Consider the following 108201-nt stretch of genomic DNA (forward strand, 5'->3'; position numbering starts at 1 on the left):
CAGAGGTCCTGACCAAGCGGTTAGCCAACTACCGCAGCCAGACGGAACCGCTGATTCACTACTATTCCGAGCGCCGGAAGCTCTCGACCATCGACGGTATGATGGCCATCGACGAGGTCACTCGCGCCATCGACCGCCAGCTCCAGGCGCTGGGAACCGCCGAGCCTGCGACTCGCGCCAAGAGTGCCGCCAAGGCGGCGCCGGCCAAGAAGGCGAAGGCAGCCAAGGCAGCGGCCCAAAAGCCGGCGAAAACGGCCAAAAAGCCCGCGAAATCGGCTAAAAAGGCCGCCAAGGCGGCTGTGAAGGCCCCCAAGACAGCCAAATCGGCCAAGAAAGCGACCAAGAAGGCCGCTAAGAAAGCCGCCAAGAAAACCGTGAAGAAGGCAGCCAAAAAGACCGCCAAAAAGACTGCGAAGAAGGCGGTCAAAAAGGGTGCCAAAAAGGCTGCAAAAAAGGTCACGAAAAAGCGAGCCAAACGCTAGCAGCGGTTGACGAAAGCCCCTGGAATCCCCTAATAAGCCCCGCATCCAAGTCGGATAGTTTCAGACGATGCCGGGCCCCAGGAAGACCGGGGGTGGGCGTCGTGTTCGCGTTTGTGAACACCTGCCCGAGAACACAAGCACTTAAGCCCGGTCCTGACGAGGATCGGCGACAGGAGAGAAGGCCTTGGCCCGTATTGCCGGCGTGAACATTCCCACCAACAAGCGCGTGCTGATCGCGCTTCAGTACATCCATGGCATCGGTCAGAAGATCGCCGGTGAGATCCTGGAGAAGGTGAAGATCCCCGAGGATCGTCGCGTCAACCAGCTCAGCGACGCCGAGGTGCTGCAGATCCGCGAAGTGATCGACCGCGACTATCTCGTCGAGGGCGACCTCCGCCGTGAAGTCGGCATCAACATCAAGCGTCTGATGGACCTCGGCTGCTATCGCGGCCTGCGTCATCGTCGCGGTCTGCCGGTGCGCGGCCAGCGCACCCACACCAATGCGCGCACGCGCAAGGGCCCGGCGAAGGCCATCGCCGGCAAGAAGAAGTAAGTTTTCTGTTCCAATCGCGGCGTGTGGCGAAGAGGGGATGACCCTTTCGCCACGCGCTTTTCGTTCCACAGGTGTAGCCGCTGGCATTACGGCGGCGTTTGAGATCTCCAGGAAAGGTACTCAATGGGTAAGGAAGCCACCCGCGTTCGCCGTCGTGAGCGCAAGAACATCGCCTCCGGCGTTGCGCACGTGAACTCCTCGTTCAACAACACGACGATCACCATCACCGACGCGCAAGGCAACACGATTGCCTGGTCCTCCGCCGGCACGATGGGCTTCAAGGGCTCGCGCAAGTCGACCCCGTACGCGGCGCAGGTTGCCGCCGAGGACGTGTCCAAGAAGGCGCAGGAGCACGGCATGCGCACGCTGGAAGTCGAAGTCGCCGGTCCCGGTTCGGGCCGCGAATCGGCGCTCCGTGCGCTCCAGGCCGCCGGCTTCACCGTCACCTCGATCCGCGACGTGACCACGATTCCGCACAACGGTTGCCGTCCCCGCAAGCGTCGGCGCGTTTGATATTCGGTTGCGGGCGCATCGGCGCCCGCGACCGCTTTTGCAAGAAGCCGCAGGTGCGACCTGCGGCCTTTCTCCAACGCCAGCATTTGAACGATCAAATCGACTGGCCTGTATGGGTGAAACAGTGACGATCCAGAAAAATTGGCAAGAACTGATTCGGCCGAACAAGCTCCAGGTTCAGCCCGGCAGCGACTCCTCGCGTTTCGCGACCATCGTCGCCGAGCCGCTCGAGCGTGGCTTCGGCCAGACCCTCGGCAACGCGCTGCGCCGCATCCTGCTCTCCTCGCTCCAGGGCGCGGCGGTACAGTCGGTGCACATCGACGGCGTGCTGCACGAGTTCTCCTCGATCGCGGGCGTCCGTGAGGACGTCACCGACATCGTGCTCAACATCAAGGACATCGCGATCAAGATGCAGGGCGAAGGCCCCAAGCGCATGGTCGTGAAGAAGCAGGGGCCGGGCACCGTCACCGCCGGCGACATCCAGACCGTTGGCGATGTGGTCGTGCTCAATCCGGACCTGCAGATCTGCACCCTCGATGACGGCGCCGAAATCCGCATGGAGTTCACGGTCGCCACCGGCAAGGGCTACGTGCCGGCCGAGCGCAACCGTCCCGAGGACGCGCCGATCGGCCTGATCCCGGTCGACAGCCTGTATTCGCCGGTCCGCAAGGTCTCCTACAAGGTCGAGAACACCCGCGAGGGCCAGATCCTCGACTACGACAAGCTGACCATGACGATCGAGACCAACGGCGCGATCTCGCCGGATGACTCGGTGGCCTACGCCGCCCGCATCCTGCAGGATCAGCTCAACGTGTTCGTCAACTTCGAAGAGCCGCGCAAGGAAGTCGCCCAGGAGATCATCCCGGACCTCGCCTTCAACCCGGCCTTCCTCAAGAAGGTGGACGAGCTCGAGCTGTCGGTGCGTTCGGCCAACTGCTTGAAGAACGACAACATCGTCTACATCGGCGACCTCGTGCAGAAGAGCGAAGCGGAAATGCTCCGCACCCCGAACTTCGGCCGCAAGTCGCTGAACGAGATCAAGGAAGTGCTGGCCCAGATGGGTCTGCATCTCGGCATGGAAGTGCCGGGCTGGCCGCCGGAGAACATCGACGAGCTCGCCAAGCGCTTCGAAGATCACTACTGAGAATTCGTCGTTCCGGGGCGATGCGCGAGCATCGAACCCGGAACCTCGAGATTCCGGGTTCGGCTCTACGAGCCGCCCCGGAATGACTGAACGGGCGAACGCAGGCAGCCCACCTGAGCAACATGTCCGACGAACCGTCGCGGCAGTATCGAACTAAGGAATAGTCAAATGCGTCACGGCAAGGTTCATCGGAAGCTCAACCGCACTGCCGAGCATCGCCGCGCGATGTTCGCCAACATGTGCGCGGCGCTGATCAAGCACGAGCAGATCGTCACCACGCTGCCCAAGGCCAAGGAGCTTCGTCCGATCGTCGAGAAGCTCGTCACCCTCGGCAAGAAGGGCGGGCTGGCCATGCGCCGCCAGGCCATCTCCGAGATGCGCGACAAGGACCAGGTCAAGAAGTTGTTCGACGTGCTGGCGGCCCGTTACAAGGATCGCCAGGGCGGCTATACCCGCATCATCAAGGCCGGCTTCCGCTACGGCGACAACGCCGCGATGGCCGTGATCGAGTTCGTCGATCGCGACGTCGACGCCAAGGGCCAGGACTCCGGTCCGGTGCAGGAAAAGGAAGCCGAGGCGGCGTAAGCCGGTCGGCCTGAAGTTTTCGAAAGCGGCGCCCCTGGGCGCCGCTTTTTTGTATGGCGCGGCGGTATCTCATGCAGCGCATCGTCTGGTGAACGCGATTCCGGTCGGGGGCTTTCGATGAGGATTGTGTTGGGGATCGTGCTGGCGCTCGCGATGTCGCGGGCCTCCGGCGAGACGCTGGTCGAGCGCGGCGCCTATCTCGTCGGCAGCGTGATGGTCTGCCATAACTGCCACACGCCGCGCGGGCCGCAGGGCCCCGATCTGTCGCGCGCGCTCTCGGGCGGCAGCCAGGTCTTCGACGAGCCCCGCTTCAAGGTCTCTGGCTCCAACATCACGCCGGACAAGGACACCGGGATTGGCGGCTGGAGCGATGCCGAGCTGAAGCGGTTCCTGGTCAGCGGCAGGAGGCCTGACGGCACCAGGGTGGCGCCGATCATGCCGACGGCGTTCTACGATGTGCTGACGGCGCGCGATCTCGACGCGCTCACCGCGTATCTGCGCTCGGTGCCGGCGGTTCGCCACGAGGTGCCGGCGCCGGAATACAGGATGGCGTCGAAGCCGGAGACGCCGACCTATGCCGGCAAGCAGGCCAGCGAGGCCGAGCTGGGCGACACGCTGGCGCGCGGCCGATACCTGCTGACCATCGCCCATTGCCTGGAGTGCCACACGCCGGAGGGATCGTCCGCCGTGCACGATTTCGCCGGCGCGAGCGGCAAGGGCGGTCGCACCTTCAAGGGACCTTGGGGCGAGTCCGTTTCCGCCAACATCACCTCCGATCCCGCCGCCGGACTTGGCCGGTGGAGCGACGACGAAATCAAACGTGCGATTACGCAAGGCATCGCGCGCGACGGGCACAAGCTGAAGCCGCCGATGGCCTATGCTGCCTATGCCGGCATGACGGCGCAGGATCTCGATGCCATCGTCGCCTTTCTCAGAACGCTGCCGCCGCGGAGCTAACTCCTCACGCGTCGGTGAGGGACGATTGAAGCTGCTTGTGCAGCGCACGATATCTCCGTCAGCCTCAATGGAGATGATTCATGAAGATCGACCTTTCCGGAAAAACCGCTCTCGTCACCGGCTCGACTGCCGGCATCGGCCATGCCATCGCCAAGGGCTTGGCCGCCTCCGGCGCCAGCGTCGTGATCAACGGCCGCGGTCAGGACAAGGTCGATGCGGCGGTGCGCAAGCTGGAAGGCACCGGTGGTAAGGTCCGCGGCATAGCCGCCGACGTCTCGACCGCCGCGGGCTGCAAGGCGCTGGTCGCGGCGCTGCCGAGCGTCGATATCCTCATCAACAATGCCGGCATCTTCGAGCCCAAGGATTTTTTCGAGATCCCGGACGAGGACTGGAGCCGCTTCTTCGAGGTCAACGTGATGAGCGGCGTGCGGTTGGCGCGGGCCTACATGAAGGGCATGCTCGAGCGCAATTGGGGCCGCATCGTCTTCATCTCGTCGGAGTCCGGGCTCAACATTCCCGTCGAGATGATCCACTACGGCACGAGCAAGACGGCGCAGCTTGCGGTCGCGCGGGGCCTTGCGCAGCTCACCCGCGGCACCGGCGTCACCGTCAATTCCGTCTTGCCGGGCCCGACGATGTCGGAAGGTGTCGAGACCTTCGTGAAGGATCTCGCCAAGCAGAACGGCCAGTCCGTGGACGAGGCCGCCGCCAACTTCGTCAAGCAGCATCGCCCGAGCTCGCTGATCCAGCGTTTTGCCAGCGTCGAGGAGATTGCGAACATGGTGGTCTATGTTGCCTCGAAGGAAGCCTCGGCCACCAACGGCGCGGCGCTGCGAGCGGAAGGCGGCATCGTCAACACCATTGCCTGAGATCGCGCATGACGGCCTATGTGATCTCCGAGGTCGAGGTGCGCGATCAAGCTGCGATGGAGGCTTATCGCGCTCGCGCGGCAACGACCATCGCGCAATATGGCGGCCGTTACCTCGCACGAGGCGGCGCTGCGGACGTGGTGGAGGGCAGCCCGCCGCCGAAGACCATCGTCATCGTGGAGTTTCCGTCGATGGCCCGCGCGCGGGAATGGTACGCCTCGCCTGAATATGCCGAGGCGCTCAAGCTGCGGGAGACGGCGCTGGAGCGCCGGCTCCTGTTTGTCGAGGGCGTGTTGCCGTCATAAGCCAGCGCGCGAGGGGGGCTAATCCTCCTTGATCCCCGCCGCCTGGGCAATTTGCCTCATCTCCGCGGTCTCCTTGTTGACCGCGGAGGCCCAGTCGCTGTAGCGGGCGAAGCCCGGCTCGAAGCCGACCTTGCTGAAGCGCTCGACGACGGAGGGATTGTTGATGGTGTCTTCCAACGCGGCCGTCAGCTTGTCCCGTACGGCCGGCGGAAGCCCCTTCGGCGCGACGACGGCTCCCCAAGACGAGAAATCGATACCGGGATAGCCGAGCTCGGCGAGGGTCGGCACATCGGGCAGGAAGGGCGTGCGCTTCGCCGAGAACACGGCAAGCACACGCACCGTGCCGGCGTCGAGCTGCGGCTTGATCGCGATCACGGTGTCGACGTGATACTGGATGTGCTTGCCGATCAGATCGTTCATCGCGGGCGCGCTGCCCTTGTACGGCAGATGCACCATCTTGATGCCCGTGCTCGACTTGAACAGCTCTCCTGCGAAGTGCGACACCGTCGCGGCACCGAAGGAGGCGAGCGACAGCTTGTCCGGATTGGCCTTGGCTTCCGCGACGAGCGCGGCCAGATCCCGGATCGGATTGTCCTTGTAGGTGACCAGGGCCAGCGTGATCTTGCCGACTTGCCCCAGCGGCTCGAAATCCTTGGCCGCATCGTAAGGCACGCTTTCCTTGACGGCCGCCGGCAGGGTGAAGGTCGAGTTGGAGCTGAAGAACAGCGTGTAGCCGTCGGGAGCGGCGCGCGCGACCTCCTTGGCCGCGATCGTGGTGCCGCCGCCCGGGCGGTTCATGACGATGACGGGCTTGCCGAGCCGGGACTCGAGCTCGCCGCCGATGATGCGGGCGACGACATCGGAGGCGCCTCCAGGCGGAAACGGCACGACCAGTTGCAGCGGTCTGTCGGGATAGTCGTCGGCAAGAGCCAGCTTTGGCCCGCCGAGCATCGCGGCAGCAGCAACGGCAGTCGCAAAGATCGTTCGTTTCGCCCAGAAGCTCATTCAGCTCATCCCTCGCAATCGCCGCCCGGCCCGGCGGGCGAGCGTAACAGAGAGGAGCGGCCGCTTGGAAGCGACCGGGTGCTGAAAAACTACCACCCCTCCAGGACGATCTTGCCGCGCGACTTGCCGCTTTCGAGCAGCGCATGGGCGCGCTTGAGGTTGGCGGCGTTGATCGTGCCGAAGGTCTGGTCGAGCGTGGTTCGCAGCACGCCCTTGTCGATGAGGTCGGCGACGTCGTCCAGCAAATGATGCTGCGCGATCATGTCAGGCGTCTGGAACGAGGAGCGTGTGAACATCGATTCCCAATGCACCGAGATCGCCTTGCCCTTGAAGGTGCTCATGGTGAATTCCGGGGGATCGTCGATCAGGCCGAACCTTCCCTGCGGGGCCATGAGTTCGGCGATCGCCTTGTAGTGCTGATCGGTGAAGGTGAGGCTCGCGACCAGCGCGACCGGAGGCAGCTTGAGCTTCTCGATCTGCTCCTTCATCGGCTTGCCGTGGTCGATCACCGCATGCGCGCCGAGATCGAGGCACCATTTCTGCGACTCCGGCCGCGTCGCGGTGGCGAGAACCGTGAGGCCGGTGAGGCGGCGGGCGAGCTGGATCAGGATCGAGCCGACGCCGCCGGCGCCGCCCGTGATCAGCAGCGTGCGCGGGTCCACGCTCTTGCCGGGGACGGCGCCGAGCCGGTCGAACAACAGCTCCCAGGCGGTGATGGAGGTGAGGGGAAGGGCGGCAGCTTGCGCGAAGGACAGGCTCTTCGGCTTGTTGCCGACGATGCGCTCGTCGACCAGGTGGAATTCGGCGTTGGTGCCCTGGCGCAGGATCGAGCCTGCGTAAAACACTTCGTCGCCCGGCTTGAACAGCGTGACCTCGGGCCCGACGGCATCGACCACGCCTGCCGCGTCATAACCCAGGATCTTGGTCTCGCCCTCCGGCGGCGCTGCGCGCTTGCGCACCTTGTAATCGACCGGATTGGCCGAGATCGCTTTCACGGCGACGCGGATGTCGCGCCCCTTCGGTTCGGGCTTTGCGGTCTCGAAATCGAACAGCGAATCCGCGTCCTCGATCGGAAGCGATTTCTTGTAGCCGACGGCCTTCATGGCTGGTCTCCATCAGATGGCGTGCTCGCCTAGCGTCCTAACTGTCGCGCCAGCTCCGATTTGGCAAGTACTGTAAATTCTGGGATATAGTCCCTGTTTGGATACTAATGGGAAAACACGCATGAAGCGCCGCAATTTCGCCCGCCGTCCCGGCTGCCGGTCGAGGCGACGCTGGATCTGATCGACGGCAAGTGGAAGGGCGTGATCCTCTATCACCTGCAGGACGGCACCCAGCGCTTCGGCGAATTGCGTCGGCGGATGCCCGGCATCACCCAGCGCATGCTGACCAAGCAGCTACGCGCGCTGGAGGAGGACAAGCTCGTCATCCGCAAGGTCTATGCGGAAGTGCCGCCGCGCGTGGAGTATTGCCTCTCCGAACTTGGCGAGAGCCTCAAGCCGGTGATCGACATCCTCAAGGCCTGGGGCGAGAGCCATCAGCAGCGCCTATCCTGTGCACCCGCGCCTGAAGTGGAGCCGATCAAGAAGCGCAAGCGCGCGGCTTGAAGCAGCGGACGCAGCCGCCGGCGAGACCGGATGCGCCGGCTTGATGCAGCCATCATTCGCGCGCGGCAAACGGTCATTCCGCACGTCTGGCTTGCATGCTTCAGGCGTCGGCTGGGGGCCGAATATTGCCGCCTGGCGCCCTTCTATTGGCGAGCGAACACGCCTATATTCCGTCGTCTTTTCCAAGAGGTAGGAATGTTTCGATCGATCCGGACTGCCGTCGTCACGGCCTTGTGCATAGCCTTTTTCGCCCAGTTCAATCCGGCTGCGGCGCAGGACCGCAAGGTCCCGTCCTCGCCGGCCGAATTGCGGCTGTCCTATGCGCCGATCGTGCAGCGGGTGCAGCCGGCCGTGGTCAACGTCTATGCCGCCAAGGTGGTGCAGAACCGCAACCCGCTGCTGGACGATCCGATCTTCCGCCGTTTCTTCGGCGTGCCCGGCCAGCAGCCGGAGCAGATGCAGCGCTCGCTCGGCTCGGGCGTCATCGTCGATGCCTCCGGTCTCGTCGTCACCAACGTCCACGTCATCGAGGGCGCGGACCAGGTGAAGGTGTCGCTGTCGGACAAGCGCGAGTTCGAGGCCGAGATCCTGCTCAAGGACACGCGCACTGATCTCGCGGTGCTGCGCCTGAAGGACACCAAGGAGAAGTTCCCGACCCTCGACTTCACCAATTCCGACGAGCTCTTGGTCGGCGACGTCGTGCTCGCGATCGGCAACCCGTTCGGCGTCGGCCAGACCGTGACCCACGGCATCATCTCGGCGCTGGCGCGCACGCAAGTAGGCATCACCGACTACCAGTTCTTCATCCAGACCGATGCTGCGATCAATCCCGGCAATTCCGGCGGCGCGCTGGTGGACATGAGCGGCAAGCTCGCCGGCATCAACACCGCGATCTATTCGCGCTCTGGCGGCTCGCAAGGCATCGGCTTTGCGATTCCCGCCAACATGGTGCGCGTCGTCGTCGCCTCCGCCAGGAGCGGCGGCAAGGCGGTGAAGCGGCCGTGGCTCGGGGCCAAGCTGCAGGCGGTGACGCCGGAGATCGCCGAGAGCCTCGGCCTGCGTTCGCCGACCGGTGCGCTGGTCGCGAGTGTGGTATCGAACGGCCCCGCAGCGAAGGCCGGGCTGAAATCCTCCGATCTCATCACCGGCATCGACGGCCAGGCCGTAGATGATCCCAATGCCTTCGATTATCGCTTCGCCACCCGTCCGCTCGGCGGCACCGCGCAGATCGACGTGCAGCGCAGCGGCAAGCCGCTCAAGCTGTCGGTAGCGCTGGAGATCGCGCCCGATACCGGTCGCAACGAACTCGTCGTGACCGCGCGTTCGCCGTTCCAGGGTGCGAAGATCTCGACCATCACGCCGGCGGTGGCCGACGAGCTGCATCTCGATGCCGACACCGAGGGCGTCGTGATCACCGATCTCGGCGGCGATAGCGCGGCCGCCAATGTCGGTTTCCAGAAGGGTGACATCATCCTGCTCGTCAACAACCAGAGGATCAGCAAGACCATCGACCTGGAAAAGGCCGCAGGTGAGCGGCCGCGGCTCTGGCGCATCACGCTGGTGCGTAATGGCCAGCAGATCAACGTCACGCTGGGCGGATGAGTCCAAAGCGACCACAGCAGACGCCAACCCTCTTCGCGGCGGCGGGGCTCGACCATGAGGCGCCGCATCCGCTGCCGGATCGCTTGCGCCCGCGCAGCCTGTCGGAGGTCGTCGGCCAGGATCATATCCTCGGTCCCGACGGCGCGCTGACGCGCATGCTGGAAACACGCACGCTGGGCTCGCTGGTGTTCTGGGGACCGCCCGGCACCGGCAAGACCACGGTGGCGCGGCTGCTCGCGGACGCGACGGACCTGCATTTCGAGCAGATCTCCGCGGTGTTCTCCGGCGTTGCCGATCTGAAGAAGGCGTTCGATGCCGCGCGCGCCCGCCGCGAGATGGGCAAGGGCACGCTGCTGTTCGTCGACGAGGTGCATAGATTCAACCGCGCTCAGCAGGATTCCTTTCTGCCCGTGATGGAAGACGGCACGGTGGTCATGGTCGGCGCCACCACCGAGAATCCGTCCTTCGAGCTCAACGCGGCGTTGCTCTCTCGCGCGCGCGTACTGGTGTTTCGCTCGCTTGATGCCGCCGCGATCGAAAAGCTGTTCGCGCACGCCGAAGAGGTCGAGGGCAGGAAGCTGCCGCTCGATGACGAGGCGAGGGCGGTGCTGGTGCGGATGGCCGACGGCGATGGACGGGCATCGCTGACGCTCGCCGAAGAGGTCTGGCGTTCGGCGCGGGCGGACGAGATCTTCAACGCCGCGCAGCTGCAGGATATCCTGCAGCGCCGCGCGCCGATCTACGACAAGTCGGCCGACGGCCATTACAACCTGATCTCCGCACTGCATAAATCGGTGCGCGGCTCCGATCCCGATGCCGCGCTGTACTATCTCTGCCGCATGCTCGACGCCGGCGAGGACCCTTTGTTCCTGGCCCGCCGCGTCGTGCGCATGGCGGTCGAGGATATCGGCCTTGCCGATCCGCAGGCGCTCGTCATCGCCAATGCGGCCAAGGACGCCTTCGACTTTCTCGGTCATCCCGAAGGCGAGCTCGCAATCGCACAGGCCGTCGTCTATCTCGCCACCGCGCCGAAATCGAACGCGGTCTATACGGCTTTCAAGGCCGCGATGCAGACCGCCAAGCAGGCCGGCTCGCTGCTGCCGCCCAAGCACATCCTGAATTCCCCGACCAAGCTGATGAAGTCGGAAGGCTACGGTGCGGCCTACGAATACGACCACGACGTCCCCGACGCTTTTTCGGGGCAGGACTACTTCCCGGAAGCCCTGGGCCGCCAGACCTTCTACGACCCGCCCGAGCGCGGCTTCGAGCGCGAAATCCGCAAGCGGCTGGATTACTGGGCCAAGCTGCGCAAGGAGCGGGGCGGGAAGTAGAACTTGGAAGCCGGTCACAGAGCGTACAATTACGGTTTACGTAACGCGTAAATCTTGCTACTCGGCGGGGAAATTCCCATGCCCCATACACCCACACATCCTGGCGAGCATCTCGCCGAAGAGTTGCGAGAACTCGGCATCACGGCCGCGGAGCTGTCGCGTCAGATCGACGTGCCGGTTAATCGCATTACTGGCATCATCAACGGTCAGCGCGGAATTACCGCCGACACCGCGCTGCGTCTTGGCCACTGGTTTGGCACGAGCCCGCAATTCTGGATGAACCTGCAACAGCAATATGAGCTGCGGCTGGCGGAGCGGGAGGTCGGCGCACAAGTTGCGTCGCTGCCCCGCCGCGCCAATGCGCAGTCGACACGAAAGCTTGGAAAGACCGCATGAGCCGCCGCATCAAGAGAATGAACCCGAAGCCTCGGGACCGTGACGAGCGCAAGGAAGCGCGCCCATTCAAGGCAGGCAGCGCGAAGAAGGCCGGGCCGCGCCCGGGCGGAAAACCCAGTGGTAAGCCAAGCGGCAGCAAGCCGCCGCGCTTTGCGGGCGAGCGTGCCGAGCGCCGTCCGCCCACAGCCAGGCTTGAGAGGGCCGAATTCGAACGAGCCGCGCCGGAAAAGCCCGTCGAAGCGCTGCTGCCGACCAAGGTGCAGACCGTCAAGGTCACTGCCGACGAGAACAACATGCGCGTCGACCGTTTCCTCGAAGCGCGCTTTCCCGGCCTGTCGTTCTCCCACATCCAGCGCGTCGTCCGCAAAGGCGAGCTGCGCGTCGACGGCAAGCGCGTCGATAGCAAGGATCGTCTGGAGGAGGGCCAGAGCGTCCGCATTCCGCCGTTGAAGCTCGATACGCCGAAGGCTGTCGACGAGTTGTCGGAAGCTGCGCAGAAGACGCTCAAGGCGCTGAAGGAGATGACGATCTACGAGGACGACGACGTTCTCGTGCTGAACAAGCCCGCCGGCCTTGCGGTGCAGGGCGGCTCGGGCATGACGCGCCACATCGACCAGATGCTCGAGGTGATGCGCGATTCCAAGGGCCAGAAACCGCGCCTCGTGCACCGCATCGACCGCGAGACGTCGGGCTGTCTGTTGATAGCCAAGACGCGCTTTGCCGCCTCGCATCTGACCGGCGCATTCCGCTCGCGGTCGGCGCGAAAGACCTATTGGGCGCTGGTGCCGGGCCTGCCGAAGCCGAAACAGGGCCGCATCTCGACTTTCCTTGCCAAGGAGGAGACCGAGGACGACACCATCATGCGCATCGCCGAGCACGGCGACGAGGGCGCCAGCCATGCGGTGACGTATTACGCGGTGGTCGAAACCGCAGGCAACAAGCTGACCTGGGTGTCGCTCAAGCCGGTGACGGGCCGCACGCATCAGCTCCGCGCTCACATGGCCCATATCGGCCACCCCATCGTCGGCGATCCCAAATATTTCAACATCGAGAACTGGCAGTTGCCGGGCGGCCTGCAGAACCGGCTGCATCTGCTCGCGCGCCGCATCGTCATCCCGCATCCGCGCGGCGGCGTGATCGACGCCACCGCGCCGCTGCCGCCTCACATGCAGCAGTCGTGGAATCTGCTTGGGCTGGATGCCAGCCGGTTCGACCCGATCGAGAACGCGCCGGAGGAGTAGGGGGCTGGCTCCGCTGCCAACCCCGTCATTGCGAGGAGCCCTTGCGACGAAGCAATCCAGGCTGTCGCCGCGGAAAGACTCTGGATTGCTTCGCTGCGCTCGCAATGACGCTGGGGGAAACTGCGGTGGCTCCTCTCACTTCCGAAATTGCTCCAGAAACATCCGCAGACTGTCATGCGGGCTCTCGATATCAGTGATCAGCCAGCCCTCTGGTCCGTTGACCACGATGAAGTTCAGCGTCACGGGCTTGCCGCGATTGTTGAAATTGGCCGCGACATAGGTCTTGTCGTATTGCCTGCGGACGACGGCAATTGCGACCGGGCCGAGTTTCCAGCTCTGGCTCTGCACCAGGAAGTCGTAGGGCTCGACCCGCGGCGCGGACCAGGCCCTGCGCAGGGAGGGATCGAAGAATTGTCTGCCGGTGGACGCATCCCGGGGCAGGCCTCTGGACAGCTCCGGCGCACCTTCGCCGTAATGGGCATAGACGTTGCGGACCAGCGATTCCGGGGTACGAAAGCCAGCCTCCGCCGCGGCCAGCCAAAGCCCGGCGAGCAGGGCTGCAATGCCCGCAAGTTCCCTCATGCCCGCTGCTCGCTTTATCGGCCACAGGTCTTATCTTAAAAGCCTAGCATTCAGCGACCGGGACCGAAAACTCACATGCGCGAATTGTTCGAAGAAGCCGCCAGCCAGCCTCCGCCGGATCCCCGGGAATCGGCGCGCGCCTCCGCGCGCACGCCGCTGCGCAAGCGCTTCTACAAGGAGGCCGGCGTCGCCGATGCCGAGGGCGGATTTGCCATCACGCTCGACGGCAGGCCGATCCGCACGCCCTCGGGCCGCCAGGTGGTGATCCCGGCGCGGGCGCTCGCTGATCGCGTAGCCGCGGAATGGGCGGCCCAGGGCGAGAGCATCGACCCCGTGACCATGCCGCTGACGCGCATCGCCAACAGCGTGGTCCAGGGCGTCGTCGACCGTGTCGAGCTCGTTGCCGAGGACCTCGCAAAATACTTCGAGTCCGATCTGCTGTTCTACCGCGCCGGCCACCCGGAAGGGCTGGTCGCCCGCGAGGCCGCGCATTGGGATCCCGTGCTGTTCTGGGCGGCGGAGACGCTGGGGGCCCATTTCATCCTGTCCGAGGGTGTCATGCATGTGAAGCAGCCGGACGAGGCGCTGCAGGCGGCCCGCGCCGCGCTGCCCGACGATGCCTGGTCGGTCGCCGCGCTTCATGTGGTCACGACCCTGACCGGCTCGGCGCTGCTGGCGCTGGCCCTGGCCCACGACGTGCGCGATGCGGGCCAGGTCTGGGATGCCGCCCATGTCGATGAGGATTGGAACAACGAGCAATGGGGCGTGGACGAGGAAGCGGCCGCCCGCCGGGCCACGCGCCTCAGGGATTTCGAGGCCGCCGTGACGGTCCTGGCGGCGGCAAAGGCCTCCGCGGCCAAAGGTCCTTAACGAGAGGTTTACGACGCCGGCGTTACGGTAGGGGCGTCCCTTGGGCCCCCTGATATGCCGACGCCGGTCACCTCCATTCTTCCCGTCAGTGCCGCCAGCCCCTTGGCTGATGCGACGACGCCAGACCTCGTGCTGCAGGCCGGCAGCGTCGTCGACGCCAGGGTCCTCAGCGTGATGGCCGACAATCTGGTGCGGATCGCGATCGCCAATCTTGCGATGGATGTGACGTCGGAGGTGGCGCTGACGCCGGGCCAGAATCTCCAGCTCGCGGTGTCGCAGAACGACGGCACCATCCGGCTCGCCGTGATGAGCGGAGCAGGCGAGGCGGCCGGCGACCAGATCACGCTGACGCCGCGCGCCGCCGCGCTGGTGGAGAGCCCGCCGCTTGCGCCGTCGGCAAACACCCCGCGCGCCACGCTGACGCCGGCGGAGCACGTTGCGGTCGCCACGGCCTCTTCTGAGGCCGTGACCAAGCAGGGCAGCCAGGCGCCGCTGTTCGCCAATCTCGCCTCCGTGGTCACCGGCAGTGATCTGCCGGTGGGCTTGAAGCAGGCGGTGCTGGACGTGCTGGCGCAGCAGACGCCGCTCAACACCGGCCTCGACGGCGGCGACATCGAATCCGCCTTCCAGAAATCAGGGCTGTTCCTCGAGGCTTCGCTGGCCGCGGGTGCAACGCCGCGCTCCGGTACCGTGCCGGATCTGAAGGCGGCCTTGCTGGTGCTGCGCCAGACCTTGGCCACGCTCGAATCCGCCGCGCCGCAGCCGCAAGCCACCGCGCTTCCGTCCGGCACGGCGCCAACGCCGCAGGTCGCTGCCGCGCAGGCCGCATTGCCGTCGGCCGATCCCGAAATCGCCCAGCAGCCGCAAATGCCGCGCAGCGCCAATCTTGCGGCCGCCGTGCTGGCCAACATCGCCGGCAACGCTCAGCAGGCGACGATGCCCAGGACCATGTCCGCAGGGCTTGCCGCCAGCCTGTTGCAGGAAGCCACGCAAAACCTGCCGCGCCTCACCGGCAACGTGCCGGGCTCGAACAAGGCCGTGCCCGACGGCCACATCTTCGAGGCGGCCGCGCGCGCCACGCCGCCGCCGTTCCGCGGCGCGCTGCCGTCCGCGCAAGCCATCGCCGCGCCATCGCTTGCGCCGGAGGCGCCGCTCTCTGCGACCGTGCACCGCCTGCTCGACGACACCGATGCCGCGATCGCGCGCCAGACGCTGCTGCAGGTCGCATCGCTTCCCGATCGCACCGACGCCTCGGGCCATCGCATCGACCCGGCCGTGCCGCAATGGAATTTCGAGATTCCGTTCGCGACGCCGCAGGGCACCGCGATGGCGCAGTTCGAGATTTCGCGCGACGGCGGCAATGAATCCGCCGATCCCGCCAAGCAAGCCTGGCGCGCGCGCTTCACGCTCAATGTCGAGCCCGCCGGTCCCGTGCACGCGCTGATCACGCTGAACGGCGACAAGACCTTCGTGCGGATGTGGGCGGAGCGCCCGGCGACCGCGCAACAACTTCGCGCCGGCATCGGTGAGCTCAACCAGGCCTTGACGCGCGCCGAGCTCAAGCCCGGTGACATCCTCGTGCGCGACGGCACGCCGCCGCAACCGGCGCCGGCCCGCGCCGGTCATTTCCTGGATCGCGCCACATGAGCGACCCGTCCAAGCTCGCGATCGCGCTGCATTACGAGAAGGGCACCAACGCCCCGGTCGTCGTCGCCAAGGGCAAAGGCTCGATCGGCGAAAAGATCGTCGAGATCGCGAAAGCCAACGACATCCCGATCGAGGAGAACGAGATTTTGGCCGGCGCGCTGTCCAAGGTCGAGCTCGGCGAGGAGATCCCGCCCGACCTCTACAAGGCCGTCGCCGAAGTGCTGGTGTTCGTGCTGCGGCTGTCGGGACGGGGACGCTAGACCCCAACTGTCATCGTTTCACCACGGAGCGGATGCATGGTCGCGCCGCATTCATGGCTCAACGGACATCGCCCTTGCTCACCCGCCGTTCCACTCTCGGACTTCTCGCCGCATCTGCCATCCTGCCGCAGCGCGCGTTCGCCCATGTCGCGCCGCCGCGCAACGAGATCCGCGACAGTCTCGCCAAGCGCTTCACCGACCTCGGCACGTCAGGCACCTTCGTCGGCTACAAGGTCGAGGACTATCTGATCGTCGCCAGCGACAAGGAGCGCTCGGGCGAGGGCAAGCTGCCGGCCTCCACCTTCAAGATCCCGAACTCGCTGATCGCGCTCGAGACCGGCGTCGTTGCAGATCCCGACAAGGACGTCTTCCCCTGGGACGGCGTCAAGCGGCCGATCGAGGCCTGGAACAAGGATCACACGCTGCGCAGCGCGATCGCGGTGAGCGCGGTGCCGGTCTATCAGGAGATCGCGCGGCGCATCGGGCAAGAGCGCATGCAGAAATATGTCGACGAGTTCGACTACGGCAATCGCGACATCGGCGGCGGCATCGACCAGTTCTGGCTCACCGGGAATTTGCGCATCGATCCCGTCGAGCAGGTCGATTTCGTCGACCGGCTGCGCCGCCGTGCGCTCCCGGTCTCGAAGCGCAGCCAGGATCTCGTCGCCGACATCCTGCCGGTGACCAAGGTCGGCGACAGCGTGATCCGCGCCAAGTCCGGCCTGCTGGGCGCCGAGCGCGGCGAGCCCTCGCTCGGCTGGATGGTCGGCTGGGCCGAGAAGGGCGAGGTGCACACGGTGTTTGCGCTCAACATGGATTGCGGGGAGACGCGTCTTGTCGGCGAGCGCATGACGCTGACGCAAGCCTGCCTTGCCGAGATCGGCGCGATATAGTTTGGCGCGATGAGGCCTCGATCGCCTCTCTCACCAACGTCATTGCGAGGAGCCCTTGCGACGAAGCAATCCAGAGTCTTTCCGTTGAGGCAGTCTGGATTGCTTCGCTGCGCTCGCAATGACGGAGGATATGGTGGCAGCCAATCCTGACTTGAGCAGCCGGCGTCGGTGCGGGTCTAACCCAGCTTGAACAACACCTGCAAAAACTCCTCCACCGCCTTGCGCGACTCCGCGGCCGTCTTCGGATTGCCGCCGACATGCGGGTTGAGCTCGACACAGGCGTCCTTGTAGGTGAAGGGCGTATTGGTCTCGCCGTTCATCAGCACGCCGCCGTCGCCTTCCCGGATCCGGCAATTGCGCACGGTCTGCGAATTGGTCGACACCGCAACGGTGCTGACGCCGAGCAGGCCGCTGTCGAACCCGTGCGCACTTTCGGGGTATTCGGTCAGCACGACGTCGCGGCCCGCGGCCTTCAGCCGTTCGACGAAGGCCTTGCAGCTTTTCACGGGATTATAGTCGTCCGGCGTGCCGTGGAAGATGCGGATCGGGCGCGCGGCGACCTCGCTGTCGCCTTGATACGTCGTCGAGCAATCCGGATAAAACGGGATGTAGGCGGCGAACTGGATGCCGGACTTGTTCCAGAGCTTGTTGAAGCGCTCCAGGCTCGCATAAAGCGTTGCCTGTCCACCGCGCGAAAAGCCCATCAGCACGATGCGGTCAGGGTCGACGCGCGGGTGCTTGGCCAGGATCTCCAGCGAGCGGTAGATGTCGATGATCAAATTGAGCCGGCCGAGGAGGGCCTGGTTCGGCCCGACCACCGTCAGCCCGCGGCCGGTGAAGCCGTCGATCACGAAGGTCGAGATGCCCATGGCGTTGAAGGCGTGCACCCATGCCTCGGTGGTGGCGCCGACGCCGCTGGAGCCGTGCATCAGCACCACGACCGGAAGCTTGCCGGTGCCTTGCGCGACACGGAATTCGCCGGCCACCGTCACCGGCTTGCCGGCGGCGGCATCGCCGCTGAGGAATTGCTGGTCGGAGAGGGTGAGCGAGGGGATCGGGTAGATCTCGGCCCGGGTGGCGACTTCCTTCGGCATCGCCTGCGCAACGGCTTCGTTGCCGACGAATGAAGTCGAAACGCACAGTGCGATGAGCACGGCTGCGGCGCGCCAGTTGGTGGCCATCGGATCCTCCCTGATATTTTCATCGAGTAGAACAACCGGGCCGCGCGCTGTCAATTTGGCGCGGGGGAGGGACGCGCGTGAGTTGGGAGGCTGTCTCCACCACGTCATGGCCGGGCTCGTCCCGGCCATCCACGATCTTCTTCGCCGGCGCCAAAGACATGGATGCCCGGGACAAGCCCGGGCATGACAGCTGCCGAGTGAATGGCCTCAGCCCTTGTCGACCTTCTTCGCGGTCAGCGCCTGGTCGATGGCAAAGCCGCCGATCTCGCTCATCGCCTGCGAGATCACGTCGCCCTTGCGGGCAAAGCCGGCGGACAGGAAATCGAACTGGGTGCGCGCCAGCCGCAGCACTTCGATCGGCACGGAGACTGCGGTCTCGTTGAAGCTGTCCACTGAGGCGCGCAAGGTATCGAGTTCGGTGGTCAACTTGCCGATATGGCTCTCGGCATTCTGCATCAGGCCGATCAGCTTGCCGCGCTCGGCATCGAAGGCGGCGCGCTCGGCCGCCGCCGCCGCGGTGACTTCGGCGAGCTGCGTCCGCAGCGTCTCGATCTGACCGACCATGGCATCGGAGGCGAGCTCGGCGGCGTCGCGCAGCTCGGTGTTGCGGGTGCTCTCGGCCTGCTGCTGGTGATAGAGCCGCTCCGCGGACATCGCGCGCTGCGCCAGAGACTCGATCAGGCTTGCGGCGCGCAGCAGCATCTCGCCGTTCCGCCCCGACACCATGCTGGCCATGCGCCGCAGGAAGTCGATGGTTTCTGACGATGAGTTCGGCGGCAGGGGGACGACCGTCGCGGACATGGGTGATGCCAAAGCCTGGGCCTTGTGACCGCCGCCGTACCGACTGGGCTCACGCAACATTCGGCGCCTGATCGAGAGGACCGGAGCAAGCCTGAATCGGCGGGCCCGGTCAACCGGCCGGCACCGCAAATGCGACCTCGTAGCCCGGATGAGCGAAGCGACATCCGGGGTTCACGGCACAAATCGTCCCGGGTATCGCTTCGCTCACCCGGGCTACGCAGTCAGCCGAAACCGGGCTGGCGTTAGCCTCAGCCGTCCTTCTGCCGCCCGATCCGGCCCAGATGGGTGAAGCCAAACCCGGCGGAATATTTCAGACCATAGCCGAGGGCCCGGTCGATGCCGATATGGGCGAGCCAGATCAAGGCGATGGACAAAGTGAGCGGCGAGGTGAGGCCAAAGCCCAGGGTCAGCAGCGACACCGGCGCCATGTAGCTGTGGGCGGCGTTGTAGACCAGCGCGCCGAATTTGGCATCGGACAGGTATGCCAGGAAGCTCAGATCGGGGACGAAGAAGAGCAGGGCAAAGACCAGCCAGGAGCCATCCCAGGACCAGTAAAGCATCACCATCCCGGTAAACAGGGTGAGGCCCTCCAGCCGCAGCAGGATGTTGACGCCGCCCGTCGCAGCACCCGCCTCGATCGTTCCTTCGGTCATACTCGCCTCCCAGGTAAAACTTTGGAATTCCTTGCGCTTTCACGCTGCGGCAGGGCAGCCCTGCGGCACCGAAAGGCGCTTTCCGGCCCGCAAAATGCCGTGTTAGAACCCGCCCATCACCTAAGACCTGGCGGGAGCAAATGAAACACATCCTGGACGCCCTTGAAGATCGTCGTGCCGGTGCCAAGCTCGGCGGCGGGGAGAAGCGCATCGAGGCGCAGCACGCCCGCGGCAAGCTGACCGCACGCGAGCGCATCGAGCTCTTGCTCGACAAGGGATCGTTCGAGGAGTTCGACATGTTCGTCGAGCACCGCTCCACCGAGTTCGGCATGGAGAAAAACAAGGTGCCCGGCGATGGCGTCGTCACCGGCTGGGGCACCGTCAACGGCCGCAAGACCTTCGTCTTCGCGAAAGACTTCACGGTGTTCGGCGGGTCGCTCTCCGAAACCCACGCGCTGAAAATTACAAAACTTCAGGACATGGCGATGAAGGCGCGGGCGCCCATCATCGGCCTCTATGACGCGGGCGGCGCGCGCATCCAGGAGGGCGTCGCCGCGCTCGCCGGCTATTCCTACGTGTTCCGCCGCAACGTGCTCGCCTCGGGCGTGATCCCGCAGATCTCCGTCATCATGGGCCCCTGCGCCGGCGGCGACGTCTATTCGCCCGCGATGACCGACTTCATCTTCATGGTGAAGAACACCAGCTACATGTTCGTCACCGGCCCTGACGTGGTGAAGACCGTGACCAACGAGGTCGTCACCGCCGAAGAGCTCGGCGGCGCCTCGGTGCACGCCACGCGCTCCTCGATCGCGGACGGCGCCTTCGAGAACGACGTCGAGACGCTCTTGCAGATGCGCCGCCTGATCGACTTCCTGCCGTCCAACAACACCGACGGCGTGCCGGAATGGCCGAGCTTCGACGACATCGGCCGGGTCGACATGTCGCTCGACACGCTGATCCCCGACAATCCGAACAAGCCCTACGACATGAAGGAGCTGATCCTGAAGGTCGTGGACGAGGGCGATTTCTTCGAGATCGCCGACATGTTCGCCAAAAATATCGTCACGGGCTTCGGCCGCATCGCCGGCCGCACCGTCGGCTTCGTCGCCAACCAGCCGATGGTGCTGGCCGGCGTGCTCGACTCTGATGCCTCGCGCAAGGCGGCCCGCTTCGTCCGTTTCTGCGACGCCTTCAACATCCCGATCGTCACCTTCGTCGACGTGCCGGGATTCCTGCCGGGCACCGCGCAGGAATATGGCGGCCTCATCAAGCATGGCGCGAAGCTGCTGTTCGCGTACTCGCAGTGCACCGTGCCGCTGGTCACCATCATCACCCGCAAGGCCTATGGCGGCGCCTTCGACGTCATGGCCTCCAAGGAGATCGGCGCCGATATGAACTACGCCTGGCCGACCGCCCAGATCGCGGTGATGGGCGCCAAGGGCGCGGTGGAGATCATCTTCCGCAGTGACATCGGCGACCCCGACAAGATCGCCGCGCGCACCAAGGAATACGAAGACCGCTTCCTGTCACCCTTCATCGCGGCCGAGCGCGGCTACATCGACGACGTCATCATGCCGCACTCGACTCGTCGACGGATTGCGCGGGCGCTGGCGATGCTGAAGGACAAGAAGGTGGAGACGCCGGCGAAGAAGCATGACAATCTGCCGTTGTGAAGTTTGGCGAGCATCCCATGCGCGACTCAGAATCGAAAGGGGCACAAGCCGGTCAAGATGAGACTCGGCTTACCGAACCTGATAGGCAGAAAATTGCGCAGGATTACAGCCGAAATTATGCGCGCTATGAAGGTCTGTTAGAGGAAGTTCTATTCATCTTACACGACAGAATTGCCGCTGCGGATATCAAGGTTCATACAACTGAAAAGCGGATCAAGAAGCTAGTTTCAGTAACGCAAAAATGCGAGCGCAAGGGGCTGAACGACTTGGATGGCCTCGTTGATCTCGTGGGTGCCCGCGTAGTCTGCCTTTTCCGATCCGATTTATCGAAAGTAGGTGCGGTAATTCGCGAAAATTTTGAGGTGTTGGACGTTGATGACAAGATTTCGGAGGGGGGTCCACTCGGGTACATGTCCATCCACTACGTCTGTCGGATGCCTGAAAGGTACAATGGACCGAGGTATGAAAATACGCGCGGAGTGCGGTTCGAGATTCAAGTTCGAACTCTTTGCATGCATGCGTGGGCAGCCGTTTCTCACTATCTCGATTACAAAGGCGAGTGGGATGTTCCTGAGGAGTTGAAGCTCGCTTTAAGCGCGCTAGGTGGACTTTTCTACGTAGCCGATAGTGAGTTTGAACAGTTTTATTCTGCGAGGACTCAGTCGAAGCTAGCCGCTGAAAAGAATTCACCGAAAAAATATCGCGAGATCAATTTGGATACGGTGAAGTCGTACTTGGAGCAAAAATTTCCTAATCGGAAGCATTCGGATTTTTCGGTTGTTTCTAAGCTCGTTCAAGAAATCAAAAAAGCGGAATATGGCTCGATCGAAGAAGTTGATCGTGATCTAGAGAGAGGGCGGCTCGCGCTTAATGCCTTTGAAGGCAACTATCATACCCAACTCGCTGACGTCGGCGCAGTGCGAGTTACGCTAAGTGTTGTTTCGGACAAGTTCCGGGCCGCGAAACGAGTGACCTCGGTAGACCTGACGGAGTACGAGCGTCTTGTTTCACCGGTTGAGACATAGCGCTTGGGACGGTGAGTGACATGTAATCGGTCATCATTCGTGTCGCATTGCCGCCGCGCTCAACGCCTCTAGGGCCTGAATGTTATGACCGCATCCGAGCCGACCGACGAGATCTCTGACATCGAAGATCGCATCGAGCGGCTTGCCGAGATCGCCGAGCGGTGTCGAAAGTACATCCTGGCGTCCAAGATCGCGATCGGCGGTGGGGCGGTGCTGTTGTTGGTGACGATCCTCGGTGTGTTCGGCTTCGGTCAGACCGCGGCGCTCGGATCGATTGCGCTGGTGCTGGGCGGGATCGTGTCGCTCGGTTCGAACGTCTCGACGTTGCGGCAGACCGACGATGCCATCAGTGCTGCGGAGACGCGCCGCGCGGCGTTGATCGGCAGCATCGAGCTGCGTGTCGTTGCCGATGCGCCGCTGAAATTGGTGTGAGTGTAGGGCGGATTAGCGATAGCGTAATCCGCCGAAGTATGTGTCACCGGATGGAGAAGTGGCGGATTACGCTTCGCTAATCCGCCCTACGTCTCTCACGCATCCGGCCCCACACGCCTCACGCGGCGGTCTTGAGCGTCAGCTCCGACAATTCGGTGCGGCATTCGGCGGCGAAGGCCTGCAGGCGATCGGCGGTCTGGCGGTCGAGGATGGCCTTGGCCAGCCGCTCGGCGCGGGCGATCTGTCGCTTGAGATATTCGATGCGGACCATGGGTCACCTTTCGATTGCGTCCGTCCGGTGCTTGCGACTGTAGGCCGAACGCTGGATTGAATATGTGAGGCGCATCACACCCCGCGCGCCTTATCGGCCGCAGCGAAATGCGCCATCTGGTCGGCATGGGCCTTGATGAAGGCCGGGCGGCCGGTGGCGCGCGCGACGTAGGCACGGCAGGCCGGACTATCCGCCAGGCCGTCGAAGCCATCGACGACGCGGAGCACGTCCGACATCAGGATGTCGGCGACGGAGAAGGAGCCGGCCAGCCATGCGCGGCGGGCGAGCACCGGCTCGAGATGCTTCAGGCGCAGCTTGAGGAAGTCGTCGACGAATTTCCAGGCCGCGGTGTCGGTCGGATGTCCCATGAATTGCGACATTCCCCAGGGCAGGCTCGCCATCTCCACTGAATTGAGCGCCGCGAACACCCATTCCGTCGTCTCGGCGCGGCCGCGCGGGTCTGTGGGCATCAGCTTGGCGCTGCGCTCGCCGAGATGCAGCAGGATGGCGCCGGTCTCGAAGATCGAGAGGTCGCCGTCGGTCAGCCACGGCACCTGCCCGAACGGCTGGTGCGCAAGATGTGCGGCGCCGCGATCCTCCATCGGCGTGCTGGCGATGCGATAGGGCAAGCCGGCTTCTTCCAGCGCCCAGCGCACGCGAAGGTCGCGCACGAAACCGCGCGGCGCTTCGGGAACCCAATTGAAGGTGGTCAGGGTGAGGTCGGCCATCTGCTGTCTCCGTATCCTGGTTTCGAAGCAAAGGACGAACGAGGCGTGCCCGTTCCGACACCGGTGCCAAGTCTTTTTGTCGCCGGCGGCTGAACCGGCTAGGCTCACGCCAAACACTGGGAGGAAACAAGATGCCGGCAGCCTTCTTCGTCGTTCGCGCCATTGTCCCCGACGCCGAAAAGCGTGCCGCCTTCGACCGATGGTACGAGCGGGAACACGTGCCCGACGCGGTGAAGGCGTTCGGCGTCAGCAAGGCGTGGCGGTTCTGGAGCCTCGATGATCCCTCGCTGCACCAGGCGATGTATCAGTTCGACGACGAGGCCAAGCTCGCGGCGATGCTGAAGGGGGACGCGCTGCAGAAGCTCGTCGCCGATTTCGAGCGCGACTGGCCCGACGTGAAGCGCTCGCGCGAGACGCTGGTGCTGGCGCAGGAGTTCTTGAAATAGCGAGGTCTGTCGCCCGGATGGAGCGCAGTGCAATGCGGCGTCTTCGCCCCCAGGCACGAAACCCGGATTACGCTGCGCTTCATCCGGGCTACGAATTCATGTCGGCGTAACACCAAATCTGAACGCAGGATTCAGCCTTGGTTCATGTCGTGACCGCGACACTTCCTCTGCATCACTTGCCAGGTAGCCGAGAGGATATGTCATGGAGCGCCGGAACTTTCTGAAATTTGCATTGGGACTGACGGCGGGCGCCGCCGCGTTGGCCGCGACCGCGTACGCAGCTCCGCTGTCACCGCATCCGCTCGGCGATTCCGCGCGCATGCCGGAAGGCAATCCCGACGCGCATCCCGCCGTCACCACCAGCGAGGAAGCCGGCAAGCTCACGCCCGAGCAGGTGCACTGGCATGGCCATCACCGTCATTGGGGCTGGCGCCGCCGTCATTGGCGCCGGCATTACCGGCGTTGGCACCGCCGCCACTGGTAAGCGCGAAAACTTCGCGGACGGGACGGGGATCGCAGCCGGCGATCCCCGTTTCGATTCCGGGTGCTCCAATGCCGCGGCGGCTGTCGTCGGCGCCCCCCGGAAACGAAAATGGCCGCGCAGGCTTTCGCCGCGCGGCCATCTTGAAGATGTGCAGAGATCAGAACGGACGGCAGCGGCCGGCGTACCAGCGGAAGCCATAGGGGCACACGCGCGCGCGCGGCACGACGACGACCGGTGGGGCAACATACACGGGGGCCGGGCGCACGACGACCGCGCCACCCATCGGACGGCAATTGCCGTAAGCCCCGCGATAGAACCCGCGGCCGCAGCCGTCAGCGGCGCTGGCCGCTTCGGTGAAACCGACGACCGCGCTGGCGAGCATGGCGGCGGCGAACAGGTATTTCATTTGATCTTCCTTCTCGTCCTTGGGGCAAGTCTTTGAGGCAAGTCTTTGGAGCAAGTCTTTGGGAGTCCGGCGCTTGCGGCGCACAATGAATCAAAAGACACGATTCAACATATCAAATCTTGCAACATGTCGACACGGCGCGATCCAAACCTGCCAATCATGACCTGAATGCGGCATGAACGTTCCCCGCATGCGGCTTGTCGCGACGGGGCACGGCGCCGACGACCGCAACCCGCCGCCGCTCCCGCGCTGCGGCAAGCCATGGCGCGCGCAGTCAGTCCTCCCGGGGGCCGAACAACGTCGCAAACTGCTTCTCGCCGGCGCGGGTGAAGTTCACCACGCGGCTGCCGGGCGTCGTGTCGCGTGCCGCCCATTTCAGCTCGGCGAAGCGCTGCATCATCGCCGCCCCCAACGTGCCGGCCAGGTGATGCCGTCGCTCGCTCCAGTCGAGGCAGGCCTTGCACACCGGCCGCCGCGGGTGGGTGAGCATCTCGGACGAGATCTGCAGATGCTTGGCGAGAAAGCGCTCGCCCTCATTGGTCAGCTCGATGTCCTGCTTCTTCTGCCGGACCAGATTCCGCTCGCGCAAGGAATCCAGCATCTGCACGCCGAGATCGCCGGCCAGATGGTCGTAGCAGATCCGCGCGCGCCGCAAGGCCGGATCCTTCGGCCCGGTTCGCACCCGCATGTGGCCGGTCCGCGCGGCGAGGCCGGCAAGGCCCTCGAGCACGCCGGCGACGTCGTCGTCGGTGAGGCGATAGTAGCGGTGGCGGCCCTGCTTCTCCGGCTCCACCAGGCCGCCGGCCTCGAGCTTGGCCAGATGCGAGCTCGCGGTCTGCGGCGTGATGCCGGCCTCCTGCGCCAGCTCGCTCGCGGTGAGCGCGCGTCCGTTCATCAGCGCCGTGAGCATGTTGGCGCGAGCGGGGTCGCCGACCAGGGAGGCGACCATGGCGATGTCGGGTCCTGATTTCATGCTTCGATGGTAGCCGAAGCATTGGTGTCGGGCAAGGGCGTAGCGTCTCACCCAGGTCGTCATTGCGAGGAGCCCGTGACAAATTGCGAAGCAATTTGCACTGGCGACGAAGCAATCCAGATTGTCCCCGCGGTGGGATTCCTGGATTGCTTCGCTGCGCTCGCAATGACGATGTGGAAACAGGAGCCCACCATGTCCGTCACCGTCTTCATCCGCTACCAGCTCGATCCGTTCAAGCGCGCGCAGTTCGAGGACTATTCGAAGCGCTGGCTCACCATCATCCCGAAATGCGGCGGCGACCTGATCGGCTATTTCATGCCGCACGAGGGCACCAACAACATCGCGTTCGCATTGATCACCTTCGAGAGTCTCGCCGCCTATGAAGCCTATCGCGCGCGGCTGCGACAGGATTCCGAGGGCATGGCGAATTTCCATTTCGCCGAGGAACACAAATTCATTCTCGCCGAAGAGCGCACGTTCTTGCGCAAGGTGGTATTGTAGGCCACGCCGGCATGATCCGGACCCGAAGGGCCGCGTTAGCGCAAAGTACGACGCTTTTTTCCGGGTCATGCTCACATAAGAGGAGACGCCTATGATCGCCGTGATTTTCGAAGTCTGGCCCAAGCCGGAACATCGCCAGGACTATTTCGATCTCGCGGCCGATCTGAAGCCGATCCTGCAGACCATCGACGGCTTCATCTCGGTCGAGCGCTTCGAGAGCCTGACCGACAAGGGCAAGATCCTGTCGGTGTCGTTCTGGCGCGACGAGGCGGCGGTGCAGGCCTGGCGCAACACGATGGAGCATCGTCGCACCCAGGCCAAGGGCAGGGCGCAGATCTTCGCCGATTATCACCTGCGCATCGCGAGCGTGGTCAGGGACTACAGCATGAACGATCGTGAGCAGGCGCCGAAGGACAGCCGCGCGGTGCACGACGCCGGTTAGCGGCCGGAGACACATTCAATCCATGGTGGACATCTCGCCGAGGTTGTGAGATGTCTATGCTGCGCTTCCGTTTTTGGGGAGCGTATGCCGTTGAGTTGAAATTGATTTCAAGCCGCTCCTTCGATGGGCGGTCAAAATTCGCCGAGCGTCAGAGCGAGGTGTTTCATATGACGAGTTTTGTTGGGCCGCCGGCCGATGCTACTCGCAACAAACCGATCACCAATGAGCTGAGAAACGTGCTGGACGCCGCCGCGACCGCCGCCGGTGTCGACACGGTGCGGATTACGTCGGGCGGGCAGGACGCGCTCGGTCACGGCACCCGTCGCACGGGATCTACCCGCCACGACCTCGGACGGGCGGCCGACGTGCAATGCCTCGTCAATGGTCAGGCCCTGACGTTTACCGACGCCGCGGCTTCGCCCGGCATCTTGCGTTTCGTGACGGCCGCGGCTGCGGCAGGGGCCACCGGGATCGGCGCAGGCGTCGGCTACATGGGAAACCGGACGATCCACGTCGGCTTCGGCACCTCCGTCGACGACCATACCAGGTTGACCTGGGGCGCCGGCGGCCGATCGGCGACGGCGCCGCAATGGTTGCGCGATGCGGCGCAGGATGGCTGGGATAGCGGCGGGATCGTGCCGCCTGGACCGGCCGCCGCTGCTGTTCATCCCGGCCGTTACGCGGTGATCGCGCGCGATGGGCTGAAGCTGCGTGGCGGTCCGGGCACGAATTTCGATTCGGACAGGACATTGCCCGCGGGTACGGAGCTCAGTGTGGTGGCGATCTCCAACGTCGATCCCGCATGGGTTCGCGTCGACGTGGAGGGTGACGGCCTGCTCGACGGTTACGTCTTTGCAGCGTTCCTCGCCGAGCTCGAAGCTGCTCCGGCCTGACCCCTCGGACTACGCCCAGCGTTTCCTTTTAGCGACGGAGTTTCATCATGGTCAGCGTCGACGATATCAGGTGGTTCAAGCAGCAATTTCGCACACAGATCGAGGCTGCCTTGCCGGGCACGCCCTTCGATATCGACATGATCGCCGCCATCGCGTGCCAGGAAACGGGCTACATCTGGTCCGTCGTCCGCAAGAAGAACCTTTCGCTCGATCGCGTCCTCGCGCTTTGCGTCGGCGACACCATCGATTTCCAGGGACCGGGCAAAGGGCGGCAGGCCTTTCCGCGCAACAAGGCTCACCTGCTGACCGAGCCTCACGGGCGGGAGATGTTCGACATTGCCCGCGACGGCCTCGAACAGATGTCGGCTCTCGTCCGCGGCTACGAGCGTGCCGTCGCCAACCCCGATAAGTTCTGCCACGGATTCGGTATGTTTCAGCGTGATCTCCAGTTCTTCAAGGAAGATCCGCACTACTTCCTCGATCGGCGCTACGAGAATTTCTCCGATACGCTGACGCAGTGCCTCGGAGAATTGGAGCGCGGCCTGAAGAAGCTCGGCTTGCAGTCCAAGACGAACCTGACCGATCTCGAATTCTGCGCGGTCGCGATCGCCTACAATACCGGTGGCTACAACCCGGCCAAGGGCTTGAAACAGGGCTTCAAGGATGACAGCGGGAAGTTCTACGGCGAGCAGATCTTCGACTTCCTGGCGTTGTCGCGGACGGTCGACGGCGCCGCGATGCTGTCGCCGGGGCGTTATGTCGTGATGGCTCGCGGCGGCCTGAAGCTGCGTGGTGGGCCCGGGACGAATTTCGATTCCGAAAAGACTCTTTCGCCGGGCACCGAATTGAACGTGGTCGAGATCAGCAGTCAGGATCCGGCGTGGGCGCGGGTGGACCTCGAGGGCGACGGCCTGCTCGACGGTTACGTCTTTGCGAGCTTCCTCGCTCCGGTGCAACAGCATATGGCTGCACGAGAGGATGTCCCCGAGCCGGCTTGACGCGGCCGGTGTATTGAGCGCGTCCCCGGTCCATCTCGTCGGATCACGGAGTCACCCGCGACGCACTGGCGATCGTCGCGGGGCATCCCCATCTCTGCGGCGCAAGCCATCGACATGGGGAGAAGAAACATGCACGTCACGACGGCGGACAAGCGCGCGGCCTTCAGGAAGATACACGAGAGCGGGTGCTTCATCCTGCCCAATCCGGTTGATGTCGGCAGCGCCAAGGCCTTGCAGCATCTCGGTTTCAAGGCGCTCGCCTCGTCGAGCGCGGGGTTCGCCTGGACCATCGGCAAGTCCGACAATCACGTCAACGTCGAGGACGTCTGTCAGCATCTGGCAGCATTGAGCTCGTCCGTCGACATTCCCGTCAACGCCGATTTCGAGGGCGGCTTTGCGGTCGAGCCGGACCGGGTCGCCGACAATGTCGAGCGCTGCGTGCGCACCGGCGTCGCCGGCCTGTCGATCGAGGATTCCACCGGCGACAAGGACAAGCCGATCTACGAGCGCGCGCTCGCGGTCGAGCGCATCAAGGCTTCGCGCAAGGCGATCGGCGACAGCAACACGATGCTGGTCGGCCGCTGCGAGGCTTTTCTGTGGGGCGTCACCGATCTCAAGCTCGTCATCGACCGGCTCACCGCCTATGCGGACGCCGGCGCCGACTGTCTCTACGCGCCGGGCCTGAAGAGCCGCGAGGACATCACGGCGGTGGTGAAGGCCGTCGCGCCAAAGCCGTTCAATCTCCTGATCGGCGCGACCGGCCTGTCGCTAAGGGAAGCCGAGGATCTCGGCGTGCGCCGGATCAGCGTCGGCGGCTCGCTCGCCCGCGCCGCCTGGGGCGGCTTCATGCGCGCGGCGAAGGAGATGGCGGAGAAGGGGACCTTCACCGAGCTCGGCAACGGTTATCCCGGCGGCGAGCTGAACAAGATGTTCGGCTAAGGCGAACATCGTCCGAAAACGAAAAGCGGGGGGACTTGCGTCCCGCCGCGTTCGTATCTTGTTGCAAATCGTTACTTCGTGCCGTCAGACGGCGTCTGCGTATCCGGCGCCGGCTTGGCTGCCGGCATATCCGTGGGCGCAGCCGGCTTGCTCGGCGCCGCACCCGTGGTCACGCCCGGCTCGGTGTTGTTGCGCGGCGTCACGTCGCGCATACCGGGAGGCGTGGCGGGATTGGTCGCAGGCGCCTGCTGGGCGGTCTGCGTTGCCGGCGTGGTGCTCGCCTGATTGCCTGTCGTGGTGTTGTTCAGGCCGTAGAACACGGCGCCGAGCACCAATGCAATCGCGACGGCGAACAGCGCCACCTTGCCGCTGGACGCGGGGCCTTCACCCAGCTCGGGATCTGCCTGCAGATCGGCATCCCGGCGCGCCGTGCGAAGGTACTCATCGTCGGCGAGGTTCGGGCGGTACGGATCGTTGGGAAAACGGTCGTCAGCCATCGATGTGGTCTCCTCGGTTATGACGCCGGGACAACCCTCAGATGTGAGATTCCGTTCCGCGCCGGCTTATGCTTTCGTCGCATGTTGCTCTGCCACGGGGAATCGGGAACCTGTTCAGCCCGGGAACCGGACGCGGGTTCCCTCGCTGTGAGAGGAACAAGCCCAGGGAATCAGCCATGTGGAATCTGCCACCGACCGATAGCGTGCTGCATTTCCTGTCGCTGGTCGCGATCGCAGCGCAGGGCATGACGGCGGCGCTCGCGGCCGGACGCCGCAGCATGGACTGGCTGGGAGTCTGCTTTCTCGGCTGCATCACCGCGCTCGGCGGCGGCACGTTGCGCGATCTCTTCCTCGGACATTATCCGTTGGCCTGGGTGCAAAACCCGACCTTTCTCGCGCTGGCCGGTGGGGCGGCCTTTCTCACCATCCTGTTCGCGCGCCTGGTTCACCGGCTCAAGGTCGCCTTCATCGTGCTCGACGCGATCGGGCTCGTCGTCTTCACCATGACCGGCTGCGACGTCGCCTGGCAGATGGATGCCTCGCTGCCGATCGTGATCGTCTCGGGCATGGTGACGGGCTGTGCCGGCGGCGTGCTCCGCGACGTGCTCTGCAACGACGTGCCGCTGCTGTTTCGCTCCGAGCTCTATGCCAGCGTCTCGGTGGTGACCGGGCTGTTCTACGCCACCGCGTTCGGCCTCAATCTCAATGCCGAGCTCTGGACCCTCCTGACCTTCACTCTCGGCATCAGCCTCCGCCTGCTGGCGGTGCGCTACAAATGGGAGATGCCGAAATTCGTGTTCACGGGGGAAGAGGAGAAGTGACGGTTATTTTGCCTCACTCTATCCACTCGTCATTGCGAGCGTAGCGAAGCAATCCAGACTGTCTCCGCGGAAAGATTCTGGATTGCTTCGTCGCTGCGCTCCTCGCAATGACGTGGAGGGGCCGGCGGCCTACTCACTCTTCCTTGCCTTCGCCACCTGCGCCGGCGTCACCAGCGGGCCGGCATTGCCCCAGGAGTTGCGGATGTAGTTCGTGACCGCGGCGATCTCCTCGTTGGAGAGTTGTTTGGCATAGCCCGGCATCTCGCCGGTGTTGGGCGCGCGCGGCGTGGTCACGGTGTGGGCGCCGTCGAGAATGACGCGCAAGGTCGAGGACGGATTGATCGACTGCAGCAGCGCATTGCCCGGCAGCGGCGGGTAGATCCGCGGCGCGCCCGAGCCGTCCGCCTCATGGCAGGCGATGCAGAGCTTTGCGTAGACGGCCTGGCCGGCCTTCATCTCAGGCTCGACGGGCGGCGTCACGATGGTCTCGCGCCGCGCCGACGGCAGGCTCTTCAGGTAGACCGCGATCGCGCGCACATCGGCATCGCTCATCTTCGAGGTCGAGTTGACGATCACCTCGGCCATCGGCCCGCCGGCATGGCTCCTGGCGTTGCGCCCGCTCTGCAGATATTCGGCGATGTCCTCCGCGCTCCACGACAGCAGTCCCGTACGTGCGGCGCCATCGAGCCGCGGCGCGTACCAGTCGCCGAGCTCGCTGCCCGAGAAGGCCTGCGCACTCTTGTCGGCGCCGAAATAATTCTTCGGCGTGTGGCAGGCGCCGCAATGGCCGAGCCCGGTGACCAGATAGCCGCCTCTGTTCCAGGCCGCGCTCTTGCTCTGGTCCGGCTCGTACAGGCCGGGCTTGAAATACATGGCGTTCCAGACCCGCATCAGGCCGCGATAGCCGAACGGCCAGCGCAACTCCGGCGGCTTGTTGCGGCTTGCGACCGACGCCAGCGTGCCGAGATAGGCGCGGATCGCCAGCGTGTCGTCCTTCGTCATCTTCGTGAAATAGGGATAGGGGAAGGCGGGGTAATAGTTCGAACCATCAGGCGCGATCCCGGTGCGCACCGCGCGCACAAAATCGGCGTCCGTCCAGGCGCCGATCCCGGTGTCGCGGTCCGGGGTCAGGTTCGGCGCATAGATCGCGCCGAAGGGCGTCGCGATGGGCTTGCCTCCGGCGAAGGGCTTTGCTGGATCGGCGGTGTGGCAGCCCGCGCAATCCCCGGCTTCGACCAGCGTCTTGCCATAGGCGATCAGCTCCGGCGACGGCTCGGCGAAGGCCACGCTCGCAACCGCACTGCACAACGTCACGCAGGCCAGTGCCAAGCCCTTGAGAGAGGAGCCAGTCAGAATCGTCCGCATCCAAGCCACTCCTGCGACCAAACGCCCGCATCCCGCGAGCGGGAGCGTCCATTCATTTCGCGACGGCGGGGGTATGGTGACACAAATTGAAAATGCCATGCGTGTTTCGGGCCACGAAGTTGCGATTTTTACCCAAGCGTCCCTTTGGTCCAGATTTGTGATGCGGATCGTGAAATATCCGACATAGAGTGGCGGAATTGGTCGGCGCGCCCTAGCTAAAAACAACGGGAAGGCAACGGCTTAAGCGACGCAAAGTGACAAAGACCTGAACAGGGCGTGGAAAGAGGACAGCATGGGCATCAACCAGGGTCCGATCAGTCTCGATCAAAAATACACCCAGGAAACCGGACACGTCTTCACCACGGGCATCCAGGCCCTGGTTCGCCTGCCCATGGCCCAGATCCGGCGCGACCGCGCCGCAGGCCTGAACACCGCGGGTTTCATCTCCGGCTATCGCGGCTCGCCGCTCGGCGGCTACGACCAGCAGCTCTTCGCCGCGCGAAAGCATCTCGAGCAGTACAACATCAAGTTCCAGCCCGGCGTGAACGAGGATCTGGCGGCGACCGCCGTCTGGGGCTCGCAGCAGCTCAACCTCTCGCCCGGCGCCAAATACGACGGCGTGGTCGGCATCTGGTATGGCAAGGGCCCCGGCGTCGATCGCTGCGGCGACGTGTTCCGTCACGGCAATGCCGCCGGCTCGGCCAAGAACGGCGGCGTGCTCTGCCTTGCCGGCGACGACCACGGCGCGAAATCCTCGACCGTCCCGCACCAGTCCGACCATGCCTTCATGTCGGCGCTGATGCCGTACCTCTATCCCTCCAGCATCCACGAGATGATCGAGATGGGCCTGCTCGGCATCGCGATGTCGCGCTACTCCGGCTGCTGGGTCGGCATGAAGGTGATCACGGAGACGGTGGAGACCACCGCCGAGATCGACCTCACCGACGAGATGAAGCCCTTCATCATCCCCGCCGATTTCGAGATGCCGCAAGGCGGCCTCAATCTGCGCTGGCCCGATGACCGCTTCGAGCAGGACCGCCGCCTGCAGGACTACAAGGGCTTTGCCGCGATCGCCTTTGCACGCGCCAACAGGGTCAACCGCGTCACCATGGACTCGCCGAATGCCCGTTTCGGCATCATGGCCTCGGGCAAGAGCTACGAGGACGTCCGCCAGGCCTTGCGCGAGCTCGGGATCACCGAGCAGGTCGCCGCGAAAATCGGCCTTCGCCTCTACAAGATCGGCATGCCCTGGCCGCTGGAGCCGGAAGGCGTGCATGAATTCGCCGTCGGCCTCGAGGAGATCTTCATCGTCGAGGAGCGCCGCGAGATCGTCGAGAACCAGGTCAAGCAGGTGCTGTTCAACTGGCGTGACGACGTGCGGCCTCGCATCGTCGGCAAGATGGACGAGCACGACAAGCGCTTCCTGACTTTCGCCGCCGAGCTCAGCGTCGCCTCGCTCGCAACCTCGCTCACCGAGCGACTTCTCAAGCTCGATCTCAACCCCGAGATCGCCGAGATGCTTCGCGCCAAGGCCGACTGGTTCAATGGTCGCCAGGCGACCCAGATGCAGGCGGTCGCGCCGGTTTCCCGCACCCCGTATTTCTGCTCCGGCTGCCCCCACAACACCTCGACCAAGGTCCCCGAAGGCAGCCGCGCGCTGGCCGGCATCGGCTGCCACTTCATGGCGCTGTGGATGGACCGCTCGACCGAGACCTTCACTCATATGGGCGGCGAGGGCGTGCCGTGGGTCGGCATCGCACCTTTCACCAACGAGAACCACATTTTCGCGAACCTCGGCGACGGCACCTATTTCCATTCCGGGCTGCTGGCGATCCGGCAGGCGGTCGCCTCCAAGACCAACATCACCTACAAGATCCTCTACAACGACGCCGTCGCCATGACCGGCGGCCAGCGTCATGACGGCGATCTCTCGCCGCAGCAGATCACCTTCCAGCTTCATGCCGAAGGCATCCGCGAGATCTATCTGGTCTCGGAGAACCCCGATGCCTATCCGTCCGACAGCATCGCGCCGGGCGTGAAGCTGTATCATCGCGACGAGCTGCAGAACGTCATGAAGATGTGCCGCGAGTTCAAGGGCACTTCCGCGATCGTCTTCGTGCAGACCTGCGCCGCCGAGAAGCGCCGCCGCCGCAAGCGCGGCCTGATGGAAGATCCGGCGCGCCGCGTCATGATCAACCCGGCCGTTTGCGAAGGCTGCGGCGACTGCTCGGTGCAGTCGAACTGCATCTCGGTCGAGCCGCTGGAGACCGAGTTCGGCCGCAAGCGCGCCATCAACCAGTCGTCCTGCAACAAGGACTATTCCTGCGTGAAGGGCTTCTGCCCGTCCTTCGTCACCGTCGACGGCGGCAAGCCGCGCCACCGCGCGCCGGCGGAGCTCAGCGATATCGGTGCGTTGCCGGAGCCGGCCTCGCGCCCGACGCTCGACAAGCCTTACAACATCGCGGTCGGCGGCGTCGGCGGCACCGGCGTGCTCACCATCGGCGCGCTGCTCGGCATGGCCGCCCATATCGAGGGCAAGGCCTCGATGATCCTCGACATGTCCGGCCTTGCGCAGAAGGGCGGGGCGGTGCTCAGCCACGTCCGCTTGTCGGATCATCCGGCCGAAGTGACCTGCTCGCGCATCGTCACCGGTACGGCTGATCTGGTGCTTGCGGCCGACGAGGTGGTCGCCGTCGCCAAGGACACCATCTCGCTGTGCGACTCCACCCGCACCCGCGGCATCATCAACAGCCACGTCATTCCCACCGCCGACTTCGTCATCAACCGTGACTTCAACTTCCAGACCCGCAAGCTCAACGGGCTCCTGGAAACGGCGCTGCACAAGGACTCCGTGTTCTTCGATTTCACCAAGCCGGCGGAGCAGCTGCTGGGCGACTCGATCGCCACCAACATGATGATGATGGGCTACGCCTATCAGAAGGGCCTTTTCCCGCTGTCGGCGGAGTCGATCGAGCAGGCGATCGAGGTCAACGGCGTCTCGATCAAGATGAACAAGGAAGCCTTCCGTCTTGGCCGCCTCGCGGTCTCCGATCCCCAGCGTCTCGCCGATATGCTGAAGGGCACGGATGAGGTCGTTGCGCCCAAGACGCTGGATGCGATGACGCTCGACGAAGTCATCGAGCACCGCGCCAAGCATCTCACGGCCTATCAGAACGGTCGTCTTGCAAAGCGCTACCGCAAGCTGATCGAGCAGGTTCGCGATGCCGCGGCAAAGGGCGGTTATGGCGATGCGCTGCCGCGCGCGGTCGCGGTGAACTACGCCAAGCTGCTGGCTTACAAGGACGAGTACGAGGTCGCGCGGCTCTACACTGACGGCGCCTTCGAGCAGCAGCTCCGCGACCAGTTCGAGGGCGAGTTCAAGTTCAACTTCAACCTTGCTCCGCCGATCCTCGGCGGCGGCCTCGATGCGCTCGGCCGCCCCAAAAAGCGCGCCTTTGGCCCGTGGATGCTGAGCGTGCTGCGCGTGCTGGCGAAGTTCAAGTTCCTGCGCGGCACGGCGCTCGACATTTTCGGCCGCAGCGCCGACCGCAAGCTCGAACGCGACCTGATCGCCGGCTACGAGAAGGACGTCTCGACCGTGCTCGGCCTGTTGTCGCCCGTGACGGTCGACACCGCAGTGGAGCTGCTCTCGCTGCCCGACCGCATCCGCGGCTACGGCCCGGTGAAGGAGAAGGCGGTGGCGGATGCCAAGGTCCGCTACGCCCAGCTTGCGGCTGATCTAGCGAACCCGCCGCCGGCCCCGAGGCAAATCGCGGCGGAGTAGGGCAGCCCCGTAGGGCGGATTAGCCTGCGGCTGCGCGAAGCGCAGTCCGCATGCGTAATCCGCCACCCCTGTTGGCGTGGGGCAGAGCGGCGGATTACGCCTTCGGCTAATCCGCCCTACCTACTGCCATTGATTGCGAAGAGGACTTGGGCGCGCTTTCGCTTTGCCCACCCTGCGAGACTGAGAGGATAGGCAATGCTTCCGCCGTCAGATAATCCTGAGCAGCAGGGGAAGCTTCTGCGTTACGACTTGTCTGATCATATTGCTTTTTGCGCGAAGACCCGTCGATACGCTCGCAGCGGGAAACATCATTTCATTAGCGTCGACGGTGTCACCAAATGGTATGTTCCAGAAGGGAGTGCGTTTGATTTTGCCGAGCTTGTCCTGCGTAGCGCAGGTTTTTCGGTCGAGACGCGACCGGGTCCCTTGCACGATAGAGGATTAGGTGAGTTCGAATTTGACGTGAACGCATCTCTGACAATCGAGGGATGGAGATGTCTTTTAGCGTTGCGTCCGCCCAAACCTTACGATTATCGCGTGGTGGATCGCATCCTCACGACGTGTGGTTTTCTTTCAATTGGGGAGCCCCGCTTACGGCCCGCTCGGGGGAGGTGGTGGTGGCTACGCGGTCGCTAGTCCACCCCGTACCATCCCTAGCGTTGCCCGTCGGGCAAAACACCCACGCCGCGGGTCAATCCGCATCCGCAAAAACATTCCGCTTTACCGAAATTCTGAATTGTCGTATCGCTTCCCCACCTCATCCCTCTCAGAGGGGCGTATCGCGATCGTCACGAAACGCGGGGTGAGCGGCGGTGGACGCGGGCTGCGTCGCGCGAGGCATTGTCTCGTGCACGACGGGCGTGGTCTTGCGTACGGCAAAATCGTGTGGTCCTGACGCCCGGAGTCTGGCGTCAAGTCTTGCGGTCAATCGCAGGGCGACGGGGGCAATAGTGCATCGCTCCCCGGGGAGAGCGCGACATAAGCCGTAAAGCCACTGCGCAGGGAAGGCCGGATGTTCGGCTCCACCTGTATGCCGCTGTGCAGCCTCTTGTAGCGCAATCTTCGCACAGTGGACCGTGGGTGCCCGGCCGGCACCCGGTCTTCCCTGCGCCCTCTATTTGAGGGGGGAGCAAGACGGACGCAAAGCTCGGGCGAACAAGCTGCGAGGATGCGAAGCTGTGTCTGCGTGTTCGAGGTGTAGGATGGGTAGAGCGCAGCGAAACCCATCACATTTCAGCACGCGAAAGCGAGTTGATGGGTTTCGCTGCGCTCTACCCATCCTACGAGAGCGTCACTCCAGTTGCGCCAAGCCGCTGCCTTCTCGCCCGACGGAATATTTCCGCGCTTGCCAATCAGCCCCCCGCGGTTCAGAAAAAAGAGCCAATAAGAAACGCGAGCGGAGACCTCTGTTTTGACCATCAAGGGCAAGGCCTACATTGCCGGGATCTATGAGCACCCGACCCGGCATGCGCCGGACAAATCCACCGCCCAGCTTCACGCCGAGGTCGCCAAGGGTGCGATCGAGGATGCCGGGATCAGCAAGGACGATGTCGACGGCTATTTCTGCGCGGGCGATGCACCCGGCGGCGCCTGGCCGATGGTCGATTATCTTGGCCTCAACACCAAAAAGCTCCGCCACGTCGATTCCACCGAGACCGGCGGCTGCTCCTACATCATCCATCTCGGCCATGCCGCCGAGGCGATCGCCGCGGGCAAGTGCTCGATCGCGCTGATCACGCTGGCCGGCAAGCCGCGCACCGGCGTGATGCCGCCGCGCGCAGCCGGCGCCGAGGTCGATTTCGAGTCCGCTTACGGCGCGACCACGCACAATGCCTATGGCATGTGTGCCATGCGCCATATGCACGACTATGGCACCACCAGCGAGCAGCTCGCCTGGATCAAGGTCGCGGCCTCGCATCACGCGCAATACAATCCGCACGCGATGCTCAAGGACGTCGTCACCGTCGAGGACGTCCTGAACTCGCCGATGATCTCCGATCCCCTGCATCGCATGGATTGCTGCGTCGTCTCCGATGGCGGCGGCGCGCTGATCGTGACGACACCCGAGATCGCCAGAAGCCTGAAGAAGCCGCTGGTGAAACTCATCGGCCATGGCGAGGCCATGAAAGGTCCGCGCGGCGGCAAGGATCTCGATCTCACTTACTCCGCCGGTATCTGGTCCGGCCCGCGCGCGTTCGAGGAAGCCGGCATCACGCCGAAGGACATCAAATACGCCTCGATCTATGACAGCTTCACCATCACGGTGCTGATGCAGCTCGAGGACCTCGGCTTCTGCAAGAAAGGCGAAGGCGGCAAGTTCGTCGCCGACGGCAATCTGATCTCGGGCGTCGGCAAGCTGCCGTTCAACACCGACGGCGGCGGCCTCTGCAGCAACCATCCCGTCAACCGCGGCGGCATGACCAAGATTATCGAGGCCGTCAGGCAGTTGCGCGGCGAGGCGCATCCGAAGGTGCAGGTGAAAAATTGCGATCTCGCCATCGCCCACGGCACCGGCGGTCTCTTGGGTGTTCGCCACGCCGCCTCGACGGCCATTCTGGAGCGCGTGTGATGGTAGATGCAAAGAAATATCCGGCCCCGGTGACGAACCCCGAGACCGCAGCGTTCTGGGATGCGGCGAAAGAGGGCAAGTTCATGATCAAGCGCTGCACGGCGTGCGGCGAGGCGCATTACTTCCCGCGCTCGATCTGCCCGTTCTGCTACTCCGACAAGACGGTGTGGGAGGAGGCGTCGGGCGAGGGCACGATCTACACCTGGAGCCTGATGCGGAAATCGCCGACCGGTCCCTATGCGATCGGCTACGTGACGCTGAAGGAGGGCCCGTCGGTGCAGACCAATTTCGTCGACTGCGATCTCGAGAAGCTCAAGATCGGCCAGAAGGTGAAGGTAGTGTTCAAGCCGACCGATGGCGCGCCGCTGCCGTTCTTCACGGTCGTGTAGTTCTTACTTCCCTTCTCCCCTTGTGGGAGAAGGTGGCGCGAAGCGCCGGGTGAGGGGTATCGCTCCGCGGAGAGACCATCGCTGAGGAGCCAACCCCTCACCCAAATGAATGCCTGGCCGGCATCTCGCAGCCCTCTCCCACAGGGGGAGAGGGCGCATCAATAAGCGCCGGTGATCCCCGGGAGGAAACCAGAAAAATGTCCGCCAGATACGAAGAGCTCAAAGCCCTCAAGAACCTCGGCCAGAAATATTCCTACAGCGATCGTGAGGTGATGCTCTACGCGTACGGCATCGGCCTTGGCGCCGACCCGATGGACGAGAACGAGCTCGCCTTCGTCAACGAGGGCACGTTCACGCCGCGACCGCTCAAGGTGGTGCCCACCTTCGCCTCCGTCGCGGCGTGGGGCTCGGGCCCCGGCGAGATGAATCTCAACCGCGTCATGGTGGTCGACGGCGAGCGCGACATCACCTTTCACCAGCCGCTGCCGGTGGCCGCGAACATCACCGCCGATTCCTCCGTCGTCGAAGTCTACGACAAGGGCAAGGACAAGGGCGTCGTCATCGCGCACCAGACCGTGCTCAAGAACGAAAAGGGCGAGAAGCTGGCAACGCTGGTGGCTTCGCGCTTCGCCCGCGGCGACGGCGGCTTTGGCGGGCCGAACCTGACCCAGCCCGATCCGCACAAGATCCCCTCGCGCAGCCCCGACAAGACCATCGACATCGTCACGCGCCCCGACCAGGCGCTGGTCTATCGCCTCTGCGGCGACCGCAACCCGCTGCACAGCGATCCCGAGTTTGCCAAGAAGGCCGGCTTCCCGCGCCCGATCCTGCACGGCATGTGCACCTACGGCATCACCTGCCGCGGCGTGCTGCAGACCTATGCCGACTATGACGCGAGCGCCTTCCGCCAGCACGTCGCGCGGTTCTCGTCGCCAGTGTACCCCGGCGAGACCGTGACCATGGACCTCTGGAAGGACGGCAACACGATCTCGTTCGAAGCCAAGGTGAATTCGCGCGGGGTGACGGTGATCAAGAACGGCAGGACGGTGCTGGGTTAGGCGGTCTCGTGCCCCGGACGCGGCGCAGCACGCAGTGATGCGACGCAGAGCCGGGGCCCAGAGAGCCCAGGCGAAGAAAGAACTGGGTCCCGGCTCTGCGACGCAGCGTTTCACGCTGCATCGCGTCCGGGACACAGGAGAAAAACAAACAGGGAGAAGCCACCATGGGACTACTCGACGGCAAGGTTGCGCTGATCACCGGGGCGGGCGGAGGGCTCGGTGAGGCCTATGCAAAACTGTTCGCGCGGGAAGGGGCCGCGGTGGTCGTTAACGACCTCGGCGGGCCCCGCGATGGTTCCGGCGCCGACAAGTCCATGGCCCAGCTTGTGGTGGACGCCATCACGGCGGAGGGCGGCAGGGCGGTCGCCAACGGCGCTGACATCTCCACGATGGAGGGCGGCCAGTCCGTCTTCGACGACGCCATCAAGCATTTCGGCCGCGCCGATATCCTGGTCAACAATGCCGGCATTCTGCGCGACCAGACGTTTCACAAGGCCTCCGAATCCGACTGGGACAAGGTCATCAAGGTCCATCTGAAGGGTACCTTTTGTTGCACCATGCCGGTGTTTCGCTGGATGCGGGAAAACGGCGGCGGCGTCATCGTCAACACCGCCTCGACCTCGGGCCTGATCGGCAATTTCGGCCAAACCAATTACGGCGCGGCCAAGGGCGGCATCTGGGGCCTGTCCAACGTGCTGGCCATCGAGGGCCGCAAGTACAACATCCGGATCTGGACGCTGGCCCCGGGCGCCCTGACCCGCATGACCGCAGACCTGCCCCGCTATAAGGAGAACCCCGGCGCGGCGCTGGGGCCGGACGGCATCGCGCCGGCCGTGCTATACATGGTCAGCGACTTGTCCGGCGACCAGACCGGCAAGGTGCTGGGCGTGTCCGGGCCCCGCGGCGTGCGCGAAATGCGGATGATGGAAATGGAAGGCTGGAAACCGCCGCACTCGGGCTGGAACGCCCAGGACGTCGTTGAGCATGCCAAGGAGATCTTCTTCTCCGAGGAGCAGATCAAGATGGGGGCGCGGAGGTTTTAGCCTGATTGGTCGTTCCGGGGCGCGCGAAGCGCGAACCCGGAACCTCGAGATTCCGGGTTCGGCTCTGCGAGCCGCCCCGGAATGACGGAGAAGGAAAGAGAGACTGATGAAACTCACTGCCGACGCCAAGGGCACTTTCGCAATCGCGCCGACGCCGTTCCACGACGACGGCCGGATCGACGAGCGCTCGATCGACCGCCTGACCGACTTCTACGAGGAGGTCGGCTGCGACGGCGTCACGGTGCTGGGCATCCTCGGTGAGGCCCCCAAGCTCGATGCGGTCGAGGCCGAGCAGGTTGCGGTGCGCTTCGTCAAGCGCGCCAAGAAGATGCAGGTGATCGTCGGCGTCTCCGCGCCGGGCTTTGCCACCATGCGCTCGCTGGCGAAGGCCTCGATGGATGCCGGCGCGGCCGGCGTGATGATCGCGCCGCCGCCATCCCTGCGCACCGACGACCAGATCATTGGCTATTTCAAGCAGGCGGCCGAGGCCATCGGGCCGGACATTCCCTGGGTACTGCAGGACTATCCGCTGACGCTCTCGGTGGTGTTCACCCCGGCCGTGATCCGCAAGATCGTCATGGACAATCCGAACTGCGTGATGCTCAAGCACGAGGACTGGCCGGGCCTGGAGAAGATCACGACGCTGCGCGGCTTCCAGAAGGACGGCTCGCTTCGTCCGCTCTCGATCCTGTGCGGCAATGGCGGCACGTTCCTCGATTTCGAGATGGAGCGCGGTGCCGACGGTGCAATGACCGGCTATGCCTTCCCCGAGCTCTTGATCGACGTCGTCAACCTCTCCAAGGCCGGCAAGCGCGACGCCGCGCATGATCTGTTCGACGCGCATCTGCCGCTGATCCGCTACGAGCAGCAGCCAGGTGTGGGCCTGACCATCCGCAAATACGTGCTGCAGAAGCGCGGCATCATCGCCTCCAGCGCGCAGCGCAGGCCCGGCGCGACCATCACCGCGACCGCGAAGGCGGAGGTCGAGTACCTGCTGTCGCGCGTCGCTCGTGTCGACAAGCGTGCCAATCTCGGCCCGCAATCCAGCGCCGCAGGTTAGTTGCATGGCCGAGACATCAGCATCCCGCCCGGCCTCGACGATCCTCCTGCTGCGCGACGGCGCAGCACGAGAGGTCGAGATCTTCATGATGGTCCGCCACCATCAGATCGAGTTCAACTCGGGCGCGCTGGTGTTTCCCGGCGGCAGCGTCGATGCCGGCGACAAGGAAATCGTCGCCCGCGCCGATCTGTATTCGGGCGGCGAGGGCTTGAGCGAATCGGATCGCGGTTTTCGCATCGCCGCGATCCGCGAGACCTTCGAGGAGAGCGGCATCCTGCTGGCGCGCGCGAAGGGGACGGGCACGCCGATCGATGCCAGGCGCGCCGGCGAGATCGCGGACGCGCATCGCGTCGCGCTCAACGAGCACAAGATCAGCTTCCTGACGATCCTCGACGACAACGGCCTCCAGCTCGCGCTCGACACGCTGGTGCCCTACGCGCACTGGATCACGCCGGAGGGCATGCCCAAGCGTTTCGACACCTGGTTCTTCCTCGCGGCGGCGCCGCCCGACCAACTCGGCGCCCATGACGGCCGCGAGTCCACCGACTCGATCTGGTTGTCGGCGCGCGAAGCCGTGGAGGGCGGCGAGAGCGGCCGCTTCAAGCTGCCGTTCCCGACCACGCGCAACCTGATCCGGCTGGCGAAGCAGCCCACCGTGGAGGATGCGCTGGCGCACGCCAAGGGCCTCTCCATCGTCACCGTGATGCCGGTCATGACCAAGACCGAGACCGGCCGCCAGCTCCGCATTCCCCGCGAAGCCGGCTATGACGGCGAGGTGTTCGAGGTCGGCGCCGTCGGCTAATACACTTCGACACGCAACGAAGTATTTTCGCCTGCGGACGCGCTAGCTTCCGTCCATCGTGGAATGGACGGGACGCACAATGAACAACCGGCAGGACAGCAACATCGCCGGCGAGCTGGCGCTGCTGGTCGCGCTCGCAACGCTCTGGGGCGGCTCCTACACCTTCATCAAGCTCGGTGTCGCCACCATTCCGCCGATCACGCTGATTGCGGCCCGCACGACGATTGCAGGTCTGCTGCTGTTGCTGGTCATGTGGGCGAGGGGCATCAAGATGCCGACGGACGCGGCGACCTGGCAGCGCTTCGCATTCCAGGCGGTGCTCAACAGCGTCATCCCCTGGACCCTGATCGCCTGGGGCGAACGCCATGTCGATGCGGCCCTCGCCACCATCCTCAACTCGGCCGGACCGATTTTCACATTCCTGCTCACAGCGGTCGTCACCCGCCACGAGGCGACGCCGCCGCGAAAGCTGTTCGGCGTCGTGGCGGGGATGGCCGGCATCCTCCTGATCGTCGGCGTCGATGCCTTCCACGACATCGGCAGCGGCCTCGTTGCGGAAGCGGCCATCGTCGCCGCCACGATCTGCTACGCCTGCGCAGCGATCTTCGGCCGCAGCTTCAAGGGGCTCGACCCCATGGCACCGGCCGCCGGCTCGCTGCTGGCCGGGGCCGCCGTCCTGATCCCGGCCTCGCTGGCTTTCGAGCAGCCCTGGACGCTGTCGCCGTCGCTGAGCTCGATGCTGGCGCTGCTCGCGCTCGCCGTATTTTCCACCGCCGCCGCGTTCGCGATCTACTTCCGCCTGATCCAGACCCTGGGTTCGGTCGGCACCACCGCGCAGGCCTATCTGCGCGCCCCGATCGGCGTTGCCATCAGCGTGGCCTTCCTCGGCGAGAGCCTGAGCCGGACCGCCTGGATCGGGCTTGCCTGCGTCGTCCTCGGCGTCGCCGCCATGACGATCCCGGCCCGGCCGCAAGCGCGCGTCAAACCGTCATAGGCGGGGGAAGGGGTCCGGGGACCACAATATTAAGGATATTCGCCGCCCCGAGGCATGTTCCCCCCGGGCGGTAATACGTCGTATATTGGACCCCCAGTAGCCCGGTCCTCTCATCACCAATGTCCGCCGAATTGACGCCGACCCCTGAGAAAAAGCGAACATTTTCGCTCTCCATCGGCCAACTCACCTTCGGCAGCTTCCTGCTCGTGCTGGCCGTGATCATCGTCACCTCGACCGCGAGTGTGATCGCGATCCGGCACATCGACACGACCTTCGCCGAGCTGCAGCGCCTCCAGAGCGTCGGCGACCTCGCCGAGGACATCGACCGCCGCATGAACGAGCTGCGCCTCGCCGCGCGCGACTTCGTCACCGATCCCGGCGCCGGCATCCAGTTCAAGCAGGTCGGGGAGGCGGCCTCGACGCTCAGCGACATCCTGAAGAAGACCCGCATCGAGCTGGCACCCGAGCAGCAGGACATGATCGACGGGGTCACCGAGCGCCTTGCGACCTATCGCAACGGCCTCGAGCGGATCTCGACCCTGATCGACCGCCGCGCCCAGCTGCTCGCCGGCCTGCCGCCATTGCGCGACCAGTTCGATGCGGCCGTCGCCGGCACCGCCGACCGCGATCTGGCCTCGCGCCTGTCGGAGGCACAGAGCCGCATCGCGCTCGGGCTGCTCGCGCGCAACCCGTCCGCGGCCGAGCAGGCCGCCCAGAGCATGCGAGCCCTGACCATCGACGATGCCGGGCTCAAATCGGCGGTGAACGGCTATGCCGAGGCCATCATGGCCGTGGCCGTCCGTGAGCGGCAGATCGCCGACATCGACCGCGAGGTGCTGGGAACCGAGGGCCGGCTGATCGGCCGCGTCACCGAATTGCTGCGCGAGGTCAGCGCCAGGCGCGGCCACGTGCTGTCGCGCGACTTTGCCCGCACGCTGACCGAAGCGCGCTGGCAGAGCATCGTGCTCGGCACCATCGGTGTGATGATCGGCATTGCCGCGTCCCTGTTCGTGGTGCGCAGGACGGTGCGTCCGCTCGCCCAGATCGCACGCTCCATCCGCGCGCTTGCGGCGGGCCAAAAGGATACCTCGATCCCGTCCGCCGACGTCGACAACGAGATTGGCGACATCGCGCGTGCGGCCGAAGTATTCCGCCGCGCGCTCGAGGAGGCCGACACGGCGCGCGAGGCGGCGGTGCGCGCGCTGACCGAGCAGCGTCTCGCCGAAGAGAGCTACCGCAAGCTGTTCGAGGGGTCGATCGACGGCATCTATGTGACGACGCCGGCCGGCGATCTCCTCAACGCCAATCCGGCGCTGGCGCGGATGATGGGCTACGACAGCCCGCAGCAGCTCATCGCCAGCATCAACGACATCGCCCACACCATCTACGTCCATCCCGAGGCGCGCGCCGAATATCAGCGGCTGATGACGCGCGACGGCATGGTGCGCGAATTCGAGTATCAGGTGCGCCAGCGCAGCGGCGACATCCTGTGGCTCTCCGACAGCGCCACCGGCGTGCGGGACGAAGCGGGCAACATCGTTCGTTACGAGGGCACGCTGCGCGACATCACCGACCAGAAGCGGGCGGAAGACGCCATCGCCGAAGGCAGGCGCCTGCTCCAGCAGGTCATCGACACCGTGCCCGCGGTGATCAACGTCAAGGACCGCGACCTGCGCTATGTGCTGATGAACCGCTACATGGCCGGCATCTTCGGCATCGAGCCCGGCGACGCGCTCGGCCGCACCACGGCCGACCTGATGTCGCGCTATGGCGCGGCCAAGACCGACGAGAACGACAAGCGCGTGCTCAATCTCCGCAGGGGCCTCGGCTTCTACGAGGAGGAGTACAAGGATTCCTCCGGCAACATGCGGCAATGGCTGGTCAACAAGCTGCCGTTGCTCGATGCCGAGGGCGAGATCGAGCGGATCGTCACCGTCGCGCTCGACATCGGCGAGCGCAAGCGCGGCGAGCAGGAGATGCGCAAGGCCAAGGAATCCGCCGAGACGGCGCTGCGCAATCTGCGCGAGACCCAGGCCTCGCTGATCGAGGCGGAAAAGCTCGCAGCGCTCGGGCGGCTCGTCGCCGGCGTCGCGCACGAGGTCAACAATCCCGTCGGCATCAGCCTCACGGTCGCCTCTGCGCTGGAGCGCAAGACCGCGATGTTCACGGCCGAGGTCGAGCGCGGCGAGCTCCGCCGCTCCACGCTCAACGACTTCCTCAACACCAGCCGCGATGCGTCCTCGCAGCTCGTCTCCAATCTCAACCGTGCCGCCGAGCTTATCCAGTCGTTCAAGCAGGTCGCCGCCGACCGCAATTATTCGGACCAGCGCACCTTCGATCTCGGCGACCTCACCGAGCAGGTGGTGATGAGTCTGCGGCCGGGCCTGCGCAAGCACAATCTGACGCTCAACGTCGAGTGCCAGCCGGACCTGACCATGAACTCCTATCCCGGTCCGTACGGCCAGGTGCTGACCAATCTGTTCCTGAATTCGGTGGCGCACGCCTTCCCCGACGGCCGGCCGGGGACGATCGACATCCAGGTGCGCGAGTCCGGCAAGGACAATGTCGAGATCATCTTCTCCGACAATGGCTGCGGCATGTCGCTCGACGTTCGCCGCCGCGCCTTCGACCCGTTCTTCACGACCCGGCGCGACCAGGGCGGCACCGGCCTCGGCCTGCACATCGTCTACAGCATTGTCACCAACAGGCTCGGCGGGCGGCTGGATCTCGATTCCGAGTCGGGGAGCGGCACGCGCATCCAGATCATCCTGCCGCGCACTGCGCCGCTGGAGCAGGCTGCCGAGTGATCTAGTCGGCCTCTGCGAGCTTGTGCAGGGTGGCGCCGAAGATCAGGCTGGCCTTGCCGACCAGCGCGGTGCCCGTCATCTCCGCGCGCGTATCCGTGTAGGTGCCACTGACGCCGATGCCGACCGGAGCAGGGCCGCCGAACAGCGGATTGTCGTCGCCGCGCGGCGAGGTGTGCCGTTGCACCAGCACCTCGCCTTTGAAGGTCGTGCTGTCCTTCACCACGTAGCTGCCGGTGTAATAGAGGTAGGCATCGCCGCCAAGAATCTTGCCGTCGCGGAAAAGAATCACACCGCTGCCCTTGCCGGCCCGACCGTCGAGCAGGGTCACGTGAATCGAATAGAGGCCGTTCTTCATAACGTCCCGTAGGCCGGCCGCCATCGCCCAATGGCGTAACCGATTCTGCTTTTATGCCAAAGCGTATCCGTTCGTGCAACGCGGCAGTTTGCCGGTCTGCCGCGCGACGTTGCCGCTGCGAGCCGTAGTTGTCCCAGCTTGTGCCAGCGCCTTTGTGACGGCCTGATGATGCGGCGAGGCCGGCCCGCTCCGAATCGGGATCGGCGCGCGACATGCCTGACATTGATGCGCTGGCGCAGGGGCTGGAGCAGGACGATGAGCGACTGGATCGATTCCGGCGGCGACGAGCCGTGCCTGGACAGTGCGCGTCCCACCAATCGCAGGAATGAACGACGATGCACCGGCAGGGCGACACGCCGGCGCATTGCGACGCGGCTGGCAGCTTCCGTGGCCCTGGTTGCGCTTGCAGTGCCGTTCGGCCATGCGCGCGACCGCGGCCAGTTCGGCAGCGCCAATGTGGAGCTGAAGGCCTGGTTCGACGGGCTGCGCAGCGGCAAGGGGCCGTGCTGCTCCGATGCGGACGGTTCGGCGCTCTCGGATACCGATTGGGACAGCAGGGACGGACACTACCGCGTCCGCCTGCCGCGCTATGGCACCGGGCTCGAAGGCCAGCCCCAGGAGATCGTCTGGGTCGAGGTCCCCGACGAAGCCGTGATCTCCGAGCCGAACCGGGTGGGGCGTACCATGGTATGGCCGATCTACGGCTACATGGGCGTCACCATCCGCTGCTTTATGCCCGGCAGCATGAGCTGATCCGGAAAAGTGCGAAGCGGTTTTCCGGAAGGATCATGCGCAAACAACGACCCGAAGCGCGATGACGATTCATCCAGATCTCATCGCGCTTTGGCCGGCGTTCGCAGGTATCGCCGAGAGGCTCGGCGCCTCAGGTGTATTTCTTGTCGCGCTCCAGCAGCTCGATGGAGATGCCTTCGGGGCCGCGGATGAAACAGATGCGTACGCCGGGCCTGATCGTGGTCGGCTCGCGCGTGAAGGTAACGCCCTTGGCCTTGATCTCGGCGGCGACGGCGTCGATGTCCTTCACCGTCAGGCCGAAATGGTCGAGGCCCTGATGCGGGTGTGGAGGCGGCGGGTTGACGGTGCTGTCGCCCTCGAGCGGTGCGATGAAGATCCTTGCACCGCCCAGGTTCACGTCGATCCGTCCGGGCGCGTGAACGACCTCGCCACCGAGAATGTCCCGCAGCCAGGCCGCCGTGGCCTCCGGGTCGGGGCTGCGCAGATGGACGTGATCCCAAGTGACGGCGAATGGCATTTCGTGTTCTCCCATCGAGCGTTTTGATGTTGCAGCGCATGTTAGCGGCCCCGGCCGGTGACCGCCACCGCCCGTGCCGACTCGCGAACTGCGCGGGAACCTTAGTTCGTCTTCCGGATTGAAGTAAGCTGCTGCCCGGTTCGTCGTCCGACGTTGCTTCGGCCGCTATCGGTGATGTCATGAACGCGAGGCTTGACCGGATCGGGGTGGGGCGTTTCGCCGGCACAGGCGAACGACTTGCGCGGGCCGTCACCATCGCCAGCGTCTCATTTGGCCGCAGCCTCCTGTGGCTGCTTGCGGCCATCATCGTCGGCTGCGGCGTCTGGATGCTGATTCCTCTCTCCAAGGGCAATAGTGCCGAGCCGGCGAAGCCCGAGCTGGCGGCCGTCGACACGGCGCCGTCGGGCGATGCGGTCGCAGTGCCGTCGCCGGTGTCGGAAGCACAGGCGCCAGCCATGGCGGAGCTCGGCCGCTTGCGGATTTCATCGCAGACCTGGCGCCGGGGTGGCCTTGGCTCGAAGGCGCTGGTGACGTTCACGCTGCGAAACGACAATGACTATGCCGTAAAGGATGTCGAGATCGTCTGCGCCTTCGCGCGGCGCGACGGCAGTCATCTCACCGATCGCAGCCGTGTGCTGGCGGATCCGGTCAGCATGAAGAGCCGCAAGACCTTCGCGCGGATTCCCGTCGGCTTCGTCAATGTGAATGCCGATCAGGCGAAATGCTCGCTGGTTGCTGCACGCCGCGCCTGAAGGCGGCACGTCTCAGTAGCGGAAAAGTTACCCTTTACGGCCCTTGGCCAAAAAACCTCGCATCGCCATTTGAACCGAACGGCTGGGCCAGGAACAAATTAACAGATCGCCTGTTGAGGCGGAGAGCCCACGCGGGGATGCGGGGGGCGGAGCGCGGCCCATGCCCATCTTTCGGTATTTCATGTTTGTCGGTGGAGCTTTGCTCGCACTGCTATTCGCGGCGGACTACGTTCTGCCATCGCAGCCGGTGACGCAGGCGGTCGCCGCCGCCGCAAGCAATGACCAGCCATTGATCCGGATCCGCTCCGACCGCCATCTGCCCGAGCGCGTCGTGCTCGACACGGCCCAACCCACGATCGTCCCGGCTGCGGTGAAGATCGCTGCCGTCGCTGCGCCTCAGCCGCCGGCCCAGGACAGCGCGTCGGCCGCGCTCGCCGAGATGTCGGCCAAGGCGCGGGTGCGCGAGACCTTTGCCCAGTTCACGCCGGACCCGAAGGCCGAGGCGGCCAGGAAGACCGACGGCAAGCTGCAGGCACAGGCCCAGCAGACCCAATCCCAGACGCCGGCCGCGACCCCGCCGCAGGCTCAGCCCAAGCGCAAGGTCGCGAGGGCGCATCCGGCCCCGCAGCCCGGCCGGCCGATGATGGTGGTCGCCCAGCGCCCGCAATACGGCTTCTTCGGCAACACCTGGTAAGCAACACTTGGTAAGAACGGCCAGGCCCCGCTTCGAAACGAGGCGGGGAGGGCTTTTTATTGGCCAGCCTCTCTGCTAACTCCAACCCATCCGAACGCCGCTTCCGCGCTGGCTCGCCAGCCCGAAGGTCGCGTTTTTCGGTTCGGGCCCATCGGGCCCAGGGCGCTCGTAGCTCAGCTGGATAGAGCATCGGATTTCGATTCCGAGGGTCGGAGGTTCGAATCCTTCCGAGCGCGCCATTTCGGTACACCCGCCATTGTCGCAGAAACTCGCCATTCTCCCGATGCGAGCCATCGAGTTGCATCCGCTGGCCATGCCTCGGAACGGGCGGACGAGGCGAGTCGTAGGACGCATCGCTGAGGAGGTCGCTATGCCTGATCGTAGCCGTCGCGCAATGGACGTCCGCGCGATCGCGAAAGCCGCGGACGAGCCCCGGACAGCGTCCACCTGTCGCCTGAACGCCACAGGTGACGAAATAAGCCGCGCCTCAACCGAGCGATAATGTCGCGGCGGTTGATTGCAGCAGCGTGTTGCGATTGCATGGCCGCGCAATTTGAGATTGAGGGGTTTATGGGGCGGGGATTCTGGCGTTCGTGCGTTGCACGGCTCTGTGTCGCCGCCGTCGTGAGTGTCGGCCCGACCGACCACGCGATGGCCCAGGGCGGCGACACGATCACGCTCATTCCGGACAGCGAGCTGCCGCGGAGCGTGCCGCGCGATGCCGAGGAGGCTCGGGCGCGCTCCGAGGAGCTGCTGCGCAAATATCCGCACGATCCGCGCGCGCGGCTCGAGCGCGCCGCCTTCCTGCTGGCCTTCATGCACGATGTGGCCGGCGCGGAGCGCGAGTTGCGAGCGGGGCTCGCCGAGGACAAGGCACTCGCGCGCGTCAAGCCGGCGGTTGCCAGCGCGCTTCGGGCGACGCTCGCCAAGACGCTCGCCATGGAATCGCGCCACGATGAGGCGATCGCGATGGCGCGTCCGCTTTGCGAAACTAATTCGTCGTTCCGGGCCGATGTCGCCAAGGTCGGCCTCTGCCCGGGGTTCGCTCCCGCCAGCCGCGCACCGGGTGAGCTCGACCCGGCCAGGCTCGCGGCGGTCGTCAAGGCAGCGGACCAGCTCACGGCGCTGGCTCGGCCTGGGCGACCTCCGCGTGCATCCGACCCGGCCGCCGGCGCGCTGCTCGACAGGGTGTTCGACGTCGGCGATCTGACCCGCGAGGTCCCGGCGTTCAATCAGCTGGCCGGCCTCGGGCGATGGACGATGTCGATCGGGGCTGTCTGCGAAATGTACGACCTACCGGCCGCACCCGAGGCCGGGCAGGAGCGCATGCGCGACTATTCGGCCGAGATCGGCCGCTGCCTGGACGCCAGCCTCGGTGCGAGCGGCGCGATGCTGGCCGCGACGGCCAATCCTCCGGCCGACGCCCGCGGGATCCTGATGGCGATGCACCCGAGCCCACACGAGACGGTCGTGCAGACGGTGCAGATCATGCTGGCGTACATGAATCGTCCCGAGCCTGCTGATGACTGGCGACGTGCCCGCCTGCAGGCGCTCGCCGCGCTGGCCGCGCGCGCCGGCCCCCTGCTCACCACGGACGAGCGACGCCAGCTCGCGACCGACGTGCTGTCCGCCAGCCGCACTGCGCGTGATGCCGAGGTGCGAACTGGCCTGATGAGCGTGGCGAGCCGCTTCGGCGACAAATGACGCAGGCGCGCCCAGGGTGACGAGCGTCGCCTGGCCGCTGGGGCACGCCGGACAGTAATGGTGCGATAGAGCGAACGCGTAGGGCCCATCATCATCGGCCGTGGCGCGCTAAGCCGCTTTTCGCGTTCCAGCTATGTTCCGAATTCGCGCCGAGGTCGGCTCACCGGCCGCAACGGCGTGCGCGTTCGTCAGCTTGCCGCAACAGAGCTTTGCCGCCCACGTGCCAGGGTATCGGACGGCGCTTCGTGGAAGATCGCGCGGTAGGCCGCGGCAAACTCGCCCATGTGATGGAAGCCCTGGGCGCGCGCGCAGGTGGCCACTGTTGCACCGCCGCCCTTGAGCAGGCGGGAGCGGGTCGCCCATAGGCGCTTGAGGCGAATGTACTGGTGCAGGCTCATGCCCCGCACCTTGCTGACGGCGCCGCCGAGGGTGCGGATCGAGACGCCGAACTCGCCGGCGAGGTCGGCGGTGTAGATCGGCGCGGTCGGATGAGCCAGCACGTAATCGTCGATTCGCTGCACCAGCTTGATCGAGCGCTCGCCGTGGATCGAGGCCGTGCGATCCGCCATCGTATCGATCCGAAACAGATCGTCGAGTGCAAGCAGCAGGCCTTCCTGGAGATGGGCCGCCACCTCGGTGGTCTGGAACAGGGCTGGCTGCACCGAGGCGGTTCGCAGGATGTCGAGCAGCAGCTGCCTGATGTGGAGCAGGGCGGCGCGGTTGGCGACATGGGCCCGCAGATCGTCGGCGCGATCGAACCAGCCGCGGTCCTTCAGGTCGGGCGACAGGATGATCATCGCGTGATGATTGGTCTGGGGCTCGACGAAATGGCATTCCTCGTTGCCGCGCAGCGTGACGAAGAAGCGCGCGTCGAGGTCGAGGCCCTTGAAGTTGGCCTGGAGGTCGTCGGTCATGGACAGGAGCACCATCCCGCCGGGCATCCGATAGGCGGTGTCGAGGATGCGCGCGAACGATCTCATCAGGACGACGCGGCATGCCGGCAGCGAGACGACGGCACGGACCGCGGCGAAGTTCGGGATGTCCAGCGGAATGCTTCGCGCGTCCTCCATCGACTCGATCGGCCGAAACGCATCGACGTCGGTAAAGCCGATCAGTTGAAGCGCGGAGGATGGAGCGAGGGCGTCGAACAACATGGGTCTGGCCGGCTGCTGAAATGTGACAATCAAATGAACGTCGGTCCACCTCCATCAATGGCGAAACATCGCGTTCCAGTAAATCGAATTTCAGGCCGTAGTATTGCGGACATCATGTCATGACAGCAGCCAGATCGATGTCATCGTCAACGGGGCCGGCTGATCGGCTGGCCGGCGGCAAGGTCGAGGAAGTGCAGTCCCATGCAGGCGGGACAGGCAAAGGACGCAATGCTGCGTCCGTTCGGCTTGCTCTGCTTCTCCAGATGCGTCTGGACGTTCATGCCCGTCTGGGGGCATCGGAAAACGATCAACTCAGCCATCACCGTAGAATGACGGTGTGGCGCGGTCTCATCCTTGATCTGGATCAGTTTTGGAATCGCGTCCGGTCGGCCGCAAAGACGTCATCTCGCAAAAGCGAAGGGGCCCCGAGGGCCCCTTCAGATGTCACCAGCGGCGATAGCCGTAGCCATAATAGCGCGGGCCATAATAGGGCCGCGGCGCATAATACCGTGGACCATAATAGGGCCTCGGCCCGTAATACCCATAGTAGTTCGGGCGCCACCAGCAGCGCCCCCAGGCGTTGCAGACCATGCGCACCTGCTCGACACCGGCGACCTCAGGTGTTGCGGGCGCGGGTGCGATGGGCATGGCGGACGCCGCCGACGATGCCGCCAGGGCACCGAACATGGCGCCGAACAGGCCTGCGGCGACGAGGCCAATCTTGCGAGTCATGATGTCTTTCCTCCGCTTACGCCGGCCACGTTATCGAACTTGTTCTGATCAAATTGTGGCGGAACCGAAATGTAATGCTGATGAACGGTTTTTGCCGGTTTTGGCAGGACCGATGTGGCGCCTCAGACCTTGATCCTGCGCAATTCGCAAGCTTGCCTCGGCTCTTACTGTTGTTGCCGTGGCAGCGGCGTGGGGCCTGCTGCCGGGCAAGGTGAACTGGATGCCAGTCATTCCAAATCTGTCGATCTCGCCGGAGAAAGTCTTCTTCGTCATTTCGAAATCGCGTCGGTCCGACAGCGAGGCGGCCGGAGGCGGCGTCATCCCCGACTTCAGCGACGACGACGCGAGCTACGGCCGCGGCGGGCGCGGCGAGACCACCGACCGCGCGGAGCTTGCGGGTTTCATCCGCGATCTCAATGTCGACGAGCAGATCGACCTCGTGACGCTGACCTGGCTCGGTCGCGGCGACGGAGATCTCTCCAACTGGCGTGAATTGCACGCCCAGGCGGCGCAGGCGCACAATCAGCGCACCGCGTCCTACCTGATCGGCACGCCAATGCTCGCCGACTATCTGGAGGAGGCAATGGCGCAGTTCGGCAAGTCCTTCGAGGAATTCGAAGAACACCTCTGACGCCGGAAGCGGCGTCGGTAAGTTTCAAGGAGAGTGCAATGGAAAAGATGAGAATCGACAAGGGCGACTGGCTGGTCGTGTGCGACGGGCGCAAGGCGCTGATTCTGGAGAACCTCGGCGACGAGATGTTTCCGAACCTTCACACCAAGGAGGTGCTCGAGCAGCCCAACCCCTCGACCGCCGCGCAAGGCACCGACGCGCCGGGCCGGCTGCATGCCGCGGCCGGCGGCGTGCGCAGCTCTGCCGAGCAGACCGATTGGCATGACGAGGCCGAGCGCGCCTTCCTGCGCAGCCTGGCCGGCCGGCTCGATGCCGCCGTCAGCTCAGGCGAGACCACGGCGCTGACCATGGTGGCGTCACCGCGCGCCCTCGGCATGATCCGCGCCGACTACTCGGACGTCATGCGCAAGGCGCTCCGGGGCGAGGTCGGCAAGGACCTCGTCAAGCTGCCGGTCTACGAGATCGAGAAGCAATTGCTGATGTCGGGTGCCCCCAAATAGGGGCGCCCGTAAAGGCTGGGCCGCGTCCCCGGGGACGCGGTCGCGCCCTTCAGTAGCAGGGGTGCCGGCGGCGGTCCTGGCCGACATAGGCGGCCGCGCTCTGGTAGCAGTGGTTGGTGGACGGGCCGTCATAGAAGGCGAAGGTGCCGGGGGTGATTCCGGGCCCGTAATTGTGCACAAAGCTGATAGGGTAGGGCAGCGGATTGGCGTAGGAGCGGTAGTAGCGGTGATGGCCCCGCGCCTCCGCCAGGCCAGGGGCTAGGATTGCGGCCGACAGGGCAGCAACCGCGGCGACTAGCGTCAACTTGCTCATCTCGATTCTCCGGAACCCGCGCGATAGGTCAGCCATCTATAGCCAGTTCGGGCCGCCGGGGCACCCGTCGGGCCCCCGGAAATCGGGACCAATCCCGCAGATTCCCGGGTGGGTGTGACAGAATTGCCGGAGGGACAGTCCAGGCCTGCCCATTTTTGGCCTTTTCGGGATGCTTAACGAATTCCCCACACAAGTATGACCAAAGAGTATTCAGTTAAGAATCCTGTCGCCGGCCCTTGGGGGCTCCTTCGAGACCGGTGCACGTCAGAAGGCCTTCGCCGTCACCTCGCCATGCGCATCACGCTTCTGAGCCTGCTGTTGCTCTGCTTCGCCGCCGCCACGCCGGCGCGGGCCGAGCTGCATATTACCCGCGACCACGGCGGCTATGTCGAGGAGTACAAGGCCAAGTACAAGCGCGTCCGCGAAAAGGGCGAGCGGGTCATCATCGACGGCATCTGCAATTCGGCCTGCACCCTGGTGCTCGGCATCGTGCCGATGAACAAGATCTGCGTGACGCCGCGCGCAAGCCTCGGCTTCCACCAGGCCTATTACGACAAGGCCTTCACCTTCGGCATCAAGGTCACCAGCTCCGAGGGGACGTCCGACCTGATGTCCTATTACCCCGACACGGTGAAGGACTGGATCCGCCGCAATGGCGGGCTCACCACCGACATGAAGAAGATCAAGAACGGTGTCGAGCTCTGGAAGATCATCGACCCCTGTCCGGAAGAATGGTGAGCGGCTGAGCTGAGCCGCCATCGTCCCTCGCAGCGCAGCATCGCCTCAGGCGAAATTCGCATTGCCGCATAGCCCTCGCTGGGGCAATGAGGGCGGCAATGAATCATAATCAAGAAGCCCTGACAGCTCGCGCCGCGCCGATCCTGTTCGTCCTGCTCTGGAGCACGGGTTTCATCGGCACCAAATACGTCGTCAACAACGCCGATCCCTTGACCTATCTCGCCATCCGCATGGCCATCGTGGTCGGCCTGATGGCGATCATCGCCGGCATCGCGCGGCCCAAATGGCCTGATCGCATCGGCATCGCCCACAGCGCGGTCGCCGGCATCCTGGTCCACGGCTTCTATCTCGGCGGCACCGCGATCGCGATCGCGCATTCGATTCCGGCCGGGCTCTCCGCGCTGATCCCGGGCCTGCAGCCGATCCTGACCTCGACCATCGCCAACCGCTGGCTCGGCGAGCGGGTGACGCCGGTGCAATGGGCCGGTCTCGTGCTGGGTCTCGGCGGCGTGGTCATGATCCTGCACAACCGTCCGATGACCGGGGAGGCCGGGCTCGGCTGGCTCGCCTCGGTGGTGTCGCTGATCAGCATCACGCTCGGCACACTCTATCAACGCCGCTACTGCAACCAGATCGACTGGCGCGCCGGCAATCTCGTGCAATATGTCGCCGTCACCATCTTCTTCGCGATCGGCGCTTTCCTGTTCGAAGACCGCGTGGTGCACTGGACGCGGGAGTTCGTGCTCGCGCTCGCCTGGCTCGCGGTGGCGCTCTCGATCGGATCGATCGGGCTGCTCTACTGGCTGATCCGCCACGCCGCGGCGACCTCGGTGGCGAGCCTGTTCTATCTCGTGCCCGCCGTGACCGCGCTGATGGCCTATCTGCTGTTCGGCGAGAAGCTCGACGCGCTGGCGATCGCCGGCATGGCGATGTGCGCGGGCGCGGTGTTCGTCGTCAACCGGCGCGTCTAGGCAGATAGGGCAGGTCGCCGGCATTACATCCCTGACCTGCGCGGCGCGTTCGTGTTAGGCTGATCGCATTTCAGCTGCACATTGACACGGTGATTTCCATGAAGAAGGCGAGGCGCGCGCTGCTCGGCAGGTCGATGAAGCCGGTCCGGATTGCCTGCATCAACTACGCCGAGGAGATGATCAGCGAGCGGATGATGGCGCGGCTCACGGCCGCGCTGCAGAAATGCTACGACGAGCATTTCCTTCCCGTGTGGGGCTATCCCGTCGATCTCGACGTCACCCGCAAGCCGAAGCCGACGGACTGGCAGCTCGTCTATTTCGACGACGCCACCCACAAGAACTTCCTCGGGCGGCACGAGCTGACGCATCGGGGGCAGCCGATCTCGAAGATCTTCGTCAAGGCGCTCGGCGACGAGCCCGTCAGCGTGGCGGCCTCGCACGAGCTGTTCGAGATGGTGCTCGACCCCATGGCCAATCTGTGGGCCGACAAGACCCGGCACACCCAATATGCCTACGAGGTCTGCGATGCCGTCGAAGAGGAATCGTTCCTCGTCAGCGGCTTTCCGATGTCGAACTTCGTCTATCCGTCCTGGTTCGAGCCGTTCGCGCATCCCCGCGGCACCAAGTTCGACCACATGGGATCGCTTAAGGAGCCGTTCTCGATGACCGAGGGCGGCTACGTCATCAAGAAGGTCAACGGCAGGCGGTTGATCAAGCAGTTCGGCTCGCCTGAAAAGCGGCGGCGCTTCAAGGCCGAGGATCGCCGAGGCCATCGCAGCGAGTTCCGCGATCCCCAGGGACAGCATCATCCAACCCGGCGCGCATCCAAGCGGCGAGGGTAGTCTTGCCAAGATGGTGGTCTTGCAAAGCAGTCTCCGGGTGCGCCTGCGCCCGGAGACCTGGTCGAGACGCTGCGATCAGCGCTTGGACTTCTTGGCCTTCTTGCCCTTTGCCGTTTTCTTGACGGCTTTCTTGGCGGACTTCTTGCTGGTCTTCTTGGCGGCTTTCTTCGCAGACTTCTTGCCGGCCTTCTTTGCGGTCTTCTTCGAGGCCTTCTTGGTCGTCTTCTTGGCCGCCTTCTTCTTGGCAGCCTTCTTCGGCGCTACTTTCTTCGCGACCTTCCTGGCGGCCTTCCGGACCTTCTTGACGGCGGTGACCGCCGCGTCCTTGGTTGCTTCAACGGCGCTGGTGATCGTGTCCATCGCCTGTTCGGTGATCGGCTTGTCGTCGTCCATATCGTCCCCCGCGGTTTGATTGGAGCGATGACGATAGCGGGTTTCGAAATTGTGTCAAAGCAACGCTCAACCTTTGCGGATCTTCGCATAGGCGGCGAGCGCACGCTCGCGCCCTTTGGCATGATCGACGATCGGATGCGGATAGGTTTTGCCGAGCGTGACGCCGGCGCTTCCAAGCTCGATCGGCGTCGCCTGCCACGGCTGGTGGATCAGCTTGGCCGGCATGTCCTTCAGCTCCGGCACCCAGCGCCGAACATAGGTTCCATCGGGATCGAACTTCTCGCCCTGGAGGATCGGATTGAACACGCGGAAATAGGGCGCAGCATCGGCGCCGCAGCCGGCGACCCATTGCCAATTGGCAGGATTGCTGCCGGCGTCCGCGTCCACCAGCGTGTCCCAGAACCAGGCTTCGCCATCGCGCCAGTCGATCAGGAGGTGCTTGACCAGGAAGGACGCCACCACCATCCGCACCCGGTTGTGCATCACGCCGGTGTGCCAGAGCTCGCGCAGTCCGGCATCGACGATCGGATAGCCGGTCGCCCCGCGCTGCCAGGCAGCGAGCGCGGTCTTGTCCGGTTTCCACGGGAAGCCGTCGAATTGGGTTTGCAGGTTTTCGCTGGCGAGGTCGGGATGATCGTGCAGCAGGTGGCGGCAGAACTCGCGCCAGCCGAGCTCGCTGAGGAACTTTTCGACGCCGGGGCCGATCGCCGGATTTTCAGCCGCCGCGAATCGCGCCGCATGCCAGACTTGGCGCGGGCTGAGCTCGCCGAATCGCAAATGCGGCGACAGGCCTGAGGTGCCCTCGCGGTCCGGACGGTCGCGGTCGCCGGCATAGGTGCGTGCGATGTGCTTGAGGAAATCGCGCAGGCGCGCGCGGGCGGAGGCTTCGCCCGGGGTCCATCTCTCGCGCAGGCCGCCCGCCCAATCCGGCTTGGTCGGCTCGAGCTTCCAGCTCTCCAGCCGGTCGCTGGCGGCCTTTGGACCTGGCCGCAGCTCCTTCGGCGCAGGCAGCGGTTTTGGCGGATCGCCGAGCGACAGTACTCGCCGCCAGAACGGCGTGAACACGCGGAGGCCGCGGCCTTCCTTGTTGCGAATGGCGGAGGGCGGGACCAGGAGGTCGCCGGGGAAGCTCTGCGAGTCCACGCCGAGCTTTGCCAACGCGGCTTCGAGCTGTCTCTCAACCGCCTGATGCGGCGCCTGCGCGATTGCGCTCCAGTGCACGGCGCGGGCGCCGGTCTCGCGTGCCAGCTCGGGGATGATCTTGGCCGCCAGTCCCTTGCGCAGGATCAGCGACCCGCCGCGCGTGGCGATTTCGGCCCCGAGCGCGCGCAGCGACTGCGCCAGCCACCAGCGCGCCGCGCCGCCGGGCGGCCGGGCGATGCTGTCGTCGAGGACGTAAAGGCAGACCACCGGCGCGCCGCTCTTGCCGGCAGCGTGGAGAGCGGGGTGGTCGGACAGGCGGAGATCGTCGCGGAACCAGACGATGACGGGCGGAGCACTTGGCTTGGTCAGGCGAGGCCTCGTTTACAATTTGGAAACCATGTCGCGGTGGGCGGCGTGAACGGGCGTTAATGCGACTGTAAGCCGCCTGCATTATTTTGCAGGAATTACGGAGAGATTCCCAATCATGTCCAGCTTTTCAACGGCAAAGATCCTGCCGCAGTTCAAACTCGGCACCAAGGCTGTGCTGTGCGCGGTGCTGCTGATCGCCGTGAATACGGCCCTCGTGGTCGGCGCAGGCTATTGGTCGCTCACCTCGGCCTTCAACGATCGCGCGCTACGCGACATCGAGGTCAATTTGCGCACCCTGGCGCTCGCCTTCAGCGAGATCGTGCCGGCCGCCAAGATCACGATGCGGGATGGCGCGGTGGTGCGCGCCGAGATCCCCAAAATGCCTGATTTCACGGATCACGCCATCGTCGATCGCGCGGTGTCCTATGTCGGCGGCAATGCGACCCTGTTCGTGTTCGACGATGCCAGCGGGCAGTTCGTCCGCCGCTCCACCAATGTGAAAAAGGAAAACGGCGACCGCGCCGTCGGCACCCAGCTCGCCGCCGATCATCCGGGGCAGGCGTCGCTGCGCCGTGGCGAGGCCTATAAGGGGCCGGCCATGCTGTTCGGAAAGTCGTTCATGACCGCCTATTTCCCGGTCGCGGACACGAGCGGCAAGGTCGTCGGCATTCTCTATGTCGGCATTCCCATGATCCAGTACGAGAACATGCTGTCCCATGCGATCCAGAGCATGGCCGCGGCCGCCGGCCTTGCCGCGCTTCTGGTGCTGGTCCTGACCCTATTGATCGTCCGCCGCGTCACCCGGCCGCTCACCTCGGTCACGCGCTCGCTCACCGCGCTTGCCGATGGCCAGAGCGACGTCGCGATCGAATGCGAGGATCGCGCCGACGAGATCGGCGAGATCGCCCGCACCGTCGCGGTGTTCAGGAGCAATTCGCTGGAGCGGGCACGCATGCGCGGCGAGCAGGCGGCGGCCTCGGCCGCAGCCGCCGAGCAGCGCAAATCCGACCTGCGCAATTTTGTCGACGAGTTCCGCGGCAGCGTCGGCGGCATCCTCGACAAGGTGCTGACCTCTTCTGGCGAGTTCGAGCGCGCGGCGCGGCAGCTGACGGATGTCGCCCGTTCCACCGCCGACCTGTCCGCGCAGTCCGCCGGCGCGTCCGAAAATGCCTCCGAGCACGTGCGTTCGGCGGCCTCGGCCTCCGACGAGCTGTCGCAATCGATCGCCGAGATCACCCGGCGCGTGCAGGAATCGAACCAGATTTCCGCCGAGGCGGTGCAGCAGGCCGAAGCGACCGACCAGCGCATCGCGCAACTGTCGGAAGCCGGCGCGCGCATCGGCGACGTCGTCAAGCTGATCACATCGATCGCCGAGCAGACCAATCTGCTGGCGCTGAATGCCACCATCGAGGCCGCACGCGCGGGCGATGCCGGCCGCGGCTTTGCGGTGGTGGCTCAGGAGGTCAAGACGCTGGCCGGCCAGACCGCCAAGGCCACCGACGAGATCTCGAGCCAGATCGAGAGCATGCAGCTCGCGACGGAGGAATCCGTCGCCGCCATCAAGGCGATCAGCCAGACCATCGAGCGCATCAGCGGCATCGCCGGCTCGATCTCGGCTGCGGTCGAGCAGCAGAAAAGCGCGACCCACAACATCGTGGCGAGCGTCCGCGCGGCGGTTTCAGGTACGGCCGATGTCGCCGTCAACGTCCGCCAGGCCGCGCAAGGCGCCAACGAGACCGGCGAGACCTCGAGCCGGATGTTCGCCTCGGCCCAGGCGTTGTCGGGCGAGAGCGTGCATCTGAAGGCCGAGGTCGACGGGTTCCTCGACCGCGTGCGGGCGGCGTAACCCTACGTCGTCATCCCGGGGCGGTGCGAAGGACCAGACCCCCGGTGCGCAATTGCGCACCTGAGGATCTCGAGATCCCGGGTTCGATGCTGACGCATCGCCCCGGGATGACCCTCAGCTATTTCGGCTGCGGCACGATCCGGATGTACGGCTTCGGCTCTTTCCAGCCCTGCGGGTAGATCGTCTTGGCCTCGTCGTTGGAGACCGAGCCCGCGATGATGACGTCCTCGCCCTGCGTCCAGTCGGCCGGGGTGGCGACGCGATGCTTGGCGGTGAGCTGCAGCGAGTCGATGACGCGCAGGATCTCCTGGAAGTTCCGGCCCGTGGTCATCGGATAGACCAGCACCAGCTTGATCTTCTTGTCAGGCCCGATGACGAAGACGTTGCGGACGGTCTGGTTGTCGGCGGCGGTGCGGACGAGAGGATCGCCGGAGATCGCGGCCGGCAGCATGCCGTAGAGCTTCGAGACGTTGTAATCGGTGTCGCCGATCATCGGATAGTTCGGGGCAGCGCCCTGCGTCTCCTTGATGTCTTCCGACCATTTGGCATGGCGGTCGACCGGATCGACCGAGAGGCCCATCAGCTTGACGCCGCGCTTGTCGAACTCGGGCTTCAACCTGGCGAGGGCGCCGAGCTCGGTCGTGCAGACCGGCGTGAAGTCCTTGGGATGCGAGAACAGAAGCGCCCAGCTGTTGCCGATCCAGTCGTGGAACTTGATCTTCCCTTCGGTGGTCTCGGCTTCGAAGTCGGGTGCGGTGGCGCCGATCGGAAGTGTCATGATTTTACCTCATCGCATTGAATCTACTGGAAAATTCGTCTCTAGCCGTCCGCATCAATATAGGGGTCTTGGGAGGCCAAGTGAACGGCAACTGAACTGGCTCAAGTAAAATGTGAATTCCTCCCCCGAAGGGCCTATTTCCTAGCAACTTATTGTTACGGCGGCACCTGCGGCGAAACATCTCCATCCGGGGTCACACGGTCTCGCTCGCCCCGATTATGCCTTTTATGACTTCCATCACGCTCGCCTCGCGGGTCCCAGAACCAAAATGGTTCTGACAGCGACCAATTGGCAACCATCTCGAAAAGTCGCGACCTCCGTATCGAATCGTTAACCACCCCTTTACGTCGGCATGAAAATGCTGACCGGTCAGAAGAAATCTGGAAGTGAACTATGTCCGCCGCTGCGCCTAAATCTGTCGAACCCTCGTCCCTCGAACCGTCCTGCCGCGATACCGCGGCCCATGCGCTCTCCGTCGTGCGCGACGGCGTGATCACCGGCGAAGGCCCGACCACCAAGGGGAGGGTGCATTTCTCCCGTTCGCTCGACGCCGATGACATCGCCTGGTGCACGCGTATCCTGACGGCCACCGCCGTCAACGACCAGCCGGTCAGCCGCGCCGAGGCCGAGATCCTGTTCGAGATCAACGAGGCCGCGACCGAGCGCACCGATGGTGGCCGTTTCGACGACCTGCTCGCCAAGGCCGTTGCCCATCATGCCGCGAGCGCTTCCGGCCTGAAGGTTCCGCCGCGCAGCGTCGCGCTGGCCGCCGACACCGACATCGAGAGCTGGGCGCCGTCCTACGCCTCCAAGGTCAACAGCGAGATGCTGGAGTGGATCGCCGGCCAGATGCGCGGCAAGCGCCACAACAACCGCCGCCTGATGGCGATGGTGGCGACCTTCCTCGGCGCCACCGCGCTGCCTTTGGCGGGCCAATTGCCGAACGTGTTCGACATCGGCATGTAATATCCGAGATGGTCTCGCGCCCCTTGCGAGGCGCGAGTGAAAGCGGCGGGGTTATTTCCCCGCCGTTTTTTGTTTGCCGCCGTCAGGCTCGAGGCCCAGCGTGCGGCCGGGGAAACCGGCGGCGTCGAAATAGCGCTGGCTGCCGACGCGCTGGACGTTGAGCACGGTCTCCAGGCCGTTCTCGGACTTCTTCTTCGACCGCTCCACCATCTTGAATGCTTTCGGCACCACGCCGTTGGGCAGCGCCTCCGACATCACCCGGCCGACCAGGCCGCCGTTCTGCGAGCCGCGCAGGCCCATCAGATGGGCCGCGGTCATGCCGACGTCGGCATTGCTGACCGGGATCTCGCTGACATAGCCGGCTTTGAAGTCCGGGCCGATGGCGGCCATGAAGTTCATGGTGTCGCCGCGGCTGAAGCTGCCATGCATGCCCTGGCCCTGGCGCAGCACGGTATCGGCAATTTGCACCGAGCAGTTGGTCGGCGCCTCGCCGCAATCGCTGGCATAGGAGCGGAAGTTGACGACGATCGACGGCGTCGGCGTCGCCGCCTTGCCGCGCAAACTGAGGCTCGACAGCGGCAGGGTGCCCGGGAAGCGGCCGAGCGAGTCCTCGACGAACAGGCCGGAGACGTAGTCCTGATCGAGCAGCGCCTTGATGGTCTTCGCGGCGAGCTTTTTGTCCTTGTTCGGGAGATAGACGAGGTCCGAGCCGCCATTGGTGGCGACGACGAGATCGGGCTTGGTCGGATCCTTGCCGAGCACGCCGTTGCCCGCCTTGGGATGCTTGTTGCCCTCGACCTTGGCGTTCTTGTCGTTGGGGTCGAACAGCGGCAGGTCGAGCGCCTTGGCGAGGTCCAGCGCCAGGAAGCCCATGGGCAGGAAATCCTTGGGCGTGTCGTCATAGCCGACCTTGGCCGAGGGGCTGGTCTTGCTTTCCTTGGAGATGGTCGAGAAGCCGTGATCGGCCTGGACCATGATGTTGGTGCTGGCGGTCAGCCCAAGCTCGTCCAGCGCCTTGCGGAGCTGGGCGAGATTGTCGTCGGCGTTCTTGATGCCGGCCATCGAGGTCGGTCCGTTGATGCCGGGCTTGATCTGGTTGAGGCTGTCGCCGGTGTTGTGCTGACTGCCGTCGGGATCGCGCGACCAGAACACCAGCACGAACGGCTTGTTGCGCGCCTTGAACATCGGCAGCACCACCTTGGCGGCGACGTCGGCGAAATAAGCCTGCTGCGCGACGTTGGCGGACGTGGTGCCGGGCGTCTTGGCATCGCCGGCCTTCGAATTGTCGCCGCGCGGCGGTGTCGTGGTCGGCAGGCCGGCCTTGGTCAGCGCGTCCTTCACTTCGTCCGACAGCGCCACGCCGTTCTTGCCGCCGGTGGCGTCGTCGAACACGATCGAATGCAGGCCGGGCTTTTCGGGCTTGTCGGTGTGGTCGAACTGGTAGGTCGGACCATGCTTGCCCAGCGCGGCGGTGCTGTAGCCCTTGTCGCGCGCGAGCTTCAGGATGGTGTCCTCGTTGAGGTAGTTACCCCCGAAATGCTCGTCGATGTCGCCGAGCACGGCGTCGTTCTCGATGAAGGGGACCACGGTGTCGCCGGCGGGGACCGAGGTGTAATTGGTCCAGATCGTGTTGGAGAACACGCCGGTATCGCCGAGATAATGACCGGTCGACATCGCCGAGCCGTTGGCCATGGTGAAGGTCGGGAAGAGCGAGTGCGAATTCCTGAAGTTGACGCCCTTGTCGCGGACCGCGGCCATGGCGGGCGCCGTTTCCGGGGTGACCTTCAGCGCGCGCAGGCCGTCCGGAATGAACAGGATCAGGTTGCGGGGCGTGTTGTTCTGGGCGGAAGCAAGTCCGGTGGACAGCATTGTCAGTCCGGCGGACAGCAACAGCAGTGAACGGCGCATGGAAGGTCTCCTGGCGGTGAGGCGGCATGGCCGCCGACCGCGGCCCCCGGGGCCGCAACCGGCGGTCCCCCGGTTCGTTTAGTTTCGCTGCATGACAGTTTTGTTACAAGACCTACCGCCGATGCAAGAGGCTGGGGAAGGGGGGCTTCGCCAACGCGAATGTGACGTGATCGGATTCTCCACGCTCGTGTCCCGGACGCGGTGCGGCACGCAGTGACGCTCCGCAGAGCCGGGACCCAGCAGGCCGCAGCACGCGCTGGTGCATGGGCCCCGGCTCTGCAGCGCACCGCTGAAGAAGCGCTGCGCTGCGTCCGGGGCACGAGAGCGGAGTGTGGCGCCCAACTGTCTCAACATCGTCATTGCGAGCGCAGCGAAGCAATCCAGGAATCTTTCCGCGGAGGCAGCCTGGATTGCTTCGTCGCAAGGGCTCCTCGCAATGACGGAGTGTGGGGGGCGGCGTCGCTTTTTCAATTCGCATCTCACCCGCAGACACACCTTCACGTCCTCGCGGCGTATTTCGCCCGAGCTTTGCCTGGTCGCTTCACCCTCTCATGAACGAGGGCGCAGGGAAGGCCGGGAGCCGGTTGGCTCCCGTGGACCGCCATGCCAAGGGCAGACTGCGTGTGCTGCTGCATAGCGGAGAACAGGGCAACCGGAGACATCCCGGCCTTCCCTGCGCAGTGGTTTGACGGCTTATGTCGTGCTCTCCCCGGGAGCGTTGCACTATTGCCCCGTCGCCTTACGGATGACCGATGCGGGAGCCCGGTTGGGCCCTCCACATCACCGCAAGACTTGACGCCAGACTGCGGGCGTCAGGACCACACGATTTTGCCGTACGCCGATCACACCGGTCGTGTGCGCGAGGCGTCTTGCTCACGGTTGCCCGCCCTGCAAACACCTTCGCGCCGATGTCATCGGCGCCCACCGCCACCCGGCCCGCGTTCGTGACGATCGCGATACGCCCCTTGTCCTTGGGCCGGGATGCGGCGACACATACGGTATTTCAGAAATTCGGTAAAGTAGAATATTTTGCGTCCGGCGCGTTGACCCAGGGCTCGCGTGTTTTGCCCGGCGGGCAACGCAAGGGATTGTGGGCGGGCCCTTCAATCCGGCACGGTCTGCGCGCCCGGATTCCGGGCGGCGGCCGGCGCGGGCTTTGGCGCCGGCGGACCGCGGTCGGATTTGGCGAGATCGCGCCGCAGCGCCAGGGGCGCCGCATGCAGGGTGAAGGCGATCGCGATCTGCGTTCTGTTCTGGAGCCGGTATTTGCGCATGATGTTGCCGATATGCGCCCGCACCGTATTCTCCGAGATCTTGAGCTCGTAGGCGATGTTCTTGTTCTGCAGCCCTCGCGCGATCAAGATCATCAGCTCGCGCTCGCGCGGTGTCGGTGTGATCGAATCCTTCGCATCCGGGCTCATGATGGGCTCCTCCCTGGTCTTCGGGCCGATAGTGCCGCCTGAGGCATCTTCTCACTCCGTCTTGAGCGCCTCGATCGGGCTCAGCTTGGATGCCTTGTGGGCGGGATAGAAACCGAAGACGAGGCCGGTGGCGATCGAGAAGCCGAGGGCAAGGCCGATCGCCTGACCGTCGATCGAGGTGACCCAGCCGGCCATGCGGGCGACCGTCATCGAGAGCGTGACGCCGCCGAGCACGCCGATGGCGCCGCCGAGCAGGCAGAGCACCAGCGCTTCGCAGAGAAACTGCAGACGGATGTCGCGCATCCGTCCGCCGAGCGCGCGGCGGATTCCGATCTCCCGCGTGCGTTCGGTGACCGACACGATCATGACATTCATGATGCTGATGCCGCCGACCAGCAGCGAGACCGAGGCGATGGCGACGAGCAGCAGCGCGACGGTGCGGATCGCGCCTTGCTGCGCTTCCATCGCGGCGGCGGGATCCTGAACCTTGAAGTCGTCCTCCTGGCCGGCGGGGACACGGTGGCGCTGCCGCAGCAGGTTCTCGATCTCCGTTCGCGCGCCCGCCATCTGGCCGTCGCCGGCCACCTTGGCGATGATATAGGCAACCGAATCCCGGTTGATGTTGCTGGCGCTGCCGAGGAAGCGCAGCTTGGCGGTGGCGAGCGGCACGAAGGCGACGTCGTCCTGCGCGGGGTCCTTGCGATCGAGAACGCCGACCACCTCCAGCGGGACCTTCATGATGCGGATCTGCGCGCCGATCGGATCGTCGCCGGCCGGGAACAGCTCGCGTGCGACCGTGCTGCCGAGGATCACGACCTTGGCGGCGCCGGCCTCTTCAGCGCCGGAAAAATAGCGGCCCGCGGCGAGCTGCCAGTCGCGCACCATGAAATGCGCCGTCGTCGTGCCGTTGATCGTCGTGTTCCAGTTCTTGCTCTCGTGGATGATTTGCGCGGTGCCGGCGATCGAGCCGGCCGCGGCCTGGATCTCCGGAATCTGCTCGAGGATGGCCTGCACGTCGCTCTCGGTCATCGTCAGCTTGCTGCCGTCCTTGAGGCGCACGCCGCCCTGATAGGCCGCGCCGGGGATGATCATCAGCACGTTGGCGCCGATCGAGCGGATCTGCTGCTGCAGGCGCAACTGGGCGCCGGCACCGATCGCGAACACCGTCACGATGGAGGCGACGCCGATCACGATGCCGAGCATGGTGAGGAAGCTGCGCAGCGGATTGAGGCGCAGGGCGTGCAGGGCGATCCGGAAGCCCTGGAGCATCGTCATGGCACAGCGCTCCGTTTCGGCAGGATCGTGGCCTCGGTTTCGTCGGCGACGAGCTCGCCGTCATGCAGGCGGATGGTGCGGCGGCATTGCCTCGCGATGCCGGGATCATGCGTGATCATCACGATGGTCTGACCGGTGCGGTTGAGCGCGGCGAAGAGGGCCAGGATCTCGGCGCCGGTGCGGCTGTCCAGTGCGCCGGTCGGCTCGTCGGCGAGCACGATCAGCGGGGAGGCGATCAGGGCGCGCGCGATCGCGACGCGCTGCTGCTCGCCGCCGGAGAGCTGCCGCGGGAAATGATGGGCCCGGTGCAGCATGCCGACGGCCTGCAGGCTTTGCTCCGCGCGCGCCAGGCGCTCCTTGCGGTTGATGCCGCAATAGACCAAGGGCAGCGCGACGTTCTCGATCGCGTTGTGGCGGGCCAGCAGATTGTAGGACTGGAACACGAAGCCGATGCTGCGGGCCCGCAAGGACGACCGGCGATCCTCCGAGAGACCGGCGACGTCGGCGCCTTCGAGATAGACCGCGCCCTCGCTCGGCAGGTCGAGCAGTCCGATCATGTTCATCAGCGTCGATTTGCCGGAGCCGGACGGCCCCATCACGGCCGCGATCTCGCCTTGCGCGATGTCGAAGCTGACATTGCGGACGGCCGTCACCGCGACCCCGTCGGTGCGATAGGTTCTGCTGACCGAGCGGAGGCTGATGAGGGGCTGGGAGGCGCTCATGATCCAAACCTGATTCCGAGAAGTTCGAAGCCGGCCGGACGGATGGCCTGGCCGACCGCGACCTGGCTGCCTTCGCCGAGATCGCCGCTCCTGAGTGCGACCTGCTCGGTGCCGGCCGCGCCGACCGTCACGGCAATGCGCTGGAGCGCGCCGCTTGCGGTGCGTACCCACACGCCGCTATGCGCGCTGCCCGGGTCAGGTCGCGTGCCGGTGGGCTGGAAGCGCAGCGCGGCGAGCGGCACCTTCAGGACGTCGTCCTGCCGCTCGATCACGATCTTGACGAGGGCGGTCATGCCGGGGAGCAGCGCGCCGTCCAGATTGGAGGTCGCAAGGACGACAGTGTAGGTGACGACGTGCTGCTGGGTCTGCGGGGCCTTGCGCACCTGCCGCACCGCCGCCTCGAAACGGCGGTCGGGGTAGGCATCCACCGTGAAATGCGCGCGCTGGCCGGGGGCGATGCGGCCGATATCGGCCTCGTCGACCTGCGCGTGGATCTCCATGTCTTCGAGGCGGTGGGCCACCACGAAGGTGGTGCGCGATTCCAGTCCGACCGCGAGCGTCTGGCCTTCGTTGACGAACCTGCCGACGACGACGCCGTCGATCGGCGAGCGGATCACGGTGCGGTCGAGATCGGCCTGCGCCGCGGCGAGCACGGCTGCCTTCTCCGGCACGGCCATCCGTGCCTGCTGCAGCTCGGCTTCGATGCGGCGGACATCGGCCTGCGCGCCCTCGACCGAATAGGAGTTGAGCGACATCAGGACCTCGGCCTCGCGCTCCTGGGCGAGGCGCGCGGTGAACTCGGTCTGCGCGTCGTCGACCGTCGTCGTCGCCACCACGTTCTGCGACTGCAGCGCCAGCTTGCGCTGCAGGGTCTTCTGCGCCGAGGATTTCACCGCCTGGGCGCTTTCGAGCTTGGCGGCGAGCACGTCGCGGCTGCCGCGCGCGTTTTGCAGATCGATCCTGGCGCGATCGAGCTTGGCCCTGGCGATGTCGACGAGGGAATTGGCGACGGCGAGGGAAGCGCGGGCTTCGTCGACCTTGGCCGCGAAGCTGCGGGGATCGATCAGGGCGAGCGGCTGATCCTTGGCGACCGTGTCGTTGAAGTCGACATAGACCCGGGCGAGCTGCCCTGACAGTTGGGAACCGACCTCGATCGTCTTCACCGGCTGCAGGGCGCCGGTGACGGTGACGGTCTGCTCGATGCTGCCGCGCTGGATCGCAGCGTAGCGGAACACGGGCGAGTCGGGTCCGAGTGCCTGGCCTTTACGCCCGGTGGGCGCGAGCAGGCGCCGGGTCGAGGCCAGGCTCGACTCCAGGCTCGCGTGCAGGACGTGCGACGCGTTGATTGCGGCGTTCCCGGCAACGGCGACGATGGCCGGGCCCGCGGTGGTGACAGCGGCGAGGCTGCAGGCAGTTCCAAGCAAGGCAATAAATGGCACAAATCGCATATCAAATACCCGCCTCTTGAAATGGCTCGTTGGCGGCACGGACAAAGATCGCGCGATGGTTGTAAATCCACCAAAGCGATATCGATCGTCAGTATGTCGGTCTTGCCGGGGCGTCGGTCGGGCGCGGTTGATGATCCAGAAGTAAAGTGCGCGCTGTGCGACTATTCGTGATTTGAAGACAATGCATACGGGGCGTATCGATACGGGGCGCGCGGTATCGAACTCGATAAGCCGATCGAACGTCCCGTCTGGTCCGGCCAAAGCGGCCACCTGAGGCGTTCGAACCGGTAGATGGGTGGCGATGCCATGACGCAGCCGGCGAGACCTCGACGCAGCATTGCCGCATTCCAACGACCGGCCCGTCGCGATGCCGCCGGTGGCGCGGCCCCGTCTCCTCTATCACGAAGCCCGATATGTGAACGCCTTCACTCGTCTCCGGCGCGTGTTGGCTCTAAGAGGTCGAACCGGCGGAGCGATGCGCCGCGTTCGATTTTTCGCGATTCCATCCAAGCACCTTGATCTCGCTTGCAAGAAGAATGGACGGCTCGTTGCATTTTCATCGAGCCGCAAGCCGGGGAGTCCGTTGCCCATGAATCAAGGTCAAGCCACGGTTTACGTCGTCGACGACGAAATCCAGATTCGAACCGCGATTGGAAATCTCTGCGAGGAGACCGGACACCAGGTGAAGCTGTTCGCCTCGACGGACGAGTTTCTCGGGGAGACCATTTCCGGCGGGCCGTCATGCCTCGTGCTCGACGTCCGCTTTCCCGGCACGTCGCCGACCGGCCTCGAGCTGCAGCGCCGGCTCGCCGAGACGGGCGTGCCGATCCCGATCGTCTTCATCAGCGGCCATTCCGACGTCCGCGTCTCGGTCGAGGCGATGAAGCGCGGCGCCGTCGAGTTTCTGCCGAAGCCTTTTCGCGAGCAGGAGATCCTCGACGCGATCCGGCACGGCATCGAGCGCGATCGCCGGCGGCTGGAGCGCGAGGACGCCGTGCGGGAAGCGCGCCAGCGCGTCGAGACGCTGACGGCGCGGGAGCGCGAGATCATGCTGCTGATGGCCGAAGGGCTCGTCGCCAAGCAGATCGCGGCGCGGCTTGGCGTCAGCGAAGTGACGGCGAAGGTGCATCGCGCCAGGATGATGCGGAAGCTGGAGCTGCGCACGCCGATCGAGGTGGTGCGGCTGATCGCCAGCATGGGACGCGATACGGAGACGGGAGCCGGTGCGCACTAGCCTGGCGAGCTTTCGGGTGAGAGCGATTTCGTGCAAGGCGTCTAGTCCGTACCGATTAGCATGAACTGCAGTCTGTCGCGCAGCTGAGGATCGGTTCAAAGTTGTCCCTACGATGTCGGCTCTTCCAAGGCGGCATCCGAACTCAGTCAGACAACTTTGACAGAAAGGTATTCTCCATGCGCAAATTGTTTTTTGCTTCCGTTGCATTGTTCGCCCTGTCCTCCGCCGCTCAGGCCGCCAACACCTCGACCACGGTGCAGGTCGGCGTCGTGAACGGCTCCAGCGTTTCGCAGCAGGGCCTCACCAACGACACGTCTTCGACCAGCCAGCTCGGCCTCGTGAACAGTGCGACCACGATGCAGGGCACCAGCTCGGCCTCGCTCAACAACGGCAGCACGGTGAACCAGATCGGCGTGCAAAACTCGGCGACCACCGGCCAGGTGGCGTTCGGCAACAACGGCAGCGCGATCACCCAGGATTCGTTCGGGCCCGCCGCGCTGCAGAACAACTCCGCCGCCGTCGGCCAGCTCAGCGTGTTCGGCGCCAACGGCAGCACCGTTTCGCAGACGGCGCACTGAACCACGTAACCGTGTGGCCGGACGCATCCAGTTGCGGTGCGTCCGCGCCATTCTCGAATGCATCGCAACCGGCCGGCCGATCAATTGCGACGGCTCGCTTCTTCTCGCGGAGGAATTGACATGCGGATCACCTATTTCATTGCAACGGTTGCGGCGCTCGGTGCGCTGACGGCCGCCGATGCACAGGCCGGCAACACCGCCAGCGTGCTGCAGTTCGGGACGACCAACACTTCGTTCATTTCGCAGAGCGGCGGCACCAGCAACAACGCCACGACGCTGCAATTCGGCGCGACCAACACGGCAACGACGCTGCAGACCGGCTCGCTGCTCACCGTCAACAATTCGGTGATCGGGCAGGGCGGCACGACCGCAACCGCATCCAATATTGCGATCGCTGGCCAGGTCGGCGGCTCAAACACGAGCCTGATCGGTCAGATCGGCGCGAACAATGCGGCCGGCGTCGGCCAGCTCGGAATCCTGAACGGCTCGACCATTCTCCAGCAGGCGCCGTGAACGGACGTGGAAGTTGCGAGGCATGTCATGAAACATCATTTGCGATGCGCGGGCGCCGTCCTGCTCGCTCTCTGTCCGGTCGGCGCTGGGCCAGCCCGCGCCCAGACCGCCGACATCAAGACCATCGTCTCGGTCGGCGGACCGCCGGTCGTGCTGAACCAGAACAGCCAGCTCAACATGGCGGGCGTGTTCATGATCGGCGGCAGCACCAGCGCGACGGTGACGCAGACCGGCACCAACAATGCCACGGGCGTCCTGCAGTTCGGTGGCACCAATTCGGCATCGGTCGGGCAGACCGGGGCGAACAATCTCGCCTTCGTCGGTCAGGCCGGGCAATCCGCGAGCAGCGCGATATCGCAGCTCGGCGCGATCAATGCGGGCACGGTGGCGCAGTTCGGCCTGGTCAACACTTCCACGATTCACCAGACCAGCCCGTAAATCGCGCGAAGTGATCGGCGTCAGCAGGCAACGGGGAAACGCGATGCGATGTGGCAGACGGAGTTTTGGAGGCGTCCTCGTTCAGGTCCTGGCCGTCGCGGCGGCGCTTGCCGTCACGCCGGCGAGCGCCGGGTCGATCCAGCGCACCGTGACCAACCGCAACGTCAGCATCGAAACGATCGTGCAGTTCGGCAACGACGTTCAGCCGGTCACGATCGAGGAGAACAGCCGCATCAACATCGCGCGGGTGATCCAGATCGGCGGGACCGGAACGGTGGACGCGACCATTATCCAGAACGGCACGCGCAACTATGCCAACGTGATCCAGATGGGCGGCACCACCAATGCGATCATCGGCCAGTCCGGCGTCAGCAACACCGCCGACATCACCCAGGTCGGCAATTCCACCAACGCGCTCCTGCTTCAGATCGGCGACATGAACAGCGGAGCGGTGAGACAGTTCGGGCGTTTCAACTGGCTGGCCATCTTCCAGTTCGGCCGCTGATGGAGGTGTGACATGAGATTGCTCCTGCTCGCATCCGGAATAGGACTCATGAGCGTGATCGCGGCCGCGCCCGCCGGTGCTGCCGACGGACACACCACGGTGGTCCAGGACGAGAACGGCACGTCGGTGATCACGCAGAGCGGCGATCCCGCGCAGGCCGAAGTGAAAATCGAGAAGGAGCCCGGGCGCACGACGGTGTATCGCCGCAGCGGCGGCAATACGGCCATCGTGACGCAAGGGGCCGGACCCGGAAGTGGCACCCCGCAGGACATGCTCGACTGGCTGCGCAAGCAGCAGGGCCGTTGACGCGCGAAGGCCCACCGTCCGCGAGGGACGGCGGGCATCGCGTGAAGCGGCCTTACCAGCGATAGCCGCCGGTCAGCGTGCCGTTGTTGTTGCCCTCGGGGCCGACGTCGCCCTGCGTCGAGCTCGGGGTCGGATGGTTGGTGCCGTTGAGTGCACCATAGGGCCCGGCGACGTCAGGATAATAGCCGCGCGGCTGAACCGGCTCGTAGGTGGGGGCCGTGCGGTCCCAGCCGACGCGCGGACCGTTCCAGCCATAACCCTGTGCCGAGGCTGCCGCCGTGCCGGCGATCAGCGATGCCGTGATCAGGCAGAGGAGTTTTGACTTGTTCTGCATACGAAATGCTCCTTGCTTGTGTCGGGAGCCAACGGTTGCACTGCGGCAGCGTTCCGGAACCGGGCCGGCGGCGTCGATCAACTCCGATCAACTGGTTATGAAGCGCATGGGCCGGAACGGAGCGGCTTGAGAGGTGGTCGCGGGCGTTCTTGCCGCACCGGTTCCCGCGTTAATCCCGTGCCTTAACCAATAATTAATTATAGGTTTGCGGGCGGGCGACAGCCCGGCCTAGCGTGGTTGCGGGGAGCCGCTAACGCTTAAGGCCAAACGAGTTGGTGCGTATCATGACCTACACAATGCATGGGGCCTTGCTCGCCTCGCTCGGTGCAGCCGCGCTGCTCCTGACCCCCAATGACAGTTTCGCCAGACCCGGCGGTGCCGCACCGCATGGTCTCGCGGCAGCGCCGGCCGGCGCCGTGGCGCGTGCGCCGATCGCGCCGGGCGCGCGTTTCCACCGCCGCAATAACCCCTTCGTCTATTGGCCCGGTGGCGGCGGCTTCTTCTACGACAGCGCCGGCTATGGCCAGCCCTTCGCAGATGCGCAGCAGCCGGTGTCCACCGACGTGCGCTACACCTATACGTATGACGTACCCTGGGACTGGACGCATCGCTTCCCGCCGAACGTCGTGCCGTCCGACCGGCCCTATGTGCCGAGCTGTCCGACCGAGCAGGTGACGGTGCCCGGCCGCGGCGGCAGCGAGCACACCGTCAACATCACGCGCTGCTACTAGGGTCCTATCCCAGCTCGAAGCTGGTCACGCCGAAGACGCGGTCGACGCGCAGCGGCGCGATCGCGCCCGTGTACATCCGCGCCGTCTCGAACACCGGCTTGAGGCCAAGGGATTCCGCGAGCGCGATGGCCGCGGGATTGACGGCGGGGACATCGAGAAAGACTTCGCCGCCGCCCGCGCTCGGCAGCAGCGCCTGCACGATCGCCTCCGCCGCCGCGCGGTCGTCGGCGACGAGCGGGCCGATCTTGTAGCCGGTCCGGCAGGGGCGGATCACGCCCCAGGCTTTGAGCTTGCCGTCACGCCAAAGCGCACGTCCGACATGGCCCGAAGTGTTGATCCAGGCGCGCAGGAAGTCGCTGCGTCTTGCCGGGAAGACCGTGGCGTCGTCGGCCTCGACGAGCGCGAACGGGATCGTGTCGAGCGCAACGACATCGGCAGGCGGCCTCGCGGGCGCGGCGACGATGCCGCCGTAGCGGATATTCGCGTAGGCGAGCTGGAAGCCGGATTTCCTGTAATTGTCCTGCTGTGCCACTACGCCGTCGAGCCCGATCAGGCGCGCGCCGGCATGCGCGATCGCCGCGTTCCAGATGCGAAGGCCGTGGCCGGAGCCGCGAAGATCCGCGCGCACGATGTAGAATCCGAGGAAGGCGAAGCGGTCGTCGTAATTGACGCAGGAGACGGTCGCGACCGGCTCGCCGTCGATCTCGCCGACGAAGAAGCCTTGCGCGTCCGGCACCGTGAAGCAGGCGGCATCGCAGAGGCCCGGATTCCAGCCCTCGGCGGCAGTCCAGTCGACGGCGAGCAAGACCTCTTCGGGGCGCAGATTGCGGATGTGCAATTCGCTCATGACGGATGCCTCCGGCGGTGGACCTGCCGGCAGCTCCGGCGGTAGAAGGCCTCATGATAGGCCGAGCCCGTGGCTCGCCTCAACTGAAGGGATAATCGGTCATGGCAGCAGAGAAAGTCGCACTCGTCACCGCGGGCGGCAGCGGCATGGGAGCAGGGGCCGCGCGGCGGCTCGCGGCGGACGGCTTTCGCGTCGCGATCCTGTCGTCCTCCGGCAAGGGCGAGGCCCTTGCGGCCGAGCTCGGCGGCTTCGGCGTCACCGGCTCGAACAAGGAGACCGACGATCTGAAGCGCCTCGTCGACGGTGCCATGGCGAAGTGGGGACGGATCGACGTGCTCGTCAACAGCGCCGGCCACGGGCCGCGCGCACCGATCACCGAGATCACCGACGAGCAGTGGCACACCGGCCTCGACACCTATCTGTTGAACGTGATCCGCCCGACGCGGCTGGTGACGCCGCTGATGCAGGCGCAGAAGGGCGGCGCCATCATCAACATCTCGACCGCCTGGGCCTTCGAGCCGAGCGCGATGTTCCCGACGTCGGCGGTGTTCCGCGCGGGGCTCGCCGCCTTCACCAAGATCTTCACCGACGCCCATGCGGCCGACAACATCCGCATGAACAACGTGCTGCCGGGCTGGATCGACAGCCTGCCGCAGCAGGACGCACGCCGCGACAGCGTGCCGATGAAGCGCTACGGCAAGGTTGAGGAGATCGCGGCGACGATCGCGTTCCTGGCCTCCGATGGCGCGGCCTACATCACCGGCCAGAACATCCGCGTCGACGGCGGACTGACGCGCTCGGTCTGAGGCACGCAAAGTCGAATCGCGTCCTCGCGGCCTTGTCGTCACGCGACGGCGGCGTGCGCTGCACGCCGTTGCTGATGGGCGATTTGTGTCCCTCCAGTCACACTCCTCATTCGTTCGCACGATCCGAGGCGCACACTACGTCACAGTCCTTGCGAACTTCGCCGCAGCCCAAGACGAGCCGCGGCGCGGGCCCTATGCCCTCACTGCGCCGGTTGCTTATCGGCGCGCATTCGAAACGCGAGGTCGATCGCGTGGGCAAGGAGACTGGAATGAACAAGTTTTTGCTGGCGATTGCTTCGGTCGTCCTGGGGTCCGCATCCGTGCAGGCAGCCGACCTCGCGGCGCACTACACCAAGGCGCCGGCGATGGCGCCGATCTACAACTGGACCGGCTTCTATGTCGGCGGCAATGTCGGCGGGCAATGGGGCAGCGCGAACCCGGCCACCAGCACGCTGTTTCCGGTGGCCGCCTATTTCGCGGATTCGAGCGTGACCGCCATCGGAGCGGTCGGTTCCCAGCACCTCAACAGCTCCGGCGTGACCGGCGGCTTCACCGCCGGCTACAACTGGCAGGTCAACAACGCCGTGCTCGGTCTCGAAGGCGACATCAACTATTTCGGCTTCAAGGGCAGCGCGACCAGCACGGCAGTGTATCCCTGCTGCGCGCCGAGCACCTTCACCGTCAATTCGTCGGTCTCGGCCGACTGGCTCGCCACCATTCGCGGCCGCATCGGCTTCCTGGCGACACCGAGCTGGCTGATCTACGCCACCGGCGGCGCCGCCATCGCCGAGGTCAGGGGCAATTTCAGCTTCAGCGACACCTTCGCAGGTGCGACCGAGTCCGGTGCGATCCGCGACACCCGCGTTGGCTGGACGGCAGGCGTCGGCGGTGAATACGCAGTGGGCAACGGTTGGTCGCTGAAGGCCGAGTATCTCTACGTCGACCTTGGTCGCAGCAGCGTGACCAGCAACAATCTGAACATCGGTTTCCCGCTGCCGGCTCAGACCTTCACGCATTCGGTCGATCTCAAGTCGAACATCGTGCGGGTCGGCGTGAACTACAAGTTCGGCGGCCCGGTCGTCGCCAGGTATTGATCTTATCCCGGTCCCATCCTGGCGTGGAAAGCCCCGGCTCGGCCGGGGCTTTCTGTTTTGGAGCTCAGCTTGCGTGCGATGCCAGCAGATGCGCCAGCGCGGGCAGGATCTTGTAGCGCGCGATCTCGTGCGGATAGTCGCCGCGGTTGGCGAGCAGGACGATGGCGATCCGCCGCGCCGGCACCAGGCCGATATAGCCGGAGGCATTGTTGAGGCCGCCGGGCTTGTCGATGATGGTGACATCAGGCAGCCGCAGGGTCTCCCAGGCCATGGCCTGGCCGAATTTCTCGTCGACGCGGAACGCCTCGCGCTGGGTCATCCGCAGTGCCTCGCGCAGATGCGGGTCGATCGCGCGACCGTCGACGCAGGCCGCCGCGAAAGTCGCGAGGTCGCGGGCGGAGGAGAACATCTGGCCCGTGCCGGGAAAGTCGAAATAGCTCTGCTGGTTGCCGATCGGCCCGATCGCCGTGCCCTGATCGGAATAGCCCTGGGCCACGCGCTGCATCCAGGCCGCATCCATGATCGCGCGATTGTCGGCGCCGCGCTCGGGAATGATGCTGGCCTCCATCGCGAGGGGGCGGAAAATGCGGCGCTGGATCAGCTCAAAGATCGGCCGGCCGTAGCAACGCTCGAGCACGAGCTGGAGCAGCACGTAGCCGGCATGGGTATAGATGCGCTGCCGGCCGGGCGCGATCGTCGCCGCCGGCGCGAACGCGTTCAGCATCGCGACGAACTGCGCGCGCGTGTACTCGTCGTCCGGCCAGGGCGGATGGTCGGTCGGCAGCAAGAGGCCCGATGTGTGCGTGACCAGTTCGCCGACGGTGACGCGGCGAATATAGTCGCCGGTCAGCTCGGGCAGATATTTTGGTAAGTGGTCGTCGAGCCTCAGCTCGCCGCGCAGCACGCCGAGCGCCACCAGCGTGGTCTCGAACGGCTTTCGCAACGAGGCGAGATTGAACAGCGTGTCGGGCGTCACCTTCCGCCCGGTCGCTGCATCGGCGAGGCCGTAGCTGAAGAACTCGACATGCCGCCCGGCATAGAGCGCGACGGCGAGGCCGCCGGCGTGATCCGGCGTTGCGGTCGGCGCGAGCTCGCTCGCCACGATGTCGCGCATCTGCGCGATCATGTCGGAATCCGCGGATGCGCCGCGCGAGCGGAGCGCGATCGCAAGCGGAACGAGCGCGGCCCGGGCGAAGCTTCGCCGGGTGATCGGAGATGAGGTGACAATTGGCGGCACGTGCTTTGATGAACGATGCTTGGTGCGCCCCCGGATATCTTTAGCGGGGAGGCCGCGAGGTCCCAATTCACGATTGCGCGTTTTGGGTTCCGCCGGCCCCGGGCTACGGCACTTCCAAATTTAACTTAGCTGATTGGCTAACAATTGTTGACGTGCGCCTCCCTGCGTGTATAGTTAGCTACATGGCTAACCAATTATCCCCACTCGATCAGGTTTTCGCAGCACTCGCCGATCCCACGCGGCGGGCCATCGTGATGCGGCTGTGTGCCGGCGAGGCGTCCGTCGGCGAGCTTGCCGATCCCTTCGCCATGGCGCTGCCGAGCTTCATGAAACACATCCACGTGCTGGAGACGAGCGGGCTCGTGCTGTCCGAGAAATCCGGCCGCGTGCGCACCTGCCGCCTCAGCCCGGATGCGCTGCTCGGCGCGGAAGACTGGTTCCAGCAGCAGCGCGCGATCTGGGAGGCGCGGCTCGACCGGTTCGAAGCCTATGTGATGAAGCTCAAGAAAGAGAAGGAGCAGGCGGCCGCCAAACGGCCGACCCGCACAACCAGGAAGAAAGGTTCTTGACGATGACGAGTTCTGCCAATCCCGCTTTGTCGCAATGGTCGCTCGACCGCGAGATCGTGATGTCGCGCGTGATCGACGCACCGCGCGATCTGGTGTTCGAGGCGTGGTCCGACCCCAAGCATCTGCCGCAATGGTTCGGGCCGAAGGGATTCAAGCTCGAGACCTTCGAGATCGACGTTCGCGTCGGCGGCGTCTGGCGCTTCAACATGATCGGCCCCGAGGGCACGGTCTATCCGAACCGCATGCGCTTCCGCCGCATCGAGCGGCCGTCCCTGATGGAGATGGACCACGGCACCGACCAGGACGAGGATCCCGGCATGTTCCGCTTCACCGTCACCTTTGCCGAGCAGAGCAACGGCAAGACCGTGCTGATGATGCGGCAGCTGGCTTCCAGCACCGAGCAGCGCGACGGCATGATCGGCTTCGGCGCCGTCGAATACGGCTACCAGACGCTGGACAAGCTCGCGGCCTATGTGGCGGGCCTTAAGCGTTGAGGGTGGTCCTTCCGGGGTCGCTACGCCGCATCTGCAGGGAATGACGGCCTCTTGCACGAACTGGATCGGGCGGCGGCGGGGGCTTTTGTTCCCGCCGGTCCCGGCGGCGGGTGGGGCTGCCATTGGAACGTTGCGCCGTCGATCGGCTTTACCGTCGATGACGCAGATTGTTTTCAGCGACTACCGCAATCCCGCCGCGGAGCAGGCCTACGCGATTGCCTGGGACTTCCTCGACCGCACCGGCGCCATTCGCGACGAATTCCAGGCCTGCGTGTTTCTGGCGCAGCGCATCACCGGGATGGTCGACGAGGGGCAGACGAATCGGATTCGCATGGCCAATCGCGCCATCAGCGAATATCAGCACCATTTCGACGAGCGCGACCAGCTCATCCGCAGCAGCGGCCTGCGTGCCGGAGGGTGAGCAGCTTCGGAGCCGGCTCTCGCCGCCTCATTCCTTTGCCTCGTCCGTCACGATGTCGCCGAGCTTCTGCCAGCGCTGGCCGTCGAACTGCACCATCTGGAACTGCTTGTTGACACGATAGTCGGTCGGCGTGGTCGTGACCGAGATTCCGGGAAGAGTGAGATCGAGCACGACGTCCTTGAGGCTCGCTGACTGCCGCATCACGTTCTCGCGGGTCAGATCGTCGCCGCATTGCTTCAGCACCTGCACCAGCAACTGGGCCGTGATGTAGCCATAGACGTTGAGGTTCGAATCCTTGTCGCCGTCGGGATAATACTTCGCCATGAAGGCGAGGTAGCGCTTCATGCCGGGGTCGTCCTTCCATTCGGGATCGGCGGCATCCTTGACGTAACCGACGCTGACGACGCCCCTGGAATTGTCCAGCCCCGCCGGCTTCAGCACGGCGCTGAGCGATGAGGCGTTGATGTCGATGATGTGCAGCGCCTTCCAGCCGATCTCGGCAACCTTCTTGATCGCCTGCGCCGCCTGTTTGGGCGTCGTGGCGCTGAACAGCACGTCGGCGCCGGCATCCTTCAAGCGCAGGATCTGCGAGTCGATGGTCGGCTCGGTGATCTCGTAGGACGTCTCGGCCACGATCATCTTCGCCTTGTCGCCGAGGCCCGCCTTGAGGCCGGCCAGATAGTCCTTGCCGAGGTCGTCATTCTGGTAGAGCACGCCGATTTTGGCGTTCGGGTAGTTCTTCAGGAGGTACTGCGCGTAGATCCGGCCCTCGACGAGGTAAGACGGGTTGAAGCCCATGGTCCAGGGGAAGGTCTTGGGATCGGTGAAGCGCGCCGCGCCGGTCGCGGCGAAGAGTTGCGGGATCTTCTTTGCATTGAGATATTTCTGCACGGCGACGTTCGGCGCGGTGCCGATGATCTGGAACGTCAGCAGCACCTCGTCGCTTTCGACCAGCCTGCGGACCTGCTCGACCGTCTTCGGCGGCGAATAGGCGTCGTCGTACTGTATCAGCTCGACCTTGCGGCCGTTCACGCCGCCCTGGTCGTTGATCATCTTCATGTAGGCCGCCTGGGTCTTGCCGATCACGGCATAGGCCGAGGCGGGCCCGCTCAGCGGCACGGTCTGCCCGACCTTGATCGCGGCATCGGAGGCGCCGGGATCGTATTTCTTCTGCGCGTGGGCTTGCGCGGTCGACAGCACCAGAGCGAGTGCGAAGGCGGCGGAGCGTTCGAGAAGTCGGTTCTTCATGTTCATTCCTGTTCGCAAACGGTCATTCGCCCTTGAGCCCGGCATCGCGGATCAGCTTGGTCCATTTCTGCGTCTCGGCGTCGATGAACTGGCCGAACTCGGCGGCGCTGCCGGCGCGCACCTCGAGACCCTGAGCGGTCAGCTTGTCCTTGATGGCGGGCTCGGCGAGCGCGCGCAGGATCTCGGCCTGGAATTTGTCGACGATCGCGCGCGGCGTCGTGGCCGGCGCCATGAAGCCGTACCAGCCGGCGGCGGCGACGTTGGGAAAACCCTGCTCGCGCAAGGTCGGCGCCTGCGGATAGAGCGCGCTGCGCTCGGGCGAGGCGACGCCGAGCACTGTGAACTTGCCGCTCTGGATGTAGGGCAGGGCGGTCGGCAGCGCCGTCAGCGTGGCATCGACGCGGCCGGCGAGCAGCTCGGTGTAGGAGGCGGCATCGCCCCGGAACGGGATGTTGAGGCCCTTGACGCCGGCATCGCGGAACAGCAGCTCGCCGGCGAGGTGCGGCTGCGAGCCGGCGCCGGGCGACGCGAAGGTCAGCCCATCCGGCTTCGACTTGCCGTAGGCAATCAACTCGGGGAGCGTCTTGAACGGCGCGTCGGCGCTGATGATGAGAAACAGCGGCGCGACCACGACCATCGCGACCGGCTGCAGATCCTTGCGCTCATAGGTCAGCTTGCCGAACAGCGCCTCGGCGGTAGCGTAGGGGGCCGCGACGTAGAGCAGGGTGTAGCCGTCGCCCGTTGCATGGGCGACCATGTCGTTGGCGATGCGAGTGCCGGCGCCCGGCTTGTTCTCGACGATGAATTGCTGGCGGAGACTGCGGCCGAACTCTTCGGCGAGCAGGCGCAAGGAGATGTCGTTCGATCCGCCGGGCCCATAGGGCGAGATCAACCGCACCATGCGCGAGGGCCATGCATCCTCGGCCCGTGCCGTCAGGCTGGAGCTGGCGGCCAGGCCGCCTGCGATGGTTCCCAGCAGGGTTCGTCGTGTGACGTCGTGCGATGCCACGATCTCTTCCTCCCTATTATTGTTAGTCTTCTTGGTCGCTTCAGATCACCTTTCGCTCGGTGAGCCGTTCGATCTCCTGGTCCGACAGGCCGAGCCAATCCCGAAAGACCTCGTCATTGTCCTGGCCGACGTCGCCCGCGGCGTGACGCAGTCGCGCGGGATCGACGGTGAAGCGCGGAACGACATTGGTCATGGCAACCGTGCCGAAATCCTTGTCAGGGACGCGTGTGATGACGTCGCGCGCTCGCATTTGCGGGTCGTCGGCGATCTGGTCGATCGCATAGATCGGGGCGAGCGTTCCCTGCGCGGCATTGAATCGCGCCAGCACCTCGTCGAGGGGATGCCCGGCGCACCAGGCGGCGAAGATGCCGTTGAGCTCGGCGGCGTGCGCGACGCGTCGGTCGTTGGTGGCAAAGCGCGGATCGGTGATCAGGTCCGGCCGTTCGATCGCCCGGCAGTTCGCGGCGAAGAGAGCGTTGGTCGACCCTGCGAGCGTCACCCAGTGATCGTCGCTGGTGCGGAACACGGCGGCCGGCGCCGAATAGCCGTTGGCGTTGCCGATCCGGCTGCGGACCACGCCGAGCTGATCATGCTCGATGGCGAGGACGTCGAGCAGGCGGAAGGTTGCTTCTGTCAGCGACAGGTCGATCTCCTCGCCGGGTGCATCGGGGTCGCGCGCGCGTTTCCAGAGCGCTGCGAGCACCCCGACGGCGCCGAACAGGCCTCCGATGGAATCCCCGATCGGGTAGCCCGGATGGGTCGGCTCGCCGTCGCTTTCGCCCGTGATGTAGGTGAGCCCGCCCATCGCCTCGAAGATGCGGGCAAAGCCGGGTCGCTCGCGATAGGGCCCGTCCTGTCCGAAGGCGGTGGCGCGCAGGATGACGAGGCGCGGCTGGATCGACCACAGCACCTCCTTGGACAAGCCCCAGCGATCGAGCGTTCCAGGCCGGAAATTCTCGATCAACACGTCGAAGCGCGGAAGCAGCTGCTTGAACAGCGCAAGGCCTTCCGGCGTGCGCAGATCGAGCGTTGCGAACTTCTTGTTGCGATTGGCGGCCTTCCACCACAGCGGCTTGCCGTCCTTGAACGGCGGAAACGAGCGCACGCCGTCGCCCTGGCCGGGCATCTCGATCTTGAGCACCTCGGCGCCGTAATCGGCCAGCAGCGTCGCGGCGAAGGGCGCTGCAATGATCGTCGCGATGTCGAGAACTTTCAAACCTTCGAGCGGCCCAGCCATCTCATGTCCCGGTGTTGATCTTTTTGGTCTTGCGCGCCGGCTGCGCGGGTGTCGCTTGTCCGACGATGGCGCGGATGCTGTCGGCAAGTGCTGCGATCCGTGGACCGATCTCGCCTTCGAGCTGGCCCGGCTGGAGGCGGAACGCGGGGATGCCGCAATTGATCGAGAACGACTGTCTGGTTTCGGCGGCGTGAAACAGCGGCGCTGCGACCGCATGGATCGAAGCCATGTATTCGCCCCAGCAGGTGGCGAAGCCGCGGCTTTTGCATTGCGTGATGCCTGCGCGGTACTTGTCCCGAAACGCCGACCACAGCTCGGCGTCCTCGGCGGCGATGTTCCGTTCGAGCCGCTCTGCATCTGGCGGCGGCAGGGTCGCTGCCGCGGCACGTCCCATCGCGGTCAGCACCACGGGAATCGGCATGCCGATGTCGGGCACGTGCGGCCCGACATCGCCGGAGCGTGCAGTCTCGACATAGATCATCGACGTCGCGTCGAGCAGGCCGATCGAGACCGTGCCGCGGACGCTGAGCGCAAGCTCCTGCATCATGGGCCGCGCCATCTGGCGGAATTGCATTCCGGCAAGCAGCGGATGCGCGATCCGGAGCGCCCGCGCACTGACGCGGTATTTGGCCCGCTCGGCGTCGTAGCGGAGGTAGCCGAGCTCGGCCAGCGTGTGGGTCAGCCGCGCGACCGTCGGCCGCGGGATGCCCGTCAGCGTCGACAGCTCCATGTTGCCGAGCAGCGTGCTGCCGGCCTTGAACGCTTCGAGCACGACGAGCCCCTTCGCCAGCGTCGTGGCGAAGGCGGCGTCATCGACACTCTCCGCCAGCACGGCGGCGGCGGAAGAGGGCGGATGTCGCGGCTTAGATGAGTCTGTCCGGGCCATTCCCGACTATCAGACGGAGGTCTCCTCGCTGTCCAATAGATTCGTCTATAGCCGATAAATTGTCCGGTATGTGGACACGGCGTCCTCCTGGAAATTTTCACTGAAGAACCCGCCGGACCGAGCGACCACACAGATTTTTGTCGTGATTGCATGCCGTCTTGTGACAAGATTATTACGTCGGCATGTCAGATCGATAATTCTTGGAGCGGTTCATGTTGCAGTGGCAGGCGCGGTCAAATCCCCTCGCGTGGTGGTGGGGCTCACTGACGCTCGTCAGCGCGGCCAACATCCTCGTCTGGTTCATGCTGTACCGCGAGTTCTATCCGACGCCGTCGGCAAGCCACGGCGGCGGCTCGGATCTCTGGCTGATGTTCCTGCTGTGCGCCGGCTACGTGTTCGGCTGCGCGTTCCGCTCGGTGCTGCCGCGCGCCGATGTGCAGCGCATCTGCCTGTTCGACACATGGCTGTCGAGCGTGGTCGTCGGCCGGACGGTCGCGACCGTGGCCGAGCTCTGCTTCGTCGCGCAATGGGCGATCATCCTGCATCAGCTCGGCAAGATGACGGGCGCCGAGACCGCGGTGAACATTGCCCTCGTGATCGTGCCGATCATCATCATCGCGGAGTGTTTTTCCTGGTACGCGGTGGTGACGACCAACTTCCTGTTCAACGCGATCGAGAACTCGCTGTGGGCCGTGACGTTCTTCCTCGCAGGGATCGCGCTGTGCCGCCTGATGCCGGAATTCCAGGGCGTGGTGCGCTGGGCGCTGATGTCGGGCATCGTCGGCATTGCCTGCTTCCTCGCCTTCCTCGTCACCGTCGACGTGCCGATGTATCTCAGCCGCTGGCGGGCAGGGCATGCCGAGGGCAACTCGTTCCTCGGCTTCCTCGAAGGCCTGCATGACGTCTCGACGCGCTGGGTGGTGACCCACGACATCGCGCATTGGAAGGGCGAGCTGACCTGGATGTTCCTGTATTTCAGCGCCGCGGTGTGGTCGAGCCTGGCGCTCTGCGCGCTCTATGCGATGGAAGGCTATCTCACGCAGTATCTCGCCTGAGCCTCAGGCCTCGCCGAGATCGGGCTCGGTCAACAGTCCCTGGCGCAAGGCGAGACGGACCAGCTCGATGTCGGAGCCGACGCCGAGCTTGTCCTTGATCAGCGAATGCAGATTCGCCACCGTCTTCGGGCTGACATGCAGCGTCTCGGCGATCTCGTCCGTGGTCTTCTCGGCGAGCAGCAGCCGCAGCACCTCGAACTCTCTGGCGGTGAGGACGTCGGCAGCGGAGCTTTCGCCGCCGAGCCGGCTCAGCGCCAGCTCGTGGTCGATGTCGGGGCTGATGGCGATCTTGCCGGCGAGCACGTCCATCACCGCCCGCACCAGCGTTTCGGGCGGGCTGGTCTTGGTGACATAGCCCCTGGCGCCGGCGCGGATCGCCTGCACGGCGAAGCCCGCATTCTGGTGCATGGTGAAGATGAGGATCCTTGCGCCCTTGTCCCATTGCCGGATCCGCCTGACGGCCTCGATGCCGCCGATGCCGGGCATGCTCAGATCCATGATGACGAGGTCGGGCGCCTCGGATTTGTACAGTCTGTAGGCTTCCGCGCCGTCGCCGGCTTCGGCGATCACGCGCAGGCCCGGCTGCTTCTGCAGCACGGAGCGATAGCCCTCGCGGACCACGGAATGGTCGTCGACCAGAAGGATGGACGCATCGGCGGCGCTCATGCCGCATGCTCCAGCACCTGCTGCTCGGAGGGATGAAGCGGAATGACGGCGCGCAGCGCCGAGCCGCCATTGGCATCGACCTCGAAGCTCATCCGGCCGCGCAAGGCCGCAACGCGCTCGCGCATGCCGAGCAGGCCCATGCCTGATTTGCCCGAGGCATCGCCGGGCCGGCCGTCGTCGTCGATGGCGAGCGCGATCTCGTCCGCTTCCATCGTCAGATGCACGCCGACCCTGGTGGCGCCGGCGTGCTTGGCGGCATTGGTCAGCGCCTCCTGCACGATGCGGTAGAGATTGGCGCTGATCGCGGCGGGCAGCGTCTCGAAGGCGCCGTCGAACTGGATCGTGAAGCGGGTCTCGCCGCGGCTGCGGCCGTTCCAGCCTGCGACCAGGCCTTCCAGGCTCGCAACGAGGCCGAGCTCTTCGACATCGGGCGGGCGAAGCCGGAACAGCGTGCCGCGCAGGGTTTCCATCATGCTGGTCGCGGTCCGCGCGATGCCGTCGCATTCGCCGAGCAAAGCGGGACAGTCCTGCGCGGCTGTCTGCCGGGCCGAGGATGCCAGCGCGCGGATCGCGGCCAGCGACTGGCCGAACTCGTCGTGCAGCTCGCGCGCGAGATGGCGGCGCTCGTCGTCCTGCAGCGCGATCAGCTTGCGCGTCAGCTCGCTGCGTTCGGCGAGCGCATTGTCGAGGCTTTCGGCGAGGTGGTTGAAGCCGTCGCGGATCGCGGAAAGCTCGGCGAGATCGAACGGCGGCAGCCGCGCGGAGAGGTCGTTGGCCGCGATCCGCTCGAGGCCGGTGCAGATCAGGCGGGTCGGACGCAGCGCGCGCGCCAGCGCGGCGTAGACCAAAAGACACAGCAGCGGCAGCGCGATCGCAAGCGCGATCGTCAGCCGGCCGGCCTCGTGCCAGGCTTCCGCCGTCTGCACGGCCGGATCGATCGAGACCACGGTCTCGCCGAGCTGGGCGCCGCGCACGATCACGGGCCGGGCGGCTTCGCGGCCGGGGTCGAACAGGCTGCGATAGAAGGCCGAGAAGGCCTGCGGCGGCGGGCTCGCCGGGGCCGGCGCACCACTGCAGAACCGCTGCAGCATCTCGCCGCCGGCGCCGCGGACGGCCAGGCACAGGCCGGGCGTCATCACATAGGCGGCGACGGGGTCGAGGTTGGGAAAGTCGCGCGGGCCGGCCACCCACTGGATCTTGCCCTGCTGCAGCTCCAGCGTCTTCGCCACGATGGTGGCGATGCCGTCGATGCGCGCATGGGCCTCGCGGTCGGCGGCGATCAGGAAATAGGCGGAGATTGCGGCGAAGCAGGCGGCCGTGATCGCAGCCACCCGCAATGTCAGCCGGACCTTGAGATCGAATTTGGGGCGGTTCCGCATTGGAGGCACCTTGCGCGAACGAGCTTGTCGCTCCTGCATTAAACGGCAGAACGCCGGCCGCGGAAAGCGCTAGCGATTACTGCAGTGCAATGGCGTGAAATTTTCCCGGCGCTCGCCGGGACGGCCGCCGTTGTGGGCTCAAGGGGTTGCCTCCGAGATTTGCCGACCGCTCGATCCAGCGAGGCACCGCCCATGCAACTCTCCCGGTTTGCTCTTTCAGTTTCTCTTCTGCTCGCCTTGCCTTGCGCGCCGGCGGCCGCCGAGGGCGTCCTTGGCGTTGCCATGGACGATTTCAGCTACACCGACACGTCGGCCGAGCCGGCCAACCAGACCGCGGCCCACGAGCGGCGGCTTTCGGCGTTCATGGCCGCGCTTCGGCGGGATATCGGCGAGGGCGGGCGTTATCGGCTGGTGCCGTCGGCCCAGGACGGCGCGGCGTTCAAGGTGATCGGCGGCATCCAGAAGACCAGCACGCTGGTGCAATGGGCCAAGGTCGCGGTGATCGACGTCAACGCCAAGTCGCTGGTGATCGACAAGCTCTACACCTTCCGCGGCGACAATGACGAATCCTGGGAGCGCGCCGAGATTTTCGTCTCGCGCGAGGTCAAGGCGGCGCTCGCCGCGCCTGCGCCGGTCGCGCTCGCCGTGTTCGATTTCGAGCTCGAGGATACAACCGCAGCCTCGGTCGGCGCGTCAGCCGCGTCGGACGCCTCGCATCTCGCCGAAGTGACTGCCGGCGTGCGCGAGGTGGTCGGACAATCCGGCCGCTACCGGATCGTCGAGGTCGGCCGCGAGGCGGCGACGGCGGGGGCCTTGCGCGACTGCGGCGGCTGCGAGGCGGCGATTGCGAAGAAGCTCGGCGCGGATCAATCGTTGATCGGCGTGGTGCGGCGGGTCAGCCGCACCGAATACACGCTCGGCTTCCAGGTTCGCGACGCCCATAGCGGCGCGGTGCTGGCGCGCGGCGACAGTGGCCTGCGCCTCGGCGCGGACTATTCCTGGAAGCGCGGCGCGGTTCGGCTGGTCAGCGACCGGCTGATCGAAAGTCAGCAGGCCGAGGGCGCCGCTAAAAAGTAAGCTGCACCTTCATCGACTGCGAGCGGTCGCTGGCGAGCTCGAACGCGGCGACCGCGTTCTCGAACGGCATGGTCGCCGTGATCAGCGGCTTCACGTCGATCAGGCCTTCGCCCATCAACCGTACCGCGAGCTCGAATTCGGGGTCGAAGCGGAAGGTGCCGCGGAGCTGCAATTCCTTGGCGACGATGGAGTTGATCGGCAGCGTCATCTCGCCGCCGAGGCCGAGCTGCACCAGCGCCGCGCCGGGCCTGAGCACCTCGAGCGCGGTGCGGAGCGCGGCCTGATTGCCGGAGGCTTCGAACAGCGTGTCGAACACGCCCTTGCCGGCGCGCCAGGGATCGAGCGCCGACGCATCGGTCGCGGCGTTGATGGCGTGGGTCGCGCCGAGCTTTCTGGCGACCGCGAGCGGCGCCTCGGCAACGTCGGTCACCACGATCTCGGAGGCACCGCCGAAGCGCGAGACCAAAATCATGAGCGCGCCGATCGGACCGCAGCCGGTGATCAGCACGCGCTTGCCGAGCAGGGGACCGGCCTGCTTGCCGGCGTGCAGGCACACCGCGAGCGGCTCGGCGACCGCGGCTTCCGCCAGCGACAGCTTGTCGGAGATCGGCACGGCCTGCGAGGCATCGACGGTGATGAACTCGCGAAAGCCACCCTGCACGTGGGGAAAGCGCATCGCGCTGCCGAGGAAGCGCATGTCGAGGCACTGGTTGCGCATGCCTTCCTGGCAATGCAGGCATTGGCCACAAGGCTTGCTCGGATTGACCGCGACGCGCGTGCCAGCCTTGACGCTGCTGACGCCGTCACCGACCGCGGCAACCACGCCGGCGATCTCATGTCCCAGCGCCATCGGCTGCTGGATGCGCACGACGCCGAAGCCGCCGTGATGGTAGTAATGCAGGTCCGAGCCGCAGATGCCGCCATTGGCGATCTTGACGCGGACCTCGCCCGGGCCGGGCGCCGGATCGGGATAGCTGTCGATCCGCAGGTCCTTCGGGGCGTGAATGACGACGGCGCGCATGGGCTCGTTCCTTCAGCTTTTCGCGATTACATCGCGGCGATCATGCCGCCATCGACATAGATGATCTGGCCGTTGACGTAAGTTGAAGCATCCGACGCCAGGAAGATCGCGGCGCCCACCAGCTCGTCCGGCTTGCCCCAGCGCTTGGAGGGGATGCGGCCCATCAGCCAGTTGTTGAAATCGGTGTTGTTGACCAGCGCCTCGTTCATGTCGGTCAGCATGTAGCCGGGGCCGATCGCATTGGCCGTGATGCCGTGCTGGGCCCATTCCACCGCCATCGAGCGGGTGAGATTCTTGATGCCGCCCTTGGCCGCGGTGTAGGGCGCGATGGTGGGGCGCGCGAGCTCACTGCCGAGCGAGCCGATATTGATGATCTTGCCGTGCTTGCGCGGGATCATGCGCTTGGCGGCCTCGCGGCCGATCACGAAGGCACTGGTGAGGTTGGTCTCGATCACCTTGCGCCATTCGTCGGTGGTGAACTCGACCAGCGGCTTGCGGTGCTGGATGCCGGCATTGTTGACGACGATGTCGACGGCGATGCCCTTCTTGTCGAAATCGTTGAAGGCGGCGACGATCGCGGGCTCGTCGGTGACGTTGAACGCAGCGCCTTCGGCCTGATGCCCGGCGGCGCGAAACTCCGCGACGGCCTGCTCGACGCGCTTGGGGTCGACGCCGTTGACGATGATCTTCGCGCCGGCCTTCGCCATGCCCTCGGCGATGGCGCGGCCGAGGCCCCGGGACGAGCCGGTCACGAGCGCGGTGCGGCCGGAGAGATCGAACAGGGAGGTGCTCATATCGGGAAAGTCCTCAAGGGTTGGAGCGGCGCACGATGAGATCGGAGCGGTCGAAGACGGCAGGCAGAAGGTCGACGCCGAGACCGGGACCTTCCATCGGGAAGACATAGCCATCCTTGATCACGGGCATCGTGGTGACGAGCTCATTGTACCAGCCTTTGTAGAAGGCGCGCACCGATTCCTGGATCAGGGTGTTGGGCTGGCTGAACGACATGTGGATGGCGGCGATGAAGCCGATCGGGCCGATGCAGTCATGCGGCGCAAAGGGGCGGTGATAGGTCTCGGCCATCGCCGCGATCTTGCGGCCTTCGGTGAGGCCGCCGGTCCAGCACAGATCCGCCATCACGACATGCATGGCGTCGCGGTCGAGCATGTCCTTGTAGGGGAAGCGCGAGCCCAGCGTCTCGCTGGCGCAGACCCAGACATCGGTCGAGCGGGCGTATTCGGCCAGCGCTTGCGGCGAGTTCATCCGGATCGGGTCTTCATACCAGGTCGGCTTGTAGGGCTCGAGCGCACGGGCGATCTGCTTGGCGGTCGGCAGATTCCACAGCGAATGGAGCTCGACCATGATTTCCATCTTGTCGCCGACGGCTTTACGGATCTTTTCGAACGGCTCGATCGCCTGCTTCATCTGCGCGGCGGTGATGTAGAGGCCCTTGTTCTCCTGCGCCGCCGGATCGAACGGCCAGATCTTCATCGCGGATATGCCGCTCTCCAGCAGGTTTTCGGCCAGCGCATCGGCGCGGTTCATGAAGCCGTCGAGGTCTTCATAGGGGCCCTTGTTGGCGCCGAGATTCCAGTTCGCGACCGGGCTGATATTGGTGGAGCGGACATATTGCGTGCCGGCGCAGGTGTTGTAGATGCGCTGCTTGTCGCGGCACAGGCCGCCCAGCATCTGGTGCACCGGCTGATTACAGACCTTGCCGAACAGATCCCACAGCGCAATGTCGATCGCGGACGCCGCGCGGTATTCGACGCCGGTGGAGGACTGCGCCATCGGCAGGTTCAGCATGTCGCGATGGATCGCTTCGATGTGCAGGGGATTGCGGCCGAGCAGGCGGCCGGCAAAGGTGTCGTGGATCTGCGCCTCGACTGCGCCCGCGCCATAGAAGGTCTCGCCGAGACCGATCACGCCGGTGTCGGTGTGGATTCGCACCCAGATGACGTTGGAGAATTCCTCCGTGCGCAGGGTCTCGATCGATGTGATCTTCACGGCAGCAATCCTCCCTGCGGGAACATAACGCCCGCTTGTTTGTCATTTTCGGGCCAAGCCTCGCGGCCGGTGAGGGCTGTCTTACGCCCGCTTGTAATATATCACAACATGTTTTAAGGATATCACAAACGCGACGCCCTTTGTGCGGGCGCGGCTGCACCGGGAACGCGGGCGTAGGGGAGGACGACATGGCACGGCGCAAGCGCGCGCTCGAAGTGGTGAGAGCCGACGACGGCGACGGCAAGCCCTCGCGGCGCAACCGCGTCAATTTCTTCGAGCTGGCCTATCAGAAGATCGAGGAGCTGCTCGTCCATTGCGAGCTCAAGCCCGGCCAGTTCATGACCATGCTGGAGTTGCAGGAGATCACCGGCCTCGGCCGCACGCCGGTGCATCACGCCGTCAATCGTCTCTCCGCCGACACGCTCATCATCATCCGGCCGCGCCACGGCCTTCACATCGCGCCGATCGATCTGGCGCGCGAGCGCATGCTGCTCGACCTGCGCCGCGACATGGAGCGTTTCGTGATCCGCCTCGCGGCCGATCGCGCCAGCCTCTCGCATCGCAATCAGGCGCTGCACATCGAACGTCTCCTGCGTGAGCGCCGCGCCAGCCTGACCCTCGACGAATTCAACAGCATCGACCGCCGCATCGACGCGCTGGTGCTGGAGGCGGCGGGCGAGCCATTCCTGGTGCACACGCTGCGGCCGCTGCACACGCTGTACCGGCGTATCGGTTACATCCACCACCGTTTCATGCCTGGGCAGGCCGATCTGTCCGGCACGATCGATCGTCATCTGTCCATTCTCGCCGCGGTCGCGAGCCGCCGCGTCGAGGACGCCGTGAAGGCGAGCGACGCGCTGATCGACTACATGGGCGAGATCTTCACGGGAATGGAGGCGGGGATCGACCCGCGCCTGCTCGACTGCAGCATCGAGCCGCTGCTCGGAACCTAAAGCGTTTTCAAGAGAGGACCAGACATGTCAACGATGGCCGTGCCACAACCGACTGCGAGCGAAGCCGCGGTCCGCTACCTCATTACGAACTATAGTCCCAAGGGCAACAAGGTCGGCTGGCTGATGATGGCCTCGATCCTGGTCGAGGCCTGGGACCTCTATTCGATCGCCTTCGTGCTGATCTTCATCAAGGAGCAGTACAATCCCGATCCGCTGATGCTCGGCCTCGCCGCCGCGGGCACGCAGGGCGGCGCCCTGATCGGCGCGCTGCTCGGCGGCTGGTTGTCCGACAAGATCGGCCGCCGCGTCATGTTCCTGGCCACGATGGTGCTGTTCATCGTGCTGGCGCTGGCGCAGGCTTTCGTGCCGAACGTGACCTGGCTGATCGTCATCCGCTTCCTGCTCGGCATCCCGCTCGGCTCGGACATCTCGACCGGCTACACCTACATCATGGAATCCATGGCCAAGGGTGAGCGCGAGGTCATGGGCAACCGCTGGCAGTTCATGTTCGCCGTCGGCGAAGTGCTGACCATCGGCGTCATCGTGATCTTCCTGCTGCTGGACATCCACCACGAGACGCTGTGGCGCGTGACGCTCGGTCTCGGCGCGCTGCCGGCACTGATCATCCTGGTGATGCGCCATGACGTGCCGGAGACGGCGGTGTGGCTGGTGCAGAAGGGACGCTACCGCGAGGCCAAGCAGGTCGCGCGCGAGATGTTCAACGACAATCTCGATATGCTGCCCGACCAGGATGTCGTGGTGCCGAAAGTCAGCACCCGGGACTTCATCGCCGACCTCAGGAAGGACCCGATCCGCTGGCGCGCCACGATCTACGGCTGGATCGCCTGCTTCGTGCAAGCCAGCGAATTCTCGACCTTCGCGTTCTATCTGCCGGTGCTCTTTGTCATGGTCGGCGTGTCGAGCGTGCTCGGCATCAATCTGGTGACGATGGCGCTGTTTTCGTTCGCGGCCTTGTCGGGCTGGGTCGGTCCGCTGCTGACGCCGAAGATCGGCCACCGCGGCATCTCGATCGCCGGGTTCTCGATCGTGCTGGTGTCGCTGCTGGTCGCCGCCTTCGCGCTCTACACCGACAACAAGGTCCTGCTGCCGTTCGCGGCCGCCGCGATGCTGTGGGGTCATTATTGGGACGCTTCGAACTGCATGACGATCCCGACCATGGTCGCCAAGCCGAAATACCGCGGCACCGCCAGCGGCTTCGCCTACATGTTCGTGAAGCTGCCGTCGTTCCTGGCGATCTTCCTGTTCCCGACCGTGTTCGCCGCGATCGGGCAGGCCAATGCCACGCTGATAGTCGCGATCTTCCCGCTGATCGGATTGCTCGCCGCAATCTTCATCCTGCCGGAAGTCTACGGCTACGAGAACGACTGACGAAGTGCTGCCCGGTCGCGGCCATGGCCGCGATCGGGGGCCTCTTCGGAAGGTCCGGGGCCGGTGACTACGGGCTCAGGAAGACCGGGTCGATTCCAGTGCCGTGGCCGAGCAGGCCGAGCGCCTGAAGCTGGACGCTGTGCAGGTCGACTTCCACCATCGCGAACAGGGTCACCAGCACCACGACTGCGAGGAGCAGCAACGGGTGGGACGTTTCCCCGCGGCTCTGGCTGGGTGCGGTAAAGCTCTGATAGGAGCGACGCAGGGAAAAGCTCTGCGGCAATGCCTTTGACTGGATCTGCATGATGAACCTCCTTGCCGCGCCGAATGAGGCTGCGCGACAAGTTGAAGTGTAGCTCCGGCCCCGGCGGCCACATTGATGCGCCGCAAACAACGCACGATTATCGGATCGCCGCAGCCAGCGCCGCGATCAGGGCCGGCGGCGTGACCAGCAGGCCGAGCTTGAGGAACGGCCAGGCGCCGACCTCGATCTTTTCCCGGCGGAGCGCGACCAGCCAGAGGATGGTGGCAAGCGAGCCCGTCACCGACAGATTCGGGCCGAGATCGACGCCGATCAGGATGGCGCTCACGACGGACGCCGGCAGATGATCGCTGGCGGCGACCGAGCCGGCGACGAGGCCGACGGGCAGATTGTTGGCGATATTGTCGGCGATCGCGGTGGCAATGCCGACGCTCCAGGCAGCCTTCGGCACTGATTGCGCCACTGCCTGATGCAGCAGTGCGCTGAGCTGCGCGATCACCCCGGTCCTGATCAGCGCCTCCACCATGACGAAGAGTCCGCCGACCAGCGGCAGCACGCTCCAGGACACGCCGCGCAGCACCGGCAGCGGCGATTGCCGGCTGATGAGCAGCACGAGCGCGGCCGTCACCCCGCCACAGATGAAGGTCGGCAGGCCGAGCTGCCTGTCCAGCGCCGACGCCGTGACCAGCACGATGCCGATCGCGACGATGCCGACGGCGGTCAGCTTGCCGCCGCGGCCGAGCCTGGGATGCGGCACGCTGCGCGCGATGGTCTCCTCCTTCAGCGCGCGGTGCTGGGTCAGGCGCAGCACCACGTAGGTCAGCAGGATCGAGGCCGCCGAGGGCAGGGCAAACAACTTCAGCCATTCCGTCAGTTGCGGCATGCGCGCGCCGAACACGACGAGATTGGCGGGGTTGGAGATCGGCAGCACGAAGCTCGCGGCATTGGCGATGAAGGCGCAGACGAACAGATAAGGCAGCGGCTTCGCGCCGGCCGCACGCGTCGCGGCATAGACGGCGGGCGTCAGCACGATGGCGGTGGCGTCGTTGGAGAGCAGCACGGTGACGAGCGTGCCGACGATGTAGATCAGCAGGAACAGGCGCTGTGGCGAGCCGGCGGCATATTCCACCGCAAGCGCGGCGAGATAATCGAACAGGCCCTCCAGCCGTGCCAGCTCGGCGATCAGCATCATGCCGATCAGGAAGAGGTAGACGTCGATGCCTTTTTCGATGCCGGCCAGCGCATCCTGCCACGGCAGCAGGCCTGACAGCACCAGGGCACTCGCACCGATCACGGCCCAGATCGCCTCCGGCAGGCGAAAGGGGCGGATGATGACGCCTGCGGTCGCGACGACGATGATGCTCCAGGCCCAGATGGCGTCAGACGGCACGTTCAGTCCCTGAATGAGATGAGTTCATTCGGCAGCGATAGCGGATGCCGGCGCCGCTGTCTTCCCTTTCGGGCGGGAGGCACCATGTCGCGTCTCGGGCAGGGCAAGGAGACAGATCACGGCGCCGATCGCGGCGACGGCACCGAGGGTGATGAACGCCGCGCTGTAGCCCGCGCCGACCACGACGAAGCCGGCCAGCGTCGTCGACAGCGCAGCGCCAATGCTCTGGGCGGTGATGACCGCGCCCTGCGCGACGTTGAAGCGGCCGGTGTTGCGCATGAGGTCGGCGATGATGACGGGAAAGATCGCGCCGAAAATGCCGGCGCCGATTCCGTCGAGCAATTGCACGCCGACCAGCCAGAACGGATTGTCCGAGAGCGTGTAGAGCGCGCCGCGGATCGGCAGGATCATGAGCGCTGCGAGGAAGAACCGCTTGTGGCCCCAGCGGTCGGCCCTGGCGCCGACCAGCATCGCGAACGGCACCATCACCAATTGCGCGGCGACGATGCAGGCGGACATCAGGCTGGTGCCCAAATTCTTGTCCTGCAGCGCCAGCTTCTGTCCGACCAGCGGCAGCATCGCCGCGTTGGAGAGGTGAAACAGCAGCGCGCAGATCGCGAAGACGAGCAGGGGACGGCAGGTCAGGAGCATTTTCAGTCCCGAAGTCTGTTCGTGCGCCTCGGCTCCGCTGGCGCCGTCCAGCCCGCGGGCAAGATCGTGGTCGATCGTTCGCTCGGGGATGGCGAGGATGCTGAGCAGGCTTGCGATGGCCATGCCGCCGAGCAGATAGAACACGACCGTTGGTCCGAACCAATACGCCGAGAGGCCGGCAAGGCCCGCCGCGACGGCATTGCCGGCATGATTGAATGTCTCGTTGCGACCGATCCGCCTGGTGAAGGCGCGATGCCCGAAGATGCCAAGCGACACTGCGGCGATCGCCGGCGGGAAAATGACGCCGGCAGCCTGTGCAATCCCCTGCGAGATCGCGACCGGCAGGAAGCTCGGGAACAGCGGCAGCGACAACGAAGCGAGCGTCACAAGGATGGCCGCGACCACCATGACCGTCCGCTTCGCCCGGGTCGCATCGACCAGCGCGCCGGCTGGCGTCTGGGCGAGAATGCCGGCGATGGTCGCGACCGACATGACGAGGCCGATGCGCGCCTCATCCCAATGCTGTTCTGTGAGCAGATAAACGGCAAGGTACGGACCGAGGCCGTCGCGGACGTCGGCAAGGAAGAAGTTGGCGGCATCCAGCGCGCGGCCGGCCCTTGCCTTGTCATGTGTCTCCGACATGAATGACTCCTTCCTCGCCAAGCGTCCGCGAGAGCGTAGCGTCAGGCCGCGTGGGCGCGTGGATGGCCGTGCTTCGGCTTCTTGTCCTTCGGTTTCGGCTTCTTGATCTGCTTCAGCCGATCCTCGTCGGGACCGATTTCGTCGACGTGGATCACGCGGCCATGCTTGGTCTGAAGTCCGGCGCCGCGGGCCGCGACCATCGCACCGGGCGCGAGCAGGGCAGCGACGTGCTCGGCTTCCTTCGGCCCGATCCGGAGCACGGTGCCGTCAGACAGGAGGGCGCCGCGCAATTCGCCCTTGGGGCCAAACAGCGACAGCTCGACCGTGCCCTCCGCTGTCATCTCGGTGTGCTTTACTTTGGGATGTTCGCGGTCGTGGTCCGGGCCATTGTCCACGATCTCGCGACCGGCCGCATTGGTCACCGCGACCGCGGCCAGCAGGTTCGCGCCGCGCGGTCGCACGCCGCGCACGCGAACTGTCTCGCCTTGCTTGAGATGACGGGTGATCTCCTTGTCCATGTGCGGCGGCGTATGAACGAGGAGGCGTGCTTTCTTGTCCTTGAGCACGAAGCCGTCAACATCGCCGTGGGGGTTGAGCACGAAGCGCTCGAAGGTGCCTGCCGTCTCCGGCAGGCTGTCAGGATCGATCCAATGCATGATGTCGCTCTTCCTGTTGAGGTGAACCGTGGATTAGCCGCGCGGCGGCGGAGGCGGCGGACCGAAGCCCGGAGGCGGCGGGGGCGGCGGACCGCGATGATCCGGGCCGTCCATTGGCCCGGGCGGACGAGGGCCGCGCACTTCCGTCATCTGCTCCGGCGAGGTGCCGATCGCACGAACCTCGACGACCTTGCCGAGGGCGGTATCGAGGACGTCACCGCGCACAGAGATGTTTCGGCCCTGGCTGAGCTGGTCCTGCATGCGCTCGGCTTCCGGCGGCGGCAGGCGCAGCGTGGTGCCGTCATCGAGCACGACACCGTTCACCTCGCCGCGCTTGCCATGCAGTTGCAGCGCGATGCGGCCGCTGATGGTCTGGTCGTCATTGGCCGCGCGCCGATCCGGCGGGCCGTTGTCGACGACGCTCTTGCCGGTCGCGACATTGGTGATCGAGGCAGCGTCAATGAGCGGGATGGCCCTGGCGCGCAAACCGCGCACCGAAACCTGATCGCCGGGGCGGACCGAAAACACCGTCTGGGCACTGAGATGCGGCGGCAGCTTCACTTCGGTGCCGTCTGTGAGAATGATGCCGTCAACGTCGCCGCGCGGCGTCAACGTGTACTGTTTCACTGTCCCGCGAGATTCCGGAAGCTGCGAGGAATCCCACATGGGATCCCGAGCCTGCGAATAAGCGGCTGCCCCGCTGCCGATCGCCGTGGTGGCGAGCAGCACCCAGAACAGCGCGCGGATGCGTGTCGTCTTCATGGAATAACTCCTCTCGGTATCGCGACCTGATCGCTTGCACAGGCTTCAGCAAGCGATGTGCCAGTCGCAAAACGCCTGAGTTGAAAGGAGTTTTGCTCGCGCCGGCGGTGTCAGCCGTCGTCTTTCCCGACGCGGTCCGTCAGCTTTTCTGACACCTCGGCAAGCCCATAGCGCTGCATCTTGGTGTAGAGCAGCTGGCGGTTGATGTTGAGCCGGCGGGCCGCTTCGGTGCGATTGCCGGCGCAGGCCGCCAGCGCGCGCTCGATCATCTGCTTCTCGAGCTGAGCGACCGCCGCCGGCAGGTCCGCATCATCCGGCGCCGGGACCGCTGCCGCCGGGGATGCACTGGTGTCGATGTCGTCAGCTCCGATCACATCGCCGCGTGTCATGATGCAGGCGCGTTCGATCGCGTTGCGCAGCTCGCGGACGTTGCCGGGCCAGTTATGGCGCTGCAGTTTGTCGATCGCGGCCTCGCTGAGCTGTTTTTGCCGGCCGCTGCTTGCTCCCGCGCGTGCAAGAAAGTGCCTGGCGAGCGGCACGATATCCGCCACGCGGTCGCGCAGCGGAGGCAATGCGATCTGAACCACGTCGAGCCGGTAATAGAGATCCTCGCGGAAGTCGCCGGTTGCGGCGAGCTTCGCGAGATCGCGGTGGGTGGCGGCAATGATGCGTGCATTGGTTCGCACGGGCTTGCCCCCAACCGGCGTGATCACATGCTCCTGCAAGGCGCGGAGGATCTTTGCCTGCATCGGCAGCGGCATGTCGCCGATCTCGTCGAGAAACAGCGTCCCGCCCGCGGCGTCGCGGAAGGCGCCGGAGCGATCGGCCATCGCGCCGGTGAAGGATCCCTTGATGTGGCCGAACAACTCGCTTTCCAGGAGGTCTTCGGGGATCGCCGCACAATTGACCGCGACGAAGGGACCGTCCTTGCGCTTGCCATGAATGTGCAGCGCACGCGCCACCAGCTCCTTGCCGGTGCCGGTCTCGCCGCGGATCAGCACGCTGGCGTCGCTGTCGGCCGCAAGACCGATCGCCTTCTGCACGGCGCGCATGGGTTCGCTCGACCCGATCAAGCCGTCTTCGGCATCGTCCGCCGGCGCGGCGAGAGCCGGCGCGCGCGGCGGCAGGCGATCCAGCAAAGCTTTCAGCTCCGCGCGTCCGACAGGCTTGCTGAGGTGATCGAAAGCGCCAAGGCGCATGGCCTCGATCGTGTTGGCAGCGCTGGCGAAGGCGGTCAGCACGACGACGTGCGGGCCGCCGGTCTTGGCGCGGATCCGCCGCAGTACCTCGATTCCGTCCATGCCGCCGGGCATACGCAGATCGAGCAGCACCGCGTCGACGTCGTCGCTCAGCGCCGCCAGACCTTCGCGGCCGGACGCGGCGAGGCGGGGTTCATGGCCGAGATCGGCGAGCGCCTCGGCGAGACCTTCGCGCAGGCCGCGGTCGTCGTCGATGATCAGGACGGTTGCCATGGCACCTCGATCTCGAATTCGGCACCGCCGACGGAGCGGACCAGGCGGACCTGGCCGCGATGATTGCGCGCGATCTCGCGGACGATCGCCAGGCCAAGACCGGTACCGTCTGTGCGGCCGGTGACGAACGGCTCGAACAGACGCTCGCGCAATTCGTCGGAGATGCCTGGGCCCGTATCCGAAACCTGAAACAACAGTTTGTCGCCTCTCCGGCGTGCGTCCACGCTGATATTGCCGCCGGATGGCGTGTTTTGAATGGCGTTGATGATCAAATTATCCAGGGCCCGCTGCATCTGGGACGGATCGAATTGCGGCAACGGCGACGATGTGGGCCCGGTTCCCGCCGTCAACGCGATGCTGCGGGCCGCGGCAAGCTCGCGATGCGTCTCGACCGTGCGCGCCAGAAAGGTTTCAAGGTCCACCTCTGCGAGGCAGGGCTCGCGCGCCTGCGTCATCTCCAGGAGATCGCGCAGGAGACCATCGAGCCGGTCGACCTGGTGCAGGATCGAGGTGAGGGCCGCTTCGCTGCGCGAGCCGTCGGCGACGGCCAGCGCGTTCTCGGCTTTCAGGCGCATCGCGGCGATGGGATTGCGGATTTCGTGCGCAAGCCCCGCCGACATGCGGCCGAGAGCGGCGAGACGCTCGGCCGCCGCGGCGCGGCGACGTTCCACCGAAAGCCGTTCTCCGGCGCCGTTAAGCGCATCGACCAGCCGATCGAGCTCGGGAGCGCCGGTCCGCGGCAATGTGGGCAGATCGATCGTACCCGCCCGAGGCCCATCCAGCGCCGCCTCGATCAGGTTGATCTTGCGTGACCAACCGAAGAGGATGCGCGCGAGCCAGGCCGCCGAGCCGAAGATGGTTAATGCGAGCAGCAAAAGCCCCGCGAGGAGCTGGTTGTAAGCCGGCCCCTCCGCCGTGAACGCACGCGTCATCGTCCATCCCGTCACGCCAGCCAACGGACCGCGCAACGGGCACGCGTGGACGATCAGGACCTGCGACCGGCCGCTCTGCCGAACCGAGGATGGCCGGCCGGAGCGCAATGTCTCGGCATTGACCTCACGGATGGTGTTCAGCTCGGCCGAGGGCAGGTCCGTCTTCGGGCCGGTGCCTTCGTAGGTCGGGAATGCATAAGCGAGCGAGCCGGTATCGGCTTGCCAGATACCGCCCTCGACGCCGACGGAGCCTGACAGCGCGCTCCGTGCGACGGTAGCGAGCTGCTGCTTCAGCTCGTCGTCGACCTCACTGCCGCCCCAGCCAGTGACGAAGAACTGGTAGCGGTCGGCGAGGTCGCGGCAGGCGCGCGCGGCCAGATCATCCGATCTTGCCAGGCGCGCATTCGCGGTCTGCTGAAACGATGCAAACAGCAGATAGCCGGTCGCGATGCCGGAGATGACCAGCATGATCCAGAGCGCGATCAGACGGGAACGGAGCGAGCGCATCATCGGAGAACGCGCAAGGTCGCAGATCGATGCGTCAAAACTTCACCGCCAGCAGCACTGCGCCGGCACCGATCATGGCGATGCCGAGCCAGCCTTGGCCGGTCGGACGCTCGCCGAGGAAGGCGAAGGCGAACAGGGCGACCAGCACGACGCTGAGCTTGTCGATCGGCGCCACCAGCGTGGCGGGTCCGAGCTTCAGCGCGCGGAAATAGCACAGCCAGGACGCGCCGGTGGCGAGACCCGACAGCACGAGGAACAGCCAGGTTCGTGACGAGACCTCCGACGGCACTGTGAATTGTCCGGTGAAGAACAGCAGCACCGAAAAGGCGAGCAGCACCACGACGGTGCGGATGAAGGTCGCGAGGTCAGGATTGATGTTCTCGACGCCGACCTTGGCGAAGATCGCAGTCAACGCGGCAAAGCAGGCGGAGAGAAGCGCCCAGGTTTGCCAGGCGGAGAAGAGGGCGGGTTTCATGTCATGCAGGGCCTGTTGAACTACAAAATATCGCCCCATCGTCATTGACGGAGTTCATGGCAGCGTTCCGCCGTCACAAGTCTCACCGCGCCGTCGGCAGCTTTTCCATGATCGCCTTGCGCAGGATGCGCGAGAGCGATTCCACCGAATAGGGCTTCTGGATCAGTTCGAAGCCGCGATGGGCGTTTTCGGCGAGCACGTTGCTGTAGCCGGAGGTGAGCACCACGGGCAGGCCCGGATAGCGCTCGCGGATGATGCCGGCGAGCTCGACGCCGTTCATGCCGGGCATGATGACGTCGGAGAATACGAGGTCGACGGCGAATTCGTTTTCACCGAGGATGGCGAGGGCCGCATTGGCATTGGCGACGCGGCGGACGACGTAGCCGAGATCTTCCAAGAGCTCGGTCGAGAACTGGCCGACATCGTCATTGTCCTCGACCACGAGCACGCGGTAGCCGCGGCCGGTGGTGGCGGACTCGCTGGTCAGCGCCGCGGCCTCCTTCTCGGCGGCGGGGCTCTGGGCCTGCGGCAGGTAGATGGTGAAGGTCGCGCCTTCGCCTTGCGTGCTCGTCACCGCGATGTCGCCTTCGGACTGCTTGGCGAAGCCGAAGGCCTGGCTGAGGCCGAGGCCGGTGCCCTTGCCGACCTCCTTGGTGGTGAAGAACGGCTCGAAGATCGACTCGAGATGGTCCGGCGCGATGCCGCTGCCGGTGTCGGTGACCGAGATCGCGACGAACTCGCCGCCGCGCGCCGATTGCGCGCGCAGGCTGGGAATCCCGGAGACCTTGCGCACGGCGATGGTGAGGCGGCCTTCGCCGTCCATGGCGTCGCGGGCATTGATGGCGAGGTTGATCAGCGCGGTCTCGAACTGGGCGATGTCGGCCACCGTGAAGCAGTCGGCATCGTCGATCTCGACAACGATCTCGATGCGGCCGCCGACCAGCGGGCGGACCAGTTGGGCGACGCCCTCGACCTGGCTGCCGACGTTGAAGATCTGCGGCTTCAGCGGCTGCCGGCGCGCGAATGCCAGCAGCTGGGCGGTCAACTTGGAGGCGCGCTCGACCGTCTCGGAGATGGCGTCAACATAGCGGCGGCGGCGCTCCTCCGGCAGCTCGCGCCGGCGCAGGAAGTCGGTGGCGGAGCGGATGATGGTGAGGAGATTGTTGAAGTCGTGGGCGACGCCGCCGGTGAGCTGGCCGATCGCCTCCATCTTCTGCGACTGGCGCAGCGCTTCCTCGCCGCGGCGGCGCTCGGTGATGTCGACGGCTTCGGGGACGGCGCCGGTGATGTTGCCGTGGCGATCGAGCACGGGGCGCATCCCGAAATCGAAATCGCGCTCGCCGATGGGAAGGCGCAGGCGCATCTCGAGCCGCACGGGCTCGCCCTTGAGAACGGTTTGGAAGGCCTCGCGCACCAGCGCGCTGATGCCGTGGGTGCCGGTGAACCAGGGCGTGTCCCAGAACGGCTTGCCGATCACATCGGCCGCGCTCGCCTTGATGCCGTCGAGCGCGGTCTTGTTGGCGTAGAGCAACTCGCCCTCGAGATTGACCATGCCCTGATATTGGTTGCTGGTGGCCAGGATGGCGCGGAGCCGGGACTCGTTGGACTCGAGCTCGGCGGTGCGTTCGATGATGCGTTCTTCCAAGGTCTCGTTGAGCTTCCGGAGCTCGATCTCGGCCCGTTTGGCGACGGTGATGTCGTGAGCGACGCCGATGAAGCCGATATGCTTGCCGGTCGGATCCCAGCGCGGCTGCGATTCCGAGCGCAGCCAGCGCCAATCGCCGGATGCATCCTTGTAGCGCGCTTCCAGCACGAACGGCTTGAGCGAGGCCTCGCCCTGGACCGATTGCTGCAGCACATGCGGCAGGTCGTCCGGATGCAGCACCTTGCGCCAGTCGAAGGCGATGGCCTGGTCGTAGGGCAGGCCGACGAAGTCGACATAGGCCTGGTTGGCGAAGGACCGCGTGCGGTCGAGCTTGGTCACCCAGATCGGCACCGGCGCGCTGTCGGCGATCAGCCGAAAGCGTTCCTCGCTCTCGCGCAGGGTCTCTCGCGCGAGCATCTGGTCGGTGATGTCGATATGGGCGCCGACGAGGCGGATGGCGCGGCCATCCGCGCCGCGTTCGAACTTGGCGACGACCCGGATCCAGCGGGTCTCGCCGTCATTGGGGCGGATGATGCGGTATTCGGCGGTGTAGTCTTCGCTGCTGCCGGCGAGCGCATCGAAGAAGTTCCTGACGGCGGCCTCGCGGTCGTCGGGATGGATGCGATTGACCCAATCCTCGTGCGATTCCTCGGCGGCGTCCGGCGGCAGGCCGTGCAGCATCAGATATTCGGGCGAGCGGCGGTTCTTGAAACCTTCGCGGAAATCGACCTCGAGCCCGCCGACCTTGCCGATGCGCTGGATGCGCGCCAGCTCGGCCTCGCGCTCCTGCAGCGCGCGATAGGCGTTGTCCCGCTCGCGCGCGACGTCTTCGAGGTGCTGGCGCAGCCTTTCGGCGGCGACGGTCTCGGGCAAGGGATCTTTCGAAAGATCGTTCAAGGCATCGGCCGTTGTGATGCGGGAGCGCACGTGCCGGAGCGATATTCACACAGACTGAGCGTGATGGCCATTGCCTAGAGCCAAGCGCGTGTCGCGAAAATGAGGGGCTTGCGCGGATCGGAAAAAGTACGCCTCGGCAACGTCAGGTCTGGCAATTTGTTCCAGAGACTGGAACGATCGGCCTGCGGAGGCGTCTTCGCGAGGCGCAATGACGAGCTTTCCGTGAAGCTCCCCTTTCCGAAGAGGCTAAACCTTGAAGCTCTTTGTCTGCCAGGCCTGCGGCAACGTCCTCTATTTCGAGAACCGTGCCTGCGAACGCTGTGGCCATAAGGTCGCCTTCCTGCCGGAGAAGGAGACGATGTCGGCGATCGAGCCCGACGGCGCGGCCTGGAAGGTCCTGGCCGGCGCGGACGAAAGCCGGATGCTGTGCCGGAATGCCGAGTACGATGCCTGCAATTGGCTGACGGATTCGGGCGATACCACCGGCTATTGCCGCGCCTGCCGGCACAACGGGACGGTGCCGAATCTGTCCGATCCCGCCCAGCTCGCCGGCTGGCGCGAGCTGGAGGTGGCGAAACACCGTCTGTTCTACTCCCTGATCCGCTGGAAGCTGCCGCTCCACACAAGGCAGGACGACCCCGAGCATGGTCTGATCTTCAATTTCCTCGCCGACGATCCACAGAGCGGCGAGAAGGTGATGACCGGCCACGACAACGGCCTGATCACGATCGCGCTCACCGAGACCAACGACATCGAGCGCGAACGGCGCCGGCTCGAGATGGGCGAGCCCTATCGGACGCTGCTCGGGCATTTCCGCCACGAGGTCGGGCATTATTTCTGGGACGTGCTGGTGCGAGACGGGGGCAAGCTCGATGAGTGCCGCGCGGTATTCGGCGATGATTCCGCCGATTACGGCCAGGCCTTGCAGCGTCACTATGCCGAAGGCCCGCCGCCGGACTGGCAGCAAAACTTCGTCTCGGCCTATGCCACCACGCACCCCTGGGAAGATTTCGCCGAGACCTGGGCGCACTACCTCCACATCGTCGACACCCTGGAGATGGCTTCCGAGTTCGGCATGGAGGTGCGGCCCAAGGTCGACCGCGACGGGGAGTTGACCACGCGCATTCGTTTCAACCCCTACGAGGCCCGGGACGTCGATGCGATCGTCAACGCATGGCTGCCCTTCACCTTCGCCATGAACAGCGTCAACCGCGCCATGGGGATGCGCGACCTCTACCCGTTCATCCTGTCGCCCGCCGTGGTCGGCAAGCTGGGCTTCATCCATGGTCTGGTCCGGGACGTCGCCAAATCCCAGCTCAAGTCGGAGGTCAAGCCCGAGCCCAAATCGGAGCCCAAATCCGAGGCCATGGCGGGGAAGGCGTAGGGCTCGCCAGGGGGGGCCAAGCCGGTTTCGGTCTTGCGCTGGTACGCCAGAGCAGGCCGGATTTAGACCGTTGCCTCCGGCCGATTTTGTTGTACCACGGGAGCCACACGGCCCGTCCCAAAGGCCCCAACGGCCAGGGAAGGGTCCCGCCCAAGGTCGAGACTCAAGAAAAGCATGTTCAAACGCATTCTGATCGCCAATCGCGGCGAAATCGCCTGCCGGGTCATCAAGACCGCTCGCAGGATGGGAATTGAGACGGTTGCGGTCTATTCCGAGGCCGACCGCGATGCCCTCCATGTCGAGATGGCCGACGAGGCCGTGCTGATCGGGCCGCCCGCGGCGGCCGAGAGCTATCTGGTAATCGAGAAGATCGTCGAGGCCTGCCGCAAGACGGGCGCCGAGGCCGTGCACCCCGGCTATGGCTTCCTCTCCGAGCGCGAGGCGTTTCCGCGCGCGCTGGAGGCGGCCGGCATCGTCTTCATCGGCCCGAACCCCGGCGCCATCGCCGCGATGGGCGACAAGATCGAGTCGAAGAAGGCGGCTGCAAAAGCCAAGGTCTCGACCGTGCCGGGCTATCTCGGCGTCATCGAGGACGACAAGCACGCGGTGAAGATCGCCGACGAGATCGGCTATCCCGTCATGATCAAGGCGTCCGCCGGCGGCGGCGGCAAGGGCATGCGCATCGCGCACTCCACCTCCGAAGTTGCCGAAGGCTTCAACCTCGCCAAGGCCGAGGCCAAGGCTTCGTTCGGCGACGACCGCGTCTTCGTCGAGAAGTTCATCGTCGATCCCCGCCACATCGAGATCCAGGTGCTGGGCGACAAGCATGGCAACGTGATCTATCTCGGCGAGCGCGAGTGCTCGATCCAGCGCCGCAACCAGAAGGTCATCGAGGAGGCGCCGTCGCCGCTGCTCGACGAGGCCACCCGCCGCAAGATGGGCGAGCAGGCGGTCGCGCTGGCGAAAGCCGTGAATTACGATTCCGCCGGCACCGTCGAGTTCGTCGCAGGGCAAGACAAGAGCTTCTACTTCCTGGAGATGAACACGCGCCTGCAAGTCGAGCATCCCGTCACCGAGCTCGTCACCGGCGTCGATCTCGTCGAGCAGATGATCCGCGTTGCCGCCGGCGAGAAGCTCACCCTCGCGCAGAAGGACGTGACGCTCACCGGCTGGGCCGTGGAATCGCGCCTTTATGCGGAGGATCCGTTCCGCAACTTCCTGCCCTCGATCGGACGCCTCGTGAAATATCGCCCGCCGGCGGAAGCCAGCAAGGACGGCATCACGGTGCGCAACGACACCGGCGTGCAGGAGGGCGGCGAGATCTCGATCCATTACGATCCGATGATCGCCAAGCTCGTCACGCACGCGCCCTCGCGCGCGGCCGCGATCGAGGCGCAGGCGACCGCGCTGGATTCGTTCTACGTCGACGGCATCCGCCACAACATTCCGTTCCTGTCAGCACTGATGCACCATCCGCGCTGGCGTGAGGGACGGCTCTCGACCGGTTTCATCGCCGAGGAATTCCCCAAGGGCTTTGCTGTGCGCGTGCCCGACGGCGAGGTCGCCCGGCGCATCGCCGCGGTCGGCGCTGCCATCGATCACGTGCTGGGCGAGCGCAAGCGGCAGATTTCCGGCCAGATGGGCGGCCGCGTCGTGCAGCGTGAGCGCCGCCGCGCGGTCTGGCTCGACCGCCAGGAAATCCAGCTCGAGGTCGCCCGCGAGGGCGACGCCATCGCGATCCGCTTCATCGACGCCGAGGGCAAGGCCGGCAATTCGCATCTGCTGGTATCGCCGTGGAAGCCGGGCGAACCGGTCTGGCAGGGCACCATCGACGGCCATCTCGTCGCGGTGCAGACGCGGCCGATCGCCAACGGCATTCGCCTCGCGCATCAGGGCGTCGAGGTGCCGGTCTATGTCTGGACCGAAGCGGAAGCGACGTCGGCACGGCTGATGCCGGTGACGACGGCCGCCGACACCGGCAAGAAGCTGCTCTGCCCGATGCCCGGCCTCGTGGTCTCGATCGCGGTGACCGAAGGGCAGGAGGTCAAGGCCGGCGAGACGCTCGCGGTGGTCGAAGCCATGAAGATGCAGAACGTGCTGCGCGCCGAGCAGGACGGCACCGTGAAGAAGGTTCACGCCAGCGCCGGCGCGACGCTCGCGGTGGACGCGCTGATCCTGGAGTTTGCGTAAGTCAAACCTGTGCGTGGGGCTCTGGTCGGTCCCGCGAACACCGTCATTGCGAGCGCAGCGAAGCAATCCAGACTGCCCCGCGGAAAGATTCTGGATTGCTTCGCTGCGCTCGCAATGACGGAGTATGTGGCGGCAGCGTCGCAACAGTTGAGAGGGCGTCGTCCATGGCCTTTCGTTCCCGCCGCGAGAAGCTTCGCTCCGTCCTGTCGGGCTCGGCCTGCGTCCATCCCGGCTCGGTCTATGACGCGATCTCGATCCGCATCGCCGAGGATCTCGGCTTTCCGCTCGGCATGTTCGGCGGCTCGGTCGCCTCGCTCGCGGTGCTCGGTGATCCCGATGTCGCGCTGATCACGCTCACGGAGCTCTGCGAGCAGATGCGGCGGATGTCGCGCGCCGCCGCGCTTCCCGTGCTGGTCGATGCCGATCACGGCTATGGCAACGCGCTCAATGTCCGCCGCACCGTGCAGGAGCTGGAGACGGCGGGTGCGGCCGGCCTTACC

The 108201-nt window shown here is 65.3% G+C and carries 113 protein-coding genes, 1 tRNA gene and 1 pseudogene (2 of these 115 running past the window's edge); 68 read left to right on the plus strand and 47 right to left on the minus strand.

The genetic code is table 11. The features are described 5' to 3' along the window. The 8 genes from QRQ56_RS03050 to QRQ56_RS03085 all read left to right on the plus strand — a co-directional run. Positions 1-482, plus strand: partial view of an adenylate kinase gene (locus QRQ56_RS03050; protein ID WP_438737552.1) — the 3' portion only. 430 nt of this gene lie to the left of the window's left edge; 482 of the gene's 912 nt are visible here — the last part of the coding sequence; the start codon falls outside the window, past its left edge; it ends in the stop codon at positions 480-482. 184 nt (positions 483-666) lie between these two features. Next, positions 667-1035, plus strand: a complete 369-nt coding sequence (gene rpsM / locus QRQ56_RS03055) for a 30S ribosomal protein S13 (RefSeq protein WP_014494511.1) — start codon at positions 667-669, stop codon at positions 1033-1035. Between the two features lie 123 nt (positions 1036-1158). Next, positions 1159-1548 carry a 30S ribosomal protein S11 gene (rpsK, locus tag QRQ56_RS03060; protein WP_007603045.1) on the plus strand — a complete coding sequence of 130 codons (390 nt, stop codon included), beginning with the start codon at positions 1159-1161 and terminating at the stop codon, positions 1546-1548. Between the two features lie 112 nt (positions 1549-1660). Next, on the plus strand, positions 1661-2692 hold the full coding sequence (locus QRQ56_RS03065) for a DNA-directed RNA polymerase subunit alpha (protein WP_438737553.1): 1032 nt from the start codon (positions 1661-1663) through the stop codon (positions 2690-2692). A gap of 168 nt (positions 2693-2860) precedes the next feature. Then, positions 2861-3277 carry a 50S ribosomal protein L17 gene (gene rplQ, locus QRQ56_RS03070; RefSeq protein WP_094895374.1) on the plus strand — a complete coding sequence of 139 codons (417 nt, stop codon included), beginning with the start codon at positions 2861-2863 and terminating at the stop codon, positions 3275-3277. Between the two features lie 117 nt (positions 3278-3394). Then, the gene (locus QRQ56_RS03075; protein ID WP_438737554.1) at positions 3395-4234 is read left to right on the plus strand and encodes a cytochrome c; all 840 of its coding nucleotides are present in this window, start codon (positions 3395-3397) and stop codon (positions 4232-4234) included. A gap of 80 nt (positions 4235-4314) precedes the next feature. Next, entirely contained in the window at positions 4315-5103 is a 789-nt protein-coding gene (locus QRQ56_RS03080) for an SDR family NAD(P)-dependent oxidoreductase (protein WP_438737555.1), read from the plus strand. A gap of 8 nt (positions 5104-5111) precedes the next feature. Beyond that, positions 5112-5408 carry a DUF1330 domain-containing protein gene (locus QRQ56_RS03085; RefSeq protein ID WP_438737556.1) on the plus strand — a complete coding sequence of 99 codons (297 nt, stop codon included), beginning with the start codon at positions 5112-5114 and terminating at the stop codon, positions 5406-5408. An 18-nt stretch (positions 5409-5426) separates the two neighbouring features. Here QRQ56_RS03085 and QRQ56_RS03090 read toward each other — a convergent pair whose 3' ends face one another. Then, positions 5427-6413 carry a Bug family tripartite tricarboxylate transporter substrate binding protein gene (locus tag QRQ56_RS03090; protein ID WP_438737558.1) on the minus strand — a complete coding sequence of 329 codons (987 nt, stop codon included), beginning with the start codon at positions 6411-6413 and terminating at the stop codon, positions 5427-5429. A gap of 89 nt (positions 6414-6502) precedes the next feature. Further along, positions 6503-7516 (minus strand): zinc-binding alcohol dehydrogenase family protein, encoded by a 1014-nt coding sequence (locus QRQ56_RS03095; protein WP_438737559.1) that lies wholly within the window; start codon positions 7514-7516, stop codon positions 6503-6505. A gap of 121 nt (positions 7517-7637) precedes the next feature. Here QRQ56_RS03095 and QRQ56_RS03100 point away from each other — a divergent pair. The 5 genes and pseudogenes from QRQ56_RS03100 to QRQ56_RS03120 all read left to right on the plus strand — a co-directional run bounded on the left by QRQ56_RS03100 (position 7638) and on the right by QRQ56_RS03120 (position 12590). Continuing rightward, positions 7638-8020, plus strand: a pseudogene (locus QRQ56_RS03100) (winged helix-turn-helix transcriptional regulator). A 195-nt stretch (positions 8021-8215) separates the two neighbouring features. Then, positions 8216-9622, plus strand: a complete 1407-nt coding sequence (locus QRQ56_RS03105) for a DegQ family serine endoprotease (RefSeq protein WP_438737560.1) — start codon at positions 8216-8218, stop codon at positions 9620-9622. Next, the gene (locus QRQ56_RS03110) at positions 9619-10953 is read left to right on the plus strand and encodes a replication-associated recombination protein A (protein WP_438737561.1); all 1335 of its coding nucleotides are present in this window, start codon (positions 9619-9621) and stop codon (positions 10951-10953) included. Before QRQ56_RS03105 ends, QRQ56_RS03110 begins: the two co-directional genes overlap by 4 nt. A 78-nt stretch (positions 10954-11031) precedes the next feature. After that, positions 11032-11349 (plus strand): HigA family addiction module antitoxin, encoded by a 318-nt coding sequence (locus QRQ56_RS03115; RefSeq protein ID WP_438737562.1) that lies wholly within the window; start codon positions 11032-11034, stop codon positions 11347-11349. Beyond that, positions 11346-12590 (plus strand): RluA family pseudouridine synthase, encoded by a 1245-nt coding sequence (locus tag QRQ56_RS03120; protein ID WP_438737563.1) that lies wholly within the window; start codon positions 11346-11348, stop codon positions 12588-12590. Before QRQ56_RS03115 ends, QRQ56_RS03120 begins: the two co-directional genes overlap by 4 nt. Positions 12591-12725: 135 nt before the next feature. Here the strand turns inward: QRQ56_RS03120 and QRQ56_RS03125 are convergent, their stop codons facing one another. Further along, complete coding sequence (locus QRQ56_RS03125) at positions 12726-13172, minus strand: hypothetical protein (RefSeq protein WP_438737564.1); 447 nt, start codon at positions 13170-13172, stop codon at positions 12726-12728. Between the two features lie 75 nt (positions 13173-13247). Between QRQ56_RS03125 and QRQ56_RS03130 the strand changes: the two genes are divergently transcribed. Genes QRQ56_RS03130 through blaOXA form a run of 4 tightly spaced genes read left to right on the plus strand, consistent with a single transcriptional unit; the run spans position 13248 to position 16842 of the window. Next, complete coding sequence (locus tag QRQ56_RS03130) at positions 13248-14042, plus strand: ATP12 family chaperone protein (protein ID WP_438737565.1); 795 nt, start codon at positions 13248-13250, stop codon at positions 14040-14042. A gap of 54 nt (positions 14043-14096) precedes the next feature. Beyond that, a complete protein-coding gene (gene fliK, locus QRQ56_RS03135) occupies positions 14097-15689 on the plus strand; it encodes a flagellar hook-length control protein FliK (protein ID WP_438737566.1) in 1593 nt (530 codons plus the stop codon). Continuing rightward, entirely contained in the window at positions 15686-15949 is a 264-nt protein-coding gene (locus QRQ56_RS03140; protein WP_097658757.1) for an EscU/YscU/HrcU family type III secretion system export apparatus switch protein, read from the plus strand. Before fliK ends, QRQ56_RS03140 begins: the two co-directional genes overlap by 4 nt. Positions 15950-16002: 53 nt before the next feature. Further along, positions 16003-16842, plus strand: a complete 840-nt coding sequence (gene blaOXA / locus QRQ56_RS03145) for a class D beta-lactamase (RefSeq protein ID WP_438737567.1) — start codon at positions 16003-16005, stop codon at positions 16840-16842. A gap of 176 nt (positions 16843-17018) precedes the next feature. Here blaOXA and QRQ56_RS03150 read toward each other — a convergent pair whose 3' ends face one another. The 3 genes from QRQ56_RS03150 to QRQ56_RS03160 all read right to left on the minus strand — a co-directional run bounded on the left by QRQ56_RS03150 (position 17019) and on the right by QRQ56_RS03160 (position 19477). After that, the gene (locus QRQ56_RS03150; RefSeq protein ID WP_438737568.1) at positions 17019-18023 is read right to left on the minus strand and encodes a dienelactone hydrolase family protein; all 1005 of its coding nucleotides are present in this window, start codon (positions 18021-18023) and stop codon (positions 17019-17021) included. Between the two features lie 207 nt (positions 18024-18230). Beyond that, a complete protein-coding gene (locus tag QRQ56_RS03155) occupies positions 18231-18824 on the minus strand; it encodes a hypothetical protein (protein WP_438737569.1) in 594 nt (197 codons plus the stop codon). A 248-nt stretch (positions 18825-19072) separates the two neighbouring features. Continuing rightward, the gene (locus QRQ56_RS03160) at positions 19073-19477 is read right to left on the minus strand and encodes a DUF4260 domain-containing protein (RefSeq protein ID WP_438737570.1); all 405 of its coding nucleotides are present in this window, start codon (positions 19475-19477) and stop codon (positions 19073-19075) included. 140 nt (positions 19478-19617) lie between these two features. Between QRQ56_RS03160 and QRQ56_RS03165 the strand changes: the two genes are divergently transcribed. The 3 genes from QRQ56_RS03165 to QRQ56_RS03175 all read left to right on the plus strand — a co-directional run bounded on the left by QRQ56_RS03165 (position 19618) and on the right by QRQ56_RS03175 (position 22607). Continuing rightward, the gene (locus tag QRQ56_RS03165) at positions 19618-21150 is read left to right on the plus strand and encodes an acyl-CoA carboxylase subunit beta (RefSeq protein WP_438737571.1); all 1533 of its coding nucleotides are present in this window, start codon (positions 19618-19620) and stop codon (positions 21148-21150) included. Between the two features lie 17 nt (positions 21151-21167). Next, the gene (locus tag QRQ56_RS03170) at positions 21168-22175 is read left to right on the plus strand and encodes a GTP pyrophosphokinase (RefSeq protein WP_438737572.1); all 1008 of its coding nucleotides are present in this window, start codon (positions 21168-21170) and stop codon (positions 22173-22175) included. Positions 22176-22259: 84 nt separating this feature from the next. After that, positions 22260-22607 carry a hypothetical protein gene (locus tag QRQ56_RS03175; protein WP_438737573.1) on the plus strand — a complete coding sequence of 116 codons (348 nt, stop codon included), beginning with the start codon at positions 22260-22262 and terminating at the stop codon, positions 22605-22607. Between the two features lie 118 nt (positions 22608-22725). Here the strand turns inward: QRQ56_RS03175 and QRQ56_RS03180 are convergent, their stop codons facing one another. Next, positions 22726-22878 (minus strand): hypothetical protein, encoded by a 153-nt coding sequence (locus QRQ56_RS03180; protein WP_194402766.1) that lies wholly within the window; start codon positions 22876-22878, stop codon positions 22726-22728. A 74-nt stretch (positions 22879-22952) separates the two neighbouring features. After that, a complete protein-coding gene (locus QRQ56_RS03185; RefSeq protein ID WP_438737574.1) occupies positions 22953-23606 on the minus strand; it encodes a glutathione S-transferase family protein in 654 nt (217 codons plus the stop codon). 131 nt (positions 23607-23737) lie between these two features. Between QRQ56_RS03185 and QRQ56_RS03190 the strand changes: the two genes are divergently transcribed. Both QRQ56_RS03190 and QRQ56_RS03195 read left to right on the plus strand, forming a co-directional pair. Beyond that, entirely contained in the window at positions 23738-24052 is a 315-nt protein-coding gene (locus QRQ56_RS03190) for a hypothetical protein (protein WP_438737575.1), read from the plus strand. A 202-nt stretch (positions 24053-24254) separates the two neighbouring features. Continuing rightward, positions 24255-24536 (plus strand): twin-arginine translocation signal domain-containing protein, encoded by a 282-nt coding sequence (locus QRQ56_RS03195; RefSeq protein ID WP_438737576.1) that lies wholly within the window; start codon positions 24255-24257, stop codon positions 24534-24536. A gap of 157 nt (positions 24537-24693) precedes the next feature. Here QRQ56_RS03195 and QRQ56_RS03200 read toward each other — a convergent pair whose 3' ends face one another. After that, entirely contained in the window at positions 24694-24942 is a 249-nt protein-coding gene (locus tag QRQ56_RS03200) for a GCG_CRPN prefix-to-repeats domain-containing protein (RefSeq protein WP_438737577.1), read from the minus strand. Between the two features lie 274 nt (positions 24943-25216). Next, a complete protein-coding gene (locus QRQ56_RS03205) occupies positions 25217-25915 on the minus strand; it encodes a metalloregulator ArsR/SmtB family transcription factor (protein WP_438737578.1) in 699 nt (232 codons plus the stop codon). A 192-nt stretch (positions 25916-26107) separates the two neighbouring features. Between QRQ56_RS03205 and QRQ56_RS03210 the strand changes: the two genes are divergently transcribed. The 5 genes from QRQ56_RS03210 (at position 26108) to QRQ56_RS03230 (ending at position 29688) form a co-directional block, all read left to right on the plus strand. Beyond that, on the plus strand, positions 26108-26416 hold the full coding sequence (locus QRQ56_RS03210; protein WP_438737579.1) for an NIPSNAP family protein: 309 nt from the start codon (positions 26108-26110) through the stop codon (positions 26414-26416). Positions 26417-26507: 91 nt separating this feature from the next. Next, a complete protein-coding gene (locus QRQ56_RS03215; protein ID WP_438737580.1) occupies positions 26508-26858 on the plus strand; it encodes an antibiotic biosynthesis monooxygenase family protein in 351 nt (116 codons plus the stop codon). A 167-nt stretch (positions 26859-27025) separates the two neighbouring features. Continuing rightward, positions 27026-27751, plus strand: a complete 726-nt coding sequence (locus QRQ56_RS03220) for an SH3 domain-containing protein (RefSeq protein WP_438740051.1) — start codon at positions 27026-27028, stop codon at positions 27749-27751. A 47-nt stretch (positions 27752-27798) separates the two neighbouring features. After that, positions 27799-28749 carry an SH3 domain-containing protein gene (locus tag QRQ56_RS03225; protein WP_438737581.1) on the plus strand — a complete coding sequence of 317 codons (951 nt, stop codon included), beginning with the start codon at positions 27799-27801 and terminating at the stop codon, positions 28747-28749. Between the two features lie 129 nt (positions 28750-28878). Continuing rightward, positions 28879-29688, plus strand: a complete 810-nt coding sequence (locus tag QRQ56_RS03230; protein ID WP_438737583.1) for an isocitrate lyase/PEP mutase family protein — start codon at positions 28879-28881, stop codon at positions 29686-29688. A 71-nt stretch (positions 29689-29759) separates the two neighbouring features. On the opposite strand, the gene QRQ56_RS03235 is transcribed toward QRQ56_RS03230, so the two are convergent. Beyond that, positions 29760-30185: a hypothetical protein gene (locus tag QRQ56_RS03235; protein ID WP_438737584.1), complete on the minus strand. Its 426-nt coding sequence runs from the start codon at positions 30183-30185 to the stop codon at positions 29760-29762. A 176-nt stretch (positions 30186-30361) separates the two neighbouring features. Here QRQ56_RS03235 and QRQ56_RS03240 point away from each other — a divergent pair, with 176 nt between their 5' ends. After that, positions 30362-31006 (plus strand): trimeric intracellular cation channel family protein, encoded by a 645-nt coding sequence (locus tag QRQ56_RS03240; protein WP_438737585.1) that lies wholly within the window; start codon positions 30362-30364, stop codon positions 31004-31006. Between the two features lie 129 nt (positions 31007-31135). Here QRQ56_RS03240 and QRQ56_RS03245 read toward each other — a convergent pair whose 3' ends face one another. Then, complete coding sequence (locus QRQ56_RS03245; RefSeq protein WP_438737586.1) at positions 31136-32371, minus strand: c-type cytochrome; 1236 nt, start codon at positions 32369-32371, stop codon at positions 31136-31138. A gap of 292 nt (positions 32372-32663) precedes the next feature. Here QRQ56_RS03245 and QRQ56_RS03250 point away from each other — a divergent pair, with 292 nt between their 5' ends. From QRQ56_RS03250 to QRQ56_RS03290, 9 genes are all read left to right on the plus strand, one after another. After that, positions 32664-36155 (plus strand): indolepyruvate ferredoxin oxidoreductase family protein, encoded by a 3492-nt coding sequence (locus QRQ56_RS03250; protein WP_438737587.1) that lies wholly within the window; start codon positions 32664-32666, stop codon positions 36153-36155. A gap of 1411 nt (positions 36156-37566) precedes the next feature. After that, complete coding sequence (locus QRQ56_RS03255) at positions 37567-38724, plus strand: thiolase domain-containing protein (protein ID WP_018322309.1); 1158 nt, start codon at positions 37567-37569, stop codon at positions 38722-38724. After that, on the plus strand, positions 38724-39113 hold the full coding sequence (locus QRQ56_RS03260) for a Zn-ribbon domain-containing OB-fold protein (RefSeq protein ID WP_438737588.1): 390 nt from the start codon (positions 38724-38726) through the stop codon (positions 39111-39113). The genes QRQ56_RS03255 and QRQ56_RS03260 overlap by 1 nt, the downstream gene beginning before the upstream one ends. A gap of 197 nt (positions 39114-39310) precedes the next feature. Then, a complete protein-coding gene (locus QRQ56_RS03265) occupies positions 39311-40171 on the plus strand; it encodes a MaoC/PaaZ C-terminal domain-containing protein (protein WP_438737590.1) in 861 nt (286 codons plus the stop codon). Between the two features lie 164 nt (positions 40172-40335). Next, positions 40336-41214, plus strand: coding sequence for an SDR family oxidoreductase (locus tag QRQ56_RS03270; RefSeq protein ID WP_438737591.1), 879 nt, complete (start codon positions 40336-40338; stop codon positions 41212-41214). Positions 41215-41320: 106 nt separating this feature from the next. Continuing rightward, positions 41321-42274 carry a dihydrodipicolinate synthase family protein gene (locus QRQ56_RS03275; protein ID WP_438737592.1) on the plus strand — a complete coding sequence of 318 codons (954 nt, stop codon included), beginning with the start codon at positions 41321-41323 and terminating at the stop codon, positions 42272-42274. Between the two features lie 4 nt (positions 42275-42278). Beyond that, positions 42279-43076, plus strand: a complete 798-nt coding sequence (locus tag QRQ56_RS03280) for an NUDIX hydrolase (RefSeq protein ID WP_438737593.1) — start codon at positions 42279-42281, stop codon at positions 43074-43076. A 79-nt stretch (positions 43077-43155) separates the two neighbouring features. Then, positions 43156-44070 (plus strand): DMT family transporter, encoded by a 915-nt coding sequence (locus QRQ56_RS03285; RefSeq protein WP_438737594.1) that lies wholly within the window; start codon positions 43156-43158, stop codon positions 44068-44070. Positions 44071-44189: 119 nt separating this feature from the next. Beyond that, positions 44190-46877: a PAS domain S-box protein gene (locus tag QRQ56_RS03290; protein ID WP_438737595.1), complete on the plus strand. Its 2688-nt coding sequence runs from the start codon at positions 44190-44192 to the stop codon at positions 46875-46877. A 1-nt stretch (position 46878) separates the two neighbouring features. On the opposite strand, the gene QRQ56_RS03295 is transcribed toward QRQ56_RS03290, so the two are convergent. Next, positions 46879-47232, minus strand: a complete 354-nt coding sequence (locus QRQ56_RS03295) for a GrlR family regulatory protein (RefSeq protein WP_245444183.1) — start codon at positions 47230-47232, stop codon at positions 46879-46881. A 255-nt stretch (positions 47233-47487) separates the two neighbouring features. On the opposite strand from QRQ56_RS03295, the gene QRQ56_RS03300 reads away from it, so the two are divergent. Then, complete coding sequence (locus QRQ56_RS03300; RefSeq protein WP_438737596.1) at positions 47488-47985, plus strand: hypothetical protein; 498 nt, start codon at positions 47488-47490, stop codon at positions 47983-47985. A 130-nt stretch (positions 47986-48115) separates the two neighbouring features. On the opposite strand, the gene QRQ56_RS03305 is transcribed toward QRQ56_RS03300, so the two are convergent. Further along, positions 48116-48502, minus strand: a complete 387-nt coding sequence (locus QRQ56_RS03305; protein ID WP_438737598.1) for a VOC family protein — start codon at positions 48500-48502, stop codon at positions 48116-48118. A 179-nt stretch (positions 48503-48681) separates the two neighbouring features. Here QRQ56_RS03305 and QRQ56_RS03310 point away from each other — a divergent pair, with 179 nt between their 5' ends. From QRQ56_RS03310 to QRQ56_RS03325, 4 genes are all read left to right on the plus strand, one after another. Continuing rightward, a complete protein-coding gene (locus tag QRQ56_RS03310; protein WP_438737599.1) occupies positions 48682-49254 on the plus strand; it encodes a hypothetical protein in 573 nt (190 codons plus the stop codon). A 160-nt stretch (positions 49255-49414) separates the two neighbouring features. Continuing rightward, entirely contained in the window at positions 49415-49948 is a 534-nt protein-coding gene (locus tag QRQ56_RS03315; protein WP_438737600.1) for a hypothetical protein, read from the plus strand. Positions 49949-50110: 162 nt separating this feature from the next. Continuing rightward, positions 50111-50187, plus strand: a tRNA-Arg gene (locus QRQ56_RS03320). A gap of 301 nt (positions 50188-50488) precedes the next feature. Next, positions 50489-51652 (plus strand): hypothetical protein, encoded by a 1164-nt coding sequence (locus QRQ56_RS03325; RefSeq protein ID WP_438737602.1) that lies wholly within the window; start codon positions 50489-50491, stop codon positions 51650-51652. Between the two features lie 188 nt (positions 51653-51840). Here the strand turns inward: QRQ56_RS03325 and QRQ56_RS03330 are convergent, their stop codons facing one another. The 3 genes from QRQ56_RS03330 to QRQ56_RS03340 form a co-directional block, all read right to left on the minus strand. After that, the gene (locus QRQ56_RS03330; RefSeq protein WP_438737604.1) at positions 51841-52806 is read right to left on the minus strand and encodes a helix-turn-helix domain-containing protein; all 966 of its coding nucleotides are present in this window, start codon (positions 52804-52806) and stop codon (positions 51841-51843) included. A 146-nt stretch (positions 52807-52952) separates the two neighbouring features. After that, positions 52953-53087, minus strand: a complete 135-nt coding sequence (locus QRQ56_RS03335; protein WP_438737605.1) for a hypothetical protein — start codon at positions 53085-53087, stop codon at positions 52953-52955. Between the two features lie 163 nt (positions 53088-53250). Further along, complete coding sequence (locus QRQ56_RS03340) at positions 53251-53538, minus strand: hypothetical protein (RefSeq protein WP_438737606.1); 288 nt, start codon at positions 53536-53538, stop codon at positions 53251-53253. Between the two features lie 220 nt (positions 53539-53758). Between QRQ56_RS03340 and QRQ56_RS03345 the strand changes: the two genes are divergently transcribed. Together QRQ56_RS03345 and QRQ56_RS03350 are read left to right on the plus strand one after the other, a co-directional pair. After that, positions 53759-54169: a DUF3775 domain-containing protein gene (locus QRQ56_RS03345; RefSeq protein ID WP_438737607.1), complete on the plus strand. Its 411-nt coding sequence runs from the start codon at positions 53759-53761 to the stop codon at positions 54167-54169. Between the two features lie 38 nt (positions 54170-54207). Beyond that, the gene (locus tag QRQ56_RS03350; RefSeq protein ID WP_438737608.1) at positions 54208-54669 is read left to right on the plus strand and encodes a host attachment protein; all 462 of its coding nucleotides are present in this window, start codon (positions 54208-54210) and stop codon (positions 54667-54669) included. A 49-nt stretch (positions 54670-54718) separates the two neighbouring features. On the opposite strand, the gene QRQ56_RS03355 is transcribed toward QRQ56_RS03350, so the two are convergent. Continuing rightward, on the minus strand, positions 54719-54982 hold the full coding sequence (locus QRQ56_RS03355; RefSeq protein WP_438737609.1) for a hypothetical protein: 264 nt from the start codon (positions 54980-54982) through the stop codon (positions 54719-54721). A 291-nt stretch (positions 54983-55273) separates the two neighbouring features. Here QRQ56_RS03355 and QRQ56_RS03360 point away from each other — a divergent pair, with 291 nt between their 5' ends. The 3 genes from QRQ56_RS03360 (at position 55274) to QRQ56_RS03370 (ending at position 57533) form a co-directional block, all read left to right on the plus strand. Further along, the gene (locus QRQ56_RS03360) at positions 55274-55720 is read left to right on the plus strand and encodes a hypothetical protein (protein ID WP_438737610.1); all 447 of its coding nucleotides are present in this window, start codon (positions 55274-55276) and stop codon (positions 55718-55720) included. Between the two features lie 98 nt (positions 55721-55818). Continuing rightward, the gene (locus QRQ56_RS03365; RefSeq protein ID WP_438737612.1) at positions 55819-56691 is read left to right on the plus strand and encodes a DMT family transporter; all 873 of its coding nucleotides are present in this window, start codon (positions 55819-55821) and stop codon (positions 56689-56691) included. A 98-nt stretch (positions 56692-56789) separates the two neighbouring features. Beyond that, entirely contained in the window at positions 56790-57533 is a 744-nt protein-coding gene (locus QRQ56_RS03370; protein WP_438737613.1) for a hypothetical protein, read from the plus strand. A gap of 75 nt (positions 57534-57608) precedes the next feature. On the opposite strand, the gene QRQ56_RS03375 is transcribed toward QRQ56_RS03370, so the two are convergent. Together QRQ56_RS03375 and QRQ56_RS03380 are read right to left on the minus strand one after the other, a co-directional pair. Next, positions 57609-57926: a histone gene (locus QRQ56_RS03375; RefSeq protein ID WP_438737614.1), complete on the minus strand. Its 318-nt coding sequence runs from the start codon at positions 57924-57926 to the stop codon at positions 57609-57611. Positions 57927-57992: 66 nt separating this feature from the next. Beyond that, entirely contained in the window at positions 57993-59384 is a 1392-nt protein-coding gene (locus tag QRQ56_RS03380; protein WP_438740052.1) for a cryptochrome/photolyase family protein, read from the minus strand. A 169-nt stretch (positions 59385-59553) separates the two neighbouring features. On the opposite strand from QRQ56_RS03380, the gene QRQ56_RS03385 reads away from it, so the two are divergent. Continuing rightward, a complete protein-coding gene (locus QRQ56_RS03385) occupies positions 59554-61284 on the plus strand; it encodes a methyl-accepting chemotaxis protein (RefSeq protein WP_438737615.1) in 1731 nt (576 codons plus the stop codon). Between the two features lie 118 nt (positions 61285-61402). On the opposite strand, the gene QRQ56_RS03390 is transcribed toward QRQ56_RS03385, so the two are convergent. Beyond that, positions 61403-62062, minus strand: a complete 660-nt coding sequence (locus QRQ56_RS03390) for a peroxiredoxin (RefSeq protein WP_438737616.1) — start codon at positions 62060-62062, stop codon at positions 61403-61405. Between the two features lie 393 nt (positions 62063-62455). Between QRQ56_RS03390 and QRQ56_RS03395 the strand changes: the two genes are divergently transcribed. Then, entirely contained in the window at positions 62456-63028 is a 573-nt protein-coding gene (locus tag QRQ56_RS03395) for a hypothetical protein (protein ID WP_438737617.1), read from the plus strand. A 51-nt stretch (positions 63029-63079) separates the two neighbouring features. Here QRQ56_RS03395 and QRQ56_RS03400 read toward each other — a convergent pair whose 3' ends face one another. The 5 genes from QRQ56_RS03400 to QRQ56_RS03420 all read right to left on the minus strand — a co-directional run bounded on the left by QRQ56_RS03400 (position 63080) and on the right by QRQ56_RS03420 (position 69802). After that, positions 63080-64936 carry an alkaline phosphatase family protein gene (locus tag QRQ56_RS03400; RefSeq protein ID WP_438737618.1) on the minus strand — a complete coding sequence of 619 codons (1857 nt, stop codon included), beginning with the start codon at positions 64934-64936 and terminating at the stop codon, positions 63080-63082. Positions 64937-66039: 1103 nt separating this feature from the next. Beyond that, positions 66040-66357: a response regulator transcription factor gene (locus QRQ56_RS03405; protein WP_438737619.1), complete on the minus strand. Its 318-nt coding sequence runs from the start codon at positions 66355-66357 to the stop codon at positions 66040-66042. Between the two features lie 51 nt (positions 66358-66408). Further along, entirely contained in the window at positions 66409-67632 is a 1224-nt protein-coding gene (locus QRQ56_RS03410) for an ABC transporter permease (RefSeq protein ID WP_438737620.1), read from the minus strand. After that, on the minus strand, positions 67629-68354 hold the full coding sequence (locus tag QRQ56_RS03415) for an ABC transporter ATP-binding protein (protein ID WP_438737621.1): 726 nt from the start codon (positions 68352-68354) through the stop codon (positions 67629-67631). The genes QRQ56_RS03410 and QRQ56_RS03415 overlap by 4 nt, the downstream gene beginning before the upstream one ends. Continuing rightward, a complete protein-coding gene (locus tag QRQ56_RS03420) occupies positions 68351-69802 on the minus strand; it encodes an efflux RND transporter periplasmic adaptor subunit (protein ID WP_438737622.1) in 1452 nt (483 codons plus the stop codon). Before QRQ56_RS03420 ends, QRQ56_RS03415 begins: the two co-directional genes overlap by 4 nt. 589 nt (positions 69803-70391) lie before the next feature. Here QRQ56_RS03420 and QRQ56_RS03425 point away from each other — a divergent pair. The 6 genes from QRQ56_RS03425 (at position 70392) to QRQ56_RS03450 (ending at position 73376) form a co-directional block, all read left to right on the plus strand. Beyond that, positions 70392-71036 carry a response regulator transcription factor gene (locus QRQ56_RS03425; RefSeq protein ID WP_438737623.1) on the plus strand — a complete coding sequence of 215 codons (645 nt, stop codon included), beginning with the start codon at positions 70392-70394 and terminating at the stop codon, positions 71034-71036. A gap of 176 nt (positions 71037-71212) precedes the next feature. Continuing rightward, the gene (locus QRQ56_RS03430) at positions 71213-71614 is read left to right on the plus strand and encodes a curlin subunit CsgB (protein ID WP_438737624.1); all 402 of its coding nucleotides are present in this window, start codon (positions 71213-71215) and stop codon (positions 71612-71614) included. A gap of 120 nt (positions 71615-71734) precedes the next feature. Beyond that, entirely contained in the window at positions 71735-72127 is a 393-nt protein-coding gene (locus tag QRQ56_RS03435; protein ID WP_438737625.1) for a curlin, read from the plus strand. A 27-nt stretch (positions 72128-72154) separates the two neighbouring features. Then, positions 72155-72565: a curlin gene (locus QRQ56_RS03440; protein WP_438737626.1), complete on the plus strand. Its 411-nt coding sequence runs from the start codon at positions 72155-72157 to the stop codon at positions 72563-72565. Between the two features lie 43 nt (positions 72566-72608). Continuing rightward, entirely contained in the window at positions 72609-73070 is a 462-nt protein-coding gene (locus QRQ56_RS03445) for a curlin (protein ID WP_438737627.1), read from the plus strand. Between the two features lie 12 nt (positions 73071-73082). Continuing rightward, the gene (locus tag QRQ56_RS03450; RefSeq protein WP_438737628.1) at positions 73083-73376 is read left to right on the plus strand and encodes a hypothetical protein; all 294 of its coding nucleotides are present in this window, start codon (positions 73083-73085) and stop codon (positions 73374-73376) included. A 52-nt stretch (positions 73377-73428) separates the two neighbouring features. On the opposite strand, the gene QRQ56_RS03455 is transcribed toward QRQ56_RS03450, so the two are convergent. After that, entirely contained in the window at positions 73429-73710 is a 282-nt protein-coding gene (locus QRQ56_RS03455; RefSeq protein ID WP_438737629.1) for a hypothetical protein, read from the minus strand. Between the two features lie 284 nt (positions 73711-73994). Between QRQ56_RS03455 and QRQ56_RS03460 the strand changes: the two genes are divergently transcribed. After that, positions 73995-74441: a hypothetical protein gene (locus QRQ56_RS03460; RefSeq protein WP_438737630.1), complete on the plus strand. Its 447-nt coding sequence runs from the start codon at positions 73995-73997 to the stop codon at positions 74439-74441. 4 nt (positions 74442-74445) lie between these two features. Here QRQ56_RS03460 and QRQ56_RS03465 read toward each other — a convergent pair whose 3' ends face one another. After that, positions 74446-75288 carry a GNAT family N-acetyltransferase gene (locus QRQ56_RS03465; protein WP_438737631.1) on the minus strand — a complete coding sequence of 281 codons (843 nt, stop codon included), beginning with the start codon at positions 75286-75288 and terminating at the stop codon, positions 74446-74448. Positions 75289-75389: 101 nt separating this feature from the next. Between QRQ56_RS03465 and QRQ56_RS03470 the strand changes: the two genes are divergently transcribed. After that, entirely contained in the window at positions 75390-76094 is a 705-nt protein-coding gene (locus QRQ56_RS03470) for an SDR family oxidoreductase (RefSeq protein WP_438737632.1), read from the plus strand. Between the two features lie 269 nt (positions 76095-76363). Then, positions 76364-77188 carry an outer membrane protein gene (locus tag QRQ56_RS03475; RefSeq protein ID WP_438737633.1) on the plus strand — a complete coding sequence of 275 codons (825 nt, stop codon included), beginning with the start codon at positions 76364-76366 and terminating at the stop codon, positions 77186-77188. A gap of 64 nt (positions 77189-77252) precedes the next feature. On the opposite strand, the gene QRQ56_RS03480 is transcribed toward QRQ56_RS03475, so the two are convergent. Continuing rightward, a complete protein-coding gene (locus tag QRQ56_RS03480; RefSeq protein WP_438737634.1) occupies positions 77253-78314 on the minus strand; it encodes a serine hydrolase in 1062 nt (353 codons plus the stop codon). A gap of 293 nt (positions 78315-78607) precedes the next feature. Here QRQ56_RS03480 and QRQ56_RS03485 point away from each other — a divergent pair, with 293 nt between their 5' ends. The 3 genes from QRQ56_RS03485 (at position 78608) to QRQ56_RS03495 (ending at position 79909) form a co-directional block, all read left to right on the plus strand. Continuing rightward, positions 78608-78994 (plus strand): ArsR/SmtB family transcription factor, encoded by a 387-nt coding sequence (locus QRQ56_RS03485; protein ID WP_438737635.1) that lies wholly within the window; start codon positions 78608-78610, stop codon positions 78992-78994. A 2-nt stretch (positions 78995-78996) separates the two neighbouring features. Next, complete coding sequence (locus QRQ56_RS03490) at positions 78997-79488, plus strand: SRPBCC family protein (RefSeq protein WP_438737636.1); 492 nt, start codon at positions 78997-78999, stop codon at positions 79486-79488. 157 nt (positions 79489-79645) lie between these two features. After that, positions 79646-79909 (plus strand): hypothetical protein, encoded by a 264-nt coding sequence (locus QRQ56_RS03495; protein ID WP_438737637.1) that lies wholly within the window; start codon positions 79646-79648, stop codon positions 79907-79909. 27 nt (positions 79910-79936) lie between these two features. Here QRQ56_RS03495 and QRQ56_RS03500 read toward each other — a convergent pair whose 3' ends face one another. Genes QRQ56_RS03500 through QRQ56_RS03515 form a run of 4 tightly spaced genes read right to left on the minus strand, consistent with a single transcriptional unit; the run spans position 79937 to position 84289 of the window. After that, the gene (locus QRQ56_RS03500; protein WP_438737638.1) at positions 79937-81157 is read right to left on the minus strand and encodes an ABC transporter substrate-binding protein; all 1221 of its coding nucleotides are present in this window, start codon (positions 81155-81157) and stop codon (positions 79937-79939) included. A gap of 22 nt (positions 81158-81179) precedes the next feature. Continuing rightward, positions 81180-82166, minus strand: a complete 987-nt coding sequence (locus QRQ56_RS03505) for a Bug family tripartite tricarboxylate transporter substrate binding protein (RefSeq protein WP_438737639.1) — start codon at positions 82164-82166, stop codon at positions 81180-81182. A gap of 40 nt (positions 82167-82206) precedes the next feature. Further along, positions 82207-83403 (minus strand): CaiB/BaiF CoA transferase family protein, encoded by a 1197-nt coding sequence (locus QRQ56_RS03510; RefSeq protein WP_438737640.1) that lies wholly within the window; start codon positions 83401-83403, stop codon positions 82207-82209. Position 83404: 1 nt separating this feature from the next. Beyond that, complete coding sequence (locus QRQ56_RS03515) at positions 83405-84289, minus strand: IclR family transcriptional regulator (RefSeq protein ID WP_438737641.1); 885 nt, start codon at positions 84287-84289, stop codon at positions 83405-83407. Between the two features lie 212 nt (positions 84290-84501). Between QRQ56_RS03515 and QRQ56_RS03520 the strand changes: the two genes are divergently transcribed. Then, complete coding sequence (locus tag QRQ56_RS03520) at positions 84502-85344, plus strand: hypothetical protein (RefSeq protein ID WP_438737642.1); 843 nt, start codon at positions 84502-84504, stop codon at positions 85342-85344. A gap of 3 nt (positions 85345-85347) precedes the next feature. Here QRQ56_RS03520 and QRQ56_RS03525 read toward each other — a convergent pair whose 3' ends face one another. Both QRQ56_RS03525 and QRQ56_RS03530 read right to left on the minus strand, forming a co-directional pair. Further along, complete coding sequence (locus tag QRQ56_RS03525; protein WP_438737643.1) at positions 85348-86010, minus strand: response regulator; 663 nt, start codon at positions 86008-86010, stop codon at positions 85348-85350. Continuing rightward, positions 86007-87389: a histidine kinase gene (locus tag QRQ56_RS03530; RefSeq protein ID WP_438737644.1), complete on the minus strand. Its 1383-nt coding sequence runs from the start codon at positions 87387-87389 to the stop codon at positions 86007-86009. Before QRQ56_RS03530 ends, QRQ56_RS03525 begins: the two co-directional genes overlap by 4 nt. 192 nt (positions 87390-87581) lie before the next feature. Between QRQ56_RS03530 and QRQ56_RS03535 the strand changes: the two genes are divergently transcribed. Continuing rightward, complete coding sequence (locus QRQ56_RS03535; protein ID WP_438737645.1) at positions 87582-88466, plus strand: DUF2380 domain-containing protein; 885 nt, start codon at positions 87582-87584, stop codon at positions 88464-88466. Here QRQ56_RS03535 and QRQ56_RS03540 read toward each other — a convergent pair. Genes QRQ56_RS03540 through QRQ56_RS03550 form a run of 3 tightly spaced genes read right to left on the minus strand, consistent with a single transcriptional unit; the run spans position 88456 to position 91494 of the window. After that, positions 88456-89487: an L-idonate 5-dehydrogenase gene (locus QRQ56_RS03540; RefSeq protein ID WP_438737646.1), complete on the minus strand. Its 1032-nt coding sequence runs from the start codon at positions 89485-89487 to the stop codon at positions 88456-88458. The two genes, QRQ56_RS03535 and QRQ56_RS03540, sit on opposite strands and share 11 nt — an antisense overlap. Before the next feature lie 26 nt (positions 89488-89513). Further along, positions 89514-90281 carry an SDR family oxidoreductase gene (locus QRQ56_RS03545; protein ID WP_438737647.1) on the minus strand — a complete coding sequence of 256 codons (768 nt, stop codon included), beginning with the start codon at positions 90279-90281 and terminating at the stop codon, positions 89514-89516. A gap of 13 nt (positions 90282-90294) precedes the next feature. Next, positions 90295-91494 carry a mandelate racemase/muconate lactonizing enzyme family protein gene (locus QRQ56_RS03550; protein WP_438737648.1) on the minus strand — a complete coding sequence of 400 codons (1200 nt, stop codon included), beginning with the start codon at positions 91492-91494 and terminating at the stop codon, positions 90295-90297. A gap of 188 nt (positions 91495-91682) precedes the next feature. On the opposite strand from QRQ56_RS03550, the gene QRQ56_RS03555 reads away from it, so the two are divergent. Beyond that, positions 91683-92447: a GntR family transcriptional regulator gene (locus QRQ56_RS03555; protein ID WP_438737649.1), complete on the plus strand. Its 765-nt coding sequence runs from the start codon at positions 91683-91685 to the stop codon at positions 92445-92447. Between the two features lie 24 nt (positions 92448-92471). Next, positions 92472-93836 (plus strand): MFS transporter, encoded by a 1365-nt coding sequence (locus QRQ56_RS03560; protein WP_438737650.1) that lies wholly within the window; start codon positions 92472-92474, stop codon positions 93834-93836. 67 nt (positions 93837-93903) lie between these two features. On the opposite strand, the gene QRQ56_RS03565 is transcribed toward QRQ56_RS03560, so the two are convergent. The 9 genes from QRQ56_RS03565 to QRQ56_RS03605 all read right to left on the minus strand — a co-directional run bounded on the left by QRQ56_RS03565 (position 93904) and on the right by QRQ56_RS03605 (position 104157). Continuing rightward, positions 93904-94140 (minus strand): hypothetical protein, encoded by a 237-nt coding sequence (locus QRQ56_RS03565; protein ID WP_438737651.1) that lies wholly within the window; start codon positions 94138-94140, stop codon positions 93904-93906. A 97-nt stretch (positions 94141-94237) separates the two neighbouring features. Continuing rightward, complete coding sequence (locus QRQ56_RS03570) at positions 94238-95488, minus strand: arsenic transporter (RefSeq protein WP_438737652.1); 1251 nt, start codon at positions 95486-95488, stop codon at positions 94238-94240. A gap of 24 nt (positions 95489-95512) precedes the next feature. Further along, complete coding sequence (locus QRQ56_RS03575) at positions 95513-96781, minus strand: MFS transporter (protein ID WP_438737653.1); 1269 nt, start codon at positions 96779-96781, stop codon at positions 95513-95515. A 41-nt stretch (positions 96782-96822) separates the two neighbouring features. Then, a complete protein-coding gene (locus tag QRQ56_RS03580) occupies positions 96823-97437 on the minus strand; it encodes a hypothetical protein (protein WP_438737654.1) in 615 nt (204 codons plus the stop codon). Between the two features lie 33 nt (positions 97438-97470). Further along, positions 97471-98199, minus strand: a complete 729-nt coding sequence (locus tag QRQ56_RS03585) for a hypothetical protein (RefSeq protein WP_438737655.1) — start codon at positions 98197-98199, stop codon at positions 97471-97473. Positions 98200-98309: 110 nt separating this feature from the next. Next, on the minus strand, positions 98310-99671 hold the full coding sequence (locus tag QRQ56_RS03590; protein WP_438737656.1) for a sigma-54-dependent transcriptional regulator: 1362 nt from the start codon (positions 99669-99671) through the stop codon (positions 98310-98312). Then, the gene (locus QRQ56_RS03595) at positions 99656-101110 is read right to left on the minus strand and encodes a sensor histidine kinase (RefSeq protein WP_438740054.1); all 1455 of its coding nucleotides are present in this window, start codon (positions 101108-101110) and stop codon (positions 99656-99658) included. Before QRQ56_RS03595 ends, QRQ56_RS03590 begins: the two co-directional genes overlap by 16 nt. A 34-nt stretch (positions 101111-101144) precedes the next feature. Continuing rightward, on the minus strand, positions 101145-101585 hold the full coding sequence (locus QRQ56_RS03600; protein WP_438737657.1) for an EamA family transporter: 441 nt from the start codon (positions 101583-101585) through the stop codon (positions 101145-101147). A gap of 82 nt (positions 101586-101667) precedes the next feature. Beyond that, a complete protein-coding gene (locus QRQ56_RS03605) occupies positions 101668-104157 on the minus strand; it encodes a PAS domain S-box protein (protein ID WP_438737658.1) in 2490 nt (829 codons plus the stop codon). Positions 104158-104380: 223 nt separating this feature from the next. Here QRQ56_RS03605 and QRQ56_RS03610 point away from each other — a divergent pair, with 223 nt between their 5' ends. The 3 genes from QRQ56_RS03610 to QRQ56_RS03620 all read left to right on the plus strand — a co-directional run. Next, a complete protein-coding gene (locus tag QRQ56_RS03610; RefSeq protein WP_438737659.1) occupies positions 104381-105511 on the plus strand; it encodes a zinc-binding metallopeptidase family protein in 1131 nt (376 codons plus the stop codon). Positions 105512-105685: 174 nt separating this feature from the next. After that, positions 105686-107701 carry an acetyl-CoA carboxylase biotin carboxylase subunit gene (locus tag QRQ56_RS03615; RefSeq protein ID WP_438737661.1) on the plus strand — a complete coding sequence of 672 codons (2016 nt, stop codon included), beginning with the start codon at positions 105686-105688 and terminating at the stop codon, positions 107699-107701. Between the two features lie 164 nt (positions 107702-107865). Further along, on the plus strand, positions 107866-108201 hold the start of the coding sequence (locus QRQ56_RS03620) for an isocitrate lyase/PEP mutase family protein (protein WP_438737662.1). The gene runs 531 nt beyond the window's last position; 336 of the gene's 867 nt are visible here — the first part of the coding sequence; its start codon is at positions 107866-107868; the stop codon falls past the right edge of the window.

It is taken from the genome of Bradyrhizobium sp. U531 (assembly GCF_051710265.1).
In the GTDB taxonomy this organism is placed as follows: domain Bacteria; phylum Pseudomonadota; class Alphaproteobacteria; order Rhizobiales; family Xanthobacteraceae; genus Bradyrhizobium.

What these genes read in the sequence shown, in the direction of transcription:
- rpsK (WP_007603045.1), top strand. Translation starts at nt 1,159, where the DNA reads ATGGGTAAGGAAGCCACCCGCGTTCGCCGTCGTGAGCGCAAGAACATC.
- QRQ56_RS03065 (WP_438737553.1), top strand. Translation starts at nt 1,661, where the DNA reads ATGGGTGAAACAGTGACGATCCAGAAAAATTGGCAAGAACTGATTCGG.
- rplQ (WP_094895374.1), top strand. Translation starts at nt 2,861, where the DNA reads ATGCGTCACGGCAAGGTTCATCGGAAGCTCAACCGCACTGCCGAGCAT.
- QRQ56_RS03075 (WP_438737554.1), top strand. Translation starts at nt 3,395, where the DNA reads ATGAGGATTGTGTTGGGGATCGTGCTGGCGCTCGCGATGTCGCGGGCC.
- QRQ56_RS03080 (WP_438737555.1), top strand. Translation starts at nt 4,315, where the DNA reads ATGAAGATCGACCTTTCCGGAAAAACCGCTCTCGTCACCGGCTCGACT.
- QRQ56_RS03085 (WP_438737556.1), top strand. Translation starts at nt 5,112, where the DNA reads ATGACGGCCTATGTGATCTCCGAGGTCGAGGTGCGCGATCAAGCTGCG.
- QRQ56_RS03090 (WP_438737558.1), bottom strand. Translation starts at nt 6,413, where the DNA reads ATGAGCTTCTGGGCGAAACGAACGATCTTTGCGACTGCCGTTGCTGCT.
- QRQ56_RS03095 (WP_438737559.1), bottom strand. Translation starts at nt 7,516, where the DNA reads ATGAAGGCCGTCGGCTACAAGAAATCGCTTCCGATCGAGGACGCGGAT.
- QRQ56_RS03105 (WP_438737560.1), top strand. Translation starts at nt 8,216, where the DNA reads ATGTTTCGATCGATCCGGACTGCCGTCGTCACGGCCTTGTGCATAGCC.
- QRQ56_RS03110 (WP_438737561.1), top strand. Translation starts at nt 9,619, where the DNA reads ATGAGTCCAAAGCGACCACAGCAGACGCCAACCCTCTTCGCGGCGGCG.
- QRQ56_RS03115 (WP_438737562.1), top strand. Translation starts at nt 11,032, where the DNA reads ATGCCCCATACACCCACACATCCTGGCGAGCATCTCGCCGAAGAGTTG.
- QRQ56_RS03120 (WP_438737563.1), top strand. Translation starts at nt 11,346, where the DNA reads ATGAGCCGCCGCATCAAGAGAATGAACCCGAAGCCTCGGGACCGTGAC.
- QRQ56_RS03125 (WP_438737564.1), bottom strand. Translation starts at nt 13,172, where the DNA reads ATGAGGGAACTTGCGGGCATTGCAGCCCTGCTCGCCGGGCTTTGGCTG.
- QRQ56_RS03130 (WP_438737565.1), top strand. Translation starts at nt 13,248, where the DNA reads ATGCGCGAATTGTTCGAAGAAGCCGCCAGCCAGCCTCCGCCGGATCCC.
- fliK (WP_438737566.1), top strand. Translation starts at nt 14,097, where the DNA reads ATGCCGACGCCGGTCACCTCCATTCTTCCCGTCAGTGCCGCCAGCCCC.
- QRQ56_RS03140 (WP_097658757.1), top strand. Translation starts at nt 15,686, where the DNA reads ATGAGCGACCCGTCCAAGCTCGCGATCGCGCTGCATTACGAGAAGGGC.
- blaOXA (WP_438737567.1), top strand. Translation starts at nt 16,003, where the DNA reads ATGGCTCAACGGACATCGCCCTTGCTCACCCGCCGTTCCACTCTCGGA.
- QRQ56_RS03150 (WP_438737568.1), bottom strand. Translation starts at nt 18,023, where the DNA reads ATGGCCACCAACTGGCGCGCCGCAGCCGTGCTCATCGCACTGTGCGTT.
- QRQ56_RS03155 (WP_438737569.1), bottom strand. Translation starts at nt 18,824, where the DNA reads ATGTCCGCGACGGTCGTCCCCCTGCCGCCGAACTCATCGTCAGAAACC.
- QRQ56_RS03160 (WP_438737570.1), bottom strand. Translation starts at nt 19,477, where the DNA reads ATGACCGAAGGAACGATCGAGGCGGGTGCTGCGACGGGCGGCGTCAAC.
- QRQ56_RS03165 (WP_438737571.1), top strand. Translation starts at nt 19,618, where the DNA reads ATGAAACACATCCTGGACGCCCTTGAAGATCGTCGTGCCGGTGCCAAG.
- QRQ56_RS03170 (WP_438737572.1), top strand. Translation starts at nt 21,168, where the DNA reads ATGCGCGACTCAGAATCGAAAGGGGCACAAGCCGGTCAAGATGAGACT.
- QRQ56_RS03175 (WP_438737573.1), top strand. Translation starts at nt 22,260, where the DNA reads ATGACCGCATCCGAGCCGACCGACGAGATCTCTGACATCGAAGATCGC.
- QRQ56_RS03180 (WP_194402766.1), bottom strand. Translation starts at nt 22,878, where the DNA reads ATGGTCCGCATCGAATATCTCAAGCGACAGATCGCCCGCGCCGAGCGG.
- QRQ56_RS03185 (WP_438737574.1), bottom strand. Translation starts at nt 23,606, where the DNA reads ATGGCCGACCTCACCCTGACCACCTTCAATTGGGTTCCCGAAGCGCCG.
- QRQ56_RS03190 (WP_438737575.1), top strand. Translation starts at nt 23,738, where the DNA reads ATGCCGGCAGCCTTCTTCGTCGTTCGCGCCATTGTCCCCGACGCCGAA.
- QRQ56_RS03195 (WP_438737576.1), top strand. Translation starts at nt 24,255, where the DNA reads ATGGAGCGCCGGAACTTTCTGAAATTTGCATTGGGACTGACGGCGGGC.
- QRQ56_RS03200 (WP_438737577.1), bottom strand. Translation starts at nt 24,942, where the DNA reads ATGAAATACCTGTTCGCCGCCGCCATGCTCGCCAGCGCGGTCGTCGGT.
- QRQ56_RS03205 (WP_438737578.1), bottom strand. Translation starts at nt 25,915, where the DNA reads ATGAAATCAGGACCCGACATCGCCATGGTCGCCTCCCTGGTCGGCGAC.
- QRQ56_RS03210 (WP_438737579.1), top strand. Translation starts at nt 26,108, where the DNA reads ATGTCCGTCACCGTCTTCATCCGCTACCAGCTCGATCCGTTCAAGCGC.
- QRQ56_RS03215 (WP_438737580.1), top strand. Translation starts at nt 26,508, where the DNA reads ATGATCGCCGTGATTTTCGAAGTCTGGCCCAAGCCGGAACATCGCCAG.
- QRQ56_RS03220 (WP_438740051.1), top strand. Translation starts at nt 27,026, where the DNA reads ATGACGAGTTTTGTTGGGCCGCCGGCCGATGCTACTCGCAACAAACCG.
- QRQ56_RS03225 (WP_438737581.1), top strand. Translation starts at nt 27,799, where the DNA reads ATGGTCAGCGTCGACGATATCAGGTGGTTCAAGCAGCAATTTCGCACA.
- QRQ56_RS03230 (WP_438737583.1), top strand. Translation starts at nt 28,879, where the DNA reads ATGCACGTCACGACGGCGGACAAGCGCGCGGCCTTCAGGAAGATACAC.
- QRQ56_RS03235 (WP_438737584.1), bottom strand. Translation starts at nt 30,185, where the DNA reads ATGGCTGACGACCGTTTTCCCAACGATCCGTACCGCCCGAACCTCGCC.
- QRQ56_RS03240 (WP_438737585.1), top strand. Translation starts at nt 30,362, where the DNA reads ATGTGGAATCTGCCACCGACCGATAGCGTGCTGCATTTCCTGTCGCTG.
- QRQ56_RS03245 (WP_438737586.1), bottom strand. Translation starts at nt 32,371, where the DNA reads ATGCGGACGATTCTGACTGGCTCCTCTCTCAAGGGCTTGGCACTGGCC.
- QRQ56_RS03250 (WP_438737587.1), top strand. Translation starts at nt 32,664, where the DNA reads ATGGGCATCAACCAGGGTCCGATCAGTCTCGATCAAAAATACACCCAG.
- QRQ56_RS03260 (WP_438737588.1), top strand. Translation starts at nt 38,724, where the DNA reads ATGGTAGATGCAAAGAAATATCCGGCCCCGGTGACGAACCCCGAGACC.
- QRQ56_RS03265 (WP_438737590.1), top strand. Translation starts at nt 39,311, where the DNA reads ATGTCCGCCAGATACGAAGAGCTCAAAGCCCTCAAGAACCTCGGCCAG.
- QRQ56_RS03270 (WP_438737591.1), top strand. Translation starts at nt 40,336, where the DNA reads ATGGGACTACTCGACGGCAAGGTTGCGCTGATCACCGGGGCGGGCGGA.
- QRQ56_RS03275 (WP_438737592.1), top strand. Translation starts at nt 41,321, where the DNA reads ATGAAACTCACTGCCGACGCCAAGGGCACTTTCGCAATCGCGCCGACG.
- QRQ56_RS03280 (WP_438737593.1), top strand. Translation starts at nt 42,279, where the DNA reads ATGGCCGAGACATCAGCATCCCGCCCGGCCTCGACGATCCTCCTGCTG.
- QRQ56_RS03285 (WP_438737594.1), top strand. Translation starts at nt 43,156, where the DNA reads ATGAACAACCGGCAGGACAGCAACATCGCCGGCGAGCTGGCGCTGCTG.
- QRQ56_RS03290 (WP_438737595.1), top strand. Translation starts at nt 44,190, where the DNA reads ATGTCCGCCGAATTGACGCCGACCCCTGAGAAAAAGCGAACATTTTCG.
- QRQ56_RS03295 (WP_245444183.1), bottom strand. Translation starts at nt 47,232, where the DNA reads ATGAAGAACGGCCTCTATTCGATTCACGTGACCCTGCTCGACGGTCGG.
- QRQ56_RS03300 (WP_438737596.1), top strand. Translation starts at nt 47,488, where the DNA reads ATGAGCGACTGGATCGATTCCGGCGGCGACGAGCCGTGCCTGGACAGT.
- QRQ56_RS03305 (WP_438737598.1), bottom strand. Translation starts at nt 48,502, where the DNA reads ATGCCATTCGCCGTCACTTGGGATCACGTCCATCTGCGCAGCCCCGAC.
- QRQ56_RS03310 (WP_438737599.1), top strand. Translation starts at nt 48,682, where the DNA reads ATGAACGCGAGGCTTGACCGGATCGGGGTGGGGCGTTTCGCCGGCACA.
- QRQ56_RS03315 (WP_438737600.1), top strand. Translation starts at nt 49,415, where the DNA reads ATGCCCATCTTTCGGTATTTCATGTTTGTCGGTGGAGCTTTGCTCGCA.
- QRQ56_RS03325 (WP_438737602.1), top strand. Translation starts at nt 50,489, where the DNA reads ATGGCCGCGCAATTTGAGATTGAGGGGTTTATGGGGCGGGGATTCTGG.
- QRQ56_RS03330 (WP_438737604.1), bottom strand. Translation starts at nt 52,806, where the DNA reads ATGTTGTTCGACGCCCTCGCTCCATCCTCCGCGCTTCAACTGATCGGC.
- QRQ56_RS03335 (WP_438737605.1), bottom strand. Translation starts at nt 53,087, where the DNA reads ATGAACGTCCAGACGCATCTGGAGAAGCAGAGCAAGCCGAACGGACGC.
- QRQ56_RS03340 (WP_438737606.1), bottom strand. Translation starts at nt 53,538, where the DNA reads ATGACTCGCAAGATTGGCCTCGTCGCCGCAGGCCTGTTCGGCGCCATG.
- QRQ56_RS03345 (WP_438737607.1), top strand. Translation starts at nt 53,759, where the DNA reads ATGCCAGTCATTCCAAATCTGTCGATCTCGCCGGAGAAAGTCTTCTTC.
- QRQ56_RS03350 (WP_438737608.1), top strand. Translation starts at nt 54,208, where the DNA reads ATGGAAAAGATGAGAATCGACAAGGGCGACTGGCTGGTCGTGTGCGAC.
- QRQ56_RS03355 (WP_438737609.1), bottom strand. Translation starts at nt 54,982, where the DNA reads ATGAGCAAGTTGACGCTAGTCGCCGCGGTTGCTGCCCTGTCGGCCGCA.
- QRQ56_RS03360 (WP_438737610.1), top strand. Translation starts at nt 55,274, where the DNA reads ATGCGCATCACGCTTCTGAGCCTGCTGTTGCTCTGCTTCGCCGCCGCC.
- QRQ56_RS03365 (WP_438737612.1), top strand. Translation starts at nt 55,819, where the DNA reads ATGAATCATAATCAAGAAGCCCTGACAGCTCGCGCCGCGCCGATCCTG.
- QRQ56_RS03370 (WP_438737613.1), top strand. Translation starts at nt 56,790, where the DNA reads ATGAAGAAGGCGAGGCGCGCGCTGCTCGGCAGGTCGATGAAGCCGGTC.
- QRQ56_RS03375 (WP_438737614.1), bottom strand. Translation starts at nt 57,926, where the DNA reads ATGGACGACGACAAGCCGATCACCGAACAGGCGATGGACACGATCACC.
- QRQ56_RS03385 (WP_438737615.1), top strand. Translation starts at nt 59,554, where the DNA reads ATGTCCAGCTTTTCAACGGCAAAGATCCTGCCGCAGTTCAAACTCGGC.
- QRQ56_RS03390 (WP_438737616.1), bottom strand. Translation starts at nt 62,062, where the DNA reads ATGACACTTCCGATCGGCGCCACCGCACCCGACTTCGAAGCCGAGACC.
- QRQ56_RS03395 (WP_438737617.1), top strand. Translation starts at nt 62,456, where the DNA reads ATGTCCGCCGCTGCGCCTAAATCTGTCGAACCCTCGTCCCTCGAACCG.
- QRQ56_RS03400 (WP_438737618.1), bottom strand. Translation starts at nt 64,936, where the DNA reads ATGCGCCGTTCACTGCTGTTGCTGTCCGCCGGACTGACAATGCTGTCC.
- QRQ56_RS03405 (WP_438737619.1), bottom strand. Translation starts at nt 66,357, where the DNA reads ATGAGCCCGGATGCGAAGGATTCGATCACACCGACACCGCGCGAGCGC.
- QRQ56_RS03410 (WP_438737620.1), bottom strand. Translation starts at nt 67,632, where the DNA reads ATGACGATGCTCCAGGGCTTCCGGATCGCCCTGCACGCCCTGCGCCTC.
- QRQ56_RS03415 (WP_438737621.1), bottom strand. Translation starts at nt 68,354, where the DNA reads ATGAGCGCCTCCCAGCCCCTCATCAGCCTCCGCTCGGTCAGCAGAACC.
- QRQ56_RS03420 (WP_438737622.1), bottom strand. Translation starts at nt 69,802, where the DNA reads ATGCGATTTGTGCCATTTATTGCCTTGCTTGGAACTGCCTGCAGCCTC.
- QRQ56_RS03425 (WP_438737623.1), top strand. Translation starts at nt 70,392, where the DNA reads ATGAATCAAGGTCAAGCCACGGTTTACGTCGTCGACGACGAAATCCAG.
- QRQ56_RS03430 (WP_438737624.1), top strand. Translation starts at nt 71,213, where the DNA reads ATGCGCAAATTGTTTTTTGCTTCCGTTGCATTGTTCGCCCTGTCCTCC.
- QRQ56_RS03435 (WP_438737625.1), top strand. Translation starts at nt 71,735, where the DNA reads ATGCGGATCACCTATTTCATTGCAACGGTTGCGGCGCTCGGTGCGCTG.
- QRQ56_RS03440 (WP_438737626.1), top strand. Translation starts at nt 72,155, where the DNA reads ATGAAACATCATTTGCGATGCGCGGGCGCCGTCCTGCTCGCTCTCTGT.
- QRQ56_RS03445 (WP_438737627.1), top strand. Translation starts at nt 72,609, where the DNA reads ATGCGATGTGGCAGACGGAGTTTTGGAGGCGTCCTCGTTCAGGTCCTG.
- QRQ56_RS03450 (WP_438737628.1), top strand. Translation starts at nt 73,083, where the DNA reads ATGAGATTGCTCCTGCTCGCATCCGGAATAGGACTCATGAGCGTGATC.
- QRQ56_RS03455 (WP_438737629.1), bottom strand. Translation starts at nt 73,710, where the DNA reads ATGCAGAACAAGTCAAAACTCCTCTGCCTGATCACGGCATCGCTGATC.
- QRQ56_RS03460 (WP_438737630.1), top strand. Translation starts at nt 73,995, where the DNA reads ATGACCTACACAATGCATGGGGCCTTGCTCGCCTCGCTCGGTGCAGCC.
- QRQ56_RS03465 (WP_438737631.1), bottom strand. Translation starts at nt 75,288, where the DNA reads ATGAGCGAATTGCACATCCGCAATCTGCGCCCCGAAGAGGTCTTGCTC.
- QRQ56_RS03470 (WP_438737632.1), top strand. Translation starts at nt 75,390, where the DNA reads ATGGCAGCAGAGAAAGTCGCACTCGTCACCGCGGGCGGCAGCGGCATG.
- QRQ56_RS03475 (WP_438737633.1), top strand. Translation starts at nt 76,364, where the DNA reads ATGAACAAGTTTTTGCTGGCGATTGCTTCGGTCGTCCTGGGGTCCGCA.
- QRQ56_RS03480 (WP_438737634.1), bottom strand. Translation starts at nt 78,314, where the DNA reads ATGATCGCGCAGATGCGCGACATCGTGGCGAGCGAGCTCGCGCCGACC.
- QRQ56_RS03485 (WP_438737635.1), top strand. Translation starts at nt 78,608, where the DNA reads ATGGCTAACCAATTATCCCCACTCGATCAGGTTTTCGCAGCACTCGCC.
- QRQ56_RS03490 (WP_438737636.1), top strand. Translation starts at nt 78,997, where the DNA reads ATGACGAGTTCTGCCAATCCCGCTTTGTCGCAATGGTCGCTCGACCGC.
- QRQ56_RS03495 (WP_438737637.1), top strand. Translation starts at nt 79,646, where the DNA reads ATGACGCAGATTGTTTTCAGCGACTACCGCAATCCCGCCGCGGAGCAG.
- QRQ56_RS03500 (WP_438737638.1), bottom strand. Translation starts at nt 81,157, where the DNA reads ATGAAGAACCGACTTCTCGAACGCTCCGCCGCCTTCGCACTCGCTCTG.
- QRQ56_RS03510 (WP_438737640.1), bottom strand. Translation starts at nt 83,403, where the DNA reads ATGGCTGGGCCGCTCGAAGGTTTGAAAGTTCTCGACATCGCGACGATC.
- QRQ56_RS03515 (WP_438737641.1), bottom strand. Translation starts at nt 84,289, where the DNA reads ATGGCCCGGACAGACTCATCTAAGCCGCGACATCCGCCCTCTTCCGCC.
- QRQ56_RS03520 (WP_438737642.1), top strand. Translation starts at nt 84,502, where the DNA reads ATGTTGCAGTGGCAGGCGCGGTCAAATCCCCTCGCGTGGTGGTGGGGC.
- QRQ56_RS03525 (WP_438737643.1), bottom strand. Translation starts at nt 86,010, where the DNA reads ATGAGCGCCGCCGATGCGTCCATCCTTCTGGTCGACGACCATTCCGTG.
- QRQ56_RS03530 (WP_438737644.1), bottom strand. Translation starts at nt 87,389, where the DNA reads ATGCGGAACCGCCCCAAATTCGATCTCAAGGTCCGGCTGACATTGCGG.
- QRQ56_RS03535 (WP_438737645.1), top strand. Translation starts at nt 87,582, where the DNA reads ATGCAACTCTCCCGGTTTGCTCTTTCAGTTTCTCTTCTGCTCGCCTTG.
- QRQ56_RS03540 (WP_438737646.1), bottom strand. Translation starts at nt 89,487, where the DNA reads ATGCGCGCCGTCGTCATTCACGCCCCGAAGGACCTGCGGATCGACAGC.
- QRQ56_RS03545 (WP_438737647.1), bottom strand. Translation starts at nt 90,281, where the DNA reads ATGAGCACCTCCCTGTTCGATCTCTCCGGCCGCACCGCGCTCGTGACC.
- QRQ56_RS03555 (WP_438737649.1), top strand. Translation starts at nt 91,683, where the DNA reads ATGGCACGGCGCAAGCGCGCGCTCGAAGTGGTGAGAGCCGACGACGGC.
- QRQ56_RS03560 (WP_438737650.1), top strand. Translation starts at nt 92,472, where the DNA reads ATGTCAACGATGGCCGTGCCACAACCGACTGCGAGCGAAGCCGCGGTC.
- QRQ56_RS03565 (WP_438737651.1), bottom strand. Translation starts at nt 94,140, where the DNA reads ATGCAGATCCAGTCAAAGGCATTGCCGCAGAGCTTTTCCCTGCGTCGC.
- QRQ56_RS03575 (WP_438737653.1), bottom strand. Translation starts at nt 96,781, where the DNA reads ATGTCGGAGACACATGACAAGGCAAGGGCCGGCCGCGCGCTGGATGCC.
- QRQ56_RS03580 (WP_438737654.1), bottom strand. Translation starts at nt 97,437, where the DNA reads ATGCATTGGATCGATCCTGACAGCCTGCCGGAGACGGCAGGCACCTTC.
- QRQ56_RS03585 (WP_438737655.1), bottom strand. Translation starts at nt 98,199, where the DNA reads ATGAAGACGACACGCATCCGCGCGCTGTTCTGGGTGCTGCTCGCCACC.
- QRQ56_RS03590 (WP_438737656.1), bottom strand. Translation starts at nt 99,671, where the DNA reads ATGGCAACCGTCCTGATCATCGACGACGACCGCGGCCTGCGCGAAGGT.
- QRQ56_RS03595 (WP_438740054.1), bottom strand. Translation starts at nt 101,110, where the DNA reads ATGCGCTCGCTCCGTTCCCGTCTGATCGCGCTCTGGATCATGCTGGTC.
- QRQ56_RS03600 (WP_438737657.1), bottom strand. Translation starts at nt 101,585, where the DNA reads ATGAAACCCGCCCTCTTCTCCGCCTGGCAAACCTGGGCGCTTCTCTCC.
- QRQ56_RS03615 (WP_438737661.1), top strand. Translation starts at nt 105,686, where the DNA reads ATGTTCAAACGCATTCTGATCGCCAATCGCGGCGAAATCGCCTGCCGG.